Genomic DNA, 115343 nt, shown 5'->3' with positions numbered 1-115343 from the left:
AACGCGAGAAGCAAGTGATTTGGGCATTAAATACTTAACCTTATACGCTTTTTCAACTGAAAACTGGTCTAGACCTGAAAATGAAGTAAATTATATCATGAATTTGCCTGTAAATTTTTTGAAAACATTCTTACCAGAACTCATTGAAAAAAATGTTCAAATTGAAACAATTGGATTTCTGGAAGCCGTTCCTAAATCGACGATAGAAGCGATTGAACACGCAAAAGAAAAAACTAAAAATAATACAGGTTTAAAATTGATATTTGCTATTAATTACGGTGGACGTGCTGAAATTGTACAAAGTATGAAATCAATTTATGATGAACTTCAACATAACGGTCAAGGCAGTAAAGATATTGACGAATCAATGATAACCAAGCATTTAATGACACATTCATACCCAGATCCTGAATTATTAATTCGTACTTCTGGCGAACAACGTATTAGTAATTTCCTTATTTGGCAGTCTTCTTATAGTGAATTTATATTCAATGAGAAATTATGGCCAGACTTTGACGGTGAAGAATTTAAAAAATGTTTAAAAATATATCAATCTCGCCAAAGACGCTTTGGAGGGTTAAGTAAGGAGTAGCGTATGAAAGTTAGAACTTTAACCGCAATTATTGCTTTGATAATATTTCTCCCAATTTTATTAATGGGTGGAACAACACTCATGTTGTTTGCGTACTTACTCGCTTTAATTGCTTTAAAAGAACTCTTAAATATGAATATGATTAAATTACTTTCAGTCCCTGGCATTTTTAGTGCATTAGCATTAATCATTATTATGTTGCCTCAATCAGCAGGCGACTGGGTTAGTGATATTCAGTTAAAAAGTTTAATCGCAATGAGTTTTATTTTATTAAGTTATACTGTATTGTCTAAGAATAGATTTAGTTTTATGGACGCAGCATTTTGTCTGATGTCAGTTGCATACGTAGGCATTGGATTTATGTATTTCTATGCAACACGTTCAGATGGCTTACATTACATACTTTATGCATTTTTAGTGGTATGGTTAACTGATACAGGGGCTTATATTTTCGGTCGTTTAATGGGGAAACATAAATTGTGGCCAGTGATCAGTCCAAATAAAACAATCGAAGGCTTTATTGGTGGCTTAATTTGTAGTTTAATAGTACCAATTGTTATGTTATGGTTTGTTGATTTTAATTTAAACATTTGGTTACTATTATTAGTAACAATCATCTTAAGTATTTTTGGTCAACTAGGTGATTTAGTTGAATCAGGATTTAAACGTCATTTTGGTGTTAAAGATTCTGGACGAATTTTACCAGGTCATGGCGGCATATTAGACCGCTTTGATAGCTTTATGTTTGTTTTACCATTACTCAACATTTTATTAATACAAATGTAGTATGATTTTAATGTTTTATTTATATATGAAAAATGTATAGTGCTATAATTGAGGAGTTATTGAGTGCACATTTGACTAGATATAGTAGATGATGTAATTCTTAACTCCTTTTATTAAAAGTAAAATTCTTGAATAATTTAACTAAATCATAGATAATCTACATCATTCTTATGAATAAAGTAGAAAATTAATTTAATTGAGGTGTAACACGTGAGTTATTTAATCACTATTGTCTCATTTATAATCGTGTTTGGTGTACTGGTTACAGTACATGAATATGGTCACATGTTCTTTGCTAAGCGTGCTGGAATAATGTGTCCTGAATTTGCGATAGGTATGGGACCCAAAATCTTTAGTTTCCGAAAGAATGAAACGTTATACACAATCCGTCTATTACCAGTCGGTGGATATGTAAGAATGGCTGGGGATGGTTTAGAAGAACCGCCAGTTGAACCAGGAATGAATGTTAAAGTTAAGCTTAATGATAAAGATGAAATTACGCATATTATTTTAGATGATCAACATAAATTCCAAAAAATAGAAGCAATCGAAGTCAAAAAATGTGACTTTAAAGATGATTTATATATAGAAGGTATTACATCATATGACAATGAGCGCCATCACTTTAACATTGCTGAGACGGCCTATTTCGTTGAAAATGGAAGCTTAATCCAAATTGCACCACGCCATCGCCAATTTGCACACAAGAAACCATTACCAAAATTTTTAACATTATTTGCAGGACCTTTGTTTAACTTTATATTGGCTTTGGTTTTATTTATTGCATTAGCTTATTTCCAAGGTACACCTACTACTTCAGTAGCGCAATTAGCTGATAACTACCCTGCACAACAAGCAGGATTAAAAGCTGGGGATAAAATTGTTCAAGTAGGTCCGTATAAAACAAAGGATTTTGATGATATACAATCTGCTGCGAATAAAATTAAAGATAACAAAACAACGATAAAATTTGAAAGAGATAATCAAATCAAGTCAGTTGATATAACACCTAAGAAACAAGTAATTAAACAAACGAAATTAAATTCTGAAACGACATACATTTTAGGTTTCCAGCCGGAAAAAGAACATACATTAATTAAACCAATAGCTTTAGGGTTTGATCAGTTTGTAAGTGCGAGTACGTTAATATTTAAAGCAGTAGGTACAATGATTGCAAGTATATTTACTGGTCAATTTTCATTTGACATGTTAAATGGTCCAGTGGGTATTTATCATAATGTCGATTCTGTTGTGAAACAGGGTGTTATTGCATTAACGTATTACACTGCACTGTTAAGTGTTAACTTAGGTATAATGAACTTGTTACCAATCCCAGCACTAGATGGTGGTCGAATCTTATTCGTACTTTATGAAGCCATCTTTAGAAGACCAGTGAATAAGAAAGCTGAAACAATGATAATAGCAGCTGGTGCTATATTTGTCTTAATTATCATGGTTCTAGTAACTTGGAACGACATACAACGTTATTTCTTATAAATTAAGGAGGAGTAAGTGATGAAACAATCAAAAGTTTTCATTCCAACAATGAGAGATGTACCTGCTGAAGCAGAAGCATTAAGTCATCAATTATTATTAAAAGCAGGGTTAATTAAACAAAGCACAAGTGGTATTTATAGCTATTTGCCACTCGCTTCTCGTGTCTTAAATAATATTTCTAAAATTATTCGTGAAGAAATGGAACGTATAGATGCTGTTGAAATTTTAATGCCTGCGCTTCAACAAGCAGAACTTTGGGAAGAGTCAGGTCGTTGGGGTGCATATGGTCCAGAACTTATGCGATTAAAAGACCGTAATGGTCGTGAATTTGCACTAGGACCAACGCATGAGGAAGTAGTCACTTCTATCGTGAGAGATGAACTTAAGTCATATAAACAATTACCATTAACTTTATTCCAAATTCAGTCTAAATTCCGTGATGAAAAGCGTCCACGTTTCGGGTTATTACGTGGTAGAGAGTTTATTATGAAAGATGCTTATTCATTCCATGCTGATGAAGCATCACTTGATGATACGTATCAAGATATGTACAACGCTTACGGTCGTATATTCAAACGCGTTGGTATTAATGCACGTCCAGTAGTTGCAGATTCAGGTGCAATTGGCGGTAATCATACACATGAATTTATGGCGCTAAGTGAAATTGGTGAAGATACGATTGTTTATAGTGAACATAGTGATTATGCAGCTAACATTGAAAAAGCTGAAGTTGCATATTATCCAAATGAAAAACATACTGAAGTTGCAGCACTTGAAAAGATTGAAACACCTAATGTTAAAACTGCTCAAGAATTAGCAGACTTTTTAAATCGTCCAGTGGATGAAATTGTGAAAACGATGATATTCAAAATTGATGGTGAATTTATCATGTTCTTAATCAGAGGTCACCATGAGTTAAATGATGTCAAAGTTAAAGCGTACTTCGGAACAGATCATGTTGAGATGGCAACTGAAGATGAAATTATTAATTTATTAAGTGCAAGTCCAGGATCATTAGGACCAATTCATGATAAAGAAATTAAAATTTACGCTGATAATTTTGTTAAGGATTTAAATAATTTAGTTGTAGGTGCAAATGAAAATGGCTACCATTATGTAAATGCCAATATTGGACGCGACTTTAATGTTGATGAATATGGTGATTTCCGCTTTATCTTAGAAGGTGAACCATTAAGTGATGGCTCTGGTGAAGCAAAATTTGCTGAAGGTATTGAAGTTGGTCAAGTATTCAAATTGGGAACAAAATACTCAGAAGCAATGAACGCAACATTCTTAGATAATCAAGGTAAAGCTAAACCATTAATCATGGGATGTTACGGTATTGGTGTATCAAGAGCATTAAGTGCTATTGTCGAACAAAATAATGATGAAAATGGTATTATTTGGCCAAAATCAGTAACACCGTTTGATTTACACTTAATAACAATAAATCCTAAAAAAGATGAACAACTTGAATTAGGTAATCAATTGTATGAAACATTGCAACAACAATATGATGTACTTTATGATGACCGTAAAGATCGTGCAGGCGTTAAATTCAACGATGCAGATTTAATTGGTTTACCTATACGAATTGTCGTAGGTAAAAATGCAAGTGATGGTATCGTTGAAGTCAAAGTGCGTCAAACTGGTGAGAGTGAAGATGTTCATATAAATGATTTAAATGACTATATCGCCACATTATACAGTCAATTATAATATGGTGAACGCTTAGACGTATGATTTAAGTGTCTTAGTCATTGCTGAATTAATATAGCAATCAATGCACTTATCGAAATGAGGTTAGGACAATTTCATAGTTGTCTAAGCCTCTTTTTTATTAAAAGAATTAAACGCAGCAAATGAAATGCATCACTCAAAGTAGTATAATAGATATCAAGTTTGTAGTTAGAACATAACACTTTACGTTAAAACAAAATTGAGAAAAGAGTTAAATATAAGGGTGGTTATCTGTCATGGCAATGACGAATCAAGAAAAATTTAAAGTACTTGCGGACCAAATTAAAGTTTCCAATCAACTTGATCAAACAATTATTGAACAAGGTGAATTAACGCGAGTGGATGTGTCAAATAAAAATAGAACGTGGGAATTTCAAATTACATTGCCATATTTTCTATCACACGAAGATTATTTAATTTTTACAAATGCAATTACTGAAGAATTTAAAGACATTGCCAAAGTCGATTGGCATTTTACAATTCAAGATACAAGTAACCAAGATGAACATGCCATTAAATATTTTGGTCATTGTATTGAACACACTGCATTATCGCCTAAAGTGAAAGGTCAACTTAAACAGAAACGTTTAATTATGTCAGGTAACGTGCTCAAAGTAATGACCTCAAATGACATCGAAAGAAATCACTTTGATAAAGTGTGTAATGGTAGCTTAGTAAAAGCATTTCGTAAATGTGGTTTTGATATAGATAAAGTCGTATTTGAAACAGATGACTCAAGTTCTTATGATGATTTAGCCTCACTAGAAGCGCATATTCAAGAAGAAGATGAGAAGAGTGCGCGTGAAGCTACCGAAAAAATCGAAAAAATGAAAGCTGAGAAAGCGAAACAACAAGATAATAACGAAAGCAATGTTGAAAAATGCCAAATTGGTAAACCAATACAAATTGAAAATATTAAACCTATTGAGTCAATTGTTGAAGAAGAATTCAAAGTTGCAATTGAGGGTGTTATATTTGATATTAACCTTAAAGAATTGAAGAGTGGCCGTCACATTGTTGAATTAAAAGTGACAGACTATACGGACTCTTTAGTGCTTAAAATGTTTACACGAAAAAATAAAGACGATTTAGATCACTTTAAGGCACTTAGTGTTGGTAAATGGGTTCGTGCTCAAGGACGTATTGAAGAAGACACATTTGTCAGAGATTTGGTTATGATGATGTCTGATATTGAAGAAATCAAAAAGGCGCCAAAGCAAGATAAAGCAGAAGAAAAACGAGTAGAATTTCATTTGCATACATCAATGAGCCAAATGGATGGCATTCCTAATATAAGTGCGTATGTTGATCAAGCTGCTAAATGGGGACATAAAGCGATAGCAGTTACTGACCATAATGTCGTGCAAGCATTTCCCGATGCGCATGGCGCAGCTGAAAAAAACGGCATCAAAATGATTTATGGTATGGAAGGTATGCTTGTAGACGATGGAGTACCTATTGCTTATAAACCTACAGACCGAGATCTTAAAGAAGCTACATATGTCGTGTTTGATGTTGAAACGACAGGACTGTCAAACCAATATGACCAAATTATAGAATTGGCTGCTGTTAAAGTAAAAGATGGAGAAATTATTGATAAATTTGAACGTTTCAGTAATCCACATGAGAAATTATCAGAAACGATTATAAATTTAACGCATATTACTGATGATATGTTAACAGATGCGCCTGAAATTGATGAAGTACTAACAGAATTTAAAACGTGGGTTGGCGACGCTATATTTGTAGCGCATAATGCATCATTCGATATGGGCTTCATCGACACAGGATATGAAAGACTTGGGTTTGGCCCATCAACGAATGGTGTCATTGATACATTAGAATTATCACGTACGATTAATACTGAATATGGTAAACACGGTTTAAACTTTTTAGCTAAAAAATATGGTGTAGAACTAACTCAGCACCATAGAGCCATTTATGATACTGAAGCTACGGCATATATTTTCATTAAAATGGTCCAACAAATGAAAGAATTAGGCGTAACAAATCACAAAGACATCAACCAAAAACTATCGAATGAAGATGCATATAAACGTGCACGACCAACACATGTAACATTAATTGTTCAAACACAAGAAGGTCTAAAAAACTTATTTAAGATTGTAAGTGCTTCTTTAGTTAAATATTATTATCGTACACCAAGAATTCCACGATCATTATTAAATGAATATCGTGAAGGTATCTTGGTAGGAACTGCATGTGATGAAGGTGAATTATTCACAGCTGTTATGCAAAGAGATCAGTCGGAAGTTGAAAAAATTGCTAAGTATTATGACTTTATTGAAGTCCAACCACCAAAACTTTATCAAGATCTGATTGATAGAGAGCTGATTAGAGATACAGAAACACTATACGAAATCTATGACCGTATTTTGAAAGCTGGAGAAAGTACTGGTATTCCTGTTTTAGCAACAGGTAACGCACATTATTTATATGAGCATGATGCCATTGCACGTAAAATATTGATTGCCTCACAACCCGGTAATCCTCTAAATCGCTCAACATTACCTGAAGCACATTTTAGAACGACAGATGAGATGCTAGATGAGTTCCACTTCTTAGGTGAAGAAAAAGCATACGAAATTGTAGTTAAAAACACCAATGACTTAGCAGACCGAATAGATAAAGTTATTCCGATTAAAGATCAGCTATTCACACCACGCATGGATGGTGCGAATGAAGAGATACGTGAATTAAGCTATACAAATGCTAAAAAATTATATGGTGAGGATTTACCACAAATTGTAATTGATCGACTTGAAAAAGAACTTGCAAGTATTATCGGTAATGGATTCTCAGTTATTTATTTAATCTCTCAACGTCTTGTGAAAAAATCATTGGATGATGGCTATTTAGTAGGTTCACGTGGTTCGGTAGGCTCAAGTTTTGTGGCGACGATGACAGAAATTACTGAAGTTAATCCGCTTCCACCTCACTACATTTGCCCTAATTGTAAAACAAGTGAGTTCTTTGATGATGGTTCTGTAGGTTCAGGATTTGATTTACCTGATAAAAAATGTAGTACTTGTGGTGCCGATCTTATCAAAGAAGGACAAGATATTCCGTTCGAAACTTTCTTAGGATTTAAAGGGGATAAAGTGCCTGATATTGACTTGAACTTTAGTGGTGAATATCAACCTAACGCACATAACTACACTAAAGTGCTGTTCGGAGAAGACAAGGTATTCCGTGCTGGAACAATAGGTACTGTTGCTGAAAAGACAGCGTTCGGTTATGTTAAAGGCTATTTAAATGATCAAGGTATCCATAAACGTGGTGCTGAAATCGATCGCCTTGTTAAAGGATGTACAGGTGTCAAACGTACAACCGGCCAACACCCTGGTGGTATTATTGTTGTTCCAGATTATATGGACATTTATGATTTTACGCCAATCCAATTTCCAGCAGATGATCAAAGTGCTTCTTGGATGACGACACATTTCGACTTCCATTCTATCCACGATAATGTGTTGAAACTAGATATACTTGGACACGATGACCCTACAATGATTCGTATGCTACAAGATTTATCAGGTATAGATCCAAAGACCATTCCGGTCGATGATAAAGAAACGATGCAAATCTTTAGTAGTCCGGAATCATTGGGTGTAACTGAAGAAGATATTCTTTGTAAGACAGGGACATTTGGTGTGCCTGAATTCGGAACAGGGTTTGTTCGACAAATGCTGGAAGATACTAAGCCAACGACGTTTTCAGAATTAGTTCAAATCTCAGGATTATCTCATGGTACCGATGTATGGTTAGGTAATGCACAAGAATTAATCCGAACAGGTATTTGTGATTTATCAAGCGTTATAGGCTGTCGTGACGATATAATGGTTTATTTAATGTATGCAGGATTAGAACCCTCTATGGCCTTCAAAACGATGGAGTCAGTGCGTAAAGGTAAAGGGTTAACTGATGAAATGATAGACGCTATGAAAGAGAATGATGTACCAGACTGGTATTTAGATTCTTGCTTGAAAATTAAATACATGTTCCCTAAAGCCCATGCGGCTGCATATGTATTAATGGCAGTGAGAATTGCATACTTTAAAGTGCATCATCCACTTTATTATTATGCAGCATACTTTACAATTCGTGCTTCAGACTTTGATTTGATTACGATGATTAAAGATAAAGAAAGTATTAAGAATACAGTGAAAGATATGTATTCAAGATACATGGACCTCGGTAAAAAAGAGAAAGATGTGCTTACTGTGTTAGAAATCATGAACGAAATGGCGCATCGTGGGTTCCGTATGCAACCGATTAGTCTCGAGAAAAGTCAGGCATTTGACTTTATTATTGAAGGGGATACGTTAATCCCGCCATTTATTTCTGTGCCTGGACTTGGAGAGAACGTTGCTAAACGTATTGTAGAAGCACGAGAAGATGGTCCTTTCTTATCTAAAGAAGATTTAAATAAGAAAGCTGGATTATCTCAAAAAATCATCGAGTACCTTGATGATTTAGGTTCGTTACCTGACCTACCTGACAAAGCACAGTTATCTATCTTTGATATGTAAACGAACTTATGTTGTGAACATTTGATTTCATTTCGATATTCCTATTGACACAGTGAGTAGACATTTGTTTAAGGAATTAAAGTGTGATATACTTATTGTGCGTAAAAAATTAGACTCAGGCAGAAAGAGTGGGCATATACCCGCTCTTTTCTATTTGCCGAAAAAGGAGGCCTGTATGAGTAAAATCACTGAGGAAGTAGAAACAATCATAACTCCTGTTTTAGACGAATTGAATTTTGAATTAGTAGAAGTTGAATACACTAAAGAGGGGAAAGATCATTTCTTAAGAATCTCAATTGATAAAGACGGCGGTGTCGATTTAAATGATTGCACACTTGCCTCTGAAAAAATCAGCGAAGTAATGGATGAAAATGATCCAATTCCAGAAATGTACTACTTAGACGTTGCATCACCAGGTGCAGAACGTCCAATAAAAAAAGAAAAAGATTATCAAAATGCAATTGAAAAACCAGTGTTTGTATCATTATATGCGCCAATTGAAGGCGGTAAAGAATGGCTCGGTATTTTAAAAGCTGTTAATGATGATGTAATTACGATGGAAGTTAAAGAAAAAGCTAAAACAAAACAAATTGAAATACCAAGAAATAAAATTGCAAAAGCACGTCACGCTGTTATGATTTAACGTGATGAGGAGGAATAATTGTGGCAAGTAATGAACTTTTATTAGCAACTGAATATTTAGAAAAAGAAAAGAAAATTCCAAGAGAAGTATTAATTGATGCGATTGAAGCAGCTTTAATTACTGCATATAAAAAGAACTATGATAGTGCTAGAAACGTACGTGTAGAGTTAAATATGGATGAAGGTACATTTAAAGTTATTGCACGTAAAGATGTTGTCGAAGAAGTATTTGATGATAGAGATGAAGTAGATTTAAGTACTGCACTCGTTAAAAATCCAGCTTATGAAGTTGGCGATATTTACGAAGAAGATGTTACACCAAAAGATTTTGGCCGTGTTGGTGCACAAGCAGCTAAACAAGCTGTAATGCAACGATTACGTGATGCGGAAAGAGAAATTTTATACACTGAATTTATTGACAAAGAAGACGATATTTTAACAGGTGTTATCGACCGAGTTGATCATCGTTATGTATATGTAAATTTAGGTAGAATTGAAGCGGTTTTATCTGAAGCTGAAAGAAGTCCGAATGAAAAATATATTCCTAATGAACGCATCAAAGTTTATGTTAACAAAGTAGAACAAACAACTAAAGGACCACAAATTTATGTTTCTAGAAGTCATCCTGGCTTATTAAAACGTTTATTTGAACAAGAAGTACCTGAAATTTATGATGGTACAGTGATTGTAAAATCAGTAGCTCGTGAAGCCGGTGATCGTTCTAAGATTAGTGTTTATTCTGATAATCCAGACATTGATGCAGTAGGCGCATGTGTAGGTGCTAAAGGTGCACGTGTTGAAGCTGTAGTTGAAGAACTTGGTGGAGAAAAAATTGATATTGTTCAATGGAATGAAGATCCAAAAGTATTTGTACGTAATGCTTTAAGTCCTTCACAAGTATTAGAAGTTATCGTTGACGAAGAAAATCAATCTACTGTTGTTGTTGTTCCTGACTATCAATTATCATTAGCTATTGGTAAAAGAGGTCAAAATGCACGATTAGCTGCGAAATTGACTGGATGGAAAATTGACATTAAATCTGAAACTGATGCGCGCGAAGCGGGAATTTATCCTGTGATTGAATCAGAAGCATTAGCAGATGATATTGTTTTATCTGATTCTAATGATGAAGATATTGAAATTGATGATGTTGATTTAGAAGAATCGAATTTAACTACTGCAGAATTAGCAGCAGAAATCGATCAACCTTCTGAAAATATTGATGAAGTAGACAGTGAAGACAAAGACGTATAAGCAAATAATTGGGGTGAGTGATTAAGTGAAGAAGAAAAAGATTCCAATGCGCAAATGTATTATTACAAATGAAATGCGTCCCAAGAAAGATATGATTCGCGTTGTTATTAACAAAGAAGGCGACATTTTTGCTGATGGTACTGGCAAACAACAAGGTAGAGGCGCTTATGTTTCAAAAGATGTACACAGTGTAGAAGCAGCTCAAGAAAAGGGCGTACTTGAAAGATATTTCAATGCAGATTCTGCAAAGCTAGACCCTGTTTATAAAGAAATTATACGTTTGATTTATAGAGAAGAGATTCCTAAATGAATAAAGAACAAATTTTAAATTTTTTAGGTTTAGCAATGAGAGCGCGTAAAGTGAAATCTGGCGAATCTGTATTGCTTACTGAGATTAAGAAAAATAATATTAAACTTGTTATCATGGCATCGGATGCCTCAGAAAACACTTTGAAAAATATAAAAAATAAATGTGAAACGTATCATGTCCCATTTAGGATTTTTAGTACAAGAGCAGAATTAGGACAATCTTTAGGTAAGTCGGAACGTGTAAACATAGGAGTGATAGACTCTGGGTTTGCGTCTAAGCTTACGTCGATGATAGATGAATATTGTAAGGAGTGATTATATGAGTAAAAAAAGAATTTACGAATATGCGAAAGAATTAAATGTTAAGAGTAAAGAGATTATAGATGAGTTAAAAAGTATGAATGTTGAAGTTTCTAACCATATGCAAGCGTTAGAGGACGATCAAATTAAATCGCTTGATAAAAAGTTTAAACCACAAGAAAGTGGTAATGATACGAAACAAAACACTCAAAATAATCACCAAAAACAACAAAACAATAACAATAATAAAAATAATAAACAAAACAACAAAGGTAACGCGAATCAAAAAGGCAATCATAACAACAAAAATAACAATAACAAAGGCAATAACAAAAATAATAAAAACAACAAGAATAACAAGAACAACAAAAATAATAAAGGTAACAAAAATAACAAGCCGGCAGCAGAACCAAAAGAAATGCCTTCTAAAATCACATATGAAGAAGGTATCACAGTTGGCGAATTAGCTGATAAACTTAATATTGAATCATCAGGAATTATTAAAAAGTTATTCTTATTAGGTATTGTTGCTAATATTAACCAAGCGTTAGATGAAGAAACATTAGAATTAATTGCCGACGATTATGGTGTTGAACTAGAGAAAGAAGTCGTAGTGAACGAAGAAGATTTATCAATTTATTTTGATGAAGAAGAAGATGATCCTGATGCAATTGAACGTCCAGCGGTAGTTACTATTATGGGACACGTTGACCATGGTAAAACAACATTACTTGATTCAATTCGCCACACTAAAGTAACAGCAGGAGAAGCAGGTGGTATCACACAACATATCGGTGCTTATCAAATTGAAAATGCAGGCAAAAAAATCACATTCCTTGATACGCCAGGACACGCTGCATTTACTACAATGCGTGCGCGTGGTGCGCAAGTAACAGACATCACAATTCTAGTTGTTGCAGCCGATGATGGTGTAATGCCACAAACAATTGAGGCAATTAACCATGCTAAAGAAGCTAATGTTCCTACAATTGTAGCAGTGAATAAAATTGATAAACCAACTGCAAACCCTGATCGTGTAATGCAAGAATTAACAGAATATGGTTTAATTCCTGAAGATTGGGGCGGTGAAACAATCTTTGTTCCACTTTCAGCATTAAGTGGTGACGGTATTGATGATTTATTAGAAATGATTGGTTTAGTTGCTGAAGTACAAGAATTAAAAGCAAATCCTAATAAACAAGCGATTGGTACAGTAATTGAAGCAGAATTAGATAAATCTCGTGGTCCTGCCGCTTCATTATTAGTTCAAAATGGTACTTTAAACGTTGGAGATTCTATCGTAGTAGGTAATACATTTGGACGAATTCGTGCAATGGTTAATGATTTGGGCCAAAGAATTAAATCAGCTGGTCCTTCTACGCCTGTTGAAATTACAGGAATTAATGATGTACCGTTAGCCGGAGACCGCTTTGTTGTCTTCAAAGATGAGAAACAAGCGCGTCGTATTGGTGAAGCGCGCCATGAAGCTAGCGTTATTCAACAACGTCAAGAAAGCAAAAATGTATCATTAGATAATTTATTCGAACAAATGAAACAAGGTGAAATGAAAGACCTTAATGTTATTATCAAAGGTGACGTTCAAGGTTCAGTTGAAGCACTTGCAGCTTCTCTTATGAAGATTGATGTTGAAGGCGTTAACGTGCGCATTATTCATACAGCAGTTGGTGCAATTAATGAATCAGACGTTACATTAGCTAATGCGTCAAATGGTATTATCATTGGTTTCAATGTGCGTCCTGACGCAGGTGCTAAACGTGCTGCAGAAGCTGAAAATGTTGATATGAGACTTCATCGTGTTATTTATAACGTTATTGAAGAAATTGAATCAGCTATGAAAGGTTTACTTGATCCTGAATTTGAAGAACAAGTCATCGGACAAGCTGAAGTACGTCAAACATTCAAAGTGTCTAAAGTTGGTACAATTGCAGGTAGTTATGTTACTGAAGGTAAGATTACTCGTAACGCAGGTGTACGTATTATTAGAGACGGTATTGTGTTATTCGAAGGTGAATTAGACACATTGAAACGTTTCAAAGATGATGCTAAAGAAGTAGCCCAAGGTTATGAATGTGGTATCACAATTGAAAAATTCAATGATATTAAAGAAGGCGACATTATCGAAGCATTCGAGATGGTTGAAATCGAAAGATAAAACGATGAGTTATGAAGTGGACTGAGTCTGTGACATAATTTCATCAAAATAGCAAAATAGCCAGTAAATGAGTTTTTATAAATTCATTTACTGGCTTTTTCATTTTACAATACCTCGTATGATAGGCGCGCTTGCCCAATTTGTTTAGTTTGTGAAATCTCTTTTCAAGATTTTTTATATTGGAGCTCGCGTTCAACGACATTTCATTATCATTTAGATTTAATTACTTAAGTACTAGTGTGCTTATTTTCATGAAGTTAATGCTCCTGAAAAACAGTCTCGACAAAATGCTTCTTTATGCATAGACAAAATCTAAGTTCTCAAATCTCAAAATAGAAAAATCACTTTAAAACTTTCTTATCTATTTATATTTTAAGATAAAAAAGTAAACAAAAAAGAAAAAGTTATATAATAATCAAAATGAAAATTTTGATATTATATATTCATTATAAAAAATAAAAATTTTGAGATTTCAAAGGGGAAAACTATGAAAAAAATTGCAAATTTAACAATAGGCTGTTGCTTGAGTGGGGTTATACTATTATCAGGATGTAGTTCTGTAAAAGCTGGAAAAGAAGGTGGAATGTTAACTTCATATAATGCAACATCACTTGATAAAAAATTAAATAATCAAGATGTGCACGTCGGGACAGTAAAATTTATTGATAAAGACACTAATGATGGATATGTACGCGCGTTTGATCAATTAAATCCAATTATAGTAAATGAGAGTAATAAAGATATTAAAGAAGTGACTGTAGCAGTAGCAGCATGGGATAAAAACGGCTTGCCGGTTAAACCTGAGTTTGCTATGGCTCTTAGTGGTGAATCTTATATTAACAATTACATAGATGAAGAAATTAATTTGACCGGCCATGAAGATAGTAAGAAAGAAATATTTAATTTAAAAGATGATAAAGATATTGAAACATATAAGTTTATTGTTTCTGAATATAAAGATTTTGAAGGCCACACTTGGAAGAATCCACTTTATGATAAATTTGAGAAAATTTATGGTCAAAAACGATTAAAAGATATTAAAGGAAGCAAAAACACAACGATTTCAATTGAAAAAGAACATTAGAAATTTTGTTTTTAGCGCCAATAAGATATAATGAAATAATGAATAAATTTTTATGATAAATTTAGTTTCTATGTCTTTACGAGCATAGTTATAAGGGTATAATAAAAAGACAAATTTTTTAAAGAGGTGAAATATCCATGAGTAACATGAGAGCAGAACGCGTGGGCGAACAAATGAAGAAAGAAATTATGGATATCGTAAATAATAAAGTTAAAGATCCTAGAGTGGGCTTTATCACAATTACGGATGTTGAATTAACAAACGACTTATCACAAGCTAAAGTGTACCTTACTGTGTTAGGTAGTGAAAAAGAGGTTAATGATACATTCAAAGCTTTAGATAAAGCAAAAGGATTCATTAAATCTGAATTAGGTTCAAGAATGAGACTACGAATTATTCCAGAATTATTCTTTGAATATGATGAATCAATTGAGTATGGTAATAAAATTGAGAAAATGATTCAAGATTTGCATAAGCAAGATAGATAATTATCTATTAACTAAGTTATAGCAATAAACTTAGTTATTTTATTGCCATTACAAACACAAATTGAACGAGAAATAGAGTAAACACTAATTTTTAAGCTATTCAAAATAATCGTCGCTTATACGGGGGTGGGACAATAAATTCAAATCGAATGATGTTCCACTCCCGTCTCATTTTGAGTTTCAAGGGAATATTGATGGTATGTGAAAAGTGTGATTTGCTAAGTCAATTTAAGTTATGACAATTAATTTTCATAACACATATTCAGTCAGATAAGTTATGATACATAGAGGTAGTTAAAATGAAGGACGTGAAAAAATGTATAACGGTATTTTACCCGTTTATAAAGAACGTGGATTGACGAGTCATGATGTCGTCTTCAAACTAAGAAAGATTTTAAAAACTAAGAAGATTGGTCATACTGGAACCTTAGATCCTGAAGTGTCAGGTGTATTGCCTATATGTATTGGTCCTGCAACGCGTGTAAGTGATTATGTCATGGACATGGGTAAATCCTATCATGCTACTATTACATTAGGAGAAAGTACTACTACTGAAGACCAGACGGGTGAAGTTATAGATAAAGTTGAGGTTCTTGAAGATGAGATTAATACAACCGACATAGATGACGTTTTGAAAACTTTTGAAGGTCTTATAGAACAAATTCCACCCATGTATTCATCTGTTAAAGTCAATGGGAAAAAATTATATGAATACGCAAGAAATGGTGAAACAGTTGAAAGGCCAGTGCGTCAAGTGAAAATTGATTTGATTGAGCGTACATCTGATCTCCAATTTGAAGATAAAAAATGTCATTTTAATATTAAGGTGAAATGTGGTAAAGGAACTTATATTCGTACACTCGCTACGGACATCGGTAAACAATTAGGTTATCCGGCACACATGTCTTTATTAACACGAACGAATTCAGGTGGTTTTGATGTTGAGAATAGTCTCACATTAGAGCAAATTTCTCAATTACATGAGCAAGACGCATTACAATCGCAACTTTTTCCTATAGAATATGGTTTGAAAAGTTTGCCAAAAATCAACATTTCTGATGAGAATATGAAAAAAAGAATATTAAATGGACAAAAGTTTAATAAAAGACTTTTTAATCAAATCATTGACGAACAATTAGTTTTTGTTGATTCTGAAACTCAGAAAGTAATGGCAATTTATGTTCAACATCCAGATAAAAAATATGAAATAAAACCTAAAAAAGTATTTAATTAAAGGAGTCAAAAGTTATGAAAGTGATAGAAGTAACCCATCCAATTCAAGAAGATCAATTGATAAAAGAAGACGTTGCGATGGCATTTGGCTTTTTTGATGGCATGCATCGTGGTCATCATAAAGTGTTCGAAGCATTGGATGAGCGTGCTGCAGCGAAAAATCTAAAAAAGGCAGTTACAACATTTGATCCTCACCCTTCTGTCGTGTTAAATCCAGAACGTAAACGTACGGACTATTTAACACCACTTTCAGATAAACTTGAGATGATTGAACAACATGATGTAGATTATTGTATTGTAATCAATTTTTCATCACGTTTTGCGAGTGTAACCGCAGAAGAATTTGTCCAAGATTATATTATTAATAATCATGTGCAAGAAGTAGTTGCTGGATTTGATTTTACATATGGTAAATTCGGAAAAGGTAACATGTCTGTATTAAATGAAATGGATGAATTTAGCACAACCATTGTTGGTAAACAAGAGATGGAAACCGAAAAAATTTCTACTACAGCGATTAGGGAAGCTTTGAAAGAAGGTAATTTAAAAAAAGCCAATGAGCAATTAGGTTATCTTTACAGAATTAAAGGGACAGTAGTACAAGGGGAAAAACGAGGTCGTACTATTGGATTCCCAACCGCAAATGTTCAACCAAGTGATGACTATGTATTACCTAAAAAAGGTGTTTACGCTGTAAGTATGGCAATTGGTGCCGAAAATAAAATCTATCGTGGTGTCGCTAATGTTGGTGTGAAACCTACTTTCCATGACCCATCAAAAGCTGAAGTAGTAATTGAAGTTAACATTTTTGATTTTAATGACAATATATATGGTGAGCGTGTCATAGTATATTGGCATCATTACTTGAGACCAGAAGTGAAATTCGATGGTATCGATCCTTTAGTTGAACAAATGAACAATGATAAAGAAAAAGCTAAATACCTACTATCGGTTGATTTTGGTGATGATGTATCGTATAATATCTAAAGTTGAGTTCTAAGAAATGGAATTCACTACTATTATTCCTTTATCTTGGCGGGTTGAGACTCCGACGCCTAGCTCAGATTAAGGTGTATACAAATTTTAGGAGGAATTTAATTATGGCAATTACACAAGAACGTAAAAACGAAATTATCAAAGAATATCGCGTGCACGAAACTGACACTGGTTCACCAGAAGTACAAATCGCTGTTTTAACTGCAGAAATCGCTGCATTAAACGAACATTTACGTGAACACAAAAAAGATCACCATTCACGTCGTGGATTATTAAAAATGGTAGGTCGTCGTCGTCACTTATTAAACTACTTACGTAGTAAAGATATTCAACGTTACCGTGAATTAATTAAATCATTAGGTATTCGTCGTTAATTCTAATATATTAAGAGGAAAGCACCATTTAGTTTGGTACTTTCCTTTTTTTATCGTTTAATATTAAACACTAATATAAAATTTTAAAAATAAATGATATGATGTAGTTAATAGATTTCAGAGAGGAGATTCATAATGTCTCAAGAAAAAAAAGTATTTAAAACTGAGTGGGCTGGAAGATCGTTAACGATTGAGACAGGGCAACTAGCTAAACAAGCTAATGGTGCAGTGCTAGTACGCTACGGAGATACTGTCGTATTATCAACTGCTGTTGCATCTAAAGAACCACGTGATGGTGACTTTTTCCCATTAACAGTTAACTATGAAGAAAAAATGTATGCTGCTGGTAAAATTCCAGGAGGATTTAAAAAACGTGAAGGTCGTCCAGGAGATGAAGCAACATTAACAGCACGTCTAATCGATAGACCGATTCGACCACTATTCCCAAAAGGATACCGTCATGATGTTCAAATTATGAACACGGTGCTTAGTGCAGACCCAGATTGTTCACCAGAAATGGCAGCAATGATAGGTTCTTCAATGGCATTAAGTGTTTCAGATATCCCATTCCAAGGACCAATTGCTGGTGTGAATGTAGGTTATGTAGATGGTAAATATGTCATTAATCCTACTGTCGCAGAGAAAGAAGTTTCGCGCCTAGATTTAGAAGTTGCTGGTCATAAAGATGCAGTAAACATGGTAGAAGCTGGTGCAAGCGAAATAACTGAGAAAGAAATGTTAGAAGCCATCTTCTTTGGTCATGACGAAATCAAACGTTTAGTAGCATTCCAAGAAGAAGTGATAGCACACATTCAACCAGTTAAGAAAGAATTCGTGCCTATAGAACGTGATGAAGCATTAGTATCAAGAGTTAAAGCATTAACTGAAGAAAAGGGTCTAAAAGAAACTGTTTTAACTTTTGATAAGCAACAACGTGATGAAAATTTAGACACGTTAAAAGCTGAGATTGCAACTGAATTTATTGACGAAGCAGATCCTGAGAATGAATTGTTAATTGATGAAGTTTATGCAATTTTAAATGATTTAGTTAAAGAAGAAGTGCGTCGTCTTATCGCTGATGAAAAGATTAGACCAGATGGACGAAAACCAGATGAAATTCGACCGCTTGAATCAGAAGTTGGATTATTACCACGTGCACATGGTTCAGGGCTGTTCACACGTGGACAAACTCAAGCTTTATCTGTGCTCACATTGGGTGCCTTAGGCGATTATCAATTAATTGATGGTTTAGGACCAGAACAAGAAAAACGTTTCATGCATCATTATAATTTCCCTAATTTCTCAGTAGGTGAAACTGGTCCAGTGAGAGCACCAGGTCGTCGAGAAATTGGACATGGTGCTTTAGGTGAAAGAGCATTAAAATACATTATTCCAGATACATCTGAATTCCCATATACTGTTCGTATTGTAAGTGAAGTATTAGAATCTAATGGTTCATCATCACAAGCATCTATTTGTGGTTCAACATTAGCTTTAATGGATGCAGGTGTGCCAATTAAAGCACCTGTTGCTGGTATAGCTATGGGGTTAGTAACACGAGAAGATAGTTATACAATACTTACAGATATTCAAGGCATGGAAGATGCATTAGGCGATATGGATTTCAAAGTGGCTGGTACGAAAGATGGTATCACTGCGATTCAAATGGATATTAAAATTGACGGTTTAACACGTGAAGTCATTGAAGAGGCTTTAGAGCAAGCTAGACAAGGTCGTTTGGCAATTATGGATCACATGCTACAAACGATTGATCAACCACGTAAAGAACTAAGTGCTTATGCACCTAAAGTGGAAATCATGCATATTAAACCTGAAAAGATTAGAGACGTTATTGGACCAGGTGGTAAGAAAATTAACGAAATCATCGATGAAACTGGTGTTAAATTAGACATTGAGCAAGATGGTACAATCTTTATTGGTGCAGTTGATCAAGACATGATCAATCGTGCGCGTGAAATTATTGAAGAAATTACACGTGAGGCTGAAGTAGGTCAAGTTTATAACGCAAAAGTTAAACGTATTGAAAAATATGGAGCATTTGTTGAATTATTTGCTGGTAAAGATGCGTTACTACACATTTCTCAAATTTCAAAAGAACGCATTAATAAAGTAGAAGATGTATTGAGTATTGGAGATACAATCGAAGTTAAAATTACTGAAATTGATAAACAAGGTCGCGTTAACGCATCTCACAAAGTATTAGATGAAAATAAATAAACAGTAAAGTGCTTGTTAGAAACGCATTTTTAACTTAGTCAATACCTGTTATTTTACTAGTATGAGCGTCTAGGATATAAAAAAATATAATAATGCTATTTTGCAAATTCAAAGTAGCTGACAGAACTGAGAAGGCATTTAGATCAAGTTTTTCTCTGTTCTAGTCATCCATACGGGGGTGGGACACGAATTGAAGAAAAATTCTGTCCCACTTTCTTTTGTTTTGCGCGATTTAATAAATCAATCCTTATTTTTTATTAAATACTAAATTCAATCATGACTATAATGCCCTGAGAAACACTTTAATAGTGTACATCCAACATAAATTAAATTATAATAAATTATGAGTTTATATGGACGGGGATTTTTATAATAGGAGGTAACATTTTGAGTTTAGTGAAAAAAAAGAATGACGATATTCGTATCATTCCACTTGGTGGTGTGGGCGAAATCGCAAAAAATATGTATATCGTTGAAGTAGACGATGAAATGTTTATGTTAGATGCGGGGTTAATGTTCCCAGAAGATGAAATGTTAGGTGTAGATATCGTTATTCCTGACATCCAATATGTCATTGATAATAAAGATAAATTAAAAGGAATCTTTTTAAGCCATGGTCATGAACATGCTATCGGTGCGGTTAGCTATATTTTAGAACAAATTGATGCACCTGTGTATGGTTCTAAATTAACGTTAGCGCTTGTTAAAGAAAATATGAAGTCTCGTAACGTTAAGAAGAAAGTTCGTTATTATACAGTTAATCACGATTCAGTTATGCGATTTAAAAATGTTAATATTACGTTCTTTAATACTACACATAGTATTCCTGATAGTTTAGGTATTTGTATTCACACGTCATACGGTTCTATCGTATATACTGGTGAATTTAAATTTGACCAAAGTTTACAAGGACACTATGCACCTGATATCAAACGTATGGCTGAAATTGGTGAAGAGGGTGTCTTCGCATTAATTAGTGATTCTACAGAAGCTGAGAAACCAGGCTATAATACACCTGAAAATGTAATTGAATCGCATATTTATGATGCGTTTGCGAAAGTGAAAGGTCGTTTAATTGTGTCTTGTTATGCTTCTAATTTTATTAGAATTCAACAAGTATTAAATACAGCAAGTAAATTGAACCGTAAAGTTTCATTTTTAGGTCGTTCATTAGAAAGTTCTTTTAATATTGCACGTAAAATGGGATATTTTGATATTCCTAAAGACTTACTAATTCCAATTAATGAAGTAGGAAATTACCCTAAAAACGAAGTAGTAATTATAGCTACTGGTATGGAAGGCGAACCTATCGAGGCATTGAGTCAAATGGCGCAACATAAGCATAAAATTATGAATATCGAAGAAGGAGATTCTGTATATTTAGCGATTACTGCATCAGCGAATATGGAAGTAATTATTGCTGATACATTAAATGAATTAGTGCGTGCAGGTGCATATATTATTCCTAATAATAAAAAAATTCATGCATCTAGTCATGGTTGCATGGAAGAATTAAAAATGATGATTAATATCATGAAACCTGAATACTTTATCCCTGTTCAAGGTGAATTTAAAATGCAGATTGCACATGCTAAATTAGCTAATGAAACTGGCGTAGCACCGGAGAAAATTTTCTTAGTTGAAAAAGGTGACGTTATACACTACGACGGTAAAGACATGGTATTAAACGAAAAAGTTAATTCTGGCAATATTCTCATCGATGGTATCGGTGTAGGAGATGTTGGTAATATCGTTTTAAGAGATCGTCATTTACTTGCAGAAGACGGTATTTTTATCGCAGTTGTTACATTGGATCCGAAAAACAGACGAATTGCTGCTGGTCCAGAAATTCAATCACGTGGATTTGTATATGTCCGTGAGAGTGAAGAATTAATGAAGGAAGCAGAAGAAAAGGTTCGTGAAATTGTTGAAGCAGGTCTTCAAGAAAAACGTATTGAATGGTCTGACATTAAACAAAATATGCGAGATCAAATCAGTAAATTGTTATTTGAAAGTACGAAACGTCGTCCAATGATTATACCAGTTATTTCTGAAATATAAGATATATACAATCAAAAAGAGGTCGGGACAACATCACAGTTGTGTAATAATTTTAAAGGCAACGTTTGAGAATAGCCTTAATTATTCACTTTATTTTATGACGCTTTGAGTCTAAATGTGGTATGTATTGTTCCAACCTCTTTCGTACTTTTAATAATATTAATAATACATATCGGAAAAATGAGAATTAGATGTTTTACAAAGAGTTACTAAGTGAGAAATAAAGAAGGTGTACGATTTTGCCACAAACTAAGAAAAAAACTACAACCCGTAAAAAGGGCGCAACAACCCGTAAATCGACTAAAAAAAAGCAACAGAAGAAGGACAGTTCTTTACGCTATGTTATTGCAATCATAATAGTCATTTTGTCGATTTTAGGAATGTTCCAATTAGGCATTGTGGGTCGAATGATAGATAGCTTTTTCAATTATTTGTTTGGAATGAGTCGCTATTTAACATACATATTACTCAGTTTAATTACGGTTTATATAGCAATGCAAAAGCAATTCCCTAAGACAAGACGTACTTTCGGATTGATATCGTTACAATTTGTGTTATTGATTACAACACAAATTATTTACCATTTTCAAAAAGGGGCGGTATCTCAAAGAGAACCAGTTCTATCTTATGTCTATAAGGCTTATGAACATAGTCATTTTCCAAATTTCGGTGGGGGTTTAATAGGATTCTATTTACTTAAAATATTTATTCCACTTATTTCCATTGCAGGTGTCATCATCCTCACATTAATCTTATTAAGTTCAAGTATTATACTATTGCTTAAACTTAGACATAGAGATGTTGTCAAATCTTTAATTGATAAAATGAAAAATTCGAGTCAAAGTGCGTCATCTAATTTGAAAGAAAAAAGAGCACAAAATAAACTCAAAAAAGAAGCGCGCCAACGTGAAAAAGAAGTAGAGCGTGAGCGTCAAAGACAAAATGAATTTGAGCAAGAACAACTTGAGTCAGAGCAAATTAAAGATGTAAGTGATTTTCCAGAAGTTAATCCAGAACCGGAAGACATTCCTATTTATGGTCATAGTGAGTCGCAAGAAAATAAGCAACCTCCTGTTAACAAGCGCAAGAAAAGACAATTTGGTATTAATAACGAAGATCATGCTAAAGAAGTAAATCAAAATAACGAAAAGCATCAACGCCATAATACAAAGTCAGATTCAGCTTCTAATGATGATCATCAAATGAACGGTTCAATTTCTGAAGCGGGAGAAGAGGCTAATGCTGCATATCACATTCCGCCATTATCATTACTTAATCAGCCAGCTAAACAACAAACAACTTCTAAGGCTGAAGTTCAACGTAAAGGCCAAATACTTGAATCTACAATGAAAAACTTTGGTGTTAATGCTAAAGTGAAACAGATTAAAATTGGGCCAGCCGTAACACAATATGAAATTCAACCTGCTCAAGGCGTTAAAGTAAGCAAAATTGTGAACTTACATAATGATATTGCACTTGCATTAGCAGCAAAAGATGTACGTATTGAAGCGCCAATACCTGGACGTTCAGCAGTAGGCATTGAAGTGCCAAATGATAAGATTTCATTAGTTACCCTTAAGGAAGTGCTTGAATCTAAATTTCCAGCAAGTAACAAATTAGAAGTAGGTCTTGGTAGAGATATTTCTGGTGAACCAATTACAATTCAATTAAATGAAATGCCACACCTTCTTGTTGCCGGTTCAACAGGTAGCGGTAAGTCTGTATGTATTAACGGTATTATAACTAGTATTCTATTAAACGCTAAACCACATGAGGTCAAGCTCATGTTGATTGACCCTAAGATGGTAGAATTAAATGTGTATAATGGGGTGCCACATTTATTAATACCAGTAGTGACCAATCCACATAAAGCCTCTCAAGCCTTAGAAAAGGTAGTGGCAGAAATGGAACGACGCTATGATTTATTCCAACATTCGTCTACACGTAACATTGAAGGGTATAATAAATTTATACGTCGTCAAAATGAAGAACTCGATGAGAAACAAGCAGAATTACCATATATCGTAGTTATTGTAGATGAATTAGCTGATTTGATGATGGTTGCAGGTAAAGAAGTTGAGAATGCCATTCAACGTATTACTCAAATGGCCAGAGCAGCAGGCATTCATTTAATCGTTGCAACACAAAGACCATCTGTAGATGTAATTACTGGTATCATTAAAAATAATATTCCTTCACGTATTGCATTTGCCGTAAGTTCTCAAACTGATTCTAGAACAATTATTGGCTCTGGTGGAGCCGAAAAGTTACTCGGCAAAGGTGATATGCTCTATGTAGGTAATGGAGAGTCATCTCAAACGCGTGTACAAGGTGCTTTCTTAAGTGACCAAGAAGTTCAAGATGTTGTTAATTATGTGGTTGAACAACAAAAAGCGAATTACGTGAAAGAAATGGAACCAGATGCACCTGTAGACAAATCAGAAATGAAGAGTGAAGATGCTCTGTATGATGATGCCTATATATTTGTTATTGAGCAACAAAAAGCAAGTACGTCGCTATTACAACGACAATTTAGAATTGGCTATAATCGTGCTTCTAGATTAATGGATGATTTAGAACGAAACCAAGTTATCGGACCACAAAAAGGTAGTAAACCAAGACAAGTATTAGTAAATTTAGATGATGAAGAGGTGTAAATGATGACAGAGATAAATGCAGCTTTTAAAGTTAAGGAGTATATTCTAAAGCAAATTAAAGAACAATCTTTAAAACCTGGTGATAAACTACCTAGCAATTTATCTATTGCCAGAGAATTGAATGTGAAAACAGACGATGTCTATGATGCAATTGGTGAACTTATTACTGAACAAGTTTTGACTGATAACTTTGAAGAAGGACCAAGTGTAAAGTCATTACACCCCTTCTTCTATCCATTAAATAAATTATTCAGCATAAACGATATGATTCAAGAAGCAGGTTACCACTCAGGAACTGAATATTTGAGTTTAGAGGAACAACCTGCCTCCATATTAGATGCACAAATGTTAGGCATTGAAGATAAACAACCAATTACAATTATTGAGCGTCTACGCACTGCAAATCATCAGCCAGTTATTTATTGTTTAGATAAAATTTCAAAAGATTATCTTACCTGTACTGATTATCAAATCAGTGATGGTTCCATGCTAAATGCAATTGAGACGAATACCGGTCATAAAGTTGCTTCTGCTGAAACAGAAGTTGAAGCAATTAGTTATGAGCCACATATTTCTGATATTCTGAACGCTTCTCCACATGAAGATTTAATGTTATTAAAGGTTGTACATTATGATGAATTGGGTAAACCTATTTTATATTCTTTAAATTATGTGAAGAGCAGTTTAGTTAAATTTAAACTGACACGTACAAAAATATAGATTTGATATTAAGGAGTGTGGATGAATGTTAGAACAACAAATCAATCAAGATCAACACATACATATCGATGTGTTACCTACAGATAAATTTAAGACAACTATGATTACTTTCAAATTTATGGCACCTTTAGATTACGAAACCATCACAGCACGATCTTTACTTAGTAAATTATTAGTTCGTGCTACACAAAAATGGCCAACTGATAAAGCGTTTAGTAAACAACTGTCAGAATTATATGGTGCTTACATACATAGTTTTGTTTCTAAATTTAAAGATAAACATGTGATCACTATCTCATTAGAAATTGTTAATGAACGTTACCTCAAAGATTCAACACCACTTTTTGAAAAAGGATTGAATGTCTTATATGAAGTAATCAATCAACCACTCATTGAAAATAGTGCGTTTAATGAAACATTTGTCAATCAAGAAAAATCTCTACTAACTAAAAAAATTGAAGCTATTATCGATAATAAGGCGCAATATTCATTTTTAAATTTATTAAAATACATGTTTAAAGATGAACCGTATCGCTATTTAGCGACAGGACAAATTGAGAAAATAAATACAATTACACCTAAAAGCTTATATCATACATATCAAAATATGATTAACAATGATCAATGTTCGGTTTATGTTGTTGGCAATGTAGATGAACAAGAAGTTAAGCAATTAATTAAGTCGAAATTTATAATTAAACCATTTGAAATGACGCAATCTAATGAACCGTATTTAATGGATTCAAACTCAGAACCACAATATATTGTTGAAGAGGATGAAGTGGACCAAGCAAAATTAAATATGGGCTATCGCTTTCCAACGCGTTTTGGGGCACAAGATTATTATGCATTAGTAGTATTAAATACGATGTTTGGTGGGGACCCATCATCCGTTTTATTTAATGAAGTACGTGAAAAACAAAGTCTAGCCTATTCAATCCATTCACAATTAGATGGTAAAAATGGTTATCTCTTTGTATTAAGTGGTGTATCAGCAGATAAATTTGAACTTGCTAAAGATACAATTTTGGAAGAGTTTGATAAATTTAAACGTGGTGAATTTGACGAAAATAAATTAGAACTCGCCAAAAAAATTATCATCTCCCATAGACATGAGATTGCCGATCGACCTAAAAGTATTATCGAAGTTATGCAAAATCAGTTACTTTTAGAACGTTTGCAAACAGATGAAAACTATATTAATCACATCCAAAAAGTTACTAAAGAAGATGTGGTAACTATGGCCAATAAAGCTAAACTTGATACAATTTATGCACTTACGAAGGGTGGTCATTCTTAATGAAAGAAACATATTATGAACTCATTGATGAGCGTGTATTTGAACATGAATTAGCTAATGGGTTACGTTTATTCGTTATTCCAAAAAAAGGGTTTCAAAAAACATTCGTAACGTATACGACTCAATTTGGCTCTCTAGACAATACTTTTAAACCACATAATCAAGATGCGTTTGTAACTGTACCAGATGGCGTCGCTCACTTTTTAGAGCATAAATTATTTGAAAAAGATGACACTGAAGATTTATTTACTGCATTTGCAAGTGATAATGCGCAAGTCAATGCATTTACTAGTTTTGATCGTACTAGTTATTTATTCAGTGCCACAGATAATGTTGAAAGTAATATTCTAAGATTATTAGAAATGGTAGAGACACCATTCTTTTCGAAGGAAACGGTTGATAAAGAAAAAGGGATTATCGCTGAAGAAATAAAAATGTATCAAGAACAACCTGGCTATAAAATTATGTTTAATACGCTACGTGCGATGTATCAAAATCATCCAATTAAAGTGGATATAGCTGGTAGCGTAGAGAGTATCTATAATATTACAAAAGATGACTTATATCTATGTTATGAAACATTTTATCATCCATCGAATATGGTGTTATTTGTAGTTGGCGATGTGAATCCAGAAAATATACGCGATATTGTTGAAACGCATGAAAATAAAAGAGATAAAACGAATCAACCTAAAATTGAAAGAGCAACTATTGATGAGCCAACTAAAGTGATAACACCATTTGTAACTGAAGAAATGAAGCTACAGTCACCTAGGTTAATGTTAGGATTTAAAAATGAACCAACTAAGGCATCGCCACAACAATATGTACAACATGATTTAGAAATGACGCTATTTTTCGAATTAGTATTTGGTGAAGAAACGGATTTCTATCAAACATTATTGAATGAAGATTTGATTGATGAATCATTTGGCTATCAATTTGTGCTCGAACCTACCTATTGTTTCTCAATCATTACGAGTGCGACACAACATCCAAATAAGTTGAAAGAAGTGTTATTAAATGAACTCAACATGCATCGCGGTAAATTGAAAGACCAAGAAGCATTTGATTTATTGAAAAAACAATTTATTGGTGAATATATTTCAAGTTTAAATTCTCCTGAATATATAGCGAATCAATATGCTAAATTATATTTTGAGGGTGTCAGTGTGTTCGATATGTTAGATATTATTGAGAATATAACATTAGATAGTATTAATGAAACAGCATCTAAGTTTTTAAATATTGATAATATGGTTGATAGTCGTTTGGAGCTTAAATCTTAATGAGAGCATTAGTACTTGGTGGCTCAGGAAGTATTGGTACAGCAATTGTAGAACGGTTATTAGAGGAAGGTAACGAAGTCATTGTTCAATATTTTCAATCTGATATAAGTACGTTACAAGCTAAGTATGAAGGAGAAGCTGTTGAATTTATACAAGCTGATTTATCACAAGATATTGATTTGGAAGAAACTTTTGGCCATGTGAAACATATTGATTGCTTGATTTATAGTAGTGGTACAGCTTTGTACGGCTTATTACAAGATATGTCTGATGAAGATATTGATCATAGCTACAATATTCATGTTAAGCAATTAATTCGATGTTGTCGTTATTTTATAGATACAATACGTCATAGTGAATTTGGTCGAATTATTGTTATTTCGTCCATTTGGGGGGAAACAGGTGCAAGTATGGAGACCATTTATTCTACAATGAAGAGTGCTCAAATTGGCTTTGTTAAAGCGCTAAGCCAGGAATTAGCAATGACGAATGTCACTGTCAATGCAGTTACGCCTGGTTTTGTAAGTGGTAATATGGCACAATCATTTAATTCAGAAGATATGTCGTCTATTTTAGCAGAGTTACCACAACAGCGAATGATAACTCCTGATGAAATTGCTCATACATGTGCTTATTTGTGGAGTCCACTTGCAAAAAGTGTTACTGGAACAATTCAAAAAGTCAATGGTGCTTGGTATATCTAATTTGAGACAGATTGAAAACGCAGAATGAAAAAATTAGTGTTTGTATTAAGTTCTAAATGCTATAATATGATTACTAATTTTTAATATTCCAATGGTAGGTTACCATTTAAAACAAGGGGCGGATATTGATGACAGTAGCCGAAAAAAAAGAATGGTATCTTGAGTATGAAATCACGGTTAACCGAGCAGGGTTACTAGGTGATATTTCAAGTTTACTTGGCATGTTAGGCATAAGTATTGTTACGATTAATGGGGTAGATCAAGGCCGACGAGGTTTATTAATTAAAACAGATAGTCTCGAAAAAGTTAATCGCTTTGAACATATAATCAATGAACTGAGTGAAATAGAAATAACCAAATTAAGAGTACCTGAATTGCGTGATAGATTAGCTGTAAGGCATGGACGTTATATTGAACAAGATGCTGATGATAAAAAGACATTTCGTTTTGAACGTGAAGATTTAGGATTATTAGTTGATTTTTTGGCTGAACTTTTCAAAGAGGAAGGTCATAAGTTGATTGGTATCAGAGGGATGCCACGTGTAGGAAAAACAGAATCTATAGTAGCTGGAAGCGTATGTGCTCATAAACGTTGGTTATTTATAAGCTCTACTTTAATTAAGCAAACTGTTCGCAGTTCACTTATTAAAGGGGAATATGATTCAAATCATGTCTATATTATTGATGGCGCTGTCACTGCTAGAGAATCAAATCCTAAGCATCAAGAATTAGTTCGTGAAGTCATGACATTACCATCAATTAAGGTGGTTGAACATCCTGATTTATTTGTAGAATCAGGGAACTATAGCATGGATGATTTTGATTATATTATTGAATTGAGAGAGAATGAAAATCAAGAAATTGAATATGATCAAATGAAGCAACAAACAGTTAAAAGTAAAAATTCGCTAGATTTTGGAGAAGACATGTTTGGCGGAGGTTTTGGATTTTTTGAATAGTGGTTGTGGAGGCTTTTGAAAGTGAAGACAATTGGTGAAACATTGAAAGGTAGACGCGAAAGGTTAGGTATGACTTTAGCAGAGTTAGAAGAGCGTACTCAAATTAAACGTGATACGCTTAAATTAATCGAAGAAAACCGCTTTGATGAATTAGCAAAAGTGGACTATGCAGAGGGATTTATTCGCCGTTATGCGAGTGTAGTAAATATAGATTCATATCAATTGATACAAGCGCATCGTGAGGAAATACCGGATAGTCAACATCAATTAAATGAACTTCTGAACAGATACCATAACGATGAAGCACCTACATATCGCACTAAAGATAAAGAACCTCTACAATTAATGATATTAATTGGCGGTATCATTGTAATTACGTTTATCTTATGGGTCTTAGCTGTGTTACTATTATAAAGTAAGAGATAAAATTAGAAATGAGGCTTTAACATGAATATACCAAATCAAATCACGATTTTTAGGGTAATATTAATTCCAGTTTTTATTTTATTTGCTCTAGTGAACTTTGGATTTGGCAATGTATCTATTTTAGGTGGATTTGACATTCGCATTGAGCAACTTATTGCTGCAATTATTTTTATTGTAGCTTCTTTAAGTGACTTTCTTGATGGATACTTAGCTAGAAAATGGCAACTTGTAACGAATATGGGTAAATTTTTAGATCCTTTAGCTGACAAATTACTTGTTTCAAGTGCATTAATTGTTATGGTCCAATTAGGACTTACGAATTCTGTCGTAGCCATTATTATTATCGCACGTGAATTTGCAGTTACAGGATTACGATTATTACAAATTGAGCAAGGTTTTGTAAGTGCGGCAGGACAATTAGGCAAAATTAAAACTGCTGTGACTATGGTTGCAATTATCTGGATTTTAATGGGTGATTTATTAGCAACTTGGATAGGCATTCAAATAGGTCAAGTATTACTTTATATTGGTGTTTTATTTACGATTTTATCTGGAATTGAATACTTTTATAAAGGTAGAGATGTTTTTAAACATTAAATTAGTGAAAATATAACCAAGAATACTAGTGAATAGAAAGACAACGCTATTCCTAGTTATTCTTGGTTTTTTAAGTTCAAATTTTAGAATAAGCGTCATTCGATGCATTATAATAATAGATGTCGTGTAAGAATTATCACTATAGGGAGAAATGAACATGAATATTTCAATTATTGCTGTAGGTTCAGAACTTTTATTGGGTCAAATTGCCAATACAAATGGACAATATTTATCAAGATTATTTAACAGTATTGGAAAAAGTGTCGTTGAACATACGGTTATTGGAGACAATCCGCAAAGATTAGAACGTGTGATTAAAAACGGGTTAAAACGATATGACACAATTGTGTTCACTGGAGGATTAGGACCTACGAAAGACGATTTAACAAAGCATACTGTTGCAAAAGTGCTTGGTAAAAATCTAGTAACTGATGCTACAGCATTAGAATATATAGAAAATTATTTTAAAGAACAAGGTCAAGAAATGACGCCGAATAATAAACAACAAGCGTTAGTTATTGAAGGTGCTAAAGTATTACAAAATCACTATGGAATGGCACCAGGTATGTTAGTGGAAATAGAAGATAAGAAAGTTATTTTGTTACCTGGTCCGCCAAGTGAAATGAAACCAATGGCCAAAAATGAATTATTACCTTGTTTAATGGATGATGATAGCGTTATTTTTTCAGAACAATTGAGATTTGCTGGAATTGGAGAATCTAAAGTTGAAACTGAATTAATGGATTTAATTGATCATCAAGATAACCCAACCATCGCACCATTAGCTGGTACGCATGAAGTATATATAAGATTGACTGCCAATGCCGATACGAAAAATGAGTGTAAAAACTTAATTGAACCTACTAAGAATGCAATTCTTGATAGAATTGGTAAATATTATTATGGTTCAGATGATATTGTAATTGAACAAGCACTAATGAATGCTATGGATACACGCTTTAGTCTATATGATGGTGTGACTAATGGCGCACTGTACACACGATTAAAAAATTATGATACCAATCATCTTCTAGAGGGACAATTACCAGATTCACGTGTCTTTATCTCTGAGATAGATAATATTGAAGATAAACTTAAATACGCAACACAATATGTAAAAGATTTATATAAAACTAAATTGGGTATAGCGTTATTACATGATCAAGAGCAAGTTTATCTTGGGTATAGCGATGAACGTATATTTAAATTTGAAACATTTAAAATGCCGTTAAAACGAAATATATTACAAAACAGAAGTCAAAATTATGCCATGATAAAATTATTAAATTGGTTTAAATAATGTTTCTTTTTGAAAATATGAGCGCTTATTGAGTACATTTGTTCGATTTTGTGATAAGACACTTCAATAAAAGCGAACAAATATTCGCAAAAAACTTGTAATTAGATTCAAATGAATGTATAGTATTAGTTAAGATATTAATACGAGGATTAACTCATTAATAGGAGGTTTCGCTTTGGATAATGATCGTCAAAAAGCTTTAGATACAGTTATAAAAAATATGGAAAAATCTTTCGGTAAAGGTGCCGTTATGAAACTAGGCGACAACAAAGGACGTCGTGTTTCAAGTGTATCAAGTGGCTCAGTTACTTTAGATAATGCACTTGGTGTAGGAGGTTATCCTAAAGGTAGAATCATTGAGATTTATGGTCCAGAAAGTTCTGGTAAAACTACAGTAGCTTTACATGCTATTGCTGAAGTACAGAAGAATGGTGGCGTTGCTGCATTCATCGATGCCGAACACGCATTGGATCCAGTATATGCTGAAGCACTAGGTGTAGATATTGATAATTTATATCTATCACAACCAGACCATGGTGAACAAGGTTTAGAAATTGCCGAAGCTTTTGTTCGAAGTGGTGCAGTAGATATAGTAGTAGTTGACTCTGTTGCAGCATTAACACCTAAAGCAGAAATTGAAGGTGAGATGGGTGATACACATGTGGGACTTCAAGCCCGTTTAATGTCACAAGCACTACGTAAATTATCTGGTGCCATTTCGAAATCGAATACTACGGCTATATTCATTAACCAAATACGTGAAAAAGTTGGTGTTATGTTTGGTAACCCTGAAACTACACCAGGTGGACGTGCGTTAAAATTCTATAGCTCTGTACGTTTAGAAGTTCGTCGTGCTGAACAGTTAAAACAAGGACAAGAAATTGTTGGTAATAGAACTAAGATTAAAGTCGTAAAAAATAAAGTTGCACCTCCATTTAGAGTTGCTGAAGTAGACATCATGTATGGTCAAGGTATCTCTAAAGAAGGTGAACTGATTGATCTTGGTGTTGAAAATGATATCGTAGATAAATCAGGTGCATGGTATTCTTATAACGGTGATCGCATGGGTCAAGGTAAAGAAAATGTAAAAACGTATCTTAAAGAAAATCCACAAGTTAAAGAAGAAATTGATCGTAAATTACGAGAAAAACTTGGTATTTTTGATGGTGATGTTGAGGATAAAGAAGAAGATGCCCCTCAAACATTATTTGATGAAGAATAGCGTTTAAAACTTTAATTTTGAATTAAACACATGTATATTAATTTACTTGAAACGTATGAGTAAACAAAACGATTCATTTAAATAGTTGCTTGAAACATGAAAAGAGTCTTCTACATTTGATAAGCTATTTTCGTTATGGACAATGAAAAAAGTGTCAACAGAAGTAGTGTATCAGTGAAAATGTAGTAGACTTTTTTGTTATATAAAAATAGAACTTTCAATGAATACATAGTTTGAGAAAGCGTTATAAATAGTGATAGCAATTTGCTGTATGGCATTGAATTTAGCAAACACTTAAATAAAATGAATTCAATTAAATAGATATCCCGGTTGTATATGACCCAACACAAGAAATCACACCAAGAAATTCAACAAGCAAAGCAAGGTGGGGATCGGGGCTTGGAATGAATGAACACCACACCAGTGGAATTTCATATCTTGACACTAACAAGTTAATAAACGTACAATTGATATGTATAATTATTATACATTCATAAAAATCATGAAGAGATTTTGATATACAAAGCAAATACCTAGAAAAAGGAGGTGTTTATGTGAATTTATTAAACCTCCTACTCATTTTGCTGGGGATTATTCTAGGGGTTGTTGTGGGGTATATTGTAGCCCGAAATTTATTGCATCAAAAGCAATTACAAGCTAGACAAACTGCTGATGATATTATTAAGCAAGGTCAAAAAGAAGCTGATAATATCAAAAAAGAAAAATTATTAGAGGCAAAAGAAGAAAACCAAATCATAAGAGAACAAACTGAATCAGAACTACGTGAAAGACGTGGTGAGCTTCAAAGACAAGAAGCCCGACTTCTTCAAAAAGAGGAAAATTTAGATCGAAAATCTGATCTTCTTGATAAAAAAGATGAGATTTTAGAACAAAAAGAATCTAAACTTGAAGAAAGACAACAACAAGTAGATGCAAAAGAGAGTAGTGTTCAGACATTAATAATGAAGCATGAACAAGAATTAGAACGCATCTCCGGTCTCACTCAAGAAGAAGCTGTAAATGAACAACTTCAAAGGGTTGAACAAGAACTGTCACAAGATATTGCTGTACTTGTTAAAGAAAAAGAAAAAGAAGCTAAAGAAAAAGTTGATAAAAAAGCAAAAGAATTATTGGCTACTACCGTACAACGTTTAGCTGCTGATCATACGACAGAATCAACAGTTTCAGTAGTTAATTTACCAAATGATGAGATGAAAGGTCGCATAATTGGTAGAGAAGGTAGAAATATTAGAACTTTAGAAACATTAACAGGTATTGATTTAATCATTGATGATACACCAGAAGCAGTCATTTTATCTGGTTTTGATCCAATTAGACGTGAAATCGCGCGTACTGCATTAGTTAATTTAGTCTCAGATGGACGTATCCATCCAGGCAGAATAGAAGAAATGGTTGATAAAGCTAGAAAAGAAGTAGATGACATTATAAGAGATGCTGGTGAACAAGCCACATTTGAAATTAATGTTCATAACATGCACCCAGACTTAGTTAAAGTTTTAGGTCGTCTTAATTATAGAACAAGCTATGGTCAAAACGTCTTAAAACATTCAATTGAAGTAGCGCATTTATCAGGAATGTTAGCTGCTGAACTAGGGGAAGATGTCAGCTTAGCCAAACGTGCTGGATTGCTTCATGATGTAGGTAAAGCCATCGATCATGAAGTTGAAGGAAGTCACGTAGAAATTGGTGTTGAACTAGCTAAGAAATATGCAGAAAATGACACTGTCATTAATGCAATTCATTCACATCACGGTGATGTAGAACCTACGTCAATCATATCTATTTTGGTAGCAGCTGCTGATGCATTATCTGCAGCAAGACCAGGTGCACGTAAAGAGACATTAGAGAATTATATTCGTAGATTGGAACGTTTAGAAACACTTTCTGAAGGTTATGATGGTGTTGAAAAAGCATTCGCAATCCAAGCAGGTCGAGAAATAAGAGTCATTGTATCACCTGAGGAAATAGACGACTTGAAGTCACACAGGTTGGCTAGAGACATTAAATCACAAATTGAAGATGAACTACAATATCCTGGTCACATCAAAGTGACAGTTGTAAGAGAGACAAGAGCAGTAGAGTATGCGAAATAATTTTTAACAGATCCAATTTTTGGATCTGTTTTTTTATGCCTTTAAAGTGTCATTTAATAGTTAAAAATGAGGCCATACCGTAAAAGAAGTATCAGGTGAACTTTAATATATGAAAGGGAGAACTTGAAAATTAAATGACCATTTGTCATACTTCAATTTTAAGAAATAAAAAGGAGCAAGATAAATTTCTTTATCTCACTCCGAGCCAATGATTGAACATTAATGTAAATGAACAACTTAACACTTAAAATTCAATCGCTTATAATAATTGTTAAATGTAAACTTAAAATATTTTTGTGTTTTACTTAATTGATGATTTAATAAATTATTTAAGTTGTAAATCAGTTTTTTTCAATTCAGAAATAATTTCTGCTGTATCATAACAATTAGTAGCAATATTTGAGTATCTTTCCGCTAAACGATAAGCATTGATGTATAATTCAAGACTTTCTTTAGCAATGTCTTCTGCATCTTCTGATTTAGACGGATTAGATTTTACCACTAATTCTGCAAACTTCTCTGGATCAATATTAATTGACATGTAAATTTTACAACTCCTATTATTTTTGTTAAATCTATCTTAACATATGTTGTATACATGCTAAAGTAAATAGATATCTAATTTAAAAAGAGTGAGAATATCCTCTTTTATTATAGCCCTATATGAATTAAACTATTTTTATGAGAGGATGAACATTCAATGAGAATATTATTTATTGGCGATATCGTAGGAAAAGTTGGAAGAAATGCGATTGCTGAATATTTACCTAAAATTAAACAATCTTATAGACCAACTGTAAGTATCGTTAATGCTGAAAATGCAGCACATGGTAAAGGTTTAACTGAAAAATTGTATAAGCAATTATTAAGAGATGGTGTAGATTTCATGACAATGGGCAATCATACATATGGACAACGTGAAATTTATGATTTTATTGATAATGCAAATAGAATGGTTAGACCAGCAAATTTTCCTAGTGAAGCACCTGGTGTAGGTATGAGATTTATTCAAATTAATGATATTAAATTAGCGATTATAAATTTACAAGGACGTTCATTTATGCAAGATATAGATGACCCTTTTAAAAAAGCTGATCAACTAATTGAAGAAGCTAAAAAAGAAACGAATTACATTTTTGTAGATTTCCACGCGGAAACGACATCAGAAAAAAACGCAATGGGATGGTATTTAGATGGTAGAGTCAGTGCGGTAGTTGGAACGCATACACATATTCAAACATCGGATGAACGTGTGCTTCCTAATGGTACGGGTTATATCACAGATGTAGGTATGACAGGGTATTATGACGGAATACTCGGAATTAATCGTGATGAAGTCATTGAACGATTTATCACAAGCTTGCCACAACGTCATGTTGTGCCGAATGATGGCAGAAGTGTTCTTTCAGGTGTTATTATAGATTTAGATAAAGAAGGAAAAACTAAGCATATTGAAAGAATACTCATCAACGACGATCATCCTTTTAATAAATAATTTGAAACCATTCATAGACGATTGGATATAGTCCATTAGTATGAATTTAAATAATTGCCACTGTTGTCATAGTAAGACGGTGGTTATTTTTGTTATGATTTATTATGAATTAATTCCACAGGAGGCATATGATATGAAATCACAAATATCATGGAAAGTGGGCGGACAACAAGGTGAAGGTATCGAATCGACAGGAGAAATTTTTGCCACAGCGATGAACCGTAAAGGTTATTATTTATACGGATATAGACATTTCTCAAGCCGTATTAAAGGCGGACACACTAATAATAAAATTAGAGTATCCACTACACCTGTACATGCAATTAGTGATGATTTGGATATTTTGGTGGCTTTTGACCAAGAAACAATTGAATTGAACCATCATGAAATGCGTGAAGATAGTATTATTATTGCTGATGCAAAGGCGAAACCGACGAAACCTGAAGCGTGTCGTGCTCAACTTATTGAATTACCATTTACTAGCACAGCTAAAGAACTAGGTACTGCACTTATGAAGAATATGGTTGCTGTTGGTGCAACGTGTGCCATCATGGATTTAGATACAACTACATTCGAAACGCTTATAACAAATATGTTTACTAAAAAAGGTGAAAACGTTGTAGCAATGAATATTGAAGCTTTAAATCAAGGTTATGCATTGATGAAAGCACAAATAAATGATTTACAGTTAGATTTTAAATTGCAACCAACGGATAAAGATCCTCATTTATATATGATTGGTAATGATGCAATAGGGTTAGGTGCTATTTCAGCGGGCTCTCGTTTCATGGCTGCCTATCCAATTACACCTGCATCTGAAATAATGGAATATATGATTGCGAACGTACCTAAAGTAGGCGGTACAGTAGTACAAACTGAAGACGAAATTGCTGCAGCTAATATGGCAATTGGTGCTAATTATGCAGGTGTTAGAGCATTTACTGCCAGTGCAGGACCAGGTCTTTCACTTATGATGGAAGCTATAGCCCTTTCAGGTATGACGGAAACACCATTAGTAATTATTAATACACAACGTGGTGGACCATCAACGGGTTTACCAACTAAACAAGAACAATCTGATCTAATGCAAATGATTTATGGTACGCATGGGGATATACCAAAGATTGTAGTAGCGCCTACCGATGCTGAAGATGCTTTTTATTTAACGATTGAAGCGTTTAACTTAGCTGAAGCATATCAATGTCCAGTAATCGTATTGAGTGATTTACAATTATCATTAGGTAAACAAACGGTTGAACATCTTGATTATAATAAAATTCACATTCAACGAGGCGAATTATTGCAATCTGATATTGAACGTGAAGAGGATGACAAACAATACTTTAGAAGATATGCGTTAACAGGAAATGGTGTATCACCTAGACCTATACCTGGAGTTAAAGGCGGTATACATCATGTAACTGGCGTAGAACACAATGAAGAAGGTAAACCAAGTGAAGCGGCTGAAAATAGACGTCAACAAATGGACAAGAGAATGCGTAAAACAGCAAATCTATTAATTGAAAAACCAGTTGAATTAAATGAACAACACGAAGAAGCCGATATTTTATTTATTGGATTTATATCTAGTAAAGGTGCGATTCAAGAAGGTGCTGAAAGACTTAATGCGCAAGGTTTAAAAGTGAATACTATGCAGATTCGTCAACTTCATCCTATGCCGAAAGATGTTATTCAATCAGCTATTAATAAAGCATCTAAAGTCATTGTTGTTGAACATAATTATCAAGGACAACTTTCAAATATCCTTAAAATGAATACAACAATTCAAGATAAATTGATTAATCAAACTAAATATGATGGTACACCTTTCTTACCTCATGAAATTGAATCTAAAGGGCAAGAAGTAGTAAGTGAAATTAAGGAGTTGGTATAATTGGCTACATTTAAAGATTTTCGTAATAATGTGAAGCCAAATTGGTGTCCAGGTTGTGGCGATTTCTCAGTTCAAGCAGCTATTCAAAAAGCAGCTGCCAACGTCGGATTAGAGCCTGAGGAAGTAGCAATCATTACTGGTATTGGCTGTTCAGGCCGATTATCTGGTTATATTAATTCATACGGCGTACATGGTATACATGGACGCGCATTACCACTAGCACAAGGGGTTAAAATGGCGAACAAGGATTTAACTGTCATTGCCTCTGGTGGTGATGGTGATGGATACGCTATTGGTATGGGACATACTATTCATGCATTAAGACGTAATATGAACATGACGTATATTGTTATGGATAATCAAATTTATGGCTTAACTAAAGGGCAAACCTCTCCATCATCTGCAGTAGGTTTCATAACAAAATCTACGCCTAAAGGTAATATTGAGAAGAATGTTGCACCACTTGAATTAGCATTATCATCAGGTGCAACATTTGTAGCCCAAGGGTTCTCGAGTGATATTAAAGCGTTAACTAAGCTCATTGAAGATGCGATTAATCATGATGGCTTTTCATTTGTAAATGTCTTTTCACCTTGTGTAACTTATAACAAAGTAAATACGTATGATTGGTTTAAAGAACATTTAACAAGCTTAGATGACATAGAAGGCTATGATACGTCTGATAAACAATTAGCTATGAAGACTGTTTTAGATCATGAGTCTTTAGTAAAAGGTATCGTGTATCAAGACACTGAAACCCCGTCATATGAATCTCAAATAGAAGAACTAAATGAAAGTGCATTATCTAAGCGAGATATTCATATAACTGAAGAAGATTTCAACAACTTAACTTCTCAATTTGTATAAAAATTTAATTCACTCACTTCTAAACAACGAATGTTTGGAGGTGAGTTTTTTGTATTATGATTTATTCATTATATATATATATATTTTGAATCGAACATTAGTATTTAGATACTATTAAAATTATTTAGTTTAAGTAATCATTATTAAATTTTAGATAAATACTTTTTAGGAATAAGATTAAGGGAAAAGAAAAGTAACAATAATTTACTTAAGTGAGGTTTCAAAATGGATAAATATCAGTCTATGAGTGAATTGCAAAGTGAAACGATTGAGAATAAAGATTGGGAAATTGTCACTGATAATAGAGATAGCGAAATAACAATTCTAGCGATACATGGCGGTGGAATAGAACCTGCTACTACTGAACTTGCGCGTGTTATTGCTAATGATGGGCAATTTAATTATTTTGCATTTAATGGTATGCGAACAAAAGGGAACAATGAGTTGCACGTAACATCTATTAATTATGATAATGACATTGCTATGGATTTAGTAAAAACAAGTGAACGTGCAATCACAATTCATGGATGTCTTGGTGAAGATGAAATTGCTTATATCGGTGGTAAAGATAATCTTTTAAAAGAGCGTATTGTTGAAGAATTAAGTCAAATTGGTATAGAAGTAAATGAAGCACCTAGTCATATGTCTGGTACTCAAGATAATAATATTGTGAATTGTACAAAAAATGGTGTAGGTGTGCAAATAGAGTTAACGTCTAGTTTGAGAAAATCTTTATTCAAAAATAATAAGAGTAACCGTAAAAGTAGGTTGGACGAATCGAATTGGGACGATAAGATGTTTGATTTGAGTAAAGCAATTAATATAGCAATTACTAAAGGCAATTTTAATTAATGCGTGGTAGAATTAAGGTAATAGAATAGACTGAGGTGATTATTAATGCAAGATACATTAATGAGTATTCAAATCGTTCCAAAAACGCCTAACAACGAAGACGTTATACCTTATGTAGATGAGGCTATCAAAATCATAAATGATTCTGGTCTGCATTTTAGAGTGGGTCCTCTCGAAACGACAGTTCAAGGCGATATGAGTGAATGTTTAATCCTAATTCAGAAATTACATGAACGAATGGTTGAATTAGAATGTCCAAGTATTATTAGTCAAGTTAAGTTTTATCATGTACCAGCTGGTATCACAATTGAAACGTTAACAGGAAAATATGATAGTGAATAAATGGCTTTTGAAGGGGCTAGGACATAAATAATATAATGATGTTATTTTGCAAATTCGCAGTAGCTAACTGAAGTGATAAGGCGCTTAAATCAAGCTTTTTTCAGTTCTAATCAAGGGCCCCCAACAAGCAGATCTTCATTAAGAAATACTACAAGCAAAGCAAGATAGGAGTGGACGATGAATTTTAAAAGAATTCTGTCGCACTCCTTTTTAAAATGACAAATTTATTAACTATTTTAACTCTTTTTGCACTTTATAATTAATTTTAATATAATGAACTAATGATATTAGGGCATATAGAAAGGAATTTTTTAAAGTGAATGAAGAACAAAGAAAAGCTGGTACGATAAATATCTTAAATGAGCGCGATAAGAAAGTAGAAAAAGATTATAGTAAATACTTCGAAAAAATTTATCAACCACCTAGTTTAAAAGAAGCACGCAAACGAGGTAAACAAGATATTAATTATAATCGTGATTTTCATATAGAAGACAAATACCAAGGAATGGGAAAAGGGCGTACATTCTTAATTAAAACATATGGTTGTCAAATGAATGCACACGATACAGAAGTAATGGCTGGGATTTTACAAGCTTTAGACTATACAGCTACAGATGATATAAATGAAGCGGATGTTATTTTGATTAATACTTGTGCGATTCGTGAAAATGCTGAAAATAAAGTATTTAGTGAAATTGGTAACCTAAAACATTTAAAAAAGAATAGACCTGAAGCATTAATCGGTGTTTGTGGATGCATGTCTCAAGAAGAGTCAGTCGTAAATAAGATACTTAAGTCATATCAAAATGTAGATATGATTTTTGGTACACACAATATCCATAAATTACCGGAAATTTTAGAAGAAGCATATCTTTCTAAAGCAATGGTTGTAGAAGTTTGGTCTAAAGAAGGCGACATTATTGAAAACCTACCAAAAGTTCGTGAAGGCAGTACGAAAGCATGGGTTAATATTATGTATGGTTGTGATAAATTCTGTACCTATTGCATTGTGCCATTTACTAGAGGAAAAGAACGTAGTCGTAGACCAGAAGATATCATTGACGAAGTCCGTGGTTTAGCACGAGATGGTTATAAAGAAATCACTTTACTTGGTCAGAATGTGAATTCATATGGTAAAGATATTAAGGATCTAGATTATGGATTAGGAGATTTATTAGAAGATATTTCTAAAATTGATATCCCAAGAGTACGTTTTACTACAAGTCATCCATGGGACTTTACGGATAGAATGATTGAAGTTATAGCTCAAGGTGGAAATATAGTGCCACATATCCATCTGCCTGTGCAATCTGGAAATAATGCTGTATTAAAAATTATGGGACGTAAATATACGAGAGAAAGTTACTTAGATTTGGTACATAGAATTAAAAATGCCATTCCGAATGTCGCATTAACGACAGATATAATTGTTGGATATCCTAACGAAACCGAAGAACAATTCCAAGAAACACTATCATTATATGATGAGATCCAATTTGAACATGCATATACGTACCTATATTCTCAAAGAGATGGTACGCCAGCTGCTAAAATGAAAGATAATGTACCTGAAGATGTGAAAAAAGAGCGCTTGCAACGTTTAAATAAAAAAGTAGGTCATTATTCTGAAAAAGCGATGAATCAATATGAAGGGCACACGGTAACTGTCTTATGTGAAGGTGTTAGTAAGAAAGATGATACGGTTCTAGCCGGTTATACTGAGAAGAATAAATTAGTAAACTTTAAAGGTCCACGTGAGGCAATCGGAAAATTAGTAGACGTTGAAATTGATGAAACAAAACAATATTCATTAAATGGTACATTCAAAGAATTTCATAGTGCACCAATGGTGACCAATTAAATGTATAGCAAGGATGAAATTTTAAAACAAGCCGATCAACTCACAAATAAAATTAAAGATTTAGACCTTATAAAATCATATCAAAATATAGAAAAACAAATTCATGAAAATCATAATATTGAAAATAAAATGAACCGTTTAAAAAAACAACAAAAGCAGTCAGTTAATTTTCAAAATTACGGTAAACAACATGCCTATCAACAATCAGAAGATGAGATTGAAGCTTTAGAACATGAAATTAATGAATTACCAATAGTTGAGGAATTTCGCTCTGCACAATATGAAGCGAATGATTTATTACAACTGATGATAAGTACTATGGAAGATCGTTTAAACGAACATAATGAAGATGAACATAAGGAATAATATAAGAAAGGGATAAGCACTATGAACAATAGAAAACTAACACTTACAGCATTGTTGATTGCCACTAACGTTGTGTTAAGTAGTTTTATTATCATTCCATTGGGACCTATAAAAGCAGCACCTGTGCAACATTTTATCAATGTATTATGTGCAGTATTTGTGGGACCATGGTATGGTTTAGCTCAAGCACTCATCTCATCAATCTTAAGAAATTTATTTGGCACTGGTAGCTTTTTCGCATTTCCAGGAAGTATGATTGGTGTGCTTTTAGCCAGCGTATTTTATATGTACAGGAAACATATTTTTATGGCTGCTGTTGGTGAAGTAATTGGTACTGGTATAATAGGAAGTTTGTTATGTATTCCAATGGCATGGTTCTTAGGCATGCAAGATTTCTTTGTTAAACCATTAATGATAGCATTTATTATTTCAAGTTTTATAGGTGCTGCGATTAGTTATTTCTTACTTTTTATGTTGAAAAAACGAGGATTACTGGATAAGTTTAAAAAATAATACTTTGTGGATGAAGAGTTGTTTTAATTAATTTGAGATTATCATTTTCAAAAGAAAGAGGCAGACGTTTAAAAAATGTCTATATTCTTAATTTTGTTATGATAATCTTTTTTTATTGATCATTGTGATAAATAAATTTTGCAATAGTATATAAAGTTAAATTAAATGAACTCACGAGCGTTGTAACATTTCATATGTTAAAATATATAAGTTAAAAGTACGTTATAATTCGGAAAAATATAGTAAGGTTGTGAAAATATGTCGAATACGACACCGATGATGCAACAATATTTGAAAATTAAATCGCAATATCAAGATTGTTTATTATTCTTTAGATTAGGCGATTTTTATGAAATGTTTTTTGAGGATGCAAAAGAAGCGTCTAGAATATTAGAAATTACATTGACTAAAAGAGATGCTAAAAAAGAAAACCCAATTCCTATGTGTGGCGTACCTTATCACTCTGCGAATAGCTATATTGAAACGTTAATAAATAATGGTTACAAAGTAGCAATATGTGAACAAATGGAAGATCCTAAGCAAACGAAAGGTATGGTAAAACGTGAAGTAGTTAGAGTAGTAACACCTGGAACAGTAATGGAACAAGGTGGTATGGATGAGAACCAAAATAACTATATTTTAAGTTTTATTAAACAAGATAGTAACTATGCCTTAAGTTATTGTGATATTTCAACTGGTGAATTAAAAGCTACTCAAATTGAAGATGAAGATACTTTAATAAATGAAATTGTAACTATAAATCCTAACGAAATCGTTGTTAATCAAGAAATTAATGAAAGTCTTAAAAAGCAAATCTATTTAACAACAGAAACAATAACTGTTAGTGAAACAATTTCGGATGCTTCATATGAGGTTAATCAACTAACTGATCATCATACGTATCAAGCTACTCAATTATTACTCGACTATGTATATCATACACAAAAGAGAGATCTATCTCATTTAGAGAATGCAATCACATATGCTGCAGTTGATTTCATGAAGATGGATTACTACGCTAAGAGAAATTTAGAATTAACTGAAAGTATAAGACTAAAATCTAAAAAAGGCACGCTTTTATGGTTAATGGATGAAACGAAAACACCAATGGGGGCGCGTCGACTTAAGCAATGGATAGACAGACCTTTAATTAATAAAGAAAGAGTAGAAGAGAGACTAAATATAGTTGAATCATTCATGAATCACTTCATTGAAAGAGATACGTTAAGAGGTTATTTAAATCAAGTTTATGATATAGAACGATTAGTAGGTCGCGTAAGTTATGGTAACGTCAATGCACGTGATTTAATTCAACTTAAACATTCAATTTCTGAGATTCCTAATATTAAAGCACTTCTCGAAAGTATGAATGATGTTGCGACAAATCAATTTAGTTCTCTTGAACCATTAGAAGATTTATTACAGGTATTAGAAGACAGTTTAATTGAAGAACCACCTATTTCCATTAAAGATGGTGGCCTGTTTAAACATGGCTTTAGTAAACAATTAGATGAATTCTTAGAGGCCTCTAAGAATGGTAAAGATTGGTTGGCACAGTTACAAGCTAAAGAACGAGAGCGAACAGGAATTAAATCACTTAAAATTAGCTATAACAAAGTATTTGGTTATTTTATAGAAATTACACGAGCAAACTTACAAGGATTTGAACCGAATGAATATGGTTATCACCGTAAGCAAACTTTATCTAATGCTGAGCGTTTTATAACAGATGAGTTAAAAGAAAAAGAAGATATTATTTTAGGTGCTGAAGATAAAGCAGTAGAACTTGAGTATCAACTTTTTGTTCGTTTAAGAGAACATATTAAAACTTATACGGAAAGACTTCAAAAGCAGGCTAAAATTATTTCTGAACTTGATTGCTTGCAAAGTTTTGCTGAAATTGCACAAAAATACAACTATGTTAGACCTGAACTTAGTGATAATAAAACATTAAAATTAGAAAACTCACGTCACCCTGTGGTTGAACGTGTAATGGACTATAATGACTACGTTCCTAATGATTGTGAATTAGACAAAGACAACTTTATTTATCTTATCACTGGTCCTAATATGTCAGGTAAGTCAACTTACATGAGACAGGTTGCAATCATCAGTATTATGGCTCAAATGGGGGCATATGTTCCTTGTGATAAGGCAACATTGCCAATATTTGATCAAATCTTTACTCGAATTGGTGCTGCAGATGATTTAGTATCAGGGAAAAGTACATTTATGGTAGAGATGTTAGAAGCACAAAAAGCATTAACATATGCGACTGAAAATAGTTTAATCATTTTCGATGAAATTGGTAGAGGTACTTCGACGTATGATGGCTTAGCTCTAGCCCAAGCCATGATTGAGTATGTTGCTCAAACGTCTCATGCAAAAACGTTATTCTCAACGCATTATCATGAATTAACCACATTAGATCAAGCACTACCAAGCCTTAAAAATGTACACGTTGCCGCTGATGAATATCAAGGAGAGTTAATCTTCTTACATAAAGTAAAAGATGGGGCTGTTGATGATAGTTATGGTATTCAAGTAGCTAAACTGGCTAACTTACCAGATGATGTGATTAATCGTGCGCAAGTGATTTTAGATGCTTTCGAACAACATCAAAACGCCAATGATTATGAAAAAACTAGTAATTCAGTGCTTAAGGAATCGGTGTCAGTTGAAAGCCACGATATTAACGCTACACAAAATAAAAAAGATAGCGATAAAAAAGCACAAACTGACAATCATGGACCAAGCAATGAATTTGAACAAGCATCATTTAATCTATTCGATTCAGAACCAACAGTAAGTGAAATCGAGGAAGAGATTAAAAAACTTAATATATCAAATATGACACCTATTGAAGCATTACTTAAACTAAGTGAATTACAAAATCAATTGAGATAGAGGTGTTGGAAAATGGGCAAAATTAAGGAACTACAAACGTCTCTTGCGAATAAAATAGCAGCTGGTGAAGTAGTAGAGCGTCCAAGCTCAGTTGTGAAAGAATTGTTAGAAAATGCAATCGATGCACAATCTACGGAAATTAATATTGAAGTAGAACAATCAGGTATTTCTTCTATTAGAGTCGTAGATAATGGTACTGGTATTGAACAAGATGACTTAGATTTAGTATTTCATAGACATGCAACAAGTAAGCTAGATGCAGATGATGATTTATTTCACATTAGAACATTAGGTTTTCGTGGTGAGGCATTAGCAAGTATATCTTCAGTAGCTAAAGTTACGCTTAAGACGTGTACAGATAGTGAGAATGGTCATGAAATCTATGCCGAAAATGGCGAAATTTTAAGTCGTAAACCAGCTAAAGCTAAAAAAGGTACCGACATCACAGTAGCATCACTATTCTACAATACACCAGCCCGCCTAAAATATATAAAAAGTTTATATACAGAGTTAGGCAAAATTACAGATATCGTCAATCGTATGGCAATGAGTCATCCCGATATACGTATTTCTTTAATATCAGATGGAAAAACATTGTTGAAAACTAACGGTTCCGGTAAAACAAATGAAGTTATGGCTGAAATCTACGGTATAAAAGTTGCAAAAGATTTAGTACATATTCAAGGTGATACGAGTGATTATCACTTAGAGGGTTTCGTAGCTAAACCAGAGCACTCAAGAAGTAATAAGCATTATATTTCAATATTTATTAATGGCAGATATATTAAAAACTTTGTACTCAATAAGGCAATTATTGAAGGGTATCATACATTACTTACAATTGGACGTTATCCGATTTGTTACTTAAATATCGAAATGGATCCAATACTCGTAGATGTGAATGTTCATCCAACTAAATTAGAAGTCAGATTATCAAAAGAAGAACAATTATATCAATTAATTGTTGAGAAAATTCGAGAAGCTTTCAAGGATAGAATTTTAATTCCGCAAAATGATTTGGATAGAAGACCTAAAAAAAATAAAGTATTAAATCAATTTGAACAACAAAAAATAGACTTTGAGAGACGTCAACAGAATTTGAATCAAGAGACTGCGACTCCAACCTATAAGACATCTAGTGATTCTAATGACGATCACTTAAATGAATCAAATTATGAGTACGATGCTCCAGATAATAAAGATAGCATAAATGAAAGTACGGAAAGCATCGTTCACAATAATAAACGCGCCGATGACAAAGATTACTTCCAAATTCAAAAAGAAATTTTGAATGAAATGGATAGTGATACGACTAATCCAGATAATCAGGATATAAATTACGCAACAAAAGGCGCATCAGAAGCAAATATGAGTGATGAAATAGCGCCAAAAAATCAACAAACATTATATCAACCACAAGATAGCAATGATATTAAAGGAAAGGTAAGTAACACACCATCGCGACGTGTTCCATATATGGAAGTTGTCGGCCAGGTACATGGAACTTATATTATTGCCCAAAATGAAAACGGCATGTTTATGATTGATCAGCATGCTGCTCAAGAACGTATTAAATATGAATATTTTAGAGAAAAAATTGGCGAAGTGACGAATGAAGTCCAAGATTTGTTGATACCATTAACATTTCACTTTTCAAAAGATGAACAAATGATTATAGACCAATATCAAGAAGAATTAGACAAAGTTGGCGTTCATTTAGAGCACTTTGGCGGTCATGATTATATCGTGAATAGTTACCCTGTTTGGTTCCCAAAAGCGGAAGCGGAAGAAATTATTCAAGATATGGTTGAGTTGGTATTAAATGATAAAAAAATAAGTGTAAAAAAAATGCGTGAAGATGCTGCGATTATGATGAGTTGTAAGAAATCAATTAAGGCAAATCATTATTTAAAAAATAATGAGATGGCGGATTTGATTGATCAATTACGTGAAGCGGAAGATCCATTCACATGTCCGCACGGCAGACCTATTATCATCAACTTCTCGAATTATGAACTAGAAAAATTATTTAAACGCGTCATGTAGAGAGGAAAATGCTTATGAAAGAATACGTTTTACCTGCGATACGTAATATGAAAGACTTAGAGAAATTAATAAAAACAGATTATAAAATATGTGTGCTATTAGATATGCATATTGGTCATTTGAAAAGTGTTATGGCGCTGCTAAAGGCGAATCAAATTGAAGCCTATATTCATATCGATTTAATTAAAGGTATGGCTGTCGATGAATATGCTTGTGAATATATCATTCAAACGTATAGTCCTAAAGGCATCGTTTCTACCAAATCTAAAGTAATTCAAAAAGCTAAATCGTTAAATAAGTTAACGATTTTCAGGGTGTTTATTATAGATAGTCAAGCCTTAAGTAGAAGTATTAACTTAATTAAGAAAGTTGAGCCTGATTATGTAGAAGTATTACCTGGTATAGCGCATAAAGTTGTTAAAATCATTGATGAAGAAACTGCTTCAAAAGTCATTGCAGGTGGTTTGATTAATGAAGAAAGCGAAATAACTCAGGCACTTAATAGCGGTGCGAGCTACGTTACAACCAGTAACCGTGCATTATGGTAATTCGTACTGCCATCAATCCATCTTCTTTCTTAATTTTATAAAATGAGTACAATCAATTTTAGGATTACTTAAATGTGACAAAATTTCAACGAAAGTATTGACAACGCTTACAAACTTTCTGTATGATTTAAACAAGTTAATATAAAGATTAAGAGACGAAGAGATTTCTGCAATGCCTTTATTAGCGCCTTTGTAGGAATCTTTTTGTCTTATAGGAGGATTCATCATGAATGTTTATTTAGCAGAATTTTTAGGTACTGCTATTCTAATTCTTTTCGGTGGTGGCGTTTGTGCTAACGTTAATTTGAAGCGAAGCGCTGGTCAGGACTCTGACTGGATCGTTATTGCAGCAGGTTGGGGACTAGCTGTATCAATGGGTGTTTACGCAGTTGGGAAATTTTCAGGAGCACATTTAAATCCAGCGGTGACTATTGCTCTAGCGATGGATGGCGGTTTTAGTTGGGCGCAAGTACCAGGTTACATAATCTGTCAAATGCTTGGAGGTATTGTAGGTGGTGTGCTCGTTTGGTTAATGTATTTACCGCATTGGAAAGCAACAGAAGATAAAGGTGCGAAGTTAGGTGTATTTTCTACAGCGCCAGCAATTAAGAACTATTTTGCAAACTTTTTGAGTGAAATTATTGGTACAGCGATTCTTTGCCTAGGTATTTTATTTATTGGTGTTAATAAAATTGCCGATGGATTAAATCCGCTTATCGTTGGTGCCTTAATCGTTGCAATTGGACTAAGTTTAGGTGGTCCTACTGGCTATGCCATCAATCCTGCACGTGATTTAGGACCAAGAATTGCACATGCAATGCTACCAATAGCTGGTAAAGGTGGTTCTAACTGGGGCTATGCTATAGTACCCGTATTGGGGCCTATTGCAGGAGGTATGTTAGGAGCAGTTATTTATAAAGTCTTCTACAAAGGACAATTTGATTTGATTTGTGCAGTTGGTATTTTACTAGTTATCGTTACATTAGTGCTTGGTTTGGCACTGAATAAAGCTAATAAATCAAATGATATTGAATCAATTTATTAATTAACATCTTACATTTATGATTAATTTTTTGGAAAAGTGCTATAACTATAGTACACTTCCTTAATATTCAAATTCTTTAACAATTGTTTATTCATATAGCAGAAAGGGAGAAAATTTATGGAAAAATACATCATGTCGATAGACCAAGGAACAACAAGTTCAAGAGCTATCTTATTTGATAAAGAAGGCGACATCAAAGGTATTGCACAAAGAGAATTCAAACAATACTTCCCTAAATCAGGTTGGGTAGAACACGACGCTAATGAAATTTGGACTTCAGTATTAGCAGTTATGGCAGAAGTGTTAAATGAAAATGAAATTAACGCTGATCAAGTTGAGGGTATTGGTATCACAAACCAACGTGAAACGACAGTTATTTGGGATAAAAATACAGGACGTCCAATTTATCATGCAATTGTATGGCAATCTCGTCAAACACAAGCAATCTGTCATGAATTAAAAGAGCAAGGACATGAAGAAACGTTCCGTAATAAAACAGGTTTATTATTAGACCCATACTTTGCTGGAACGAAGGTGAAATGGATTCTTGATAACGTTGATGGCGCTAGAGAAAAAGCTGAAAATGGCGACTTATTATTTGGCACAATTGATACTTGGCTCGTGTGGAAATTGTCTGGTGGAGAAGCACATATTACAGATTATTCAAATGCGAGTCGTACACTAATGTATAATATTTATGATTTAAAATGGGATGAAGAACTTCTTGAATTATTAAGTGTACCTAAACAATTGTTACCAGAAGTTAAACCATCTAGTGAAATTTACGCACATACAAGAGACTATCATTTCTTTGGCCAAAAAGTACCGATTTCAGGTATCGCTGGTGACCAACAAGCTGCACTATTTGGACAAGCATGTTTCGAACGTGGAGATGTGAAAAACACGTATGGTACTGGTGGCTTTATGTTAATGAATACTGGAGAAGAACCAGTTAAATCTGAAAGTGGATTATTAACTACTATTGCGTATGGTTTAGATGGTAAAGTTAATTATGCACTTGAAGGCTCTATCTTTGTTTCAGGATCAGCAATCCAATGGTTACGTGATGGTTTAAGAATTATAAATTCAGCGCCTCAATCTGAGAACTATGCGACTCGCGTTGATTCTACTGATAATGTTTATTTCGTACCAGCATTCGTTGGATTAGGTACGCCTTACTGGGATTCAGAAGCAAGAGGTGCCATCTTCGGTTTGAGCCGTGGTACTGAAAAAGAACACTTCATTCGAGCAACATTAGAATCATTATGTTATCAAACACGTGATGTTATGGAAGCGATGTCTAAAGATTCTAAAATTGAAGTGAACAATTTACGTGTTGATGGCGGTGCAGTTAAAAATAACTTTATCATGCAATTCCAAGCAGATATTGTTAATACTGCAGTAGAGCGCCCAGTAATTCAAGAAACTACAGCATTAGGCGCTGCTTATTTAGCGGGATTAGCAGTTGGTTTCTGGGATAGTAAAGATGAAATCGCAAATAGATGGCAATTAGAAACAGAATTTACACCTCAGATGTCTGAAGAAGACAGAACTAAGTTATATAAAGGTTGGAAAAAAGCAGTTGAAGCTACTCAGGTCTTTAAATTAGAAGATTAATCTCTAAACATGGCTTAGTTTATAGAAGTGTGATATGATTAAATTAAGTTAATAAATTAGTCGAGATTTGAGAGACCTGTTTCATACAGTTTGATTCTGTATGGATAGGTCTCTCTTTTTTCACAAAAATAAAATATCGGAGGGGTATATTTATGGCTTTATCAACTTTAAATAGAGAAGTAATTAAGAAAAATTTACAAAATGAAGAATATGATGTCGTAATCATCGGAGGTGGTATCACAGGTGCAGGGATTGCGTTAGATGCGTCTCAACGTGGTATGAAAGTAGCATTAGTAGAAATGCAAGATTTTGCTCAAGGTACAAGTTCACGTTCTACTAAATTAGTTCATGGTGGATTAAGATATTTAAAACAAGCACAAATCAAAGTTGTAGCTGAAACTGGTAAAGAACGTGCGATTGTTTATGAAAATGGTCCACACGTAACGACACCAGAATGGATGTTACTACCAATGCACAAAGGTGGTACTTTCGGTAAATTCACAACAAACTTAGGTTTAACAGCATATGATCGCTTAGCCGGTGTAAAAAAATACGAACGTAAAAAAATGTTGAGTAAAAAACAAACATTAAACAAAGAACCATTAGTGAAAAAAGATGGTTTAAAAGGTGGCGGTTATTATGTTGAATACCGTACTGATGATGCACGTTTAACAATTGAAGTTATGAAACGTGCCGAAGAAAATGGTGCAGAAGTTTTAAATCATACGAAATCAACAGATTTCATTTACGATGGAAAATCTAAAGTGAGAGGTATTGAAGTTCAAGATTTACTAACTGGTGAAATGTACCAAATCAATGCTAAAAAAGTCATTAACGCTGCAGGTCCTTGGGTAGATGAAGTTCGCAAAAAAGATTACACGCGTAACAATAAACAATTACGTTTAACTAAAGGGGTTCATGTTGTCATTGATCAATCTAAATTCCCGTTAAGACAAGCGGTTTATTTCGATACTGAAAAAGATGGACGAATGATTTTTGCCATTCCACGTGAAGGTAAAGCGTATGTCGGAACAACTGATACGTTCTATGATAATGACAAAACAAAACCATTAACAACACAAGAAGATAGAGACTATCTTATTGATGCAATTAACTATATGTTCCCAGACGTAAATGTAAAAGATGAAGATATCGAATCAACTTGGGCTGGAGTTAGACCGTTAATATTAGAAGATGGAAAAGATCCTTCTGAAATTTCACGTAAAGATGAAATTTGGGAAGGTAAATCAGGTCTTTTAACGATTGCTGGTGGTAAATTAACAGGTTACCGTCACATGGCTTTAGAAATTGTCGATTTATTAGCAAAACGTTTAAAACAAGAATACAAATTAACATTTGATGATTGTAAAACGAAACATACACCGATTTCTGGTGGTGATGTAGGCGGAAGTGCAAACTTTGAAAATTACGTAGCACGTAAAGTTGAAGAAGGTAAGGCAATTGGTCTTCAAGCTGATGTTGCTGAACGTTTAGCTTCTAGATATGGTTCTAACGTTGATAAATTATTTAACATTGCACAAATAGCACAAGACAAGACATTAAATTTACCACTAGAAATGTACGTTGAATTAGTATATAGCGTTCAAAATGAAATGGTTTATAAACCAACAGATTTCTTAATTCGTAGAACAGGTAAATTGTATTTCAATATTAACCAAGTAAAACAATATAAAGATGCAGTCGTTGAAGAACTTGCTAAATTACTGAATTATACTCAAAGTCAACGAAATGAATTTACTAAAGAAATTAATATTGCGATTGAAGAAGCAACACACGGCAATGAACAACTTGCAGTTCTAAAATAAAATTTAAAATGGATGTTTTGAGAATTTAACACCTATATGCGTGTATTAAATGAAACATCAAAGTCATTAAAAATATGAATATTTAGTAACTGACTGAACTGAGCGCGTACTCAAATCAAGGTTTCTCAGTTCAAGTCATCCTTGCGGGGGTAGGACAACGATTTTAAAAAAAATCTGTTCTACTCCCGCTTTAGTGTTCCAAAAGGAAGATTATTGGCGGAGACATCTCACCTAAGGGAATTTCACTGGAAAATGTCACTAATATAGAGTGATTTTACAGGCAAAGTAAGATGGGGAGGACAACGATTTCAAGATGAATTCAGACTTGCGTCTATAAAGATGCAATTGAAGTTGTTAAAATGAGTCTAACAATTTGATAACATTAAGAAGGACAGGTATATTTAAAAGAATATAGGACATTAAGGTTAAGTAATTAATTTTGCAAGGAGGCATATGCGTGAGTCAACAATCATTCAAAATTACCGTTGAAGACGGCACTATGATAGAAGTTAAAGTAGATAAAGCGAAGATAGCAACATTTGGTGTCGTTCATATCTTTCACGGAATGGCTGAGCATATGGATCGTTATGAATCACTTGTGCAGGCATTGACGCATCAGGGATACGATGTTATACGACACAATCATCGAGGTCACGGTATCGATATAGATGAAAGTGAAAGAGGTCATTACAATGACATGCATACCATAGCCCAAGATGCTTATGAAATAGCACAAACACTCCATAGTTCAGATAGCAATATTCCATATATCATTTTAGGACATTCAATGGGTTCAATTATTGCTCGTTTGTTCGTAGAGAAATATCCAGATGTTGCACAAGGCTTAATACTTACAGGTACTGGTCAATATCCTAAATACAAAGGAATTCCAGCTATAATTGCATTAAAATTAATCACACTTATTTGTGGAAAGCGTAACCGATTAGAATGGGTGAATCAATTTGTTTATAAATCATTTAATAAGAAAATAGATCAACCTGAAACAAAGAGCGATTGGCTATCCTCTAAGCGTGATGAAATTAACAAATTTGTTAACGATGATTATACGGGTTTCTTAGTATCTAACCAATTAATCTATCAAACAGTGAAACATATGATAAGTACGGCTAATAATAAGCAACTCAAAAAAATGAACGCCCAGTTACCAATACTACTTATCTCTGGTAAGGAGGATCCATTTGGTGACTATGGCAAAGGTATACGGAAGTTGGGAAAAAAATTCAAACGTGCAGGCATCAACCATATAACAGTTCAACTTTATGCGAATAGAAGACATGAAATTTTATTTGAAGATGATAAGGAAATGATATGGACGCATATGTTTGACTGGATTCAGAAACAAGTAATAAAGAAAAATTGAAGTGAGGGATAACGATTGAACGACGTCAATAAACCATTTTTAGTGGTTATAGTCGGACCAACCGCGTCTGGTAAGACAGAATTGAGTATTGAATTAGCAAAACGCATCAATGGTGAAATCATTAGTGGGGATTCTATGCAAGTATATAAACAAATGGATATCGGTACAGCTAAGGTGACGAATGAAGAAATGGATGGCATCCCCCACTATATGATTGATATTTTAAATCCAGATGACTCATTTTCAGCGTATGATTTCAAACAACAAGCACAAAATTTGATTAAAGATATAACTACTAGGGGCAAGGTTCCTATTATAGCTGGAGGTACGGGATTATATATTCAATCATTGATTTATGATTATCCATTCGAAGATGAGACCGTTTCAAAAGAAGTTGAAAAGCAAACCAAGTCTAAATTGCAAGCATTAGAACCATTGACTAATCAAGAAGTGCATGATTATTTGGCGACATTTGATCCACAATCTGCACAAGATATACATCCCAATAATAGAAAAAGGGTGTATAGAGCGATTGAATATTACTTAAATACAAAAAAACTTATAAGTTCTCGCAAGAAAGTGCAACAATTTACAGAAAATTATGATACATTATTAATAGGGATTGAAATGTCGCGCAAAACATTATATTCAAGAATAAATAAACGTGTAGATATTATGTTGGGCCACGGATTATTTAATGAAGTGAAGAACCTAGTAGAACAGGGTTATGAATCTACTCAAAGTATGCAAGCAATTGGATATAAAGAGCTGGTACCTGTTGTAAATGGTGAGTTATCAATAGACCAAGCAGTTGAAACATTAAAACAACATTCAAGACAATATGCTAAGCGACAATTGACATGGTTCAAGAATAAATTACATGTTCAATGGTTTGATAGAGAGACAATGACACTTCAAATGATGTTAGATGAGATTACAACCCAAATAAATAAAAGGAGTTCTAAACATGATTGCAAACCACAACATCCAAGATCAAGCACTAGAGAACTTTAAAGCACAACAAACAGAAGTTACAGTTTTCTTTTTAAACGGCTTTCAAATGAAAGGTGTTATTGAAGACTTTGACAAATATGTTGTCAGCTTAGTTTCTCAAGGTAAACAACATTTGATATACAAACATGCGATCAGCACATTTACTGTGGAAACTGAAGTTACAGATTCTAATGAACCAGTAAATAGTGAAGAATAAGTTGTAATTAAAGTGCAACGTTGCAAGTTCTTAAGAGCGTAGACAACGGTCTTAATGACAGTGTGACTTGTAATAAACTCATCATATTTTAGCACTTTTGACAAATAGAGGAATGTTTGTAATATAAAAAGCTACATTATAGAGNNTATAATGTAGCTTTTTATCGTAGTTTAATTAAATGTTAATCTATAATAATTTTTCGATATCTTTTTCAATTTGAGCTGGTTTCTTTTGAGGTGAGAAACGACTCACGACGTTTCCTTCACGATCAACTAAAAATTTTGTGAAGTTCCATTTAATTTTTTCGCTTAACATACCTTTAGCTGCATCAGTTAAGAAACGGAATAAAGGATGTTGATTTTCCCCTTTGACGTCCACTTTTTCATGGATTGGGAATGTAACGCCATAGTTAATTTTACAATTTTGGTTAGCTTCAGCACCTGAACCAGGTTCTTGCCCACCAAATTGATTACATGGAAAACCTAAAATAACAAAACCTTGGTCTTTATATTTCTCATACAATGCTTGTAAACCCTCAAATTGTGGCGTGAAACCACATTCACTTGCAGTGTTAACAATTAGCATTACTTTGCCTTTGTATTCTTCTAATTTATAATCTTCACCATTAGATTTTTGTACCACAAAGTCATATATATTTTCCATAGTACCACCCTTTCAATATAAGAATAATGTAACATATTTTTAGTAGATAGTCTTTGAATACACACTGTGATAAAATATTTGAGAAACACATTAGAAGGAGATGTATAACGTGACACAGCGTATGACACACGCGACAAAGAAAAAGTTGGAAACTGCTGTATTAGTCGGTGTACATGCTCAAAATGATAATGAATTTAATTTTGATTCAACAATGGAAGAATTAAAAGCTTTATCATTAACTTGTCAGCTTGATGTTAAAGGACAGGTCACTCAAAATAGAGAACAAGTCGATCATAAGTATTACGTTGGTAAAGGTAAAATTGACGAATTAAAAGCTTTTATTGAGTTCCATGATATAGATGTCGTAGTGACCAATGATGAGTTAACTACTGCACAATCTAAAACATTAAATGATAATTTGGGCATAAAAATTATCGATAGAACACAGTTGATTTTAGAAATTTTTGCATTGAGAGCAAGTAGTCGTGAAGGTAAATTGCAAGTAGAGTTAGCGCAATTAGATTATTTATTACCAAGACTTCAGGGGCATGGTAAAAGCTTATCACGACTTGGTGGTGGCATAGGTACACGAGGTCCTGGTGAGACGAAATTAGAAATGGATAGACGTCACATTCGTACACGTATGAATGAAATTAAACATCAATTACAAACTGTAGTAGAACACAGGGAACGTTACCGTAATAAACGCGAACAAAATCAAGTCTTTCAAATTGCGCTCGTTGGTTATACGAATGCAGGTAAGTCATCGTGGTTTAATGTATTGTCAGGTGAAGAAACATTTGAGAAAGATTTACTCTTTGCGACGTTAGATCCTAAAACACGTCAAATTCAAATTAATGAAGGATTTAATTTAATTATTTCAGATACTGTTGGATTTATTCAAAAATTACCAACGACATTAATCGCTGCCTTTAAATCTACGTTAGAAGAAGCAAAAGGTGCGGATTTATTATTACATGTCGTAGATGCGAGTCATTCAGAGTACCGTTCTCAATATGATACAGTTAATCAATTAATTAATGATTTAGATATGAGTCACATACCTCAAGCAGTTATATTTAATAAGAAAGATCAATGTAGTGACAGTGATGATAGTCCAGTATCTGCATCACCATCCATTTTTGTCTCTAGTCGAGTTGAAGGGGATAAATCAAAGGTTAAGGCATTTTTAATAGCACAAGTGAAAGCCGCATTGTCTTATTATGAAGAGAAGGTTCCCAGTACAAACGCAGATAGACTTTATTTCTTGAAGCAGCATACGCTAATTGAAGAAATGAATTTTGATCCTACAAATGAGGATTATGTAATTACTGGATATAAAAAACAATAAAAGGAAGTATGTAACAATGTCAGATATTTCGTCATTGGTTAAAGACGTTGAGGAGACGTTATCACCATATTTTAAACAAATAGAAGAAATTGCGTATTTAAATCAAGAAAAAGTTTTAAATGCTTTTCATTACGTTAAAGCTACAGAAAGTGATTTAGTAGGGAGTACAGGCTATGGATATGATGATTTTGGTCGGGATCATCTAGAAGATATCTATGCCCATACGTTTAAAGCTGAAGATGCGATTGTACGCCCACAAATAATTTCAGGCACACATGCGATTACTTTAGCACTGCAAAGTACACTTAAATACGGCGATGAACTTTTATATATTACTGGAAGTCCATACGATACATTACTTGAAGTGATTGGTGTAAATGGTAATGGTATTGAAAGTTTAAAAGAACATGGAATTGAATATAATGAAGTTCCTTTGAAAGAGGGGCAAATAGATATTCAGTCCACACTTGAAGCAATTTCAGAAAAAACAAAAGTAGTAGCTATTCAACGTTCCAAAGGTTATGACCAAAGACCTTCCATCGCTATCAAAGAAATTGAGACAGCAATTCAAGCCATTAAAGCGCGATACCCTAATATTATAATCTTTGTGGATAATTGTTATGGAGAATTTGTCGAAGAACGTGAACCTATTGAAGTTGGTGCAGACTTGATAGCAGGTTCATTAATTAAGAATCCAGGTGGCGGTTTAGCTAAGATAGGTGGTTATATCGCTGGACGTAAAGACTTAATCGAACGTTGTGGCTATCGATTAACAGCGCCTGGTATTGGTAAAGAAGCGGGCGCATCATTGTATTCGTTACAAGAGATGTATCAGGGCTTCTTTCTAGCACCGCATGTAGTTAGTCAAAGCTTGAAAGGTGCATTGTTTACGAGCTTATTATTAGAAAAAATGAATATGCAAACAGTTCCTAAATATAATGTTAAACGTACGGATTTAATACAGACCGTTCAATTTGATACGAAAGAACAAATGATAGCATTTTGCCAAAGTATACAACACGCTTCACCAATCAATGCACATTTCAGCCCGGAACCAAGCTATATGCCGGGTTATGAAGATGATGTAATCATGGCTGCTGGTACTTTTGTTCAGGGGTCTTCAATTGAATTGTCTGCAGATGGACCGATAAGACCACCATATGAAGCATATGTTCAAGGTGGATTAACTTATGAACACGTTAAATTGGCTGTTACTCGTGCAGTTGCTAATTTGAAGGAACAAAACTTAATATAGATGCTTAATGGGAGTGGTTCAGAATTTTTTTAAATTCGTCGTCCGCTCCCAGATTGTTTTTCTTGTGGAATTTCTTCATGAAATTCTCTCTGATGGGGTCCCGCCCGCAAGGATGACTAGAACTGAGAAGGCGCTTAAATTAAGCTTTTCTCAGTTCAGTCAGCTACTGCGAATTTGCGAAGTAGCACCATTATATTATTTATATCACAGCTTCTTTTCTGAAAAAATATTATATAAATGAGTCTATATTAACTATTGAAAAGAGCTTGAAATTAATATTAAATATAGATTTGGATTTTTCATGTAAGAAAACCTAACATATTTTTGTAATGCGATTAAAACTATGCTAAATTTATATCAAGTTCAAAAGTAGAGGTGAGGTTATGAATGTCTAACGATAAAATCAGACGTAATATGGCCGTGTTCTCTATGAGTGTTGTTTGTAAATTAACAGAACTCACTGCAAGACAAATCCGCTACTATGAAACACATGAACTTGTCATGCCCGAGCGTACAGAAGGAAACAAGCGATTATTTTCGTTAAATGATTTAGAACGTCTTCTTGAAATTAAATCTTTGATTGAGAAAGGATTTAACCTTAAAGGGATCAAGCAAATCATAACTAATAATCAAGGGCATCTTACATCAGATGAACAAGAGATTAGAAAAAGAATGATTGTTGACGCAACGCAGAAACCACACGGTGAAGCTTTGCCAATAAATCGTGGCGATTTATCACGGTTTATTAAATAAATTTTTGGAGGATTTCTACCATGCCTAAACGTACATTTAGTAAAGACGATATTCGTAAGTTTGCAAAAGAAGAAAACGTTAGATACTTAAGATTACAATTTACAGATATCTTAGGTACAATCAAAAACGTTGAAGTACCAGTTAGCCAATTAGAAAAAGTATTAGATAACGAAATGATGTTTGATGGTTCATCAATCGAAGGTTTCGTACGTATCGAAGAATCTGACATGTATTTATGCCCGGATTTAGATACTTGGGTTATCTTCCCTTGGACTGCTGGTCAAGGTAAAGTAGCTCGTTTAATTTGTGATGTATATACGACTGATGGTGAACCATTTGCTGGTGACCCACGTAACAACTTAAAACGTGTGTTAAAAGAAATGGAAGATATGGGCTATACAGATTTCAACTTAGGGCCTGAACCTGAATTCTTCTTATTTAAATTAGACGAAAAAGGTGAACCAACATTAGAATTAAATGATAATGGTGGTTACTTCGATTTAGCACCAACAGATTTAGGTGAAAATTGCCGTCGTGACATCGTATTAGAACTTGAAGATATGGGATTCGATATCGAAGCAAGTCACCACGAAGTTGCGCCAGGACAACATGAAATAGACTTTAAATATGCAGATGCGATTACTGCTTGTGATAACATCCAAACATTTAAATTAGTTGTTAAAACAATTGCACGTAAGCATAATTTACATGCAACATTCATGCCAAAACCATTATTTGGTGTTAACGGAAGCGGAATGCACTTCAACGTATCATTATTTAAAGGTAAAGAAAATGCATTCTTCGATCCAAATGGTGAAATGCAATTAACAGAAGATGCTTATCACTTTACTGCAGGTATCTTAAATAATGCACGTGGATTCACAGCTGTTTGTAACCCATTAGTAAACTCTTATAAACGTTTAGTTCCTGGTTATGAAGCACCTTGTTATATCGCTTGGAGTGGTAAAAACCGTTCTCCATTAGTACGTGTGCCATCTTCAAGAGGCTTATCAACACGTATCGAGGTACGTTCAGTAGACCCTGCAGCTAACCCTTACATGGCATTAGCTACAATCCTACAAGCTGGTTTAGATGGAATTAAGAACAAAACTAAAGTTCCAGAACCAGTTAACCAAAATATTTATGAAATGAACCGTGAAGAACGTGAAGCTGTAGGTATCCAAGACTTACCTTCAACACTTTACACTGCTTTAAAAGCTATGCGTGAAAATGACACAGTTAAACAAGCGTTAGGTAATCACATTTACAATCAATTTATAAACTCTAAATCAATTGAATGGGATTATTACAGAACTCAAGTTTCTGAATGGGAACGCGATCAATACATGAAACAATATTAATTCGCTAAGCAAATCGGGGAAAGACTTAGTGGTATAAGGAGTTAAGGCATTTTGCCTTAGCTTCTTTTTCTTGTTGGAAAAGCTAAATTTACTTGACCATTTTTGTGAAGAAATTGAAATTGGTCAAGTTTTGGTCAAGTACACTTTAAAATACATTCTTAATATACTTCTCAAAGTTATTTTTAGCATCATCATTCATTTTTTTAGTTACATGACTATACTTTTTTTAGTAATACTTTTGAATTTTGTTTTAACCTTTTCAATCAATTTCATAGGTATATTACTAAACATTAATTTGTTATGCCCAAGCTACTTCAGAAATAGAACGCATAATTATGCTAATGTATACAGAAATAATGAGGGAACTACTCGCCTTTTATGCAAAATATGCAACGAATACTGGATTAACCATTCAAGAAGTCATGAAAAAAGCAGATGACTTTGATGTATATGCGTTTCGAAACAAAGCTAAAAAATATGTGAAGCGTAGAGATTTTAGCAATGAAGCAAACAAAGCACTTAAACTTTATAACTTGACTATGAAAGTATCTAGAGAAAAACTATTAAAGCAACAATTAGATTTGATAGTCAAAGATTCTACTTTGGATATTCAAGATAAGCTAGAAAATAAGTTAGTTGAGGCAGTGGATAGAGAAGTTGAAAGACAAGCACATATACTTGGGGAACATGTGAAAATTGATGACACTGAAGTAAAAGCGGTTGTTAACAGTAACTTTAAAGGTGTGAAATGGTCTACAAGATTATGGCAAGATATGGCTGTAGTTCAAAAAGAAGTGGAAAGAACAACGAGTAATGTGTTGCTTAGAGGTAGACATCCTAATGAGTACGTATCTGAGTTTAAAAAGCAAACTAATACCACAACATTTAATGCTAGCAGATTATTAATTACTGAATCAGCACGTGTGCAGTCTGAATCACAGAAGCTAACTTATCTAAAAGAATTGGGTGAAGATGGCGAATATAAATATGTGGCTAAAATAGACAAGAAAACATCTAAAATATGTCACTCTTTAAATGGCAAGGTATTTAAAGTTAAAGATATGATACCTGGAGTTAATGCTCCACCAATGCACCCTTGGTGCAGAAGTACTACAGTGCCCCATTTGGGAAACTGGCGGGATAAATTCTATAAAGAAAATACATATAAGTATCAGGTAGAACAAATAGAAAGAATACCAAAACCTTCAGGAGCGTTAAATGATACTAATGATCCTTATCAAAAAAAGAGAAATAAGCATGCTAATGTATATTATCAGTCAGTACGTCGAAGAAATAAGAAAATAGAAATTGATATTATTTCTAGAAATACCAAATTAAATAAAAATTTAGTGAAAAGAGCATATGAGCATCTTTTTATAAACAAATATAGTTTAGATGGTGGTATTAATAGATTTCATCCAGATTATTATATTGCTGTAAGTTGGCAGCGTTTGAGAGAAGGTAAAAATATTAAAGAGCAAGACTTGGTTCTATTACGTCATGAAGCCCTTGAACATTATTTAATGAATAAGTATAATTATAAGTATATAGACGCTCATAAAATTGTGGAAAGAAAATATGATTACTCAAGATATATTGAATAAGTAAGGTGAAACAGGTGCTTATATTAAGAAAATTATATGAAGATGAACAAATTATCAGATATGAATATGTACCACAAGATGACATTAAAAACGGTAAAGGCGAGATAGCTGTTAATAAATTAAGTTCAGAAGTAAAAGAATATAGTTTGTCTAAATTAGAAATTAAAAAAAATATTTTAACTTATAGAAATAAATCGTTTCTTGCAATCTTAGATTTTATTGAGGAAAATAAATTTCCTATTAAATATTTATATGCGTGGTATTAAAAATAGCATCATTTCTAGACTAATAAATAGAAAGTGGTGCTATTTTTATACACTTTTTTAACCTTCTACGGAAGGTTATTTTTTATGTCCAAAACGTGCTGATGACGTTATAAAAGCAAGTATGGAATGAAAAGTCGACAGACTATAAACGGAGGTATATCTCATGGAAAACAACCAAAGTAATATTACTGAAGAAACAAAAAGCAATGAGAATTTAGAAACACCTAATGAACAAACCCAACAAAATGAGAAAACATTTTCCCAAGAAGAAGTATCTCAAATGATTAAAGACCGTCTAGCTAGAGAAAGAAGAAAATCTGATGAGCGTATTAAAGACGCTATTCAAGAAGCTGAAAAACTGGCCAAGATGAATAAAGACCAAAAAAGCCAATATGAGATAGAAAAACTTTTGAAAGAGAATGAAGCATTAAAAGCTGAGAAGGCATTATCTCAAATGAGAAATGAAACGCGTTCAATGCTTAGTGAATCAGGTGTAGAAAACTTTGATGATCAAATTGTAGACATAATAGGAAAATCCTAATTTAATTGCTGAACTAAAATGCGCTTCAATATCTTGCAATAAAATTCAAATTACACTTGTGTGTTATATTATAAAATTAATATAATATAATTAAATAAAAAGTTGGTCTCAAAGTCTGAGAACTATAGACACAAGTAAGACGTATGAAATAGTTAATAATTTATAAGAAGATGAATTTTATGAGTAGAGATATGAGAAGAAAGTTAACTTTTTATATTAATGTAGTTACTTTATTGTTAGCTATGGTTAATTTTTTAAGAAATAAAAGGAGTGTTTAACAACATGAAATTCAACAGGGAGCAAATATCTCTATATTTAACTATAGGTATATTTATATTAGTATTACTGACTTTAATAACCAGCTTAATAAATTAACTTAAAACAATGAGTAATTTAAAATAGATGGAGTGAACAGTATGAGTAATATAACAATCCATATTGACGAAGATTTTATGCATAAATTGATTGAAGAGAAACTAGATAATATATTGCATAATTATAAGAGACAATATGCTTCAGTAGGTATTAAAGATTTAGTAACTTTAACTGGATTAAGTAAATCAACGCTTCAAAATAAAATAGTCTGTGAACCTGAAATTGTTGAAGTAACTCGCCGGGTTGGATCTAGAGTAATTTATCTGTATCCACAAGTGCTTGAAGCTTATCAAAAAGTTATTAATAGAATAGGCGTATGATAAAGGGCAGTACTCTAAACTATAGGTGACTAATATAATAAAACAAGAGTCCGAAACAAAAATAATATAATGAAGCTATTTTGCAAATTCGCAGTAGCTGACTGAACTGAGAAAGCACTTAATTCAAGCTTTTCTCAGTTCTAGTCATCCTTGCGGGCGGGGCCCCAACAAAGAGAATTTCATGAAGAAATTCTACAAGCAAAGCAAGTTGGGGTGGGACGACGAATTTAAAAGAATTCTGCCCCACTCCCACTTAAAATTCAATGTTAACGTGGTAGTGAATGTGATTAACATGATTGCTTAAACTTTTATAAGGAGAATAAAAAAGTGGAATTTAATATTAAAGTCACTATAGAAAAACGAGAGCCATCTAAAAAAGAAAAAATTATAGCACTCTTTGGATTAATTGTAATTATAGCCGGTATTTATTATAAGCTACATTAAAAAACAGGATTTCCTTTTCAGGAAGTCCTGTTTCTCTATTATCAAATTAACTCTAATAACTTATCTACATTTTCTTCGGTAGTAGCCCAACTTGTCGCAAATCGTACGACACGATGATTATCGTCATATTTCTCCCAAATCGCGAACTTCACTTTTTGTTTCAATTCATTAATCTTTTCTTCACTTAGCACGAAGAATTGTTGATTGGTAGGTGAATCGAAGTAGAGTTGATAGCCTTTTTCAAGGAATCCTTTTTTCATTTTATTAGCCATATTGATGGCATGACGGCTAATATCTAAGTATAAATTATTAGTGAATAATTCCAGAAATTGTACGCCTACTAAGCGACCTTTAGCAAGTAATGCACCATGTTGTTTGATTCGAGTGGTAAAGTGTTTTGGTTCATTGTTTTTAGTGAACACGATGGCTTCACCACATAGCGCACCTATTTTAGTACCACCTATATAAAAGATATCGCAGTATTTAGCAATATCTTCAAAAGTCAAATCACTTTGATCACTCATTAAGCCATAACCTAAACGTGCACCGTCCATAAATAGTGGTACTTGATGTTCTTTGCATACATCGGAAAGATTTTTCAATTCCTCTTTAGTATATAAAGTACCGTATTCTGTCGGATGCGAAATATAGACCATTCCAGGAAAAACCATGTGTTCGCGTTTGAAATCATTGTAAAATGTATCTAAATATTCATTCACTTCTTTTGGTCTGATTTTACCTTCATGAGATGGTATTGCTAACACTTTATGACCACTAAATTCAATCGCACCTCCCTCGTGTACGGCGACATGACCTGTATCCGCTGAAATTACACCTTCATATGGCTCTAATACTGAATTAATCACAACTTGATTGGTTTGCGTACCGCCAACTAAGAATCGTACAGTCGCTTCTGGACACTTAATGGCTGATTTAATTTTTTCTGCTGCTTGCTTTGAAAATTGATCATCACCATAACCAGAGGCCTGGATTAAATTGGTATCAAGTAATCGTTGTAATACGTTTTCATGTGCACCTTCAAGGTAGTCATTTTCAAAAGAAATCATATAATACCCCACAATCTAAATAGTTTAATTATTCTGAAAATTTAATAGAATGACTTTAGTATACAATAATTTAGCACTTATGTGAATTTAATATTTTAAATATAAAATTGTAAGCGTTTTAATTAAAAAGGTGAAGTGTAAATTTATTTGCGATTTAAATGTAAAAAGACTATGATTTAAACAAATAAGTTGAAATGGAGTGTTATAAAATGAGCAAAATCAAATTTAAAAAAATTCAAGAAAAAACTCTGGATGAGCTAGAAAAAGAGATTAATGTATATCTTGAAAGTGATGAAGGTAGCCAATATGAAGTTTTGAATATTTCGATTGATAAAGTAGAAGAACGTAAATTCCCCAATAATGAAGAAGTACTTAACGCAATTATAATATTAAATGCCAAGTAATATATTGATTGAATAGATAAATCCAAATTATAAAATTAAATAGGAGTATTATTTTATGAAATTTATGTTCGGCCCAGATTTGGGGACGTTTTTTACGATTATATTAGCACTAGGATTTGTGATAAATCTAATATTAGCATTTATTATCATTTTTTTAGAAAGAAATAGACGTAGTGCATCATCAACATGGGCATGGCTCTTTGTATTATTTGTTTTACCATTAATCGGGTTTATACTCTATTTATTTTTTGGAAGAACAGTTTCAAAAAGGAAAATGGAGAAAAATAATGGTAAAGAATTGGATACATTTAAAGATCTAGTAGATGAACAAGTTAAACAATTCGATGCATATCGTTATCAAACTCATAATCAGCAAGTAACGAAACATAGGGATCTTATTAGAATGTTATTAAACAAGCAAGATGCATTTCTAACAGAAGAAAATCATATTGATTTATTTACGGATGGCCACAAGCTTTACGACAAAGTGATTGAAGATATTTATAATGCGAAAGACTACATTCATTTAGAATATTATACATTTGAACTTGATGGCTTAGGTCATCGTATAATAGATGCATTAGAAACAAAACTTAAAGAAGGTTTGGAAGTTAAAATATTATATGATGATGTGGGTTCTAAGAAAGTAAGAATGTCAAAATTTCATCATTTCCAATCACTAGGTGGCGAAGTTGAAGCCTTTTTTGCCTCTAAGTTCCCACTTGTCAATTTTAGAATGAATAACCGGAATCATAGAAAGATTATAATTATTGATGGACAAGTAGGATACATCGGAGGATTTAATATTGGTGATGATTATTTAGGACTTGGTAAGTTAGGGTACTGGAGAGATACGCATATTCGTGTTGAAGGTAATGCCATCGATGCATTACAAATACGTTTTATTTTAGATTGGAATTCACAAGCACATCGTCCACAATTTGAATATGATGAGAAATATTTCCCTGAAAAGAATCAGCATAAAGGTAAATCAGCTATACAAATTGCTTCAAGTGGACCTGCTTTTGAGTTACATCAAATAGAGTACGGCTATACTAAAATGATTATGAGCGCCAAAAAATCTATTTATATGCAAAGTCCTTACTTTATTCCAGATCAATCCTATATCAATGCACTGAAAATGGCGGCGAATGCTGGCGTAGATGTACATTTAATGATTCCATGTAAACCAGATCATCCATTCGTATATTGGGCGACGTTTTCAAATGCTGCTGAACTATTAAATAGTGGTGTGAAAATTTATACGTATCAAAATGGTTTTATCCACTCTAAAGTTATGATAATTGATGATGAAATATGCAGTGTTGGTTCCGCTAACATGGACTATCGTAGTTTCGCATTAAATTTTGAAGTGAATGCATTTATCTATGATGAAAATATCGCCAAACAAATTAGAACTGCTTATGAAGAAGATATTAAAAAATCTAAATTATTAACATTAGACGCATATAATAAACGTCCACTTTCAATTAAAATAAAAGAAGATATAGCAAAATTAGTATCACCAATTTTATAGTATTCAGAATAAGAACATACACAAACTAATCTAATAAGATTACTTGTCGGTCATTGCCGGTTAAATGGAGAAGGCATTTTGTTTCTCTATTAAATCTAATGGATTAACCTATTTATGAGATTAAGCGACACTGAGTTGCTTAATCTTTTTTGCTATTTTGTCATCATTTTACTATGACAAATGTCATATTAAAGTCATGACATTATGAACTAATTTCAGCTTCGATAAAAGAATAAGATAGATGTATAAATGATAAGGATGTGAGTTCGTAATGATAAATATCAACCAATTGAATAAATCGTTTGGCCTGAAGACTATATTAGATAACATTACTTTAAATATCGAAGAAGGAAAATGTACAGCTTTAATCGGAAAAAATGGCGCAGGCAAGTCAACATTAATTGATATACTAATTGGTCATAAACATGCGAATAGTGGATCTATTGAGGATACATCAAATCTAATTTCGTCGAAGAATATGGGGATATTATTTCAAACTACACATTTGCCTAAGCTCATTAAAGTGAAAGAGTTATATCATTTATATGCACAATTATATCCAAATCCCATGACATTTGAAACGTTTCAAAGATTAACGCATTTTACGGATGTCCAAATGAATCAATATGCTAATAAATTATCAGGAGGCAAAGAAGAATATTAGATTTTGTACTCATTTTAATAGGAAAGCCTCAATTCTTAATATTAGATGAACCCACCACTTCAATGGATATTGAAACGAGGGAACATTTTTGGAATTTGATTAGTCATCTCAAACAAGATGGAATGACCATATTGTATACGTCTCATTATATTGAAGAAGTCGAAAGGATGGCTGACAAAGTTGTGTATATAGAGCACGGTAAGGTTAAACTTAATGATACACCGCAAAATATCTTGTTTAGTCAAAATAATTCTATTATTGAAGTCATGAAATATACAGAAGACCAATATCATCAACTTTCAGAAATATACCATATAGATATTATGAATAATAATTTAAAAATACATTCAGAAAATGTTGAGTCAGTCATTATGAACTTAATTAAAATCCAAATAGATTTAAACCAAATTACAATTTATAAGAAATCTTTACTGGAACATATGTTTTCAAATGAAGAAAGTGTGGTGCAATAGCTTATGTTAAAGACAATGACTTTACTCAATTTTGAATATAAATTATTGTTGCGACGTAAATTTTCGTCATTTATGGCATTTGTTTTTCCGCTTGCGTTCTACTTACTATTTACATCTTTAATTGATATGCCAGAAGATGCAAAAAAAGTTTTTTATAAAGAATATATGTATAGTATGACTGTATTTAGTTTAATGGGCTTCTGTTTAATGCAATTTCCATTAGAAATTATAGATGAAAGGAATAATGGATGGTATAAAAAAATAATATCTACACCCATCACTGCACTAAATTATTATTTAGCTAAAATACTTAAAACAATGACTTTATTTTTTATTTCAATTGTACTTTTATATAGTGTGGCCCATTTCTATAAAGGTGTATCACTTAAACCAAGTGAATGGATCTTATCTGGTGTAACACTATGGTTAGGTGCTAGCATGTTTCTAACTTTAGGTTTAATTATTACGCAATTTAATGAAACACAGAAAGCGAGTAGTATAGCAAATTTACTTAATATTGTTTTAGCGATTATTGGCGGTTTATGGTTCCCAGTAAGTACGTTTCCAGATTGGATGCAAACCATTACTAAGTTAACACCAACGTATCATTTACGTCATTTGGCGCTTGAACTAGGTAAAGGTCATGGCTTTAATCTTCAATCGTTCCTTATTTTAGGTATTTATAGCATTATTTTTTTAGGTATTGCATTATTAATTAATAAGAAGAAAGAGGTGGATTAAATGAAACGTAGTTTAGGCGCTAAAATGGGAGAAATTTCATCTTTAATTTACTTAATATTTCCTTATTATGGTTTATATTTAACGTGGAGACATGAAAGCTTTTTCATTAATCTTTGTATAGTCATCATTTTTACGATTGCATATGCAGGGTTAATTCTATTTCATGAAACATTAAGCCACCGAATGAACTTAATTTTATTCATTATTCACTTTTTAGCGATTATCTATTTTGTATATGCATATAATCCGTCATTGAGCTTATTTTTCTTCTTCAGTGCTTTTGCAATACCATTTTTATTTAAAAAAGGGATTAAATCAATCGAATTTGTTTTATTAATAAGTTCAATGATTGCTTGTATCATCATCACAACTATACATTCCAATCACTTATATGTTGTGAGTATTATTATATATTATATTGTCATTTTAGCGATATTGTTTGGTAATTTTAAAATTGTGAAAGAAAGACAATATCGTCAACAAATTGAGGAAAAGAATAAATATATTAATATTTTAATTGCAGAGCAAGAACGCAACAGAATCGGTCAAGATTTGCATGATACATTAGGTCATGTATTTGCAAGTTTAAGTGTGAAATCAGAGTTAGCAGCGAAACTGATTGATAAAGATCCTCAAGCCGCTAAGAAAGAAATTTTAAATATAAATGAAATGTCGAAAGAAACATTGGAGAAAGTAAGGCACATTATCGAAAATTTAAAAGTACAAAGTTTTGAAGAGGAAATTCAATCAATAGCGCAAATATTACAGGATGCGAATATTCACTTTCATTTTGAAAATAAAAGAGGCGCGAGTTCTCTTAATCCAACTAAACAAACCATATTATCTATGATACTTAGAGAAGCAGTTAACAATGTGATTAAGCATGCACAAGCCACTGAAATTAACGGGAAAATAGAAAATAATGACATGGGTATTCAATTCACCATCAGTGATAATGGTATAGGTTTGAAACAACCTAATAAAGTGAATTTAAAAAGTATTAATGATAGGGTAGCGTTATTAAACGGTACTATTCATATCACTTCTAAACAGGGTACGACCATCGATATAATGATTCCGAGAGAAGGTATACAATGATTTCAATCGTGATTGCAGAAGATCAAAATATGTTACGTAAAGCAATGATACAATTAATTGAATTTCATGATGATTTAAAAGTAATCAATGATTTTGATAATGGTGTTGATGCATTGGAATGCATTACGCATAATCAGCCCGACATCGCTATTCTCGATATTGAAATACCAGGGATGACAGGCTTAGAGGTATTGTCGCAATTAAGAGAACACAAAGTTAAAACGAAGGTAATTATTGTTACGACTTTCAAAAGGCCTGGTTATTTCGAAAGAGCAGTTGCAAACGATGTCGACGCATATGTCTTAAAAGAACGCTCAGTCGACGATTTAGTTACCACCATTCACAAAGTTTTAAATAGCGAAAAAGAATATAGTACATCTTTAATGACATCTTTATTTAAAGAGGCCAATCCTCTAACGCATAAAGAGCAAGTAGTACTACGTGAGATTGGAGAAGGGTTAAGTAATAAAGAAATTGCGGATAAGCTTTATCTTTCAAATGGGACAGTAAGAAATTATATGTCTAACATTATTGATAAGCTCGAAGCGGAGAATCGTTTTGATGCTTGGAAAAAAGCGAACGATAAAGGTTGGATATAGTATTGGATTAATTTCATCAAATAGACTGCATAAAAGTGCAGAACATAAAACTGTGTTTAGGTTACTATACTTCAGTAACCGAAAACAGATGATTTTATGTTCTGCATTTTGTTTACAAAAAATCGCGTACGTTGAAGTTGAGCGCGACATTTTAAATATATTACTTATTCTTTTCTTGCTTTTCTAAATTGTCGACATGAGTAGCTAATAAACGTAACACTTGCGCTACTTTATCTGGAGGGGTGTCTTTTGACAAGGTATGCTCGAATACATTGCCATTTTGTGTTTGAACTTTATATATTAGACCGTGATGATCTATAATGACGTCTATAATTTCCATAATGACACCTCGCTAATTGATTTGATGATGAGGCTTTTGTAGCTACTTAAAAATCCATCCATTTTTATAATTAATTTTATACAATTAAGGTATTTCTTATACATACCACTAATTTTAAAAATTAACCTTAAATATAAAAAAATGTGGGAGTTAGACAGAATTTAATTTTAATTCATAGTCTCGCTCCCAATTAGCTTTACTTCTAAAATGTTTTATGCGATTCATTGTTGTACCATGCTCGAAATGATAACTAAAGTTGAGAAAAACGAATATAACAACTTTCTCAATTTAATTAGCCATTTCAAATATGATACGTCACCTTAAAAATAATAGTGTTGTCATTGTTGTTATTATTTGTTTTTTCTTTTACGTACGATCGATTGAATAATATAAGCAATAAATCCTACTAACACGCCTAATAATATCGCTACTACGACAGATACAATAATAGGTAATTTATAGACGATTTGAAGAATCACCCCGACAATAATAGCTATGATAACAGCTATAACTGTCACTAAATTTTCATTTTTCTCAGACATCTATGTCACTCCTAACGCATTTATTATAGCATGGTATGACTCAACAATTCACTTATTGCGTGTAAGGTTGAGTCTAACTTTGTTCAATAAAATTAAGAAGCCATTGACGATTAATTTTAATTTATATATGATATTTATTATTGAAATTAAAAGTGTAGGTGACAACTGTGAATTCGAAAAAATCCCTTAGCATCATAGTATTAGCAGTTTTAGTAATAGGCGTTTTAGCTTTTCAATTTATTAATCATACAGGTCCATTTAAAAATAGTGGCACGCAATCTTCATCAAATTCTACTAATATGAAAGATAAAGAAAAAGTACATGTAGAACGTGTGGTAGATGGTGATACCTTTGTGGCAACTAATGAAGACGGCAAAGAAATTAAAGTTAGGCTTATTGGTGTAGATACACCAGAAACAGTAAAACCTAACACACCAGTTCAACCTTATGGTAAAGAAGCGTCAAATTATAGTAAACAACATCTAAACGGAAAAGATGTATACTTAGAATATGATAAAGAAAAAGAGGATCGTTATGGACGAACTTTGGCGTATGTGTGGTTGAATGATAACACGATGTACAACGAAGAATTAGTAAAAAAAGGATTAGCACGTGAAAAGTATTTCTCACCAAATGGCAAATATCGTCATATATTCGAACAAGGCGAACAACAAGCTAAAAAAGATAAAGTGAATTTATGGAGTTAAAAATTTAAGCGATTGACACGTGTATCTGTAAAAAGATGGAATGTCAATCGCTTGTTTAATGCATTAATTATTAAAGCTATTTACAATTTTAGTCACTTGTTCTTCAGAAAGCGGATGCTTAGATAAATCAATTGCATTTTTGATTACCGCTTCAAGAGATGACTTAGTCGAAACAGTATCCACATATTGAGCTCTTTCATCTGAACCTTCAATGATATTGACACTACCATCACTAAAGTAAACGACACCGATACTTTGTACTTTATGGTTAAAGTGATTTTCAATACCGTCTTTTAGAATTTTAGAATTAATTGCTGCCTGTTCATATGGATCATGATCATAAAATTCATAAATGACACGGTTACTTTGGATTTTTTCGATGAAAGTATAAATCTCACTTCGTGGTGAATCGAACTGACTATGATATTGTTTGCTAACATAATGACCAACAATTTGATTGACATCAGTTGTGTCGATTTGCATATCATCGTCAACTGGTGCATCAAAGTGATAAAATGTCTTTTGTTTCCAGTTTTTGACATCAATATTGATTAAACCAACATCTGAAACGACGATATAATCAAACGTTCTAGCATATTCAAAGAAAGGATGCTTAGTAGCTAAATTACTTGTCGTTATAATATCATAGAATTTTAACTTTCCTTCGTCTTTATACTTATCAAGTATGCCAGTTAAAACGTGCTTTGCGTTTCGTTTAGCATGTGAGCTTACGTCATTATTAGAACTAAGCATTTGATTTTTGAGTTCTAAATTTTCATTACTAAGCGACGCATTCTTTGTTACCATCTGATTTCTCGCGTAAACTTCTGTATCAACTCTATCTTGCATATAACGTTGATTTAAGATGAACGCTAAAATAAGAATAACGATGATAACAACCAAGATAATTGTTAATGTCATAATTCATCACCTATGTTCGAATTTTTCATTTTATATCACTCATTTATTGTAATCTTAAAGACGTGAGTGATATGAAATAACATATAAATTATATCTATTATATTTGCGTAGTTCAACAAAATATAAATTAAGTTAAATTGTTAAATTAATAAAAATAATCTAATTATTAGTCATATCAATCATTTTTTTAACATCATTTTTAACAATACTTCACAATTCGTAAATTGAAAACTCAAATCAGTATATGTATAATTAGTATATGAAAGCGTTTCCTTTGGAGGTAGTAATATGGAACATCAACAACATGTAGAAGAGCTAGTTAAAATATTAAAAAATAAATGTCGTACTTCATTCAAATTTCACGGGGAAGTCGCAATGCAGTTATTTTTAAGTGATAATTTTATTCTACCTTCTAGAGTCGACATTTGTGTAGAGCGCAAGCAACTCGTCGAAGTACTAAAAGTAATTCCTTCCACATATCAATTAAATTATTATGATAAAAATAATGCGTTAATGGATCGTAATCAACTAAGTGTGCCAGAAATAGCGCACATAGATATTACGTTTAACCAACAATTGTTAATAAATATCTTCATTTATGATGTGGTGAATGAAGAATGGATATTTAGACTTGATAATAATATTCGTATTCCTATGAATAGCATATACTTTCATTCATTGACGTGGGGCGTAGATTATATTAAGCCAGAAATTGTATTAATGTATGATTTATTAGATAACCAAAACTATCATCAATTACCTAACTACAAAATGGTTTTAGACTCTTTAAGCTATTATCAATTTGTAATTTTGAAAGTAGTTGTGGGTGAGCAACGTATAAAAGAAGCTTTAGCCAATAATCATTCATAAAAAACATCTAATATTTAAGTAAAATGTAAAGGAACATGATTACTTAAATACTAGATGTTTTTAATTATGCTCGCTTATTTAAGTTTTTTAAACAAACGCCGTGATAACAATATTCATATGTAGACAAAACAGCTTTATCTGCATCTTCAATTGAAATACCAAACATCATTGAAATTTCTGATGACCCTTGGTTAATCATTTTTAAATTGATATTGGATTCTGCTAAGGCATGCGTGATAGTGTTCGCTGTGCCAATCGCTTTATTCATACCTTCGCCAACAATCATTAATATGGCTAGATCATGCTCGATACTTAATTCATCGACATCACAACGTTTACGAATCGCATTGAGTACATCTTTCTCTTTACCTTTTAATTGATGCGTACGGAGAATGATACTGATGCTATCAATCCCTGAAGGCATATGGTCGAATGAAATATTATAGTCTTCTAATATTTCAAGTACCTTACGAGTGAAGCCAACTTGTCTGTTCATTAAATATTTTTTAATGTTAATTACAGTAAATCCTTTATCACAACTAATACCAATAATGACATTTTTATCACTTACATCTCTATCATGGCGAATAAATGTTCCTTTATCTTGTGGGCGATTGGTATTTTTTATAACCACTGGAATTCTATGTTTATAAAGTGGTTGCAAGGCTTCATCATGGAAGACGCTAAATCCTGCATAAGACAATTCACGCATTTCACGATAGGTAATCTCTTCAATAAGATCGGGGTTTTGAATAATATTTGGATTCGCTTTGAAAATACCTGATACATCAGTGAAGTTCTCGTAAAGAGATGCTCTAATTCCTCTAGCAATAATTGCACCCGTAATGTCAGAACCACCTCTAGGGAAGGTAACAACGTAGTTATTCTTTGATACACCAAAGAATCCAGGGATAATAATTTTGCCTTCAATATCTCTTAATTTACTTATCTGTTCATATGCTTCTTCTAAAATTTGTGCTTGCTGTGGTAAATCTGTTACTGAAATACCTGCATCTTTAGGTGAAAGATAAGTCGTTTTAAAGCCTTGTGAATCATTATATGAGGCAATTAATTGTGCATTAAAATTTTCGCCACAAGATAGAAGTGCATCATACAATCTTAAAGGTTCTTCTTTTAAAGTTGAAATAATTTCTTCTAATGTCTCGTCAATCACAGTTAATAACGACGTATCCATATCCAATTCTTGTAAGATATCAGCATATCGTTGAATAATTTCTTTCTTTTTATCCTGATAATTAAGGTTATTTAGCACTTTTTCGTATAATCGAACAAGAAGATCTGTCGTTTTAACATCATCTTTGTGTCGCTTTCCTGGTGCAGATACAATGATAATTTTACGTTCTGGGTCACTATTTACGATATCTAGGACTTTTTTTATTTGTGTTGCATTTGAAACTGAACTACCGCCGAATTTTGCCACTTTCATATACCTAATCAACCTTTCTAAAAAATCAGAAAATTCTATTTAATTTTCTGATATCACGTGATAATATATAGCTAAGTATTTACATTTTATGCTAAAAAGTCCTATCAATTTAATATGGTTTAATAGTATACTAAAACAAAGTATATTTCAACAAGACAATTGTATTTCTCAATTATACAAATGGGGGAAGATAAAAATATGAAAGAATTAAATATTGCTTTACTTGGTCTAGGAACAGTTGGATCAGGCGTAGTTAAAATAATTGAAGAAAATCGACAACAAATCATTGATACGTTAAACAAAGATATTGTTATTAAACATATTTTAGTACGTGATAAAACTAAGAAAAGACCTATTAATATTAGCCGATATCATTTAACTGAAGATGTTAATGAAATTTTAAATGATGATTCCATTGATATTGTCATTGAAGTTATGGGTGGTATCGAGCCAACTGTAGATTGGTTGAGAGATGCGTTAAAGAGCGGGAAACATGTCATCACTGCAAATAAAGATTTATTAGCAGTACATTTAAAATTATTAGAAGATTTAGCTGAAGAGAAAGGACTTGCATTGAAGTTTGAAGCGAGTGTTGCTGGCGGTATTCCTATTGTAAATGCAATTAATAATGGATTGAATGCGAATAATATTTCTAAGTTTATGGGAATACTCAATGGTACTTCTAACTTCATTCTTTCTAAAATGACGCGCGAACAAACAACGTTTGAAGAAGCACTTGATGAAGCACAACGATTAGGATTTGCTGAAGCAGACCCAACTGATGATGTAGAAGGCATTGACGCAGCGCGCAAAGTTGTTATTACGTCTTATTTATCGTTTAACCAAGTTATTAAATTAAATGATGTTAAGGTTCGAGGTATCAGCCAAACAACGCTATCTGATATCAATGTAGCTGATAAATTAGGCTATAAAATCAAACTAATTGGTAAGGGAACTTATCAAAATAGTAAAGTGAACGCATCAGTTGAACCAACATTAATACATAAATCCCACCAACTAGCTACAGTTGAAGATGAATATAATGCTATTTATGTCGTAGGAGATGCAGTAGGTGACACAATGTTCTATGGGAAAGGCGCAGGTAGCCTAGCTACTGGTAGTGCCGTTGTAAGTGACTTATTAAACGTTGCATTATTCTTTGAATCAAATACACATACATTACCACCACACTTTGAACTGAAAACGGATGCAACACGAGAACTGATGGATACGGAAGATGTAGTATCCATTCAAGAGAAGTTAAATTATTATGTCGTTCTAAAAAGTGACTTATCAAAAGAAAAATTTGAATCATTATTGAAAGAAACGTTACCATTCCACAAATCACTACAGGTTGAACAGCGTGATGATCAATCTTATGGTGTAGTTATTGTTGGTTTAGATCAATCACCGGAAAGCGTTTTAAGTAAAGCTGATTTTAATATCGAGAAAATTTATCCAGTTGAAGGGGTTTAATGTTTATGAAAAGATGGCAAGGTTTAGTAGATGAGTTTAAAGCATATTTACCAGTTAATAGCGACACACCAAAGTTAACTTTAAATGAAGGTCATACACCATTGATTCATTGTGACAATTTATCGGACATGTTAGATATTGATTTATATGTAAAATATGAAGGTGCAAATCCAACAGGTTCTTTCAAAGATAGAGGAATGGTTATGGCTGTTACTAAAGCGAAAGAACAAGGGAAGAAAGTCGTCATTTGTGCATCTACTGGTAACACTTCAGCTTCCGCAGCTGCGTATGCAGCAAGAGCTGGACTAAAAGCAATTGTGGTTATTCCAGAAGGAAAGATTGCACTTGGTAAATTGTCGCAAGCTGTAATGTACGGTGCTGAAATCGTTTCAATTGAAGGAAACTTTGATGAAGCGTTGGAAATAGTTAAGGAAATTGCTAAAAATGACGAAGAGATTGAACTAGTTAATTCTGTAAATCCTTATCGTATTGAAGGACAAAAGACAGGTGCATTTGAAATTGTTGAGCAATTAGAACAAGCACCTGACATACTTGCAATTCCAGTTGGTAATGCTGGTAACATTACTGCTTACTGGAAAGGGTTTAAAGAATATCATGAGAAAAAAGGTAGTCAATTACCGCGATTATTTGGTTTCCAAGCAGAAGGTGCTTCACCAATAGTACAAAATAAAGTGATTAAAAACCCTGAAACAATTGCTACAGCTATTCGAATTGGTAATCCAGCGAGTTGGACTAAAGCTACTAAAGCGTTAGATGAGTCTAAAGGATTAATTGATAGTGTTACAGATGAAGAGATATTAGAAGCTTATCAATTAATGACATCTAAAGAAGGTGTGTTTAGTGAGCCGGCTAGTAATGCTTCAATTGCTGGATTAATTAAATTACATCGTGCAGGTCGACTACCTAAAGGTAAAAAAGTAGTGGCAATTTTAACTGGTAATGGATTAAAAGATCCTGACACTGCTATTTCGATTTTAGATAATCCGATTCAACCGCTTCCTAACGATAAATCAAGTATTATTGATTACATAAAAGGGGCTTTGTAAAATGAGCGAACAATTGCACTTAAAGATACCAGCGTCTACGGCTAATCTAGGCGTTGGTTTCGATTCAATAGGTATGGCTATAGATAAATATTTGCATCTCTATGTGGAACGAATTGAAGGGGATAATTGGGAATTTACGTATCTGAATTCTGAATTAGCGTCACTTCCTAATAGTAAGGAGAATTATGTTTATAAAGTAGCGCAACAGGTTGCATCAAAATATAATGTTCAATTGCCTAGCTTAAGTATTTCAATGAGAAGTGACATTCCTTTAGCACGAGGCTTAGGATCTTCAGCATCAGCGTTAGTAGGTGCATTATATATTGCTAACTATTTTGGCAATATACAATTATCTAAATACGAACTACTTCAATTAGCAACAGAAATTGAGGGTCACCCCGATAATGTAGCACCTACAATATATGGTGGTTTGTTAGCAGGTTATTATAATCCCGAAACTAATGAAACGAACGTAGCACATATTGATGTACCAAACGTTGATATCATTTTAACTATACCTCCTTATGAATTAAAGACTGAGGACTCTCGTAATGTATTACCTGATCAATTTTCTCATAAGCGTGCGGTTCAAAGTAGTGCAATTAGTAACACGATGCTATGTGCATTAATTCAACATAATTATGAACTTGCTGGAAAAATGATGTCTCAGGATGGCTTTCATGAGCCATTTCGTCAGCATTTAATACCTGAATTTAAAGAGGTTAAAGCATTGGCTCAACAATACGATGCCTATGCGACAGTGATAAGTGGTGCAGGGCCTACAATATTGACATTGAGTCGTAAAGAGAAGAGTGGGCAATTAGTTAGAGCATTGAGACAACAAGTTGCGTCATGTCATTCTGAACTAGCTACAATTAATGAAATAGGTGTTGTAGAAGAAATTGTGTATCCTTCATAAATTTTATTGTAAAATATAAAAGAGTGAATTGTCGAAAGGAGTACACTTCAGATATGAATAATTATAAAATGGTTGTCATGGATATGGACGATACATTAATTAATAGTGAAAATAAAGTAAGTCAAGAAACAAAAGATTATTTAATAGATATTCAGAACCAAGGGTATAAAGTAGTTCTAGCTTCAGGAAGACCTACTGAAGGTATGTTGCCCATTGCTAAAGAACTTCAATTAGATGTACATGATAGTTACATCATTAGTTACAATGGTGGCAAAACAATCAAAGTGTCTACAGAAGAAGTAGAAGTGAGTCAAAGTGTATCGAAGAAAAATTTTGACCTTATTGCAGATTTTTGTCGTAAACACCATTTCTTAATATTGACTTATCAAGACGGATACATCATTCATGATGGTGATCACGAATATAGAGATATTGAATCTGAACTTACGGGACTACCTATGAAGCGCGTCGAAGATATTAAAGCATATATCAAAGAAGATGTACCTAAAGCAATGGGTGTTGATTATGCTTCGAATATCTCTAAAGTACGTGACGACCTGCATGGACGTTTTAATTCGGAAATAGACGTGACAACAAGTAAACCATTCTTTTTAGAATTTATGGCTAAAGATGTTTCTAAAGGTAATGCGATAAAAGCTTTATGTGAGAAAATGAATATATCATTATCTGACGTGATTTGTTTTGGAGATAGTTTGAATGATCAATCTATGTTTGAAGTCGTTGGTTGTGCGATTGCAATGGGAAATGCCAATGAAGAACTTAAAGCGATTGCGGATAAAATAACGTTAGATAACGATTCTAATGGCATACCAGAGGCATTGAAAGAACTTTTATAGTACAAAATAAGGCATGAGAAATGAGTGCGGTGTATGTTCATCATTAAAACTATGATGAACAAGCCATGCTTATTCTCATGCCTTTTTATATTTATTTAGCAGTATGTGTCCATTCATGTTTACCCTTATAGCGCTTAACATAAGCATAAACTTGGTCCGCAGCATAATCTAAATTGGTATAGACTGTAATAGTAAACGCAGACTGATTTTCACCAAATGGCTCTGTACTAAATACATCCTTTAAATGCGTAAACAAATTCTCCATTTGGTCATGTTCAAGGCTAGGGTACTCTCTTAAAGTACGTTTTAGCAATTGACCATTTTTTTCCTCGAGAGATTGTACAACGATAACGAAACGTTCTTCACTTTTAATGACATCATCAAATAAGTTTGTTTGACCAACCATTTTGCTATTCACCTCTAAGTCATCATCTTTACTATTATTATACTAGATAACTGATTTTTCGAAAATAATCAATATATTGTAACTATAAAAAATACGAGAAACAAAAAGCGGTTAATCCACTTTTAGTTTCTCGCACTCAATGATTTAATTAATCGTTATGATAATGATGTGGTGTAATATCCATATCATTTAATTTTACAAATTTTGTTTTTCTGATTATTTTATGAGCTAAGAAAATAAGCCCTAAGATAATGATTGGCAGAATATTAACGAAGAATTTGCCTATATTACCATCAAATAAATCTCCAATAGAATTACCAAAATATAAGAAAATTAAAGTTGCAAATACTAAAATTGGTCCTAGTGGATATAAAGGTGATTTGTAAGGTAATAGTTCATTAATATCTTGACCTTGGCGTTTAATTGCCCTACGTAATCTAACTTGAGCCCACGAACTAGCTGCCCATACAATAATGACCAATGAACCTATTATATTTAATAAGCTAAACACAGCATTTGAATAGAAATTAGCAATAATGATAATTGCGACAATTAAAATGTATGTTGTTACTAATGCACGTAATGGTAGTTTAGATTTATCATTTAATTTACTTAAGAATTTAGGTGCTTGTTTCTCATCACTTAAAGAGAATAACATTCTACTTGTAGTGTAGACACCTGAATTTGTCGCTGATAATAATGATGTCAAAATAACAGCATTGATAACTGAAGCGGCAAATGCAACACCAATTCTATCAAATACAATTGTAAAAGGACTTTGTGAAACGGATTCATTCTCATTTAATAATAATGGATCTGTATATGGAATAATAGCCGCAATGACACCTATAGATAATACGTAGAATAATAAAATTCTCCAGAATACTTGTTTAACAGCTTTAGGCATTGTCTTTTGTGGATTGTCAGATTCACCAGCAGTTACTGCTACAACTTCAGTACCACCAACTGAGAAGCCGGCTACTAATAGTACGCCTAAGAAACCAGATAGACCGCCTACGAATGGGGCGTCACCTTTTGTATAATTTTCAAAACCATACGTGTGACCACCTAAAATACCGAAAATCATCAAGAAGCCAACAATGATAAATATAATAATAGTTACAACTTTTATGAGTGATAACCAAAATTCAGTTTCTCCAAAGGCTTTAACCGTAAAAATATTTAATAAAAATACAATAGTTATAAAAATTAAGCTCCAAGTAAGTGGACTAAAGAATTTGAATACGTCCCAATAATAAAGCACATTTGAAGCTACCATTACATCTACGCTAGATACTAATGACCACATAATGTAATATAACCATCCCATAGTGAAGCCAAGAGAAGGGTCTACAAATCGCGTTGCGTAAGAACTGAATGATCCTGAAACAGGGTAAAAAGTTGCTAGTTCACCGATTGATGACATTAAAAAGTAAAGCATTACTCCGATTAATAAATAAGCTAAAATAGCGCCCCCAGGACCCGCTTGAGCAACAACACTACCTGTTGCTACAAAAAGCCCTGTACCAATTGCGCCACCTATAGCAATCATAGATATGTGTCTTGAGTTAAGACCACGTTTCATATTGTTATCTTCCATATGATGACTCCTAATTCTAAAATTTAAAATATACAAACCATTTTAATCCTTTTGAAGAGAGTATTCAATAACTTTTGAACAATTTAGCTTAAAAATTTTAAATTTTCTGACTTTTTACAGATTATTGAAAATGTTTCAATTATAGGACTTATGGGTTTATTAATAGTAGATTCTAAATTATAATTATTATAAATAAGTGAAAGGGGAATTAACTATGGCGAAAGATGATAAAAGATTGACTGGTTTGTTTGGGCACCCAGTTTCAGATAGAGAAAACAGTATGACAGCTGGTCCGCGAGGTCCTCTATTAATGCAAGATGCTTATTTCTTAGAGCAAATGTCTCACTTTGATCGTGAGGTCATTCCTGAACGTCGTATGCACGCGAAAGGTTCAGGTGCATTTGGTACCTTTACTGTTACAAATGATATTACAAAATATACAAATGCTAAAATCTTTTCAGAAGTAGGGAAACAAACAGAAATGTTTGCACGTTTCTCAACAGTAGCAGGTGAACGTGGCGCTGCCGATTTAGAAAGGGATATCCGAGGATTTGCACTAAAATTCTACACTGAAGAAGGTAACTGGGATTTAGTAGGTAACAATACACCTGTATTCTTCTTTAGAGATCCTAAATTATTTGTGAGTTTAAACCGTGCCGTTAAAAGAGATCCACGTACTAATATGAGAAGTCCACAAAATAACTGGGACTTCTGGACTGGTTTACCTGAAGCGTTACACCAAGTTACTATTTTAATGTCTGATAGAGGTATGCCAAAAGATTTCCGCCATATGCATGGTTTCGGTTCGCACACATATTCTATGTACAATGATGAAGGTGAACGTGTATGGGTTAAATATCATTTCAGAACGCAACAAGGTATCGAAAATTATACTGATGATGAAGCGGCTGAAATTGTAGGTCAAGACAGAGAATCTTCTCAACGTGACTTATATGATGCAATCGAAAACGGCGATTATCCTAAATGGAAAATGTATATCCAAGTCATGACAGAGGAACAAGCTAAAAATCACCCAGATAATCCATTTGATTTAACTAAAGTATGGTACAAAGGTGATTATCCATTAATTGAAGTCGGTGAATTTGAACTTAACAGAAACCCTGAAAACTATTTCATGGATGTAGAACAAGCAGCGTTCGCACCAACAAACATTATTCCTGGTTTAGACTTCTCACCAGATAAAATGTTACAAGGTCGACTATTCTCATACGGTGATGCACAACGTTATAGATTAGGTGTTAACCACTGGCAAATACCTGTAAACCAACCTAAAGGTGTTGGTGTTGAAAACATGTGTCCATTTAGTCGTGATGGCCAAATGAGATTCCTTGATGGTAACCAAGGTGGAGGCCCACATTACTATCCAAATAATAAAGGTGTGTATCAATCACAACCTGAATATAAGAAACCAGCATTCCCTGTAGACGGTGATGGCTACGAATATAATCAAAGACAAGACGATGACAATTACTTTGAACAACCAGGTAAATTATTCCGTTTACAATCAGATGATGCGAAAGAAAGAATCTTTACAAACACAGCAAATGCAATGGATGGTGTGAGTGAAGATGTTAAACATAGACATATCCGTCATTGCTATAAAGCTGATCCAGAATATGGTAAAGGTGTTGCCAAAGCCTTAGAAATCGATATCAATGATGTTGATTTAGAAGGTACTAACGACGAAACTTACGAAAATTTTAAATAGTACTGAAAAAATTCAATTGCGTTGAACATTGTATTATGGTAAAATTTTAAATCGTAAGTATTCCTAGTTAAACAAGAAAGGATGTTAATTATGCGCGTTAATGTAACATTAGCTTGCACAGAATGTGGCGATCGTAATTATATTACTACTAAAAACAAACGTAACAATCCTGAGCGTATTGAAATGAAAAAATATTGCCCAAGATTAAATAAATACACGCTACACCGTGAAACTAAATAATATCTTATCTTTTAAATACGACAATAAAGATAAAGTTAACAATGGGAAGTAGGGCAGAAACAATATTTTCTCAAATTTATTTCATTGTCCTCCCCAGGCTAGGTTGACTAGGTTTGAAATAGCTTGGTTTAAGCGTATTTCAAATCATCAACTATTGCCAAAATGATAATAGAGGCTGAGACATTTTATTTTGTCTCAGCCTCTTTTCTACGATTAGTCAAATACTTATAATATGGCAGTTTTATGAGGGTTCTCATTAGGCTGCTTTCTTAATTTGACGTAATAATTGATATGATAATGATCGTAAGAATACTGTCCATTTATAATAGTCATGATCATTCAAAATAAACGTTTTCTCGTTTTTTAATGATCACGAATGTTTGCAATTAATTTATTAAATTGAGTTATTCGTCTTGTAAATTTAAAATCATATGTTATTATATAAAACGTAATAATTACGATTTATAAAAATAGGAGTGACTCAAATGGCAAAAAAATCTAAAATTGCTAAAGAAATGAAAAGAGAAAAATTAGTAAATCAATATTATGAATTACGTCAAGAATTAAAAGCAAAAGGAGATTATGAAGCATTACGTAAATTACCACGTGATTCTTCTCCAACACGTTTAACTCGTAGATGTAAAGTGACAGGCCGTCCAAGAGGTGTCATGAGAAAATTCGAAATGTCTAGAATCGCATTTAGAGAACATGCACATAAAGGACAAATTCCTGGTGTTAAAAAATCAAGTTGGTAAAATTCAAATCTAGTACTTTAGTCCATTTACAAGACAATTAAAACATTGTAAAGTATATAAGGGTGAGAAAATGAATGATTTTTAGTTTTGATATACTAAACGTTCGTTTTTACTTAATAAATATGATTGTATAGGGGCTAAAAAGTATGAAAATTTTTGATTATGAGGATATTCAATTAATTCCAAATAAATGTATCGTTGAAAGTCGTTCTGAATGTGATACAACTGTCCAATTCGGACCTAAAACATTCAAGTTACCTGTAGTTCCTGCAAATATGCAGACTGTAATGAGTGAAGAATTAGCGCATTGGTTTGCCAAAAATGATTACTTTTATATAATGCATCGCTTTGATGAAGAAGCTCGTATTCCATTTATTCAAAATATGCAAAAAGAAGGTTTATTTGCTTCTATATCAGTAGGTGTTAAAGCAAATGAATTTAAATTTATTGAAGATTTAGCTGACAAACAATTGGCGCCTGAGTATATTACGATTGATATCGCTCATGGACACTCAGATTCAGTTATTAAAATGATTAAGCATATTAAAAAGCATATTCCTTCATCATTTGTAATTGCTGGGAATGTAGGTACGCCAGAAGGTGTTCGAGAACTTGAAAATGCAGGCGCTGACGCCACTAAAGTTGGAATTGGGCCAGGTAGAGTTTGTATTACTAAGATTAAGACTGGTTTTGGTACTGGTGGCTGGCAATTAGCAGCCTTAAACATTTGTAGTAAAGCAGCACGTAAACCTATTATTGCTGATGGTGGTTTAAGAACACATGGTGATATAGCCAAATCAATTCGTTTTGGTGCGAGTATGGTGATGATTGGTTCTTTATTTGCTGCTCACGAAGAGTCACCAGGTGAAACAGTTGAATTAGACGGTAAACGTTATAAAGAATATTTTGGTAGTGCATCTGAATTCCAAAAAGGCGAACATAAGAATGTAGAAGGCAAAAAAATGTTTGTTGAACACAAAGGGTCATTAAAAGATACTTTGACTGAAATGCAACAAGATTTACAAAGTTCAATTTCATACGCAGGTGGAAAAGATTTAAAATCATTAACAACTGTAGATTATGTTATCGTACGAAATTCAATTTTTAATGGGGACAAAGATTAAAATTTGAGTGGCAGGTGTACATTATCAAAAAATTCTTTTTACTTTCATTGGTATTGTTATTTGTAACTTTATTAATACCATTAAAAGAAAATCAAATACTAATAAATATTCAAAATGACGTAAGAAGTAAAGTTCAACAAGTAATGAACCAAGACTCAAGTGTTAAAAACAATGCACTAAAGACACCTAAAGATCAAGACTTTGCAATCAATAATATTCAAATGAATATGTCCAAAGACAAAGTTGAGCGTCAATTAGGTCAACCTAAAAGAGTAACATCTAACGAATATGGAACGAAATGGTATACCTATTACAACAATGATTACGAAAACTTTGTTATGGTTAGCTATATTGATAATAAGGTCAATGCATTGTATAGTAATCAGAATGTCATTACTTCTAAATCTAAAGTGAAATATAACACACCTAAAGATGTCGTAAAAGAACGACTTGGTAAGCCGTTAAAAGAAATGGTTAAAGGCAGATATCGAATTGATATCAGTAGTGATGAATATGATGTTTTCCATGAGGATAATATTTATACAACTGTTTTTTATGATAAACATAATGACAATGGTGTTACCGCATTACTTCAAGTTAGTGATGCTATGGAAAAAAGATTGACTCAACACTATGGTGCACCATCCTCAACGTTAGAACAGAGTTTTGAATATCAAAATTATGATTTAGTTAATGCAGAGCGAAAACAACATGGACTGAATACATTAAGTTATGCTCAAGATGTGTCTAATACTGCGAGAAAGCATAGTGAAGATATGGTAAAACAGAATTATTTTGATCATAACAATTTAGATGGGGCATCCCCATTTGATAGATTAAAGGCTGATAACATTGACTTTAACGCTGCAGGTGAAAATTTAGCTTACGGTCAACAAAATAGTATATTTGCACATGAAGGATTAATGAATTCACTTGGTCATAGAAAAAATATATTGAATTCAAATTTTAAAACACTAGGGGTAGGCGTTAATTTTAATGATGAGCGTCAGCCATATTGGACAGAAAATTATACTGGGTAAGTGTTTTAAACCAACTTATTTAGGGTATCTTTTAGTTGATAAGGAAGTTGATATTATGACAACTAAAGATGTGAAAAAACTAGATATTCTAGACAAAGTTAAAGAAATTTTGAATAAAAAAGAAAATGAAAAGCAAAAGAACTAGCAAAGTCTACATTGTAAACTTTGCTAGTTCTTTATTTATTTCGATATATAAGAGAGAGGTAAACGTAAATTTTAAAATTTAGAACTACAATTCTCTATATAAACCAATCACTTTACCTATAACGGTTACGTTATCAAGATAAATTGGGCTCATTGTACTATTTTCAGGTTGTAATCTATAACGTGTTTTCTCTTTATAGAAACGTTTAACCGTTGCCTCATCATCTTCAGTCATAGCTACAATAATGTCTCCGTTTTCAGCAATGGTTTGACTTCTAACGATAACTTTGTCTCCGTCTAAAATGCCAGCTTCAATCATACTTTCACCAACAACATTTAAAATGAAAATGTCACTATTGTGTGTAGATGTTAAATGCTCTGGTAATGGAAAATATTCTTCAATATTTTCTACTGCAGTAATTGGAATACCAGCAGTAACTTTACCGATTACAGGAACGTAAATTGTTTCTTCCATGTTAACTGAATCATTCGTTTGTTCGCTAACAATTTCAATTGCTCTTGGTTTAGTAGGGTCTCTTTTAATATATCCTTTTTCTTCTAGTCGCGATAAATGGCCGTGGACAGTAGAACTTGACGCTAATCCAACAGCTTCACCGATTTCTCGAACACTAGGTGGATATCCTTTCGTTTGTACTACATGTTTAATATAATCATATATTTCGCTTTGACGTTTAGTTAATTCTCTCATATATAGGCACTCCCTAGTTTTATTTAACTATAGTATAGCATTTATTTATTTAATGAACAAACATTTGTTCGTTTTTGTGTTGACTAGGAACAGATGTTCTGTTAAAGTGTGTATACAAACAAATGTTCTAGAGGTGGAAGTAATGTTTAATAAATATAAAAATAAATTAATTACGAATATAGCTGTTGTATCAATATCTTGTGTTGTTTTTATAGTATTTTTCATGAATTTATATCATAACGCTCAAACGGAACAAACGTACGAAATCACTGATCATACAATTTCTAAACAGGCAATAATTAAAGATGATAATAAGAACGTAAATAACACGAATGGGGAACAAAATGACTACAAAGTGTTCGCCTTTGTCAGATAAGTATCAATTTTGAGGTCTATCGAAGCTATTGAAATGTCTATAGCTTTTGCCTAGGCCTCTTTTTTGTTATATTCTATGAAGTAAAAGAGAATGAAATAGGAAAATATAGAAAGAGTGATAAAGATGCCTCAAGATAATTTAAATATAGATAGAATTAATGAACTAGCTAAAAAGAAAAAAGAGCAGGGCTTGACGGAAGCTGAAGCTAAAGAACAGTCAAAATTACGTAAAAAATATTTAGAAGCATTTAGAAAAGGATTTAAACAACAAATTGAAAGTACAAAAGTAATTGATCCAGAAGGTAATGATGTTACGCCTGAAAAATTAAAAAAAATTCAAGCACAAAATAAAAAGTAGTAAATTTAAAGTAAGGTTCTTTGAGACTAAACGATTATCAATTACACTATTTTTAAGTTATAATATAACAAATATGATTTAAATAGAAGGGAAGTATTAGAGATGTTTAACGAGAAAGATCAACTAGCGATAGATACTATTAGAGCTTTAAGTATCGATGCAATAGAAGAAGCTAATTCAGGTCACCCTGGGTTACCAATGGGCGCTGCACCAATGGCATACACGTTATGGACACGCCATTTAAATTTTAACCCTCAATCTAAAGACTATTTTAATAGAGACCGCTTTGTATTGTCAGCAGGCCATGGTTCTGCGCTATTATATAGCTTATTACATGTTTCAGGTAGTCTTGAATTAGAAGAATTAAAGCAATTTAGACAATGGGGCTCTAAAACACCTGGACACCCTGAATTCAGACACACTGATGGTGTTGAAGTTACTACTGGTCCTCTAGGACAAGGTTTTGCTATGTCAGTGGGTATGGCATTAGCTGAAGATCATTTAGCTGGTAAATTTAATAAAGATGACTTCAATATTGTTGATCACTATACTTACGTACTAGCATCTGATGGTGACTTAATGGAAGGTATTTCTCATGAAGCTGCTTCATTTGCAGGTCACAACCAATTAGATAAATTAATCGTATTATATGATTCAAATGATATCTCATTAGACGGGGAATTAAACAAAGCATTTTCAGAAGATGTAAAAGAACGTTTCGAAAGTTATGGTTGGAATCACATTTTAGTTAAAGATGGTAATGATCTTGATGCTATTGATCAAGCGATTACGAAAGCTAAATCACAACATGGACCAACGATGATTGAAGTTAAGACAATTATTGGTTATGGTGCGCCTAATGTTAGCGGAACGAATGGCGTTCACGGTGCACCACTAGGTTCAGATGAAAGAAAATTAACATTTGAAGCATATGGTTTAGATCCAGAAAAACGTTTCAACGTTCCAGAAGAAGTATATGAAATTTTCCAAACTACAATGCTAAAACGTGCAAATGAACATGAAGACGCATGGAAAGCATTATTAGAAACGTATTCAAATAAATATCCAGAATTAGCTGATGAATTTAAATTGGCTATTAGCGGTAAATTACCAACAAATTATAGAGATGAATTACCACGCTTTGATAGCGATCATAATGCTGCAACTCGTGCTGATTCAGGAGAAATCATCCAAGCGTTAAGTAAATCTGTGCCTTCATTCTTTGGTGGCTCAGCTGACTTAGCTGGTTCAAATAAATCAAATGTAAAAGAAGCAACTGATTATGATAGAAATACACCTGAAGGTAAAAATATATGGTTTGGCGTGCGTGAATTCGCAATGGGTGCAGCTGTAAATGGTATGGCAGCACACGGCGGTTTACATCCATATGGTGCAACATTCTTTGTATTTAGTGACTACTTAAAACCTGCGTTACGCTTATCAGCTATTATGGGATTAAATTCAACATTTATCTTTACACATGATTCAATTGCAGTAGGTGAAGATGGTCCTACTCATGAACCAATTGAACAATTAGCTGGATTAAGATCTATTCCAAATATGAATGTTATACGTCCCGCGGATGGAAACGAAACAAGAGTAGCATGGGAAGTTGCGCTAGAATCAGAACAAACACCTACTTCATTAGTACTTACACGTCAAAATCTACCATATTTAGACGTTGATGAAGATACAGTTGAACAAGGTGTTCGTAAAGGTGCTTATGTTGTTTTTGAAACAGAAACTAAGCCTGAATACTTGTTACTAGCAACTGGTTCAGAAGTTAGCTTAGCTATTGAAGCGGCTAAAGATTTAGATAAACAAGGTAAAGGTGTACGTGTAGTATCAATGCCAAACTGGTTTGCTTTTGAACAACAATCAGATGAATATAAAGCATCTGTAATTCCTAAAGAAATCACTAAACGTGTGGCAATTGAAATGGCATCACCACTAGGATGGCATAAATATGTTGGAACAGAAGGTAAAGTGATTGGTATTGATCAGTTTGGTGCAAGTGCCCCTGGTGATTTAGTTGTCGAAAAATATGGTTTCACAAAAGAAAATGTATTAAATCAAATTCGTACACTTTAATGATGGAAAAATGAAAGCTTGGCACAAAAAGATAGTGGAAATATTAGTTAATGCCTAGAAGTTAACTAATCTAAGACAGCGTTTGAACATGCCTTCTTAGTCATATATCTTTGTAGGGGCGGGACAATGAATTCAAATTGAATTTTGTCCCGCTTCATTTATTTATAAAAATATATAATTGATTTTAAATTTTTATGTGTAAGTTTAAAAATAAGACTTACATTTGAGTAAGTATTTGTTATGATAACATTTGGATATAGATTTACTAACTAGCTCTTGAAAATAGAATAGTAATTTAGTAAAATTCAGTAGGATATAGAAAGTGGGTGAAACAATGGCAACGTGGTTAGCAATTTTATTAATCATTGTAGCGCTTATCGGTGGACTAGTTGGTGGTTTCTTTTTAGCACGTAAATACATGATGGATTATCTGAAAAAAAACCCACCTATTAATGAAGAAATGTTACGTATGATGATGATGCAAATGGGTCAAAAACCATCGCAAAAGAAAATCAATCAAATGATGACAATGATGAATAAAAACATGGATCAAAACATGAAAAGTTCAAAAAAATAATCTTCTAACGGATTGTAAGACCTTTAAGGTTTACAATCCTTTATTTTTATAGTAAAACATCTTTAGTGTTATTTAAAAAAATTAAAAAGATTTAAAATATCAAATTACTTTTAATTAAGTAATCTCTAGTAAGAGTTTATGAATATAAGAGGGTGTAACGTTGGCATATTTAATTTTTTCAATTGTATTTGCATTATTTATGGGAATCGTGGTAATTTTTATTCGCATGAAAGCACAAAACTTTCCTGTTAATGAAAAGAAAATCATTTTACCACCATTTTTTATGGCTACAGGTGCATTGATGTATGTGATTCCGTACTTTAGATTAACTGGGATGGAAATCTTAGAATCAATCATACTCGGCGTTTTATTCTCTACAGTCCTAATATGGACAAGTCATTTTGAGATACATGGTACTGATATTTATATGAAGCGTTCTAAAGCATTTCCAATTATTTTAATATCATTGTTAATTATACGAACTGTAATTAAAATATTTATTAGTAGTCAAATTGATCCAGGTGAAATTGGCGGTATGTTCTTCTTATTAGCCTTTAGCATGATTGTACCTTGGAGATTAGCTATGTTGTATAAATATAAAAAATTGAAAAGTAGAATTGTAAAATAAGCTAGGGTTAGCATAGCGTGTTTGAAAGAATATAAAGACACATTGTTTGTTAGGTGGAAGACGACTTCTTAATGATATCGTTCCACCTTTTTTTAGTTTGAACTATGAAGTAATTCAGGATATAATAAATACGAACAAATGTTCTTGATGGAGGAGTTAAAATGAAGATTATTCATACTGCTGATTGGCATTTAGGTAAGATTTTAAATGGTAAGCAATTTTTAGAAGATCAACGATACATACTAAACCAGTTTATTGAGAATTTGAAAGACGAGAAACCAGATGTTTTAATCATTTCAGGTGATATTTATGATACGTCTTATCCTAGTAAGGAAACAATTAAACTTTTTGAAGAAACGATTAAAACAATCAATGTAAACATGGAGATTCCGACGATTATAACGAATGGAAATCATGATGGTAGAGAAAGATTAAACTATGGTTCTACTTGGTTTGAGTTTTCACATTTATATATTCGAACGCAACTTCATTCAATGTCTACACCCATAACGATTAATGACATCAACTTTTACACACTCCCATTTGCCACAATTAGTGAAATTAAAGCCTTTTTTAATGACGATGAGATAAAGACCTATGAGCAAGCAACTCAAAAATGTATCGAGCATTTATCAACGCATTTAGATCAAAATCAAATCAATATATTAATTGGCCATTTAACTATTAAAGGTGGTAAAACGTCAGAGTCTGAGAGACCTCTTACAATTGGGACAGTTGAGAGTGTAGAAAAGTCTAATTTTAAAATGTTCGATAGAGTGCTCTTAGGACATTTGCATCATCCGTTTAGCATCACCGATAATGTCATTGATTATAGTGGCTCACTATTGCAATATTCATTTTCAGAGGTTAATCAAGCTAAAGGTTATAAGAGATTAACAATAAAATCAAAAAACAACATTGAAACTAAGTTTGTTCAATTGAAGCCATTGCGAGAATTAGAAGAAATTGAAGGTGACTATATGGATGTCGTACAAGGAAATGTTCCTGTGAAGAGTAAAGACAACTATTTCCATTTTAAATTAAAAAATATGTCACATGTTACTGATCCAATTATCCACCTTAAACAACTATTTCCGAATACATTATCTTTAAGTAATATCACATTTGAAAGTCGAAATGATACCACTTATGCAAATTTTAAAACAACAGATGATCCTACAATCATTAAAAATTTCTTTAAAACGATTACAGATGAAGATTTAACAGAATATCAAGAGAAAAAGATACACCAATTATTAAACCAAGTTATTTATAAGGAGGATTAAATCATTGAGACCAACTAAATTAATACTTAATAACTTTGGACCATTTATACACGAAATGATTGATTTTCAACAAATAAATAATGAACAGTTATTTTTAATTAGCGGGAAAACTGGTTCGGGAAAGACGATGTTGTTTGATGCTATTGTTTATGCATTATTTGGAAAGGCATCAACAGAAGGAAGAAATGAGGGTGAATTGCGAAGTCATTTCGCTGATGGTAAATCACCAATGAGTGTAGAGTATGAATTTAATATCAATGATAAGAAATTTAAAATATATAGACAAGCTGGTTTCGTTAAAGAGGGAAATTCATCGCCAACAGCAGGGAAACTTGATGTATTTGAATTTGATGAAGATAGTCAGTCATATGAATTGCGAGAGAGTAAAATTAGTTCAGGTAATAGTTATATCAAAGAACTATTAGGTATAAATGCGGAGCAATTTAGACAATTATTTATATTACCACAGGGCGAATTTAAGAAATTTTTAGTTTCAAATAGTTCTGATAAACAGAGTATTTTAAGAACGCTATTTAACAGTATACGTTTTGAAGGGATGCAGAATTTATTAATGAATCAAGTTAAAGATGAGAAAAAGCACATTGAAACACGTTATGATCAAATTCAGATGCTTTGGGATGATGTTGAAACATTTGAAGATGATACATTAATTCAATTTAAAGACTTAAATAGTATGCAAACTAAAGAAATTGTTAATGCAATACCTCAATTTGAACAAGTAGGTCAACGTTTAGGTGAAGAATATGAACATCTAAAATCACAGCATTTCGAATCACTTGAATCTATCAAACGCAAGATAGAGTCAAATCATAATTTAATTGATTCATTAAAAGAACTAGAACGTAATAAAAATGAAAAAATTCAACTTGAAAAAAATAAAGCGTATATTGAAGAATTAAAAAGTGAATTACATAAAATAATGGAAGTTAAACCCTTAAGTCATTTATACGATCAAAAAAATGCTAAAGAACAAAAGCTAAAAGATACGCAACAGAAGTTAAATACTATTTTAAAATATTTGGAAGAACTTAATGCAAATTTGAACAAACTCCAAAAAGAACAGAATAATTTAAATGAACAGTCTGAAATGGTTACTAATAAAGCAGCATACGTTGAAAAAACAAAACAATTTTATATGAATTTGAATAAATATCAGAAAGCATTTGAAGAAATTAAACAAAATGATGCGCATCTTAAAAGTAATAATCAAACGCAAGAAGAAAATAGAGTCTTAATCAATAATTTAAATAATGAAATTGCTCAAATAGATGTTAGTAGTGAAAATATTGAAAAACTTAACCAAGTTATATTTGAATTAAAAATGACATATGATAAAAAAATGGCTTTAAAAGAGAGTAAAGATAAATTTCAATTATTAAATCAAAAATATAACGAAACTGAAATTAAAATTAGTGAGGTTAAAGAACAGATCTCAGATTTGAAGGTTGAATTAGAGAAAATAGATAAAACAAATATTGATTTAAATGATAAACAAACATTTATTCAAGAGATTCAAAATGCGCTTCACGTTGGAGACACATGTCCAATATGTGGGAATGAGATTGAATCACTTAATGAGCATATCAACTTTAATGAAATCGCTAGAAATCAAAGTTTAATAAAAAATGTGAATAATGAGTTGAATTCTAAAGTGAATGAGTTAACAAAACTTGAAACGACTTCTGAACATATTAGTAAACAAATGAATGAATTAGAGTTTAATGATGATGAAATTAACGACATTGGTGAAATAGAAGCCCAATTAACAGTAAAAAGTAAAGAAAAAGAAAATCTGCAGCTTCAATTAAAAGAACTTGAGAAATTAAAAAAAGAACTCGAAAAGCAAAAAGACATCTATCATAGTTTACAGATTAAACATGAAAAATTACAATCATTGAAGCAATATTACGAAACATTAATATTGGATTTTAAAGATAATACCAACTACGAAGACATATCAAATTTTGAACAATGCTACATGGAATATGATCAAATTGTTAGTGAATATGTAATGAAGAAAGAAACTTTAGAGTCAGAATTAAACCAAACAAAGCAACAAATTGAAATTGAATCTAATAATTTAAATAATAATCAGCAAGGTATCGAGGAACTTAAACAAGAACTAAATGATTATAGCGACAAGATTAATCAAGAAATGGAACGTATAGGATTAAATTCATATGAAGATGTTGCATCTTTACTTGCTAAGTTAAATAGCAAAGAACAAATTGAAATGAAGATTAAGCAATATGAACAAGATCATCAAAAATTCACATTAGAAATTGAGCGTTTATCTAATATTACGAAAGGTCAAGTACCTGAAGCGGTTGATCAGTTAGACGCTACTAAGACTGAAATTGAAAAACAGTATAATCATTACATGGAAATGAGTGCTACAGTTCAATATAAAGTACAAAGTAATAAAGAAAAATTCAATAGTATAACGAACCATATTAATTATTTAGACAAAGAATTAAAAGAGCAACAAGAAATATTTGAATTATCTGAGGTATTATCAGGCAAAAATAGTAAGAAATTAACATTAGAAAATTATGTACTTATTTACTATTTAGAACGTATCATCCATCAAGCAAATATACGTTTAGAGCGTATGAGTGGAGAAAGATATCAATTAAAACGAAGAGAATCAATATCTCATGGTTATAGTGGTTTAGAAATTGAAGTGTTTGATTTTCATTCAAATAAATCCAGACACATTAGTTCGTTATCTGGTGGTGAAACATTCCAAGCATCACTCGCTTTAGCATTAGGTTTAAGTGAAGTGGTCCAACAGGAATCTGGCGGTATTACATTAGAATCAATGTTTATTGATGAAGGGTTTGGTACGCTAGACCAAGAAACATTAGAAACGGCGCTAGACACTATCGTTAAACTAAAAACGACAGGTAGAATGGTTGGAATTATATCTCATGTGAGCGAACTGAAACAACGCATACCATTAATTCTCGAAGTAACGTCAAATCAATATCAAAGTCAAACCAGATTTAAATGGAATTAAAAAAAATACAATATGGCAACTTAATATCAGTACTATCGTTGCCATATTGTATTTAATTATCATTATTTTGCTCTTAATAAATCGCGAATTTCTGTTAATAAAACAGTATTTTCTTCGATTTCTTCTTCAGGCTCTTCTTTTTTCACTAATGTATTTGCTATTTTTACAAATATAAATAGTGCAATTGCTACAATTATAAAATCAATAATCGATTGAATGAATAGGCCATATTTAATTCCCCAGAATTCCCAATCTTTAGCAAAATCAACTGAGCCGAAAATTTTACCAATTAATGGCATAATAATGTATGTAACTAAAGATGTAACAATTTTGTTGAACGCTGCACCCATAACTACAGCGATTGCTAAATCCAACACGTTACCTTTAAGTGCAAACTCTTTAAATTCTTTAAACATAAACTCAATACCCCCACATAAGAATAAAATATATTATACAACATATAAATATTTTAGTAAATGTTTAATTTAAAAGAAATTTGCTATTGTATAAAGCCTTTGTTATCCTTTAATATAGCGTCTTAAATTACTTCATAGAATATTATCATATGTAAATTAAAATATAGTAAAGGAAAGGAGTAAGTAAATTATGAATTCTTCTTCAGAAGAAACAAAGCATAATAAGAAGTTTTCATCGGTTTTTATCTATAGTGCTATAGTAGTAGCTATTGTGGTATTAATCGGTGCGTTTTTACCGGAGCAATTCGGTACAATTACAGGTAATATCAGTAGTTGGATTACTGAAAAGCTTGGTTGGTATTACATGATTTTGACTACAGTAATTGTGTTCTTTTGTATCTTTTTAATCTTTAGTCCAATCGGTAAACTTAAGCTAGGTAAACCAAACGATAAACCAGAATTTAATACAGTATCTTGGTTTGCAATGTTATTTAGTGCCGGCATGGGTATAGGTTTAGTGTTCTACGGCGCAGCTGAACCTATGGCAGATTTTGCTTCACCACCTAATGCGGATCCTAAAACTACTGAAGCATACACGGAAGCATTACGTTCAACATTCTTCCACTGGGGATTCCATGCTTGGGCAGTATATGGCGTAGTTGCATTAGCATTAGCCTATGCACAATTTAGAAAAGATGAACCAGGATTAATTTCAAGAACATTACGTCCAATTTTAGGTGATAAAGTTGAAGGACCTATCGGAACAGTTATTGACGTTCTTTCAGTTTTCGCAACTGTTGTAGGTGTAGCTGTATCACTTGGTATGGGCGCACTACAAATTAATGGTGGACTTAATTACCTATTTGGCATTCCAAATAATGTATGGGTTCAATCTATTATTATCGTAGTAGTTACAGTTTTATTTATTGCTAGTGCATGGTCAGGTTTAAGTAAAGGTATTCAATATTTAAGTAACTTAAATATTGGATTAGGTACACTTTTAATGATTATTGCTTTAATAATTGGACCGACTGTACTCATCTTTAATATGTTTACTAGTTCAACTGGTAGCTTACTCAATACATTCTTATTCAACAGTTTTGATACTGCAGCGCTAAATGGCCAAAAACGTGAATGGATGTCTTCTTGGACACTTTACTATTGGGGTTGGTGGTTAAGCTGGAGTCCATTCGTAGGTGTGTTCATCGCACGTGTTTCTAAAGGACGCTCAATTCGTGAATTTATTTCAGGTGTATTACTTGTACCTGCTATCATAAGTTTCTTATGGTTCAGTGTATTTGGTGTATTAGGTATCGAAACAGGTAAAAAACATCCTGAGTTATTTGATATGACACCTGAAACTCAACTATTTGGTGTATTCCACCACGTTCCATTAGGAATGGCATTATCACTTATAGCATTAGTGTTAATTGCTTCATTCTTTATTACATCTGCCGATTCAGCAACATTCGTACTAGGTATGCAAACAACATTTGGTTCACTTGAACCTTCTGGTACTGTTAAAGTAACTTGGGGTGTTGCGCAATCATTAATCGCGTTCATCTTATTATTAGCAGGTGGAGGAAATGGTGCTGACGCATTAAATGCGATTCAAAGTGCGGCAATCATAAGTGCCTTCCCATTCTCCTTTGTAGTAATAATGATGATGATTAGTTTCTATAAGGATGCAAATAAAGAACGTAAATTCTTAGGATTAACACTACAACCAAATAAACATAGACTTGAAGATTATGTTAAATATCAGCAACAAGATTATGAATCTGATATTTTAGAAAAGCGTGAATCAAGAAGAAACGCTGAAAAATAATATTAGGTAATCGTAATTAAGTTTATTGCCTTCAAGCACTTAACCAGTGCTTGAAGGCAATTTTTTTATTGAAGCAGCTACAACAATTTGTATATTAATGAAAATCATTCTCAATTAATAATATTTACTTATAGTAGGTTGCTTATATGATAAGAATAACTTATATACACTGATTAAAAATGCGAAAGCTAAATCACGTGAAATATAAGTATATAGAGTTGTTTTGAAAATCATATAATTATACAATTTATTTAAAGGCATATAAATATGAATTTTTAATATTCAAGGGGGATATACAAATGACTTCAAACATTAAGCAACAAGCTAAAAAGACATTTGAAGCGAATGGCCAGTCATATACGTATTATGATTTAAAGAGTTTAGAAGACCAAGGCTTAACGAAAGTAAGTAAATTACCTTATTCAATTCGTGTTTTATTAGAATCTGTCTTAAGACAAGAAGATGAATTTGTCATTACAGATGAACATATTAAAGCTTTGGGTAACTTTGGTAAGGAAGGGAACGAAGGTGAAGTACCTTTTAAACCATCTCGTGTTATTTTACAAGACTTCACAGGTGTTCCTGCAGTAGTAGACTTGGCATCATTACGTAAAGCAATGAATGATGTTGGTGGGGATATTAATAAAATCAACCCAGAAGTACCAGTAGACTTAGTTATTGACCACTCTGTTCAAGTTGATAGCTATGCTAATCCAGATGCATTAGAAAGAAATATGAAATTAGAATTTGAACGTAACTATGAACGTTATCAATTTTTAAATTGGGCAACTAAAGCATTTGATAACTATAATGCTGTTCCCCCTGCTACAGGTATCGTTCACCAAGTAAACCTAGAATATCTTGCAAATGTGGTACACGTTCGTGACGTTGATGGAGAACAAACGGCATTTCCAGACACACTAGTAGGAACTGACTCTCATACAACGATGATTAATGGTATTGGTGTACTTGGTTGGGGTGTTGGTGGTATCGAAGCTGAAGCGGGGATGTTAGGCCAACCATCATACTTCCCAATTCCTGAAGTAATTGGTGTACGTTTAACTAATTCATTACCTCAAGGTTCAACAGCTACTGATTTAGCCTTACGTGTAACACAAGAACTACGTAAAAAAGGTGTAGTAGGCAAATTTGTTGAATTCTTTGGACCAGGTGTAACGGATCTACCTTTAGCAGACCGTGCAACAATTGCCAACATGGCGCCTGAATATGGTGCAACTTGTGGTTTCTTCCCGGTTGATGAAGAGTCACTTAAATATATGAGATTAACTGGACGTAAAGAAGAACATGTTGAATTAGTAAAAGCATACTTAGAGCAAAATAATATGTTCTTCACTGTAGATAAAGAGGATCCAGAATACACAGATGTTATCGATTTAGATTTATCAACTGTTGAAGCTTCATTATCAGGTCCAAAGCGTCCACAAGATTTAATTTTCTTAAGTGATATGAAAAAAGAATTTGAAAAATCTGTTACTGCACCAGCTGGTAACCAAGGACACGGATTAGATCAAAGCGAATTTGATAAAAAAGCAGATATTCAATTTGCAGATGGATCTACTGCAACAATGAAAACAGGTGATATAGCTATTGCAGCGATAACATCATGTACTAATACATCTAACCCATATGTTATGTTAGGTGCAGGATTAGTTGCTAAAAAAGCTGTTGAAAAAGGCCTTAAAGTACCTGAATTTGTTAAGACTTCATTAGCACCGGGTTCAAAAGTTGTAACTGGTTACTTACGTGACTCAGGTTTACAAGAATACCTTGATGATTTAGGTTTCAACTTAGTTGGTTACGGTTGTACAACATGTATCGGTAACTCTGGACCGTTATTACCAGAAATTGAAAAAGCAGTGGCTGAAGAAGATTTATTAGTAACATCAGTATTATCTGGTAACCGTAACTTTGAAGGTCGTATTCATCCATTAGTTAAAGCAAACTATTTAGCTTCTCCTCAATTAGTAGTAGCTTATGCATTAGCTGGTACAGTTGATATTGATTTACAAAATGAACCTATCGGTAAAGGTAAAGATGGTGAAGATGTATACTTAAATGATATTTGGCCTACTATTCAAGAAGTTGCGGATACTGTAGATAGTGTTGTAACACCTGAGCTATTCCTAGAAGAATATAAAAATGTATATAACAACAATGAAATGTGGAATGAAATCGATGTAACAGATGCTCCTTTATATGATTTCGATCCAAACTCAACATATATCCAAAATCCATCATTCTTCCAAGGTTTATCTAAAGAACCGGGTACAATTGAACCGCTTAAAGACTTAAGAGTGATGGGTAAATTTGGTGACTCAGTAACGACTGACCACATTTCTCCAGCAGGTGCTATCGGTAAAGATACACCAGCAGGTAAATATTTATTAGATCACGATGTACCTATTAGAAACTTTAACTCATACGGTTCTCGTCGTGGTAACCATGAAGTAATGGTAAGAGGTACATTTGCGAATATTCGTATTAAAAACCAATTAGCGCCAGGTACTGAAGGTGGATTCACAACATATTGGCCAACTGATGAAGTAATGCCAATTTATGATGCTGCTATGAAATATAAAGAAGACGGTACTGGTTTAGCTGTTTTAGCAGGAAATGATTACGGTATGGGTTCTTCTCGTGACTGGGCTGCAAAAGGTACAAACTTATTAGGCGTTAAAACAGTTATCGCTCAAAGTTATGAACGTATTCACCGTTCTAATTTAGTTATGATGGGCGTGTTACCATTACAATTTAAAGATGGTGATTCAGCTGATTCACTTGGTTTAGATGGTAGAGAAGCAATTTCAGTAGACATCGATGAAACTGTTCGTCCTCATGATATTGTTAAAGTTCACGCTAAAAAAGAAAATGGCGACGTTGTTGATTTTGAAGCAATCGTCCGTTTCGATTCTCTAGTTGAATTAGATTACTATCGTCATGGTGGTATTTTACAAATGGTTTTAAGAAACAAATTAGCACAATAAATTAATATGTGAAGCCATGCTGACTTTATGTTGGCATGGCTTTTTTATGTTAATATGAATTGTGAATGATATAGGAAAGAGGTACGAATGAATGATATACAGTATGACTGAAATTGAAGCTAGATATCAAGAAACAGATAAAATGGGTGTGATTTACCATGGGAATTACGCTACATGGTTTGAAGTTGCACGAACAGATTATATTCGTAAGCTGGGCTTTAGTTATGCAGACATGGAGAGAGAGGGTATCATTTCTCCGGTTGTAGACCTTCAAATTAAATATAAAAAATCAATTTTTTATCCTGAAAAAGTAACAATCAAAACATGGGTTGAACAATATTCAAGGCTTAAATCAGTTTATTGTTATGAAGTTTATAATGAAAATGGGGAACTTGCGACAACGGGATCTACACAATTAATATGTATGAAATCAAGTAATTTTCGTCCAATAAGGTTAGATCGCTATTTTCCAGAATGGCATAAAACATATAGTCACGTTGATAAATTGAATCAAGAAGAAAAAGATTTTGAAGTAACACAACCAAGCGATCTTGAAATTTAAATAAAATAAAAGACCATTGGGACAACATTATCTCTATCATGTTGTCCCAATGGTCTTTATGATTTAATTTACTTTAGAATAGGCAATTTCGTCGTCATGGTCTACTTTTTCAACGAGAACATCACTATCTTCGAAATACCATAAATCATCTTCTGAAACGACCAATACTAAGTCATTATAATTCTCTTCATAACCTATTTCTACATCTTGTCTAGGTTCAACGCGAAAGGCAGGACTGAAACCTTGTTTAAGTTGAAATTCACCACCATATCGTACGTAAAACTGTAAAACCTTGTCATTCTCAGGCAAATCTAATTCATCTTTAAACCATTCTACAGCTTGATCTGTTAGTTTAATTTTCATTACATAATCCTCCTACCTTATATATCTATTACTAAATTTTTATCTTTATTGGAACTCTAAGCATTATAACATAATACCTTTTTGAGATAATCTTTAATGATTTTATGAGCATAATAAAAAGGAGTAGGACAGAATGCTTTTAAATTCACTGTCCGACTCCCAGCTTGCTTAGCTTGTAGAATTTCTTGATGAAATTCTCTTTGCTGGGGCCCCGACTCCCAGCTTGCTTAGTTTGGGCTCCGCCCGCAAAGATGACTAGTTTTGTGAATAGCTTGGTTCAAGCGTCTTCTCAATACAGTCAGCTACTGTGATTTGCAAAGTAGCATTATTATATTATAGATTTCGGGATCGATATTTTCTGATTAATAATTACATCCATTTTATTTTAGGTTCTTCGCCTTTAAAGATTCTTATTATATTAGTACGGTGCCTTATGATTAAAATAATCGAAACAAGTAGGCTCATACCGAATAATATGTAATCTTGTATGATGAGTGAGCCAATTACACAACATATTGCAGCAATAATACTTGAGAGTGAAACATATTTAAATATATATAACACGCCAAAGAATATAATTGCTAATACGAGCAGTAAAATAGGGTTTACACCTAAGACAACACCTGCACTTGTAGCAACTGCTTTACCGCCTTTAAATTTAAGGTATATCGGATAAACGTGTCCTAGTATTGCGAATAAACCTACGATTAACCCATGTGTGAAGAACGTGCTAAGCGGTCCATCTGCATGCACTGGAAACCAAATGGGAAAGAAAACGGTTATAAACCCTTTAAATATATCTAAAAAGGTTACAACAAATCCTGCTGGTTTACCAAGAACTCGGAAGCTATTAGTTGCGCCAGTATTGCCACTTCCAAATTGTCTAATATCTTTTTTGAAAAAGAGCTTTCCTATAACATATCCATTAGGAATAGCACCGATGAGATAGCTTAATATGAGCATGACTACTATCATCATATAACTTTACACATCCTTTAATAACGTAGCTATATTTTACCATAATCTCATAGCTAGCAACGACCAATTTTGAAATTTTGTTTTTTTACTAACTTAAAATAGATTAGTTTTTAACTCACACTTGCAATTTAGACCGATTTATATAAGAATAACTATTGTATAGTTTTTAAAACGAACGTACGTTTGTAGGAGGCGAACGCATTGGCAACAAAAAATTTAAATCATTATTCAGATGATTCTATTCAAGTATTAGAGGGATTGGAAGCTGTAAGAAAGCGTCCAGGTATGTATATAGGATCTACTGATAAACGAGGTCTACATCATTTAGTATATGAAGTTGTAGATAACTCTGTGGATGAAGTGTTAAACGGATATGGTAATGAAATAAATGTAACAATTAATCAGGATAATAGTATTTCTATTGAAGATAATGGTCGTGGCATGCCTTCAGGGATGCATGCATCAGGTAAACCTACTGTAGAAGTTATTTTTACCGTCTTACATGCCGGTGGTAAATTTGGTCAGGGTGGATATAAAACATCTGGTGGATTACATGGTGTTGGTGCTTCAGTCGTTAATGCATTGAGCGAATGGTTAGAAGTTGAAATACATAGAGATGGGAATATCTACAAGCAAAGTTTTAAAAATGGTGGGGTGCCTGCCTCTGGTTTAGTTAAATCAGGTAAAACGAAGAGAACAGGAACTAAAGTTACATTTAAACCAGATCCTGAAATATTTAAAGCAACAACTTCATTCAATTTTGAAACATTGAGTGAAAGATTACAAGAATCAGCCTTCCTATTAAAGAATCTTAAAATAACATTGAAAGATTTACGTAGTGGTAAAGAACGTGAAGATGTTTACCATTATGAAGAGGGGATTAAAGAATTTGTAAGTTACGTCAATGAAGGCAAAGAAGTTCTTCATGATGTAACAATGTTCACAGGTTCAGCTAATGGCATAGAAGTGGATGTTGCTTTCCAATATAACGATCAATACTCAGAGAGTATATTAAGTTTCGTTAATAACGTGCGTACAAAAGACGGAGGAACACATGAAGTAGGATTTAAAACTGCTATGACACGTGTCTTTAATGATTACGCTAGACGAATTAATGAATTAAAAGAAAAAGACAAAAATTTAGATGGTAATGATATACGCGAAGGTTTAACTGCGATTATATCAGTACGTATTCCAGAAGAGTTGCTACAGTTTGAAGGACAAACGAAGTCTAAATTAGGTACTTCAGAAGCGCGTAGTGCAGTTGATTCAGTAGTCTCTGATAAATTACCATTTTATTTAGAAGAAAAAGGACAACTTTCTAAATCACTTGTGAAAAAGGCAATTAAAGCACAACAAGCTAGAGAAGCAGCACGTAAGGCCCGTGAAGACGCACGTTCAGGTAAGAAGAATAAACGTAAAGATACGTTGCTCTCAGGAAAGTTAACACCTGCTCAAAGTAAGAATACTGAAAAAAATGAATTGTATCTAGTCGAAGGGGACTCTGCAGGTGGTTCAGCTAAGCTTGGTAGAGATAGAAAATTCCAAGCGATTTTACCTTTGCGAGGTAAAGTTATTAATACTGAAAAAGCAAGACTTGAGGATATATTTAAGAACGAAGAGATTAACACGATTATCCATACAATTGGCGCTGGAGTAGGAAATGACTTCAAAATTGAAGATAGCAATTATAATCGTATTATTATCATGACTGATGCTGATACAGATGGTGCGCACATTCAAGTATTATTATTAACTTTCTTCTTCAAGTATATGAAACCACTAGTACAAGCTGGTAGAGTGTTTATTGCATTGCCTCCACTTTATAAACTTGAAAAAGGAAAAGGTAAATCTAAACAAGTTGAATATGCTTGGACAGACGATGAACTTGATAAACTTCAGAAAAAATTAGGAAAAGGATTTATGTTACAACGTTATAAAGGTCTTGGTGAAATGAACCCTGAACAGTTATGGGAAACGACAATGAATCCTGAAACTCGAACGCTTATTCGTGTTCAAATTGAAGATGAAATGCGCTCTTCTAAACGTGTTACAACATTGATGGGTGATAAAGTTGCACCACGTCGTGAATGGATTGAAAGTCACGTTGAATTTGGCATGCAAGAAGATCAAAGTATATTAGATAACACTGAAGTACAAGTAATTGAAACTGAAGAATATACTGAGGAGGAAACAAATTGAGTGAGATAATTCAAGATTTATCACTTGAAGATGTGATAGGCGATCGTTTTGGAAGATATAGTAAATATATTATTCAAGAACGTGCTTTACCGGATGTTCGTGATGGCTTAAAGCCAGTGCAACGAAGAATTCTTTTCGCAATGCATAGTAGTGGAAATACCTATGATAAGAATTTCCGTAAAAGTGCTAAGACAGTCGGTGATGTTATCGGTCAATACCATCCACATGGTGACTTATCAGTATATGATGCAATGGTCCGTTTAAGTCAAGATTGGAAATTGCGACATGTCTTAATTGAAATGCATGGTAATAACGGTAGTATTGATAATGATCCACCAGCAGCAATGCGTTATACCGAAGCAAAGTTAAGTCAATTATCTGAGGAACTTGTACGTGATATTAATAAAGAAACAGTAGCTTTTGTTCCTAACTATGACGATACAACACTTGAGCCAATGGTATTGCCGGCAAGATTCCCCAATTTACTAGTAAATGGTTCAACAGGTATTTCTTCTGGCTATGCGACCGATATTCCACCGCACAATTTAGCTGAGGTTATTCAAGCAACATTGAAATACATCGATAATCCTAATATTACTGTTAGTCAATTAATGAAATATATTAAAGGACCAGATTTTCCAACTGGTGGTATTATTCAAGGTATCGATGGTATTAAGAAAGCTTATGAAACCGGAAAAGGTAAAATTGTCGTACGTTCTAAAGTCGACGCAGAAACACTTCGAAATGGTCGCCAACAACTTATCGTGACAGAAATTCCATACGAGGTGAATAAAAGTTCACTTGTAAAACGTATTGATGAATTAAGAGCCGATAAGAAAGTAGACGGTATCATTGAAGTACGAGATGAGACGGATCGTACTGGTTTAAGAATTGCTATTGAATTGAAAAAAGATGTAAATGCAGAGGCTATAAAGAACTATTTATTCAAAAATTCTGATTTACAAATTGCATATAACTTTAACATGGTTGCAATTAGTGACGGACGTCCTAAATTAATGGGTATTCGTCAAATTATAGATAGTTATTTAAATCATCAAATTGAAGTGGTAGCGAACCGTACTAAATATGATTTAGATCATGCTGAAAAACGCATGCATATTGTAGAAGGTTTAATGAAAGCATTATCAATTTTGGATGAAGTCATTGCTTTAATTCGTAACTCTAAGAATAAAAAAGATGCAAAAGACAATTTAGTATCTGAATTCGAATTTACAGAAGCGCAAGCAGAAGCTATCGTTATGTTGCAACTATACCGTTTAACGAATACGGATATCGTTGCATTAGAAAATGAGCATAATGAGTTAGCAAATATGATTAAAGAATACCGTCATATACTGGATAATCATGATGCGCTATTACAAGTAATTAAGAATGAATTGACTGACATTCGAAAACGATTTAAATCTGAACGTTTGTCATCAATTGAAGCGGAAATTGCAGAAATTAAAATTGATAAAGAAGTGATGGTGCCAAGTGAAGATGTTGTTTTAAGTATCACACGTCAGGGTTATATTAAACGCACATCTACACGTAGTTTTAATGCCAGTGGTGTTGCAGAAATTGGACTTAAAGATGGAGATAGTTTACTTAAATATCAAACAGTCAATACGCAAGATACGGTACTAGTATTTACAAATAAAGGCAGATATTTATTCATTCCAGTTCATAAACTCGCAGATATTCGATGGAAAGAACTTGGGCAACACGTTTCTCAAATTGTCCCTCTAGACGATAATGAAACTGTGGTCGATGTATACAATGAGCAAAACTTCAAAGATGATGCATTTTATGTATTAGCAACGCGAAATGGTATGATTAAGAAAAGTAACGTTAGTTTATTTAAGACAACGCGCTACAATAAACCGTTAGTTGCCATGAAAGTTAAAGCGCAGGATGAATTAATTAGTGTAATGCGCCTAAATAAAAATCAATTGATTACTGTATTAACTCATAAAGGTATGTCATTAACGTATTCAACTGAAGAATTATCTGATACGGGATTGAGAGCAGCTGGTGTTAAATCTATTAATTTAAAAGATGAAGATGTTGTAGTTATGACAGATGCCGTAAATCAAGATAGTTCAATTATAATGGCTACTCAAAGAGGCGCTGTAAAACGTATCAGCTATAAAATTCTACAACAAGCTAAGCGAGCACAAAGAGGAATTACATTACTTAAAGAATTAAAGAAAAATCCACACCGTATTGTTGCTGGTCATGTTGTTAAAGATGAGCATATGTATACATTATATTCTGAAAGTCATACGGAAGAAGGACAAATAACTGATATTCATTTATCTGAACAATATACAAATGGTTCATTTATCGTTGATGTTAAGGAGTTTGGAGACGTTCTAGATATGACAATCGACTAATTGCTCAAAAAATTTTATTTTCAATTTAAAAAGAAAATGATAAAATTGAACTTGTTATTTTAACCAATTTTAATCTTTCAAGAGATTTATATTGATGTTGTATAACCTCAAACGTAATATACATTAGTATTATTTAATTGAGTTTATTCAATGCAGTATAAATCTCTTGTAATATATCTTAGGATATTAATCAATTATAGATGAGAGGGATTTAATGAGTGATTTTGATAATTTAATACCTGGGTGGTTTAAAACAATCGTTCAGGTAGGTAATGATTTAATTTGGTCGCAATATTTAATTGGATTACTATTAACTGTAGGCTTCTTCTTTACAATTAGTTCTAAATTTGTGCAATTACGTATGTTGCCAGAAATGTTTAGAGCTTTAGTAGAGAAACCTGAAACGTTGAATAGTGGTGAAAAAGGTATATCACCATTCCAAGCATTTGCAATCAGTGCTGGTTCTCGAGTAGGTACTGGTAATATTGCCGGCGTAGCTACGGCAATTGTGCTTGGTGGACCTGGTGCAGTATTTTGGATGTGGGTAATTGCTTTCATTGGAGCGGCAAGTGCGTTTATGGAAGCTACTTTAGCTCAAATTTATAAGGTTCACGATAAAGAAGGCGGATTCCGTGGGGGTCCAGCATACTACATAACTAAAGGTTTAAATCAAAAATGGTTAGGTATTTTATTCTCAATATTAATTACTGTAACATTTGCGTTTGTATTTAATACTGTTCAATCTAATACAATTGCAGAGTCATTAAATACTCAATACAACATAAGTCCAGTTATAACAGGTATTGTATTGGCAGTTATTACAGCAATCATCATCTTTGGCGGTGTGCGTAGTATTGCAACATTATCGTCATTAATTGTGCCTATTATGGCGATCATTTATATTGGAATGGTTTTAGTTATTTTATTATTAAATATTGACCAAATTGTTCCAATGATAGGTACGATCATTAAGAGTGCGTTTGGTTTCGAACAAGTTACCGGAGGCGCTGTTGGTGCGGCCATCCTTCAAGGTATTAAACGTGGTTTATTCTCTAACGAAGCTGGTATGGGTTCGGCACCTAATGCTGCTGCTACAGCGGCTGTACCACACCCAGTGAAACAAGGTTTAATTCAATCACTTGGTGTATTTTTCGATACTATGTTAGTTTGTACAGCTACAGCGATTATGATTTTATTATATTCAGGATTAAAATTTGGTGAAAGTGCGCCTCAAGGTGTTCAAGTTACTCAATCAGCATTAAATGAACATTTAGGTTCAGCTGGGGGTATCTTCTTAACAGTTGCGATTACGTTATTCGCATTTTCTTCTGTAGTCGGTAACTATTACTACGGCCAATCAAATATTGAATTTTTATCTAAAAATAAAGCAATTATGTTTATTTTCAGATGTTTAGTTGTTTTATTAGTATTTGTTGGTTCAGTTGTGAAAACTGAAACTGTATGGAGTACTGCCGATTTATTTATGGGATTAATGGCGATTGTTAACTTGATTTCTATTATCGGTCTTTCAAATATAGCAATAGCTGTCATGAAAGATTATCAAAAACAACGTAAAGCTGGTATGAAACCTGTGTTCAAACCAGAGAATCTCGAAATCAACTTGTTTGGCATTGAAACTTGGGGTAGAGAAAATCAACTACCTAAAAAGTAATCGATTGAATAACTATTTAATATAATATTATTAACATACTCCTTTCAATGTATTGAATTTAGGTTTCATAACGTTGGAAGGAGTTTTTACATTAAGTTTGAAATCTTTTCATTTTTAATAAATCGTTTTATAATTCATATATTAAAAAGAAAGGTGATTATGATGAGTGAGTATACTATTTCTAAAGCTTTAAATAACAACGTCATCATATGCACTTATAATAATCAAGAGGTTATTCTCATTGGAAAAGGTATTGGCTTTAATAAAAAGGCGGGAATGACCTTAGATGAAAGTGCTTCAATAGAAAAAGTTTATAAGCTAGAACAAAAGCAACAGCAAGAATATTATAAATCTTTAGTTGAAATTGCAGATGAAGATGTTCTACAAGCGGTAATTGAAGCAGTCAATTTTATAACGAGTACAACGCATACTACTGACGATAAAAATCTTGTTGTTGCTTTGACTGATCACATTATATTTGCATACAAAAGATTAAAGCAAAATCAAATTATTAGTAATCCATTTGCTATTGAAACCAAACATTTATATAGTGGCGCTTATGCAATTGCAAGCCAAGTTATTGATAAACTGAATCAACGACTAGATGTTAATTTTCCACCTGATGAAATTGGATTTATCGCATTACATATCGCATCTAACACTGAGGATTTAACAATACATGAAATGTCTTTAATTAATAAGTTAATTAGTAAGAGCATACTGATTATTGAAAATGATTTGAACCATGAAATTGATAATCATACAGTTCAATATCAACGATTTATTAGGCATATCCAATTTTTAATTCGACGTCTTAATAAAAAAGAATATATTTATGCTCAAGATGTCTTTATTGATATGGTTAAAAACCATTATCCTAATGCATACAATACTGCTTTTAAAATCTCAAGAATGATACAAAAACATTTAAATATTCCTATTGATGATTCTGAAATTGTTTATCTTGCACTACATATTTATCATTTTGAAACACAAATAAGTTCATCTTAAAGCGAAACAACATTTAATTGTTTTTGTGTTATGATGTTAGATAGCTTTAGTTCTATAAGTTAGTTAAGGTATGGTGAGGAACATGACAACTGAAAATAAACAAGTTGAAGATAACAGCGCAAAAAAATTCAGTTTTACAGAAACGCGTTTTATGAAGTTTTTAGGCGGTAAAGATTTATTATTTGCTTTACTTTCATTAGTGCTCATAGGCATTGTAATATTTATATTTGATAAAGTTTCATATGTTTTTGAACCATTTATCATTATATTTAATACTATTGTGGCACCAATTATTTTATCGCTCATTTTGTTTTATCTTATTAATCCAATTATCAATTTGATGGAAAAATATAATATCCCAAGATTGCTGGGCATTATTATTGTGTTTTTAGCAATTGTTGGTGGCGCAACATTAATTATTAATTTATTAATTCCATTAATCAGTGATCAAATCACACGCTTAGCGAACAATTTCCCTAAGTATGTAGATAAATTTAATAATGCAATAGATCAAGTTACGCATTTTTCTTTCTTATCTTCATTTTATACTCAAATACAAGATTGGTTAGACTCAGTCTCTAACAAGATTCCTTCGATGGTTTCGAGTTATTTTGATGGATTTGGAACTAAAATAAGAAGTTTTGCAGAAGCGATAGTAAATGTAGGTGTAGTGCTTGTCACAACACCATTTGTATTGTTCTTTATGTTAAAGGATGGTCATAAGTTTAAAGAGTATTCAACTAAGATTATGCCACCAAAATTTAGAAAAGATTACCATGATTTAATGGAGAAAATGAGTGTACAAGTGGGTTCTTATATTCAAGGCCAAATTATTGTTTCATTTTGTATCGGTATCTTACTCTTTATTGGTTATTCTATCATTGGGCTTGATTATGGATTGGTGCTTGCATGTATCGCAGCTGTTACAAGCGTTGTTCCTTATTTAGGTCCAACTATTGCGATTTCACCAGCTATTATCATAGCCATTATTACATCTCCACTTATGTTATTGAAATTAATTGTAGTATGGACGCTTGTTCAATTTATCGAAGGACATTTTATTTCACCAAATGTCATGGGTAAAACATTGAAAATTCATCCTTTAACAATTATTTTCATTTTATTAAGTGCTGGTAATTTATTAGGAATCGTTGGTGTTATTTTAGGTATACCAGGATATGCGATACTTAAAGTATTAGTCTCTCACATGTTCTTATTATTTAAACGTCGTTATAATAAGTATTACGGTAATGATTCAGGAGAATATGAAATAAAAAAAGAAGAGACAAAAGAATATACTCGAGCCGATTAGTACGGCTTGTTGATGCAAAGTGTAGTCGAGTAAAAGATAAATAATGCTAGAGTGTTACTTTGTAGTAGTTGACTAGGGCTGAGAAAGAGGAATATCCACTTTTTCTCAGCCCTATTTTTTTAATAAAATGTACATATCAAATTTTGGAATTTGAATGTATAATCTCACGTACATTACAATACTGTTAGCATGTGTAATATATATTCATATGTTCATTCAAATGAAGGTATGATATATTTTAAACTAATCGAAGTTGAAGGTAGAGGTATGATATGACTGAAGAACTAAAAAATAGATTATTATCTATACTTAAATTTGTTTTTGCTGCAGTGTTGTTTATAGCAGTTGTTGCCACGCTATATCATGAACTTGCTCATATTAATTTCAAGCAAACGCTTGAAGCTTTTAGCAAAATTAATCGTTGGTACCTTGTAGGCTTATTTATCTGTGGTGGTGCTGCAATGATTTTGCTGAGCTTATACGATCTTATATTGGTTAAGGGATTGAAACTTGATATCCCACTGATAAGAGTGTTTAAAGTGAGCTATATTATTAATGCACTCAATGCTATTGTTGGTTTTGGTGGGTTTATCGGTGCTGGATTTAGAGCATTTGTGTATAAAAATTATACAACGGATCGAAAAAAATTAGTGCATGCCATTTCAATTATACTTATATCAATGTTGACAGGTTTGAGTCTTCTATCAATTCTTGTCGTATTACATATCTTTGATGCTTCGCACATATTAAATAAAGTAAGCTGGGTAAGATGGATATTATATATTGTTGCATTATTCTTACCTTTATTTATTGCTTATACCATGATTAATCCTATTGATCGTTATAACAAATATTTAGGTGTTTATTGCACATTAGTATCTAGTGTTGAGTGGCTTGCTGCTGCATCAGTACTTTATTTATCGACAGTTATTGTTGATATCAATGTCGCATTTACGACTGTAATTGGAATTTTTATCATTGCTGCGCTTTCTGGATTAGTCAGTTTTATTCCCGGAGGTTTTGGTGCTTTCGATTTAGTTGTATTACTAGGATTAAAGTCGTTAGGCGTTCCTGAAGAAAAAGTTTTATTAGCGTTATTATTGTATCGTTTCGCTTATTACTTTGTACCAGTCATTATTGCACTTGTATTATCTACTTTTGAATTTGGTTCTTCTGCTAGAAAGTACTTTGAAGAATCTAAATATTTTGTTCCTGCAAAAGATGTAACATCATTTTTATTTTCTTATCAAAAAGATATTATTGCTAAAATACCATCTTTTGCTTTAGCCACTTTAGTATTAATCACAAGTTTTGTATTCTTTATTAATAACATTACGATTGTTTATGATGGCTTATATGATGATCATCATTTTGCATATTATATTATGTCATCTATTCATACTAGTGCTTGTTTATTATTACTTCTTAATGTTAGAGGGGTATACAAGCAAAGTCGTCGTGCTATTTTATTTGTAATGATTTCGCTTATTTTAATTTTCGCCGCGACAATATACACTTATGCATCTTTAATTTTATTATCATGGATTATTCTAATATTTGTATTACTTGTTCTTGCATATCGCCGATCTAAAGTTGTGAAGCGACCATTTAGATTAAAGCGGTTCATTGTAGCCATTATTTTGAGCGTCTTTGTATTATACGTTAATCACATTATTATTTCCGAAACATTATATGCGCTGGACATTTATCATATTGAAATGGATACATCATTATTAAAATATTATTTCTGGTTAACAATTCTTGTCGTTGTAATGTTAGTGGGTATAGTTGCATGGCTCCTTGAGTCAAAATACAATAGACCACACCAATTTGAAGATTTGTCACAATGTAAAGCAATCATCGAAACATATGGTGGTAATTATTTAAGTCATCTGATCTACAGTGGGGATAAAGATATCTTTATGCATGAAAATGAACAAGCATTTTTAATGTATCGTTATAAAGGTAATGCACTTGTTGTGTTAGGCGATCCAATTGGTGACCCAAATGCTTTCCAATCGTTACTGATTGATTTTTATAATTATGGTGAAAAGTTAGGTTATGACATCATTTTTTATCAAGTGTCAGATCGGTTTATGCCACTTTATCATAATTTTGGTAATCAATTCTTCAAATTGGGCGAAGAAGCCATCATAGATTTGACTCAATTTACGACATCAGGAAAGAAACGTCGTGGTTTTCGAGCGACACTTAATAAATTCGATGATTTAAATATTCAATTTGAAATTTTAGAACCACCTTTTTCAATGGATATTATTTCTGAATTGAAATATGTCAGTGATCAATGGTTAGATGGACGTAATGAAATGCATTTTTCAGTAGGACAATTTACTGAAGACTATTTACAACAAGCGCCTATTGGAATCATGAAGAATGAAGAGGGTAAAGTAATTGCGTTTTGTACTTTAATGCCTACTTATTATAATGAAGCTATT

The 115343-nt window shown here is 32.8% G+C and carries 96 protein-coding genes and 6 pseudogenes (2 of these 102 cut by a window edge); 89 read left to right on the top strand and 13 right to left on the bottom strand.

The genetic code is table 11. The annotated features are described in order from the left end of the window. The 29 genes and pseudogenes from KA909_RS06785 to rny all read left to right on the top strand — a co-directional run. Positions 1 to 592, top strand: the 3' portion of a protein-coding gene (locus tag KA909_RS06785) for an isoprenyl transferase (protein WP_075108556.1). 179 nt of this gene lie to the left of the window's left edge; 592 of the gene's 771 nt are visible here — the last part of the coding sequence; its start codon lies off the left edge, out of view; it ends in the stop codon at positions 590 to 592. A 3-nt stretch (positions 593 to 595) separates the two neighbouring features. Then, positions 596 to 1378, top strand: a complete 783-nt coding sequence (locus tag KA909_RS06780) for a phosphatidate cytidylyltransferase (protein ID WP_053029303.1) — start codon at positions 596 to 598, stop codon at positions 1376 to 1378. A 210-nt stretch (positions 1379 to 1588) separates the two neighbouring features. Further along, a complete protein-coding gene (gene rseP / locus KA909_RS06775) occupies positions 1589 to 2875 on the top strand; it encodes an RIP metalloprotease RseP (RefSeq protein WP_075108557.1) in 1287 nt (428 codons plus the stop codon). Between the two features lie 18 nt (positions 2876 to 2893). Then, positions 2894 to 4594, top strand: a complete 1701-nt coding sequence (locus KA909_RS06770; protein ID WP_193839418.1) for a proline--tRNA ligase — start codon at positions 2894 to 2896, stop codon at positions 4592 to 4594. Positions 4595 to 4851: 257 nt separating this feature from the next. Then, positions 4852 to 9168, top strand: coding sequence for a PolC-type DNA polymerase III (locus tag KA909_RS06765; RefSeq protein ID WP_193839417.1), 4317 nt, complete (start codon positions 4852 to 4854; stop codon positions 9166 to 9168). A gap of 175 nt (positions 9169 to 9343) precedes the next feature. Continuing rightward, complete coding sequence (rimP, locus tag KA909_RS06760) at positions 9344 to 9811, top strand: ribosome maturation factor RimP (RefSeq protein WP_193839416.1); 468 nt, start codon at positions 9344 to 9346, stop codon at positions 9809 to 9811. Between the two features lie 20 nt (positions 9812 to 9831). Next, entirely contained in the window at positions 9832 to 11064 is a 1233-nt protein-coding gene (nusA, locus tag KA909_RS06755) for a transcription termination factor NusA (RefSeq protein ID WP_210130062.1), read from the top strand. Between the two features lie 25 nt (positions 11065 to 11089). Next, positions 11090 to 11374 (top strand): RNase P modulator RnpM, encoded by a 285-nt coding sequence (gene rnpM, locus KA909_RS06750; RefSeq protein WP_075108562.1) that lies wholly within the window; start codon positions 11090 to 11092, stop codon positions 11372 to 11374. After that, positions 11371 to 11688 (top strand): YlxQ family RNA-binding protein, encoded by a 318-nt coding sequence (locus tag KA909_RS06745; RefSeq protein ID WP_053029325.1) that lies wholly within the window; start codon positions 11371 to 11373, stop codon positions 11686 to 11688. Before rnpM ends, KA909_RS06745 begins: the two co-directional genes overlap by 4 nt. Positions 11689 to 11692: 4 nt before the next feature. Then, positions 11693 to 13846: a translation initiation factor IF-2 gene (gene infB, locus KA909_RS06740; protein ID WP_193839414.1), complete on the top strand. Its 2154-nt coding sequence runs from the start codon at positions 11693 to 11695 to the stop codon at positions 13844 to 13846. Positions 13847 to 14333: 487 nt separating this feature from the next. Next, positions 14334 to 14930, top strand: a complete 597-nt coding sequence (locus KA909_RS06735) for a DUF5780 domain-containing protein (RefSeq protein ID WP_193839413.1) — start codon at positions 14334 to 14336, stop codon at positions 14928 to 14930. 137 nt (positions 14931 to 15067) lie between these two features. Next, positions 15068 to 15418 carry a 30S ribosome-binding factor RbfA gene (gene rbfA, locus KA909_RS06730; protein WP_053029328.1) on the top strand — a complete coding sequence of 117 codons (351 nt, stop codon included), beginning with the start codon at positions 15068 to 15070 and terminating at the stop codon, positions 15416 to 15418. A 316-nt stretch (positions 15419 to 15734) separates the two neighbouring features. Continuing rightward, entirely contained in the window at positions 15735 to 16652 is a 918-nt protein-coding gene (gene truB, locus KA909_RS06725) for a tRNA pseudouridine(55) synthase TruB (protein ID WP_075109168.1), read from the top strand. Positions 16653 to 16666: 14 nt separating this feature from the next. Next, positions 16667 to 17638, top strand: coding sequence for a riboflavin biosynthesis protein RibF (gene ribF / locus KA909_RS06720; protein ID WP_193839411.1), 972 nt, complete (start codon positions 16667 to 16669; stop codon positions 17636 to 17638). 113 nt (positions 17639 to 17751) lie between these two features. Next, positions 17752 to 18021, top strand: coding sequence for a 30S ribosomal protein S15 (gene rpsO / locus KA909_RS06715; RefSeq protein WP_053018906.1), 270 nt, complete (start codon positions 17752 to 17754; stop codon positions 18019 to 18021). 135 nt (positions 18022 to 18156) lie between these two features. Further along, the gene (gene pnp / locus KA909_RS06710; protein WP_210130061.1) at positions 18157 to 20259 is read left to right on the top strand and encodes a polyribonucleotide nucleotidyltransferase; all 2103 of its coding nucleotides are present in this window, start codon (positions 18157 to 18159) and stop codon (positions 20257 to 20259) included. A gap of 387 nt (positions 20260 to 20646) precedes the next feature. Continuing rightward, on the top strand, positions 20647 to 22320 hold the full coding sequence (gene rnjB / locus KA909_RS06705; RefSeq protein ID WP_053029332.1) for a ribonuclease J2: 1674 nt from the start codon (positions 20647 to 20649) through the stop codon (positions 22318 to 22320). A 239-nt stretch (positions 22321 to 22559) separates the two neighbouring features. Beyond that, a pseudogene (locus KA909_RS13765) lies at positions 22560 to 23370 on the top strand (cell division protein FtsK); the annotation flags it as partial. Between the two features lie 149 nt (positions 23371 to 23519). Further along, a pseudogene (locus tag KA909_RS13760) lies at positions 23520 to 24977 on the top strand (DNA translocase FtsK); the annotation flags it as partial. A gap of 3 nt (positions 24978 to 24980) precedes the next feature. Then, positions 24981 to 25697 carry a GntR family transcriptional regulator gene (locus KA909_RS06695; RefSeq protein ID WP_210130060.1) on the top strand — a complete coding sequence of 239 codons (717 nt, stop codon included), beginning with the start codon at positions 24981 to 24983 and terminating at the stop codon, positions 25695 to 25697. A gap of 25 nt (positions 25698 to 25722) precedes the next feature. After that, positions 25723 to 26997, top strand: a complete 1275-nt coding sequence (yfmF, locus tag KA909_RS06690) for an EF-P 5-aminopentanol modification-associated protein YfmF (protein ID WP_193839408.1) — start codon at positions 25723 to 25725, stop codon at positions 26995 to 26997. After that, the gene (gene yfmH / locus KA909_RS06685; protein ID WP_075109163.1) at positions 26997 to 28286 is read left to right on the top strand and encodes an EF-P 5-aminopentanol modification-associated protein YfmH; all 1290 of its coding nucleotides are present in this window, start codon (positions 26997 to 26999) and stop codon (positions 28284 to 28286) included. The genes yfmF and yfmH overlap by 1 nt, the downstream gene beginning before the upstream one ends. Then, entirely contained in the window at positions 28286 to 28990 is a 705-nt protein-coding gene (gene ymfI, locus KA909_RS06680; RefSeq protein WP_193839407.1) for an elongation factor P 5-aminopentanone reductase, read from the top strand. The genes yfmH and ymfI overlap by 1 nt, the downstream gene beginning before the upstream one ends. 128 nt (positions 28991 to 29118) lie before the next feature. Further along, the gene (locus tag KA909_RS06675; protein ID WP_016930681.1) at positions 29119 to 29949 is read left to right on the top strand and encodes a YmfK family protein; all 831 of its coding nucleotides are present in this window, start codon (positions 29119 to 29121) and stop codon (positions 29947 to 29949) included. A 21-nt stretch (positions 29950 to 29970) separates the two neighbouring features. Beyond that, complete coding sequence (locus tag KA909_RS06670) at positions 29971 to 30363, top strand: helix-turn-helix domain-containing protein (protein WP_075109161.1); 393 nt, start codon at positions 29971 to 29973, stop codon at positions 30361 to 30363. 33 nt (positions 30364 to 30396) lie between these two features. Continuing rightward, positions 30397 to 30972 (top strand): CDP-diacylglycerol--glycerol-3-phosphate 3-phosphatidyltransferase, encoded by a 576-nt coding sequence (gene pgsA / locus KA909_RS06665; protein WP_193839406.1) that lies wholly within the window; start codon positions 30397 to 30399, stop codon positions 30970 to 30972. 157 nt (positions 30973 to 31129) lie between these two features. Beyond that, entirely contained in the window at positions 31130 to 32272 is a 1143-nt protein-coding gene (locus KA909_RS06660; protein WP_193839405.1) for a CinA family nicotinamide mononucleotide deamidase-related protein, read from the top strand. Between the two features lie 175 nt (positions 32273 to 32447). Beyond that, complete coding sequence (gene recA, locus KA909_RS06655; protein ID WP_053029340.1) at positions 32448 to 33494, top strand: recombinase RecA; 1047 nt, start codon at positions 32448 to 32450, stop codon at positions 33492 to 33494. Between the two features lie 554 nt (positions 33495 to 34048). Beyond that, the gene (rny, locus tag KA909_RS06650; protein WP_070855547.1) at positions 34049 to 35608 is read left to right on the top strand and encodes a ribonuclease Y; all 1560 of its coding nucleotides are present in this window, start codon (positions 34049 to 34051) and stop codon (positions 35606 to 35608) included. 325 nt (positions 35609 to 35933) lie between these two features. On the opposite strand, the gene KA909_RS06645 is transcribed toward rny, so the two are convergent. Continuing rightward, positions 35934 to 36149: a hypothetical protein gene (locus tag KA909_RS06645; RefSeq protein WP_053029342.1), complete on the bottom strand. Its 216-nt coding sequence runs from the start codon at positions 36147 to 36149 to the stop codon at positions 35934 to 35936. A 159-nt stretch (positions 36150 to 36308) separates the two neighbouring features. Between KA909_RS06645 and KA909_RS06640 the strand changes: the two genes are divergently transcribed. The 17 genes from KA909_RS06640 (at position 36309) to hfq (ending at position 56378) form a co-directional block, all read left to right on the top strand. Next, positions 36309 to 37103 (top strand): TIGR00282 family metallophosphoesterase, encoded by a 795-nt coding sequence (locus tag KA909_RS06640; protein ID WP_053029343.1) that lies wholly within the window; start codon positions 36309 to 36311, stop codon positions 37101 to 37103. 133 nt (positions 37104 to 37236) lie between these two features. Further along, the gene (locus KA909_RS06635) at positions 37237 to 38997 is read left to right on the top strand and encodes a 2-oxoacid:acceptor oxidoreductase subunit alpha (RefSeq protein ID WP_210130059.1); all 1761 of its coding nucleotides are present in this window, start codon (positions 37237 to 37239) and stop codon (positions 38995 to 38997) included. Continuing rightward, complete coding sequence (locus tag KA909_RS06630) at positions 38998 to 39864, top strand: 2-oxoacid:ferredoxin oxidoreductase subunit beta (protein WP_053029345.1); 867 nt, start codon at positions 38998 to 39000, stop codon at positions 39862 to 39864. Positions 39865 to 40089: 225 nt separating this feature from the next. Beyond that, a complete protein-coding gene (locus tag KA909_RS06625) occupies positions 40090 to 40716 on the top strand; it encodes a poly-gamma-glutamate hydrolase family protein (protein WP_193839404.1) in 627 nt (208 codons plus the stop codon). A 45-nt stretch (positions 40717 to 40761) separates the two neighbouring features. Further along, entirely contained in the window at positions 40762 to 41058 is a 297-nt protein-coding gene (locus KA909_RS06620; RefSeq protein WP_053029347.1) for a thiamine-binding protein, read from the top strand. 316 nt (positions 41059 to 41374) lie between these two features. Continuing rightward, positions 41375 to 42919 (top strand): tRNA (N6-isopentenyl adenosine(37)-C2)-methylthiotransferase MiaB, encoded by a 1545-nt coding sequence (gene miaB / locus KA909_RS06615; RefSeq protein WP_193839403.1) that lies wholly within the window; start codon positions 41375 to 41377, stop codon positions 42917 to 42919. After that, a complete protein-coding gene (locus KA909_RS06610; RefSeq protein ID WP_075109061.1) occupies positions 42920 to 43285 on the top strand; it encodes a YlbF/YmcA family competence regulator in 366 nt (121 codons plus the stop codon). It abuts the gene before it with no gap. A gap of 21 nt (positions 43286 to 43306) precedes the next feature. After that, a complete protein-coding gene (gene thiW / locus KA909_RS06605; RefSeq protein ID WP_053029350.1) occupies positions 43307 to 43798 on the top strand; it encodes an energy coupling factor transporter S component ThiW in 492 nt (163 codons plus the stop codon). A gap of 258 nt (positions 43799 to 44056) precedes the next feature. Further along, complete coding sequence (gene mutS, locus KA909_RS06600) at positions 44057 to 46705, top strand: DNA mismatch repair protein MutS (protein ID WP_210130058.1); 2649 nt, start codon at positions 44057 to 44059, stop codon at positions 46703 to 46705. Positions 46706 to 46717: 12 nt separating this feature from the next. Then, a complete protein-coding gene (mutL, locus tag KA909_RS06595) occupies positions 46718 to 48751 on the top strand; it encodes a DNA mismatch repair endonuclease MutL (protein ID WP_193839401.1) in 2034 nt (677 codons plus the stop codon). Between the two features lie 14 nt (positions 48752 to 48765). Beyond that, complete coding sequence (locus tag KA909_RS06590; protein ID WP_053029353.1) at positions 48766 to 49299, top strand: glycerol-3-phosphate responsive antiterminator; 534 nt, start codon at positions 48766 to 48768, stop codon at positions 49297 to 49299. A gap of 226 nt (positions 49300 to 49525) precedes the next feature. Next, positions 49526 to 50344, top strand: a complete 819-nt coding sequence (locus KA909_RS06585) for an MIP/aquaporin family protein (protein WP_053029354.1) — start codon at positions 49526 to 49528, stop codon at positions 50342 to 50344. 117 nt (positions 50345 to 50461) lie between these two features. Continuing rightward, positions 50462 to 51961: a glycerol kinase GlpK gene (gene glpK / locus KA909_RS06580; RefSeq protein WP_193839400.1), complete on the top strand. Its 1500-nt coding sequence runs from the start codon at positions 50462 to 50464 to the stop codon at positions 51959 to 51961. A gap of 152 nt (positions 51962 to 52113) precedes the next feature. Then, the gene (locus KA909_RS06575) at positions 52114 to 53787 is read left to right on the top strand and encodes a glycerol-3-phosphate dehydrogenase/oxidase (RefSeq protein ID WP_193839399.1); all 1674 of its coding nucleotides are present in this window, start codon (positions 52114 to 52116) and stop codon (positions 53785 to 53787) included. Positions 53788 to 54244: 457 nt separating this feature from the next. Further along, on the top strand, positions 54245 to 55168 hold the full coding sequence (locus tag KA909_RS06570; protein ID WP_053029357.1) for an alpha/beta fold hydrolase: 924 nt from the start codon (positions 54245 to 54247) through the stop codon (positions 55166 to 55168). 15 nt (positions 55169 to 55183) lie between these two features. Beyond that, positions 55184 to 56182, top strand: coding sequence for a tRNA (adenosine(37)-N6)-dimethylallyltransferase MiaA (miaA, locus tag KA909_RS06565; RefSeq protein WP_193839398.1), 999 nt, complete (start codon positions 55184 to 55186; stop codon positions 56180 to 56182). Further along, positions 56136 to 56378, top strand: coding sequence for an RNA chaperone Hfq (gene hfq / locus KA909_RS06560; RefSeq protein WP_053029359.1), 243 nt, complete (start codon positions 56136 to 56138; stop codon positions 56376 to 56378). The genes miaA and hfq overlap by 47 nt, the downstream gene beginning before the upstream one ends. 186 nt (positions 56379 to 56564) lie before the next feature. Here hfq and KA909_RS06555 read toward each other — a convergent pair whose 3' ends face one another. Further along, entirely contained in the window at positions 56565 to 57041 is a 477-nt protein-coding gene (locus KA909_RS06555) for a glutathione peroxidase (protein WP_053029360.1), read from the bottom strand. Positions 57042 to 57162: 121 nt separating this feature from the next. Here KA909_RS06555 and hflX point away from each other — a divergent pair, with 121 nt between their 5' ends. The 10 genes and pseudogenes from hflX to KA909_RS06515 all read left to right on the top strand — a co-directional run bounded on the left by hflX (position 57163) and on the right by KA909_RS06515 (position 64867). Beyond that, positions 57163 to 58392: a GTPase HflX gene (hflX, locus tag KA909_RS06550; protein ID WP_398577033.1), complete on the top strand. Its 1230-nt coding sequence runs from the start codon at positions 57163 to 57165 to the stop codon at positions 58390 to 58392. 16 nt (positions 58393 to 58408) lie between these two features. Next, complete coding sequence (locus tag KA909_RS06545; protein WP_193839397.1) at positions 58409 to 59647, top strand: methionine gamma-lyase family protein; 1239 nt, start codon at positions 58409 to 58411, stop codon at positions 59645 to 59647. A gap of 387 nt (positions 59648 to 60034) precedes the next feature. Beyond that, entirely contained in the window at positions 60035 to 60400 is a 366-nt protein-coding gene (locus KA909_RS06540) for a MerR family transcriptional regulator (RefSeq protein WP_053029363.1), read from the top strand. A 20-nt stretch (positions 60401 to 60420) separates the two neighbouring features. After that, positions 60421 to 61761, top strand: a complete 1341-nt coding sequence (gene glnA, locus KA909_RS06535) for a type I glutamate--ammonia ligase (RefSeq protein WP_075109051.1) — start codon at positions 60421 to 60423, stop codon at positions 61759 to 61761. A 302-nt stretch (positions 61762 to 62063) separates the two neighbouring features. Further along, positions 62064 to 62952 (top strand): annotated as a pseudogene (locus KA909_RS06530) (minor capsid protein); the annotation flags it as partial. Between the two features lie 227 nt (positions 62953 to 63179). Then, a pseudogene (locus KA909_RS13755) lies at positions 63180 to 63242 on the top strand (phage head morphogenesis protein); the annotation flags it as partial. 137 nt (positions 63243 to 63379) lie between these two features. Next, a complete protein-coding gene (locus KA909_RS06525; protein ID WP_053018922.1) occupies positions 63380 to 63631 on the top strand; it encodes a hypothetical protein in 252 nt (83 codons plus the stop codon). Between the two features lie 79 nt (positions 63632 to 63710). Then, positions 63711 to 63804: pseudogene (locus tag KA909_RS13500) on the top strand (hypothetical protein); the annotation flags it as partial. Beyond that, positions 63795 to 64172 (top strand): DUF4355 domain-containing protein, encoded by a 378-nt coding sequence (locus KA909_RS06520; protein ID WP_193839395.1) that lies wholly within the window; start codon positions 63795 to 63797, stop codon positions 64170 to 64172. The pseudogene KA909_RS13500 and the gene KA909_RS06520, both read left to right, overlap by 10 nt. 416 nt (positions 64173 to 64588) lie before the next feature. Further along, positions 64589 to 64867 (top strand): hypothetical protein, encoded by a 279-nt coding sequence (locus KA909_RS06515; protein WP_193839394.1) that lies wholly within the window; start codon positions 64589 to 64591, stop codon positions 64865 to 64867. Positions 64868 to 65352: 485 nt separating this feature from the next. Here the strand turns inward: KA909_RS06515 and KA909_RS06510 are convergent, their stop codons facing one another. Beyond that, positions 65353 to 66378, bottom strand: coding sequence for a threonine aldolase family protein (locus tag KA909_RS06510; RefSeq protein ID WP_075109290.1), 1026 nt, complete (start codon positions 66376 to 66378; stop codon positions 65353 to 65355). Positions 66379 to 66587: 209 nt separating this feature from the next. Here KA909_RS06510 and KA909_RS06505 point away from each other — a divergent pair, with 209 nt between their 5' ends. The 6 genes and pseudogenes from KA909_RS06505 (at position 66588) to KA909_RS06480 (ending at position 71894) form a co-directional block, all read left to right on the top strand. Then, positions 66588 to 66782 carry a hypothetical protein gene (locus KA909_RS06505; protein ID WP_075109291.1) on the top strand — a complete coding sequence of 65 codons (195 nt, stop codon included), beginning with the start codon at positions 66588 to 66590 and terminating at the stop codon, positions 66780 to 66782. A gap of 55 nt (positions 66783 to 66837) precedes the next feature. Beyond that, complete coding sequence (gene cls / locus KA909_RS06500; RefSeq protein WP_210130056.1) at positions 66838 to 68319, top strand: cardiolipin synthase; 1482 nt, start codon at positions 66838 to 66840, stop codon at positions 68317 to 68319. Positions 68320 to 68590: 271 nt separating this feature from the next. Continuing rightward, positions 68591 to 69456: pseudogene (locus tag KA909_RS06495) on the top strand (ABC transporter ATP-binding protein). A gap of 3 nt (positions 69457 to 69459) precedes the next feature. Continuing rightward, complete coding sequence (locus KA909_RS06490; RefSeq protein ID WP_075108761.1) at positions 69460 to 70197, top strand: ABC transporter permease; 738 nt, start codon at positions 69460 to 69462, stop codon at positions 70195 to 70197. Further along, on the top strand, positions 70198 to 71295 hold the full coding sequence (locus KA909_RS06485; protein WP_193839392.1) for a sensor histidine kinase: 1098 nt from the start codon (positions 70198 to 70200) through the stop codon (positions 71293 to 71295). Then, positions 71292 to 71894 (top strand): response regulator transcription factor, encoded by a 603-nt coding sequence (locus KA909_RS06480; RefSeq protein ID WP_193839391.1) that lies wholly within the window; start codon positions 71292 to 71294, stop codon positions 71892 to 71894. Before KA909_RS06485 ends, KA909_RS06480 begins: the two co-directional genes overlap by 4 nt. A gap of 160 nt (positions 71895 to 72054) precedes the next feature. Here the strand turns inward: KA909_RS06480 and KA909_RS06475 are convergent, their stop codons facing one another. Both KA909_RS06475 and KA909_RS06470 read right to left on the bottom strand, forming a co-directional pair. Further along, positions 72055 to 72234 carry a hypothetical protein gene (locus tag KA909_RS06475; protein ID WP_193839390.1) on the bottom strand — a complete coding sequence of 60 codons (180 nt, stop codon included), beginning with the start codon at positions 72232 to 72234 and terminating at the stop codon, positions 72055 to 72057. 350 nt (positions 72235 to 72584) lie between these two features. After that, positions 72585 to 72776: a hypothetical protein gene (locus KA909_RS06470; protein ID WP_053029380.1), complete on the bottom strand. Its 192-nt coding sequence runs from the start codon at positions 72774 to 72776 to the stop codon at positions 72585 to 72587. 167 nt (positions 72777 to 72943) lie between these two features. Here KA909_RS06470 and nucI point away from each other — a divergent pair, with 167 nt between their 5' ends. Then, entirely contained in the window at positions 72944 to 73483 is a 540-nt protein-coding gene (nucI, locus tag KA909_RS06465; protein WP_193839389.1) for a thermonuclease NucI, read from the top strand. Positions 73484 to 73546: 63 nt separating this feature from the next. Here nucI and KA909_RS06460 read toward each other — a convergent pair whose 3' ends face one another. Next, on the bottom strand, positions 73547 to 74404 hold the full coding sequence (locus KA909_RS06460; RefSeq protein WP_070855566.1) for a hypothetical protein: 858 nt from the start codon (positions 74402 to 74404) through the stop codon (positions 73547 to 73549). A 288-nt stretch (positions 74405 to 74692) separates the two neighbouring features. Between KA909_RS06460 and KA909_RS06455 the strand changes: the two genes are divergently transcribed. Beyond that, a complete protein-coding gene (locus KA909_RS06455; RefSeq protein ID WP_075108756.1) occupies positions 74693 to 75274 on the top strand; it encodes a hypothetical protein in 582 nt (193 codons plus the stop codon). Between the two features lie 64 nt (positions 75275 to 75338). Here KA909_RS06455 and KA909_RS06450 read toward each other — a convergent pair whose 3' ends face one another. Then, a complete protein-coding gene (locus tag KA909_RS06450) occupies positions 75339 to 76721 on the bottom strand; it encodes an aspartate kinase (protein WP_210130055.1) in 1383 nt (460 codons plus the stop codon). A 198-nt stretch (positions 76722 to 76919) separates the two neighbouring features. On the opposite strand from KA909_RS06450, the gene KA909_RS06445 reads away from it, so the two are divergent. Genes KA909_RS06445 through KA909_RS06430 form a run of 4 tightly spaced genes read left to right on the top strand, consistent with a single transcriptional unit; the run spans position 76920 to position 81040 of the window. Further along, the gene (locus KA909_RS06445) at positions 76920 to 78197 is read left to right on the top strand and encodes a homoserine dehydrogenase (protein ID WP_193839388.1); all 1278 of its coding nucleotides are present in this window, start codon (positions 76920 to 76922) and stop codon (positions 78195 to 78197) included. Positions 78198 to 78202: 5 nt separating this feature from the next. Then, positions 78203 to 79264 (top strand): threonine synthase, encoded by a 1062-nt coding sequence (thrC, locus tag KA909_RS06440; protein ID WP_193839387.1) that lies wholly within the window; start codon positions 78203 to 78205, stop codon positions 79262 to 79264. Between the two features lies 1 nt (position 79265). Continuing rightward, entirely contained in the window at positions 79266 to 80183 is a 918-nt protein-coding gene (gene thrB, locus KA909_RS06435; RefSeq protein WP_193839386.1) for a homoserine kinase, read from the top strand. A gap of 53 nt (positions 80184 to 80236) precedes the next feature. After that, a complete protein-coding gene (locus KA909_RS06430; protein ID WP_075108752.1) occupies positions 80237 to 81040 on the top strand; it encodes a Cof-type HAD-IIB family hydrolase in 804 nt (267 codons plus the stop codon). Positions 81041 to 81131: 91 nt separating this feature from the next. On the opposite strand, the gene KA909_RS06425 is transcribed toward KA909_RS06430, so the two are convergent. Then, positions 81132 to 81446, bottom strand: a complete 315-nt coding sequence (locus tag KA909_RS06425) for a hypothetical protein (protein WP_053029389.1) — start codon at positions 81444 to 81446, stop codon at positions 81132 to 81134. A gap of 148 nt (positions 81447 to 81594) precedes the next feature. Continuing rightward, positions 81595 to 83046: an amino acid permease gene (locus KA909_RS06420; protein ID WP_070855570.1), complete on the bottom strand. Its 1452-nt coding sequence runs from the start codon at positions 83044 to 83046 to the stop codon at positions 81595 to 81597. Positions 83047 to 83260: 214 nt separating this feature from the next. Here KA909_RS06420 and KA909_RS06415 point away from each other — a divergent pair, with 214 nt between their 5' ends. The 5 genes from KA909_RS06415 to KA909_RS06395 all read left to right on the top strand — a co-directional run bounded on the left by KA909_RS06415 (position 83261) and on the right by KA909_RS06395 (position 87934). After that, positions 83261 to 84775: a catalase gene (locus KA909_RS06415; RefSeq protein ID WP_053029391.1), complete on the top strand. Its 1515-nt coding sequence runs from the start codon at positions 83261 to 83263 to the stop codon at positions 84773 to 84775. A gap of 90 nt (positions 84776 to 84865) precedes the next feature. Further along, positions 84866 to 85015: a 50S ribosomal protein L33 gene (rpmG, locus tag KA909_RS06410; protein ID WP_001265708.1), complete on the top strand. Its 150-nt coding sequence runs from the start codon at positions 84866 to 84868 to the stop codon at positions 85013 to 85015. Positions 85016 to 85500: 485 nt separating this feature from the next. Continuing rightward, on the top strand, positions 85501 to 85770 hold the full coding sequence (gene rpsN / locus KA909_RS06405) for a 30S ribosomal protein S14 (protein WP_070855571.1): 270 nt from the start codon (positions 85501 to 85503) through the stop codon (positions 85768 to 85770). A 146-nt stretch (positions 85771 to 85916) separates the two neighbouring features. Continuing rightward, complete coding sequence (gene guaC / locus KA909_RS06400) at positions 85917 to 86894, top strand: GMP reductase (protein ID WP_193839384.1); 978 nt, start codon at positions 85917 to 85919, stop codon at positions 86892 to 86894. 14 nt (positions 86895 to 86908) lie between these two features. Next, complete coding sequence (locus tag KA909_RS06395) at positions 86909 to 87934, top strand: CAP domain-containing protein (protein ID WP_210130054.1); 1026 nt, start codon at positions 86909 to 86911, stop codon at positions 87932 to 87934. A 229-nt stretch (positions 87935 to 88163) separates the two neighbouring features. Here KA909_RS06395 and lexA read toward each other — a convergent pair whose 3' ends face one another. Then, a complete protein-coding gene (gene lexA / locus KA909_RS06390; RefSeq protein WP_053029396.1) occupies positions 88164 to 88787 on the bottom strand; it encodes a transcriptional repressor LexA in 624 nt (207 codons plus the stop codon). Positions 88788 to 88929: 142 nt separating this feature from the next. Between lexA and sosA the strand changes: the two genes are divergently transcribed. The 7 genes from sosA to sbcC all read left to right on the top strand — a co-directional run bounded on the left by sosA (position 88930) and on the right by sbcC (position 97142). Continuing rightward, a complete protein-coding gene (gene sosA, locus KA909_RS06385) occupies positions 88930 to 89163 on the top strand; it encodes a DNA damage-induced cell division inhibitor SosA (RefSeq protein WP_193839382.1) in 234 nt (77 codons plus the stop codon). 123 nt (positions 89164 to 89286) lie between these two features. Further along, positions 89287 to 89520: a DUF896 domain-containing protein gene (locus KA909_RS06380; RefSeq protein WP_193839381.1), complete on the top strand. Its 234-nt coding sequence runs from the start codon at positions 89287 to 89289 to the stop codon at positions 89518 to 89520. Positions 89521 to 89622: 102 nt separating this feature from the next. Further along, complete coding sequence (gene tkt / locus KA909_RS06375) at positions 89623 to 91611, top strand: transketolase (protein ID WP_210125227.1); 1989 nt, start codon at positions 89623 to 89625, stop codon at positions 91609 to 91611. A gap of 334 nt (positions 91612 to 91945) precedes the next feature. Next, positions 91946 to 92188 (top strand): YneF family protein, encoded by a 243-nt coding sequence (locus KA909_RS06370; protein ID WP_011275855.1) that lies wholly within the window; start codon positions 91946 to 91948, stop codon positions 92186 to 92188. Positions 92189 to 92348: 160 nt separating this feature from the next. Further along, entirely contained in the window at positions 92349 to 92816 is a 468-nt protein-coding gene (locus KA909_RS06365) for a CcdC family protein (RefSeq protein ID WP_193839379.1), read from the top strand. Between the two features lie 161 nt (positions 92817 to 92977). Beyond that, positions 92978 to 94102, top strand: a complete 1125-nt coding sequence (gene sbcD / locus KA909_RS06360) for an exonuclease subunit SbcD (protein WP_193839378.1) — start codon at positions 92978 to 92980, stop codon at positions 94100 to 94102. 4 nt (positions 94103 to 94106) lie between these two features. Further along, a complete protein-coding gene (sbcC, locus tag KA909_RS06355; RefSeq protein ID WP_210130053.1) occupies positions 94107 to 97142 on the top strand; it encodes an exonuclease subunit SbcC in 3036 nt (1011 codons plus the stop codon). A 62-nt stretch (positions 97143 to 97204) separates the two neighbouring features. On the opposite strand, the gene mscL is transcribed toward sbcC, so the two are convergent. Continuing rightward, the gene (mscL, locus tag KA909_RS06350; RefSeq protein WP_033080045.1) at positions 97205 to 97558 is read right to left on the bottom strand and encodes a large conductance mechanosensitive channel protein MscL; all 354 of its coding nucleotides are present in this window, start codon (positions 97556 to 97558) and stop codon (positions 97205 to 97207) included. A gap of 190 nt (positions 97559 to 97748) precedes the next feature. Between mscL and KA909_RS06345 the strand changes: the two genes are divergently transcribed. From KA909_RS06345 to menI, 3 genes are all read left to right on the top strand, one after another. After that, on the top strand, positions 97749 to 99386 hold the full coding sequence (locus tag KA909_RS06345) for a BCCT family transporter (RefSeq protein WP_075108741.1): 1638 nt from the start codon (positions 97749 to 97751) through the stop codon (positions 99384 to 99386). 299 nt (positions 99387 to 99685) lie between these two features. After that, positions 99686 to 102391: an aconitate hydratase AcnA gene (acnA, locus tag KA909_RS06340; protein WP_193839376.1), complete on the top strand. Its 2706-nt coding sequence runs from the start codon at positions 99686 to 99688 to the stop codon at positions 102389 to 102391. Positions 102392 to 102482: 91 nt separating this feature from the next. Further along, a complete protein-coding gene (gene menI, locus KA909_RS06335) occupies positions 102483 to 102953 on the top strand; it encodes a 1,4-dihydroxy-2-naphthoyl-CoA hydrolase MenI (RefSeq protein ID WP_053029405.1) in 471 nt (156 codons plus the stop codon). Positions 102954 to 103016: 63 nt separating this feature from the next. Here menI and KA909_RS06330 read toward each other — a convergent pair whose 3' ends face one another. Both KA909_RS06330 and plsY read right to left on the bottom strand, forming a co-directional pair. Beyond that, positions 103017 to 103316: a HesB/YadR/YfhF family protein gene (locus KA909_RS06330; RefSeq protein ID WP_053030979.1), complete on the bottom strand. Its 300-nt coding sequence runs from the start codon at positions 103314 to 103316 to the stop codon at positions 103017 to 103019. A gap of 369 nt (positions 103317 to 103685) precedes the next feature. Further along, on the bottom strand, positions 103686 to 104294 hold the full coding sequence (gene plsY, locus KA909_RS06325) for a glycerol-3-phosphate 1-O-acyltransferase PlsY (RefSeq protein WP_193839375.1): 609 nt from the start codon (positions 104292 to 104294) through the stop codon (positions 103686 to 103688). Positions 104295 to 104495: 201 nt separating this feature from the next. Between plsY and parE the strand changes: the two genes are divergently transcribed. From parE to mprF, 6 genes are all read left to right on the top strand, one after another. After that, positions 104496 to 106496, top strand: coding sequence for a DNA topoisomerase IV subunit B (gene parE, locus KA909_RS06320; protein WP_075108738.1), 2001 nt, complete (start codon positions 104496 to 104498; stop codon positions 106494 to 106496). After that, positions 106493 to 108892 (top strand): DNA topoisomerase IV subunit A, encoded by a 2400-nt coding sequence (gene parC, locus KA909_RS06315; RefSeq protein ID WP_210126289.1) that lies wholly within the window; start codon positions 106493 to 106495, stop codon positions 108890 to 108892. The genes parE and parC overlap by 4 nt, the downstream gene beginning before the upstream one ends. Positions 108893 to 109106: 214 nt before the next feature. Beyond that, entirely contained in the window at positions 109107 to 110564 is a 1458-nt protein-coding gene (gene alsT / locus KA909_RS06310) for a glutamine transporter AlsT (protein WP_075108736.1), read from the top strand. A 162-nt stretch (positions 110565 to 110726) separates the two neighbouring features. Continuing rightward, positions 110727 to 111575, top strand: a complete 849-nt coding sequence (glcT, locus tag KA909_RS06305) for a glucose PTS transporter transcription antiterminator GlcT (RefSeq protein WP_053030969.1) — start codon at positions 110727 to 110729, stop codon at positions 111573 to 111575. An 82-nt stretch (positions 111576 to 111657) separates the two neighbouring features. Further along, positions 111658 to 112887 (top strand): AI-2E family transporter, encoded by a 1230-nt coding sequence (locus KA909_RS06300; RefSeq protein ID WP_075108735.1) that lies wholly within the window; start codon positions 111658 to 111660, stop codon positions 112885 to 112887. Between the two features lie 272 nt (positions 112888 to 113159). Beyond that, on the top strand, positions 113160 to 115343 hold the 5' portion of the coding sequence (gene mprF / locus KA909_RS06295; RefSeq protein ID WP_075108734.1) for a bifunctional lysylphosphatidylglycerol flippase/synthetase MprF. 339 nt of this gene lie beyond the right edge of the window; only the first 2184 of its 2523 coding nucleotides appear in the window; it begins with the start codon at positions 113160 to 113162; the stop codon falls past the right edge of the window.

Origin of the sequence: Staphylococcus sp. GDX8P54P (assembly GCF_017893165.1) — a bacterium.
GTDB lineage: Bacteria > Bacillota > Bacilli > Staphylococcales > Staphylococcaceae > Staphylococcus > Staphylococcus borealis.
This window is presented reverse-complemented; position numbering and strand designations above follow the sequence as displayed.

What these genes read in the sequence shown, in the direction of transcription:
- KA909_RS06675 (WP_016930681.1), top strand. Translation starts at nt 29,119, where the DNA reads ATGACAGTAGCCGAAAAAAAAGAATGGTATCTTGAGTATGAAATCACG.
- KA909_RS06445 (WP_193839388.1), top strand. Translation starts at nt 76,920, where the DNA reads ATGAAAGAATTAAATATTGCTTTACTTGGTCTAGGAACAGTTGGATCA.
- KA909_RS06505 (WP_075109291.1), top strand. Translation starts at nt 66,588, where the DNA reads ATGAGCAAAATCAAATTTAAAAAAATTCAAGAAAAAACTCTGGATGAG.
- hfq (WP_053029359.1), top strand. Translation starts at nt 56,136, where the DNA reads ATGATTGCAAACCACAACATCCAAGATCAAGCACTAGAGAACTTTAAA.
- thiW (WP_053029350.1), top strand. Translation starts at nt 43,307, where the DNA reads ATGAACAATAGAAAACTAACACTTACAGCATTGTTGATTGCCACTAAC.
- glcT (WP_053030969.1), top strand. Translation starts at nt 110,727, where the DNA reads ATGAGTGAGTATACTATTTCTAAAGCTTTAAATAACAACGTCATCATA.
- mutL (WP_193839401.1), top strand. Translation starts at nt 46,718, where the DNA reads ATGGGCAAAATTAAGGAACTACAAACGTCTCTTGCGAATAAAATAGCA.
- infB (WP_193839414.1), top strand. Translation starts at nt 11,693, where the DNA reads ATGAGTAAAAAAAGAATTTACGAATATGCGAAAGAATTAAATGTTAAG.
- rpsN (WP_070855571.1), top strand. Translation starts at nt 85,501, where the DNA reads ATGGCAAAAAAATCTAAAATTGCTAAAGAAATGAAAAGAGAAAAATTA.
- KA909_RS06330 (WP_053030979.1), bottom strand. Translation starts at nt 103,316, where the DNA reads ATGAAAATTAAACTAACAGATCAAGCTGTAGAATGGTTTAAAGATGAA.
- KA909_RS06475 (WP_193839390.1), bottom strand. Translation starts at nt 72,234, where the DNA reads ATGGAAATTATAGACGTCATTATAGATCATCACGGTCTAATATATAAA.
- KA909_RS06415 (WP_053029391.1), top strand. Translation starts at nt 83,261, where the DNA reads ATGGCGAAAGATGATAAAAGATTGACTGGTTTGTTTGGGCACCCAGTT.
- rpsO (WP_053018906.1), top strand. Translation starts at nt 17,752, where the DNA reads ATGGCAATTACACAAGAACGTAAAAACGAAATTATCAAAGAATATCGC.
- KA909_RS06640 (WP_053029343.1), top strand. Translation starts at nt 36,309, where the DNA reads ATGAGAATATTATTTATTGGCGATATCGTAGGAAAAGTTGGAAGAAAT.
- sosA (WP_193839382.1), top strand. Translation starts at nt 88,930, where the DNA reads ATGTTTAATAAATATAAAAATAAATTAATTACGAATATAGCTGTTGTA.
- KA909_RS06660 (WP_193839405.1), top strand. Translation starts at nt 31,130, where the DNA reads ATGAATATTTCAATTATTGCTGTAGGTTCAGAACTTTTATTGGGTCAA.
- alsT (WP_075108736.1), top strand. Translation starts at nt 109,107, where the DNA reads ATGAGTGATTTTGATAATTTAATACCTGGGTGGTTTAAAACAATCGTT.
- KA909_RS06585 (WP_053029354.1), top strand. Translation starts at nt 49,526, where the DNA reads ATGAATGTTTATTTAGCAGAATTTTTAGGTACTGCTATTCTAATTCTT.
- KA909_RS06780 (WP_053029303.1), top strand. Translation starts at nt 596, where the DNA reads ATGAAAGTTAGAACTTTAACCGCAATTATTGCTTTGATAATATTTCTC.
- sbcD (WP_193839378.1), top strand. Translation starts at nt 92,978, where the DNA reads ATGAAGATTATTCATACTGCTGATTGGCATTTAGGTAAGATTTTAAAT.
- KA909_RS06540 (WP_053029363.1), top strand. Translation starts at nt 60,035, where the DNA reads ATGTCTAACGATAAAATCAGACGTAATATGGCCGTGTTCTCTATGAGT.
- yfmF (WP_193839408.1), top strand. Translation starts at nt 25,723, where the DNA reads ATGTTAGAACAACAAATCAATCAAGATCAACACATACATATCGATGTG.
- thrC (WP_193839387.1), top strand. Translation starts at nt 78,203, where the DNA reads ATGAAAAGATGGCAAGGTTTAGTAGATGAGTTTAAAGCATATTTACCA.
- KA909_RS06620 (WP_053029347.1), top strand. Translation starts at nt 40,762, where the DNA reads ATGCAAGATACATTAATGAGTATTCAAATCGTTCCAAAAACGCCTAAC.
- KA909_RS06370 (WP_011275855.1), top strand. Translation starts at nt 91,946, where the DNA reads ATGGCAACGTGGTTAGCAATTTTATTAATCATTGTAGCGCTTATCGGT.
- KA909_RS06480 (WP_193839391.1), top strand. Translation starts at nt 71,292, where the DNA reads ATGATTTCAATCGTGATTGCAGAAGATCAAAATATGTTACGTAAAGCA.
- KA909_RS06380 (WP_193839381.1), top strand. Translation starts at nt 89,287, where the DNA reads ATGCCTCAAGATAATTTAAATATAGATAGAATTAATGAACTAGCTAAA.
- menI (WP_053029405.1), top strand. Translation starts at nt 102,483, where the DNA reads ATGATATACAGTATGACTGAAATTGAAGCTAGATATCAAGAAACAGAT.
- KA909_RS06645 (WP_053029342.1), bottom strand. Translation starts at nt 36,149, where the DNA reads ATGTCAATTAATATTGATCCAGAGAAGTTTGCAGAATTAGTGGTAAAA.
- KA909_RS06425 (WP_053029389.1), bottom strand. Translation starts at nt 81,446, where the DNA reads ATGGTTGGTCAAACAAACTTATTTGATGATGTCATTAAAAGTGAAGAA.
- acnA (WP_193839376.1), top strand. Translation starts at nt 99,686, where the DNA reads ATGACTTCAAACATTAAGCAACAAGCTAAAAAGACATTTGAAGCGAAT.
- mutS (WP_210130058.1), top strand. Translation starts at nt 44,057, where the DNA reads ATGTCGAATACGACACCGATGATGCAACAATATTTGAAAATTAAATCG.
- KA909_RS06450 (WP_210130055.1), bottom strand. Translation starts at nt 76,721, where the DNA reads ATGAAAGTGGCAAAATTCGGCGGTAGTTCAGTTTCAAATGCAACACAA.
- cls (WP_210130056.1), top strand. Translation starts at nt 66,838, where the DNA reads ATGAAATTTATGTTCGGCCCAGATTTGGGGACGTTTTTTACGATTATA.
- KA909_RS06545 (WP_193839397.1), top strand. Translation starts at nt 58,409, where the DNA reads ATGTCAGATATTTCGTCATTGGTTAAAGACGTTGAGGAGACGTTATCA.
- pnp (WP_210130061.1), top strand. Translation starts at nt 18,157, where the DNA reads ATGTCTCAAGAAAAAAAAGTATTTAAAACTGAGTGGGCTGGAAGATCG.
- KA909_RS06745 (WP_053029325.1), top strand. Translation starts at nt 11,371, where the DNA reads ATGAATAAAGAACAAATTTTAAATTTTTTAGGTTTAGCAATGAGAGCG.
- KA909_RS06510 (WP_075109290.1), bottom strand. Translation starts at nt 66,378, where the DNA reads ATGATTTCTTTTGAAAATGACTACCTTGAAGGTGCACATGAAAACGTA.
- KA909_RS06430 (WP_075108752.1), top strand. Translation starts at nt 80,237, where the DNA reads ATGAATAATTATAAAATGGTTGTCATGGATATGGACGATACATTAATT.
- KA909_RS06515 (WP_193839394.1), top strand. Translation starts at nt 64,589, where the DNA reads ATGAGTAATATAACAATCCATATTGACGAAGATTTTATGCATAAATTG.
- KA909_RS06735 (WP_193839413.1), top strand. Translation starts at nt 14,334, where the DNA reads ATGAAAAAAATTGCAAATTTAACAATAGGCTGTTGCTTGAGTGGGGTT.
- guaC (WP_193839384.1), top strand. Translation starts at nt 85,917, where the DNA reads ATGAAAATTTTTGATTATGAGGATATTCAATTAATTCCAAATAAATGT.
- KA909_RS06575 (WP_193839399.1), top strand. Translation starts at nt 52,114, where the DNA reads ATGGCTTTATCAACTTTAAATAGAGAAGTAATTAAGAAAAATTTACAA.
- hflX (WP_398577033.1), top strand. Translation starts at nt 57,163, where the DNA reads ATGACACACGCGACAAAGAAAAAGTTGGAAACTGCTGTATTAGTCGGT.
- lexA (WP_053029396.1), bottom strand. Translation starts at nt 88,787, where the DNA reads ATGAGAGAATTAACTAAACGTCAAAGCGAAATATATGATTATATTAAA.
- truB (WP_075109168.1), top strand. Translation starts at nt 15,735, where the DNA reads ATGTATAACGGTATTTTACCCGTTTATAAAGAACGTGGATTGACGAGT.
- ymfI (WP_193839407.1), top strand. Translation starts at nt 28,286, where the DNA reads ATGAGAGCATTAGTACTTGGTGGCTCAGGAAGTATTGGTACAGCAATT.
- KA909_RS06625 (WP_193839404.1), top strand. Translation starts at nt 40,090, where the DNA reads ATGGATAAATATCAGTCTATGAGTGAATTGCAAAGTGAAACGATTGAG.
- KA909_RS06485 (WP_193839392.1), top strand. Translation starts at nt 70,198, where the DNA reads ATGAAACGTAGTTTAGGCGCTAAAATGGGAGAAATTTCATCTTTAATT.
- glnA (WP_075109051.1), top strand. Translation starts at nt 60,421, where the DNA reads ATGCCTAAACGTACATTTAGTAAAGACGATATTCGTAAGTTTGCAAAA.
- KA909_RS06520 (WP_193839395.1), top strand. Translation starts at nt 63,795, where the DNA reads ATGGAAAACAACCAAAGTAATATTACTGAAGAAACAAAAAGCAATGAG.
- KA909_RS06590 (WP_053029353.1), top strand. Translation starts at nt 48,766, where the DNA reads ATGAAAGAATACGTTTTACCTGCGATACGTAATATGAAAGACTTAGAG.
- KA909_RS06300 (WP_075108735.1), top strand. Translation starts at nt 111,658, where the DNA reads ATGACAACTGAAAATAAACAAGTTGAAGATAACAGCGCAAAAAAATTC.
- KA909_RS06460 (WP_070855566.1), bottom strand. Translation starts at nt 74,404, where the DNA reads ATGACATTAACAATTATCTTGGTTGTTATCATCGTTATTCTTATTTTA.
- tkt (WP_210125227.1), top strand. Translation starts at nt 89,623, where the DNA reads ATGTTTAACGAGAAAGATCAACTAGCGATAGATACTATTAGAGCTTTA.
- KA909_RS06695 (WP_210130060.1), top strand. Translation starts at nt 24,981, where the DNA reads ATGACAGAGATAAATGCAGCTTTTAAAGTTAAGGAGTATATTCTAAAG.
- mscL (WP_033080045.1), bottom strand. Translation starts at nt 97,558, where the DNA reads ATGTTTAAAGAATTTAAAGAGTTTGCACTTAAAGGTAACGTGTTGGAT.
- KA909_RS06770 (WP_193839418.1), top strand. Translation starts at nt 2,894, where the DNA reads ATGAAACAATCAAAAGTTTTCATTCCAACAATGAGAGATGTACCTGCT.
- rpmG (WP_001265708.1), top strand. Translation starts at nt 84,866, where the DNA reads ATGCGCGTTAATGTAACATTAGCTTGCACAGAATGTGGCGATCGTAAT.
- KA909_RS06420 (WP_070855570.1), bottom strand. Translation starts at nt 83,046, where the DNA reads ATGGAAGATAACAATATGAAACGTGGTCTTAACTCAAGACACATATCT.
- plsY (WP_193839375.1), bottom strand. Translation starts at nt 104,294, where the DNA reads ATGATGATAGTAGTCATGCTCATATTAAGCTATCTCATCGGTGCTATT.
- ribF (WP_193839411.1), top strand. Translation starts at nt 16,667, where the DNA reads ATGAAAGTGATAGAAGTAACCCATCCAATTCAAGAAGATCAATTGATA.
- rbfA (WP_053029328.1), top strand. Translation starts at nt 15,068, where the DNA reads ATGAGTAACATGAGAGCAGAACGCGTGGGCGAACAAATGAAGAAAGAA.
- yfmH (WP_075109163.1), top strand. Translation starts at nt 26,997, where the DNA reads ATGAAAGAAACATATTATGAACTCATTGATGAGCGTGTATTTGAACAT.
- KA909_RS06765 (WP_193839417.1), top strand. Translation starts at nt 4,852, where the DNA reads ATGGCAATGACGAATCAAGAAAAATTTAAAGTACTTGCGGACCAAATT.
- KA909_RS06635 (WP_210130059.1), top strand. Translation starts at nt 37,237, where the DNA reads ATGAAATCACAAATATCATGGAAAGTGGGCGGACAACAAGGTGAAGGT.
- pgsA (WP_193839406.1), top strand. Translation starts at nt 30,397, where the DNA reads ATGAATATACCAAATCAAATCACGATTTTTAGGGTAATATTAATTCCA.
- KA909_RS06345 (WP_075108741.1), top strand. Translation starts at nt 97,749, where the DNA reads ATGAATTCTTCTTCAGAAGAAACAAAGCATAATAAGAAGTTTTCATCG.
- KA909_RS06470 (WP_053029380.1), bottom strand. Translation starts at nt 72,776, where the DNA reads ATGTCTGAGAAAAATGAAAATTTAGTGACAGTTATAGCTGTTATCATA.
- KA909_RS06490 (WP_075108761.1), top strand. Translation starts at nt 69,460, where the DNA reads ATGTTAAAGACAATGACTTTACTCAATTTTGAATATAAATTATTGTTG.
- KA909_RS06610 (WP_075109061.1), top strand. Translation starts at nt 42,920, where the DNA reads ATGTATAGCAAGGATGAAATTTTAAAACAAGCCGATCAACTCACAAAT.
- thrB (WP_193839386.1), top strand. Translation starts at nt 79,266, where the DNA reads ATGAGCGAACAATTGCACTTAAAGATACCAGCGTCTACGGCTAATCTA.
- rimP (WP_193839416.1), top strand. Translation starts at nt 9,344, where the DNA reads ATGAGTAAAATCACTGAGGAAGTAGAAACAATCATAACTCCTGTTTTA.
- KA909_RS06555 (WP_053029360.1), bottom strand. Translation starts at nt 57,041, where the DNA reads ATGGAAAATATATATGACTTTGTGGTACAAAAATCTAATGGTGAAGAT.
- glpK (WP_193839400.1), top strand. Translation starts at nt 50,462, where the DNA reads ATGGAAAAATACATCATGTCGATAGACCAAGGAACAACAAGTTCAAGA.
- KA909_RS06455 (WP_075108756.1), top strand. Translation starts at nt 74,693, where the DNA reads ATGGAACATCAACAACATGTAGAAGAGCTAGTTAAAATATTAAAAAAT.